This window comes from Streptomyces sp. NBC_00683 (assembly GCF_036226745.1).
GTDB lineage: Bacteria > Actinomycetota > Actinomycetes > Streptomycetales > Streptomycetaceae > Streptomyces.
This window is the reverse complement of the sequence record NZ_CP109013.1, coordinates 3,893,161-4,004,284: the sequence shown is the minus strand read 5'-3', so window position 1 is coordinate 4,004,284 and position 111,124 is coordinate 3,893,161. Positions and strand designations below refer to the sequence as shown.

Genomic DNA, 111,124 nt, shown 5'->3' with positions numbered 1-111,124 from the left:
CAGCTGGTGCTGGGCGGTGTCCGCGCGTTTGCGCTCCACCGCGTACCGGATGGCCCGGCTGAGCAGGCGCCCGTCGAGCTCGCCGCGGAAGAGGTAGTCCTGGGCGCCGACCCGTACGGCCTCGGCGGCCCGCTCCGCGTCGTTCTCCGCCGTGAGGGCGAGGACCGCGTGGCGTGGCGCGATGCGCAGGATGTGCTTGAGGGTGGCGAGCTCGTCCGGGTGCGCGGAGGCGTCGGCGCGTGCTCCGGTCGGCAGGGCCAGGTCGAGGTCGAGCAGGATGCAGTCGACGTCGTCGGTGAGGAGCCGCCCCGCCTCGGTGAGGTTGCGGGCGGTACGGACGCGGACCCGGGTCCCGGCGGCGGACGGCAGCTCGGGGACGGTGAAGGTGCCCGCAGGGTCGTCCTCGATCACCAGGAGGGTGAGGTCGGCGCCATGGGTGGTCTCCGCAGCGGGAACAGCGCGCTGCTGCGGTACGGGTACGGGCATCGGTTCGGGTTTCCTTCCCTCCCCCCGAGGGCGCGGCGGGACGACGATCGACGACCCGCCAGACCGGGACGATAGCGGTCCGCGGCGGGGGAAAGGAATGGCGTTCGAAGATCGGCCACTGTCATATGCGCGGCCATAAGCCGCGTCCTGTCACGGATCCGGCGTGATGAGCGTGTGCGAAACGGACATGGGAGCCATGACAAACATCACGCGCCGCGGGGGGTGGGCGGCCTGCGCCCGGTCGGCTACTTGTCGGGGCGGACCACGCCGAGTATGGCCATGGAGCCGGCGCCCGTCAGTGTGACGTTGCGGCCGGGCCTCGGCGCGTGGACGATCGCGCCGTCGCCGACGTACATCCCGACGTGGCTGGCGTCGCTGTGGTAGATGATCAGGTCGCCGGGGCGCATGTCACGGATGGCGATGCGCGGCAGCAGGCGCCACTGTTCCTGGGAGGTCCGCGGGATCGGCCGCTTCGCCGCCGCCCAGGCCTGCGAGGTCAGCCCCGAGCAGTCGTACGAACCGGGGCCCTCGGCCCCCCACACGTACGGCTTGCCGATCTGGGCGGTCGCGAAGGCGATGGCCTGCCTGCCGCTCGCGCTCGCCTCGCGGTTGATGTCCTTCAGCGCGCCGGAGGAGAGCCAGGCGGCCTGCGCCGTGGACGCGGCCTGCTGCTCCAGTTCGAGGAGCCGGGCCTGCTCCTTCTTCTCCAGCTGTGATTCGAGCTTCTTCGCCGTGGCGATCTGCGCGTCTATGCTCTTCTTGGCCTTGGCCTGCTTGACGCGGTTGGACTCGAGCTTCGTCCAGTTGATGCTCGCGTCCTGCGTGTACGTCTCCAAGTCCTCCTGCGTCCGCTTGAGTTGGGCGAGGACGCTCTTGGTGGCCTGCTGGCCCTGCCGGACCTGGTTCACGCCGTCGAGGAAGAGCCGCGGGTCATCGGTGAGCACCAGCTGCGCGCCCGGCGGCAGTCCGCCGTTGCGGTACTGCTCGCGGGCCTGGGCGCCTGCCGTGTTCTTCAGCTCGGCGATCCGCGCCTGGCCGTCGGCGATCGCCTTGGCGAGCTGCACGATCTCGCCGGACTGCTTCTTCGCCTGCTCCTCGGCGAGGTTGTACGCGTCCGTGGCCGCTCCGGCCTTGCGGTACAGGGTGTCGATCTCCTCGCGCACCTCTTCGAGGGTCTTCTTCCCCGTCGCCGGGACGGTCGCAGGGGCGGTGGCGGAGGGCTCGGGCACGGGCGCGGCCATGGCCTGTACCGGCGCGGCCAGTACAGCCAGCGCGCAGACCAGTGTGATCGCGGCAGCGGCACAGTGGCGTCGGTTCACGAGCTACCCCTCCGGACAGGAAGCAGTAAAGGTACGGACCGTCGGATGGCGGACATCTGACTTACCGTCAGTAACGTTCAGGCAACGTCGCGATCGTGCCATGTCGTCCCGTAAAGCAACAGAGGCAGACCCCAACCGGGGCGGACACCCGCCGATACTCACACGAACGGCGCCCCGTCCGGGTTCCCGGAGTGGCCGGATCTGTCACTCCTTCGGGTTCCGTTCAGCGTGTGTTGGGCCGCAGAGCCGACCACTGCACCGTGACTTCACCCTGCCGCCACCGCCGCACCCCGTCCGCCAGCGGCCAGTCGGCGGAGACCGACCGCACCGCCGTGATCCAGCGCTGCCGCGCGCCCAGCGAGGCGTACGGGGCGGCGGCCGCCCACGCCCGGTCGAGGTCCCGCAGGAAGGCGTGGACCGGTTCGCCGGGCACATTGCGGTGGATCAGGGCCTTCGGGAGGCGTTCGGCGAGGTCCGAGGGGCGGTCCAGGGAGCCCAGGCGGGTCGCGAAGGTGACCGTGCGGGGCCCCTCGGGACCGAGGGTCACCCAGACGTGCCTGCGCCCGATCTCGTCGCAGGTGCCCTCGACGAGGAGTCCGTCCGGGGCGAGCCGTGCGCACAGCCGCTGCCAGACCGCGGCGACCTCCGCCTCGTCGTACTGGCGCAGCACGTTGGCCGCCCGGATGAGGGCGGGCCGGCCGGGCAGGGGGATCTCGAAGCCGCCGTGGACGAAGGTGAGGCCCTCGCGCTCGTACGGTTTCGCCGCGGCCACCCGTTCCGGGTCGATCTCGATGCCGGCGACCGTGGTGCGCGGTTCGGCGGTGCGCAGCCGTTCCAGCAGCTCGACGGCGGTCCACGGGGCCGCGCCGTAGCCGAGGTCGACCGCGACGGGGGAGTCGCTGCGGCGCAGGGCGGGGCCGTGGGTGGCGGCGATCCAGCGGTCCATGCGGCGCAGCCGGTTGGGGTTGGTGGTCCCGCGGGTCGCGGTGCCGATGGGGCGCTGGGGCATGACAGCGAGCGTATGCGAAGCCGTGGACGGGGCAGGCGAGGAGCTGTCGGAGGGCAGGCGGGCACGGGCCGCGCCGGTCGGATGGCAATCATTTGGCAAAGTGGAAATGAAAGGCCTTGTTCCGCTGTTTTGCCACTTGAGAGGGGCCGTGTGCCCCCGACGCGTGATGCCCCGAGCGAGGAGGAGCGGACCCACGTGAGCCAGTACGTCTCCCGGCTCGGCAACAGCCGTGTGGCACCCCGCATCCGCTTCCCCGGCGGCTTCTCCGGTGGCCACCGCAAGCCCCGGCGTGTCGCGATGCTCTCCGTGCACACCTCCCCGCTGCACCAGCCGGGCACCGGCGACGCGGGCGGCATGAACGTGTACATCGTGGAGCTGGCCAAGCGCCTGGCCGCGATCAACGTCGAGGTCGAGATCTTCACCCGGGCCACCACGGGCGCCCTGCCCCCGTCGGTCGAACTGGCACCGGGCGTCCTGGTCCGGCACGTCGACGCGGGGCCGTACGAGGGCCTGGCCAAGGAGGAGCTGCCCGCGCAGCTCTGCGCCTTCACACACGGCGTGATGCAGGCCTGGGCCGGTCAGCGCCCCGGCCACTACGACCTCGTCCACTCGCACTACTGGCTCTCCGGCCAGGTCGGCTGGCTCGCCGCCCAGCGCTGGGGCGTCCCCCTCGTCCACGCCATGCACACCATGGCGAAGGTCAAGAACGCCGCGCTCGCCGAGGGTGACACCCCCGAGCCCGCCGCGCGGGTCATCGGCGAGACGCAGATCGTGAACGCCTCCGACCGGCTCATCGCGAACACCGCGGAGGAAGCGGACGAGCTCGTCCGCTTCTACGAGGCCGACCCGGCCTCGGTCGCCGTCGTCCACCCTGGGGTCAACCTGGACCGTTTCAGTCCCGCCGACGGCCGCGCCGCCGCGCGGGCCCGCCTCGGACTGCCGCAGGACGCCCTGGTCCCGCTCTTCGCCGGCCGCATCCAGCCGCTGAAGGCCCCCGACGTGCTGCTGCGCGCCGTCGCCGTACTCCTTGAGCGTGAGCCCTCGCTGCGCTCCCGCATCGTCGTGCCGGTCGTCGGCGGCCCCAGCGGCAGCGGGCTGGCCAAGCCGGAGGGCCTGCAGAAGCTGGCCGCGCGCCTGGGGATCGCCGATGTCGTGCGCTTCCACCCGCCGGTCGGGCAGGACCAGCTCGCCGACTGGTTCCGGGCGGCGTCCGTGCTGGTCATGCCCTCGTACAGCGAGTCGTTCGGGCTCGTCGCCATAGAGGCCCAGGCCTCCGGTACGCCGGTGATCGCGGCGGCGGTCGGCGGTCTTCCGGTGGCTGTGCGGGACGAGGTGAGCGGCTTCCTGATCCCGGGCCACGACCCGGACGCGTACGCGCGGGCCCTGGGCCGGTTCGCCGAGAGTCCGGAGCTGGTCGGCCGGATGGGCGCGGCGGCCGCCGCCCACGCCCAGTCGTTCGGCTGGGACACGGCGGCCTCGGCCACCGCCGACGTGTACACGGCGGCGATGTACGAACACCGCCGCCGGGCACGCACGCACCACGGCTGAGGTCTCGTCCCCGGTACCTCTGTCGTACGCTCGCACCATGGCTGACGTATCCGACGAAGCAGCAGTGGCGCAGGTCATCGAGGCGACGCTGAACGACGCGGAGCTCGAGTGGGAGAGCCCCGAGCCCGGCACCTTCGTCGTGAAACTGCCCGGCACCCGGAAGCTGTCCACGACCTGTTCCCTGCGCGTCGGCAAGCACTCCCTCTCCCTCAACGCGTTCGTCGTCCGTCACCCGGACGAGAACGACGCGGCCGTGCACCGCTGGCTCCTTGAGCGCAATCTGCGCCTGTTCGGGGTGAGTTACGCGATCGACCCGCTCGGCGACGTCTACCTCGTCGGCAAGTTCCCGCTCTCGGTGGTCACCCCCGAGGAGCTCGACCGGCTGCTGGGCACCGTTCTGGAGGCGGCGGACGGCGCTTTCAACTCCCTCCTCGAACTGGGCTTCGCGAGCGCGATCCGCAAGGAGTACGCCTGGCGGGTCGAGCGGGGCGAATCCACCCGGAATCTGGACGCGTTCACCCACCTGACCCAGCGCCCGGCCAACTGACCTTCAGCTCCACGAATTCGGCAGCGCAGGCATCTTCCGCTGCGCCGTCGCGCCGTGGCATGCTCGCCGCCGACGCAGATATGAACGTCGTTCATATACCTGAAAGGCGGTTCGGGCTCATGGGGAACCTCAGCAGACGCCGGCTGCTCGGCAGCGCCGTCGCCGTCACCGCGGCGGCCGCCGCCGGGGCGCTCGGTGGCGCGGGCACGGCACGGGCCGAGAACGGCGGCGGTACGGCACGCACGGCGAGCGGCGCCGTTGCGGAAGGGGCAGAAGGGGCGGGAGGGACCGCAGGCGCGGCAGGTTCCGGTGCCCGCACCCCGGGACCGTCGCCCCTGTGGCGGGAGTTCACCGCCGCCCCGTTCACCCACCCCCAGATCCCATTCATCGGCCGCGCCGGCTACCGCTCGGGCTCCGCCCTCCCGCGCCGGGCCGTCCGTCCCTTCGTCGCGGACGTCCTGGAGTACGGGGCCATGCCGGACGGTTCGGCCGACGCCGCCCCCGCAATCAACCGTGCCATCGCCGCTGCCGGAGAGCGTGGCGGTGGCACGGTGCTCATCCCGGCAGGGACGTACCGCATCGACGACATCATCCGCATCGGCCACAGCAACGTCGTGGTGCGCGGCGCGGGCAGCGGTGCGACGAAGCTGTACGCGACCAGGAACCTCACCGAGCTCATCGGCGCCTACGGCAGCCGCTACGGCGGCGACAAGTCCAGCTGGTCCTGGGCCGGCGGCCTCGTCTGGCTCTGCCCGGAAGACCGCTGGACCTCGCTCACCGACGCGATCAGGGCGAAGGCCTGGCCCTTCGAGGGCTGGACCGGCAACAAGCGCGACGAGTGGGAGACCCTGACCACCGTCGCCCCCGCCCGCCGCGGCGACCGGACGGTCACCGTCTCCTCCGCACGGCACCTGAAGCCGGGCCGGCTGGTCCTCCTCCGCCTCGCCGACGACGCCGGCCACACGCTGCTGCGGCACATGGCGGGCGACAGCGAGGGCGCCGCGTCGTACGTCTGGGACGACAAGACGAAGCTGACCTCGTACGTCCCCTACGAATGGCCGGTGCGCATCACCGCCGTACGCGGGCGGAAGGTCACCCTGGAGCGGCCCCTCCCGCTCGACGTGCGTCCCGAGTGGGACCCCCGTCTCACCACCCTCGCCACCCCGCTCACCGACTCCGGTGTCGAGGGCCTCACCCTCGAAGCGGTCGAGACCCCGCAGTCACCGCACCTGCTCGACAAGGGGTACAACGGCGTCGCCTTCCAGTGCGCCTACGACTGCTGGGCGGACGACATCACCGTCCGCCACGTCGACAACGGCTTCGGGCTGATCGGCGCGTCCGCCTGCACCCTGCGCCGTACGAAGGTCACGGGCCGGGGCGCGCACCACCCGTACTACTGCCGCGAGGGCTCGCACGACAACCTGATCGAGGACTTCACCGTCGAGGAGCGCACGGTCCCGGCGCCCGCCGGGACCCAGCTCCACGGCATCAACGTCGAGGGCCTGTCCAGCTACAACGTCTGGTCGAACGGGCGGATGGAGATGGGTACGTTCGACTCCCACCGGGGCATGCCGTTCGCCAACGTCCGTACGGACATCACGGTCGACAACAACGGGCGCCACGGCGGCGACGCCAGCGCGGGCCCCCTCTTCGGCGCCCGGTTCACCCACTGGAACATCCGGGTCACCAACGGCCGCGCAGGCCTCATGCGGATCGACGGCCTCGCCCCGTACAGCGCGACGGTCGGCATCAGCGAGGTGACGGAGTTCGACCAGATCGACGTCCCCGACTTCACCGGCGACCTGCACACCCGCCTGGAGGCGTACGGGACTCCTGAGGCCGTCCGCCCGCGCAACCTGTACCAGGCACAGCGCGACCTGACCCGCTGACGCCCCCCGCCGCACCGGCGCCGCGCTCACTCCCGCGAGCGCGGCGCCGACTCCACTGCCTCCAGTGCCGCCACGAGCCGCGGCGCCACCTCCCTCCACGTCCACTCCAGGGCGTCCTCCGGGGCCTCCCGGGGAACCGTCTCGGTGAGCATGATCAGGTAGAGGTAGCTGCGGTAGAGGGCGATCCTCAGCCGTACGGACGCGGTGAACTCCACCGGGCCGCCCGTCACGGACGCGTACCCGGCGAGGAAGTCCTTGTCCTCCTCCAGATCGCCGAGCAGGGCCGTCGAGACGAAATCGGCCACCGGATCGCCCCAGAACATCCGCTCGCCGTCGATGACTCCGCCGATGGACCGGGCACCCGGCTCCCCGGTCACCAGCACATTGCCCTGCCACAGATCGAAGTGGACCAGAGCCGGGACGGTCACCTCGTCCAGCACGGGCGTGGCGGCGTCCAGCACCGCCCGGATCTCCGCCACCGGGCGCGGCAGCCTGGCCCCGTACTTCTCCGCGTCGGCGAGCACCGCACCGGCCATCCCGGTGAACGCCTCGCGCCAGGTGGGGGAGAGCGGTCCGAGCGATTCGGCGGGGTACCCGAATCCGGCCGGTCCCCGCACGGTGTGGAGACGGCCGACGATCCGCCCGAGCTCCGTGCGCAGCCGCTGCTCCTCACCGTCCAGCAGATCCTCGGCCAGGTCGTTCCAGGGCCGCCCCGGACACGCGGTCATGACGACGTACGCGCCTGCCGGTGCCCCGGAGTCGAGTTCACTGTGCACGACCTGCGGGATCCTGCCGCCGCCGACTGCCGTGGCGGCCTCGTAGAAGGCGACCTCGTTGACCAGCAGGCGCTGTTCGTAGCTCATCCCGGTGGCGTGGAGGGGCGGGATCTTCACCACCCAGTCGCGGCCGTCCCGGAGCGTGACGCGGGTGACGGTGTTGTACGTGCCGCCGGTGAGCGGCTCGCAGGAGACGACGGCGCCCTCCGGGACCCCGACGGCCCTGAGTACGGCGGCAGTTGTACCGGTCTGCATCGGCGGATCCCCTCGGTTCACGGCAGTGGAACGAGTCTGACCACGGTGACCGTCAGCACGGATCCGGAGACGTAGTAGAGGACGATCGCCCCGTACACCGTCGCCTCGCGCCGGTCGTGCTCCCGTTTGACGGCGGACGACCCGTGCCCGTACGGATCCTTGCCCAGGGTGCGTGCCATCTCGTCCCGGAAGAAGTCGCCGTCCCGCATCTTGGCCAGGGTGTCGTCGGCCGGCGGCGCGTAGGAGATGCGGAAACTCAAGCGACGCTCCGCCTCTCGGCCTCGTCCTGCGCCAGCCGTTCCAGGATCTGCTCGGCCTCGGGATCGGGGACGGACTCCAGCATCCAGTGCCGCATGACGGCCTGGATCTCGTGGACACCCGCCCCGTTGATCGCGAGGTCGAACTCCTCACGTCTGTCCTCGGGCAGCGCGGCGCGGATGGCGGGGATGCTGTTGGGCACCTCCACCTCGGCACCGCCGACGAAGGTCTTCAGAGACTCGCTCATGATCGCTCTCCCCGATCTCCTTGCTCTCTGTGCACTGCCTACCCGTTCCGCGCTGCCTGAGCACCTGGCAACAGGCGGGCACGGGCGTCACGTTAGCCGGTGCGGCAAGGGCCGGTGCCGAGCCCCCTGCGTGCGGTCGACCCGCGGGCGGGGAGCCGGCGCCCGAACCACTGATCGGCGCCGTACTCCTCGAACCGCTCCACCGTTGACTTGAGTCTCCAGTAGGGGGAGACACGAACATGGGGGCATGAACGGCGACACGCTCTACTCGATCGGCGAACTCGCTCGGCGGACCGGTCTCACGGTCAAGACCATTCGGTTCTACTCCGATCGCGGAATCGTGGCGCCGACTGACCGCAGCCCGGCCGGCTACCGCCTTTACGACACCGACGCCGTCGCACGCCTGGACCTCGTGCGGACCCTGCGCGAGCTGGGGCTGGACCTTCCCACGATCCGCAAGGTCGTGGACCGCGAGGTCTCGCTTCCGGAGGTCGCCGCGGCGCACGCCGAAGCACTGACCGTGCAGATCCGTGTCCTGCGCCTGCGGCGCGCGGTGCTGACGGCGGTCGCCGAGCGCGGGTCCACACCTGAGGAGACGGAACTCATGCACCGACTGGCCCAGCTCTCCGAGGCGGAACGCCGTCGTCTGACCGGCGATTTCCTCGACGCCGTCTTCGGCGGTCCTGACGCGGCCCCCGTCTTTGCGGGGGTCATGCGCTCGATGACCCCCGAGCTGCCCGACAACCCGGAGCCGGAACAGGTCCAGGCGTGGGTGGAGTTGGCCGAAATGTCCCTGGACCCGGATTTCCGCTCCGTGTTGCGGCGGCTGGCCGAGTACCAGGAAACTGAGCAGGCCGTAATCGAAACGACGGGCCCGCGCCGCGACATTGCCGCAGTCGTCCGTGACCAGGCCGGCCCGGCCCTGGCCGCCGGCATCGACCCGGCCTCGCCCCAGGCCGATCCGGTCGTCGCGGCGTTCACGGCGCACTACGCGCACCTCCTCGCCCGCCCCGACGACGTCGAGTTGCGCCGTCGGCTGGCGGCTCGGCTGGAGAGCGTGAACGACCCCCGCAGGGAGCGGTACCTCCGGCTGCTTGCCGTGATCAACGGCTGGCCGGCCCCGGAGAGTCTGGCCCCGGAGTTGGACTGGTCCGTCCAGGCCCTGCGCGTTCGGACACAGCAATGACGGTGCTGCCGCTAGGCGCCCTGGGCCGGACGCGGGCCCCGGCAGTGGGGGCTAGGGCGCCGTTTGGCCTGGTCAGGTGCGTCGCGTGGACACCTCGTCGGCTCGGCAGCGCATGACAGGGCCCCCAGCCGCTGCGACCGGGGCAGCCGCCGTTCCGTGACGGGGAGAGAGGCGGTTCCCGTCTGCAGGTCTGGAGGGGCGAGGAGGGGGAACACGGCGAAAACGCCGGGTGAGCCCCGGTTCCACCCAAAGCCCGAGGGCCACCGAGACGACGGGAACGCCATGCCGACCGACACACCGGAAAGACGCACCGCCCTCCCCGGTGGGCACGTGTCCGCCGCGCCACCCCCTACGGGCGAGTACGTCCCGGCCCGGCCGGCCCGGCTTTCCGGGCCGACCCGGGCGGTCGCGGAGCGCCCGCTCCGTACCCCGGAGACCGCCGGGGGCATGGGCCGGGCCGCAGGGATCATCGCCTCGACGGCGGTCTGCCAGGCGGCCCTGATGGTGGGGTTCGGACTCCTGATCACCGGACCCGCGGCCCGCGTATGGCCGCTGACGTCCGAGGACGACGTCACCGACGCGCTGGAGCGCGCCCGTACCGGCACGCTCGACACGGTGTCCCTCGTCGTCTCCGAGGCGGGCAACACGGCCACGGTCGTCGCGGGCACCCTCCTGGCCTGCCTCGTCCTCCTCGTGGTCCCACGGCTTCCCAGGTGGCGGGACGCGCTCTTCCTGTCCGTCGCCGTCTCGCTCCAGTCCCTGGTCTTCCTGGTCATCACCGAAGCGGTGGACCGCACCCGGCCGGACGTCGAACGGCTCGACGCCTCGCCCCCCACCTCCAGTTACACCTCAGGACACACCGGCGCCGCGACAGCCCTGTACGCCGGCATCGCGATCCTGGTCCTGCACCGGACGAAGGGGCCGTGGCGCAGGGCCGTGGCGGTACTGCTGTTCCTCGTGCCCCTGCTGGTGGGGATCGCCAGGGCGTACCGGGGGATGCACCATCCGACGGACATCGCGGGAGGCCTGGTCAACGGCGGCCTGTCCCTGCTCGTCGTCGGCCGCGCCCTGCTGACCGGACCGCACGTGCCCGCCCCCGCTCCTGCCGACGCGGCGGCCCGTAAGGCACCGGCCCCCAGGGCGTCGACGGAGCAGGCCCCCGGTCGCACCGCGGTGGTCTTCAACCCCACCGTCACCGACGAGGCGGCCTGTGCCGGCCTGCGACGGGTTCTCGAGGACCACGGTCACCACGGGGCGGACTTCGTGCCGACGACCGCCGAGGACCCGGGGGAGGGACAGACGGCGCGCGCGGTGCGGGACGGGGCGTCACTCGTCGTGGTCTGCGGCGGCGACGGGACCGTCCGGGCGGCGGCGGAGGCGCTGGCCGGTACGGGCATACCGCTCGCGGTGGTGCCCTGCGGCACGGGCAACCTCCTCGCCCGCAACCTGGGTCTCCCGGTGAAACCGGAGGAGGCGCTGGCCGTCGCGCTGCGCGGTGCTCCGCACCGCATCGACCTCGGGCGGATCGAGGGCGACGGCATCGCGCCCGCGCACTTCACGGTGATGTCCGGGGCCGGGCTCGACGCCGCGATGCTGGAGAGCACCAGCGACCGTGCCAAGGCCGTACTCGGCTGGCCCGCCTATGTGGTGGCGGGCCTGCGGGAACTGCGCGCGCCCCGGATGCGCCTGACGGTCGGCCTCGACGGAGCGCGGCCCCTGCGCCGCACCGCCCGGATGGTGCTCCTCGCCAACACCGGCAAGGTCCAGGGCGGCGCCGCGCTGGTCCCGGCGGCCCGGCCCGACGACGGCGTGCTCGACCTCATGATCCTCGACCCGCGCGGACCGATGGGCTGGCTGGGCGCCGTCGTCTCGCTGGTACGCCGCAGGCCGGAGGGGGAGATCGGCCACACCGGCCGGTTGCCCGTGGAGTACTTCACCTTCCGCCACGCGGACATCCGCTTCGAGTCACCGCAGCCACGCGAGCTGGACGGCGACCCCGTGGCCCCGGGCCGGCGCCTCACCGCCCAGGTCAGGCCCGGCGCGCTGACCGTTCTCATGCCTGCGCGGGGGGAGTGAGATGGGCACCGCCACCCGGGTCCCGCAGACCCGCGACATGGTCGGCAGCGAACTCTCCGGCGACGAGGCGCTGACCGCCCTGCGGCGCTACGGCCGATGGCCGCTGCTGCGCGACTCCTTCGTCCGCTTCCGGTACGCCGACGGCTTCAGCCACTCCCGGGCGCTCGCCCTGCAGACCGTGCTGGCCGTGGTGCCGCTGGTCATCGCCTTCGTCGGGCTGTCGACAGCCCTGCACACGGAGAACCTGGGCAGGGTGGCGGAACTGACGATCCACCGGATCACGGCGGGGCCGAGCGCCGCGGTGGTCGACGACGCGCTGGACCGCAGCCGGCAGAGGGCCGACGACGGGGCCCAGCTCGCCCTGTGGTTCGGACTCGTCTTCTCCCTGACCAACACGACGACGGCGATGTGCCAGATAGAGCGCGGTGCCAACCGCATATACGGGGTCGAGCGGGACCGGGTCTTCCACCTGAAGTACCTGCGGGGGCTCGTGATGTCGCTGACCGCCGGAATCCCGCTCGGCATCGGCTTCGTCGCCATGGTGGCCGGAGGCGACCTGGTACCGGCCGTCGTCGAGGTGTACGACCTCGGCGCCGGCGCCCGGTCCGCATGCGAACTGCTGCGCTGGCCCGCCGGGGTGGTCCTCGTCGTCATTTCGGCGAGCGCGATCTTCCGCCGGTCGCCCAGGCGCCGCCAGCCGGGCTACACCTGGCTGGCCTTCGGCGCCGCCGTGTACCTGGTGCTCTGGACGACGCTGACCTGGCTGCTCAGCCTCTACCTCGAGGTCAGCGGTTCGTTCGACACCGTGTACGGCCCGCTCACGGCCTTCATGTCCCTGCTGCTCTGGGCCTACCTCACCTCCATCGCCCTCTTCCTCGGCCTCTCCTTCGCCGCCCAGCTGGAGGCGGTGCGGGCCAAGCGGCCCGGTCCCGTACAACCCGACCCAGGAGCCTGAATGACTGCCCGACCCGCTGCCCCGGCCCGACGACGGAGCCGCCGGGACGCCGACCGCAGATTCGGTGTCCGGCTGTTCGGTTCCGTGGCCGTCGCCGCTGTCGCAGCCGTCCTGTTCGGCCTCCTGTTCGTCCTCGTGGAGAGCGGCTGGGGACCGCTGCGACGCCTCGACGCGGGCGCGGCCCGGTGGCTGAACCGGACCGCCCTCGACCATCCGGCGTGGACCGGCACCCTGCGCTTCTTCTCCGACGTGGTGTGGGACCCGGTGACCCTGCGCGCGGCGGTCGCGGTGCTCACCGTGTGGCTGATGTACCGCCGTGCCTGGCGCCTGGCCGCGTGGTCGGCCGTCACCGCGGTGGCGGGAGGACTGACGGGGCTGCTCGTCAAGAGCGTCGTCGAGCGGGCGAGGCCGGACCTGCCGGACCCGGTGGCACACGCCCCCGGCTTCTCCTTCCCCTCCGGCCACGCGATGACGGCCACGACGTCGTTCGCGATCCTGCTGCTCGTTCTCCTGCCCCTGGTGCGCCCCGGCTTCCGTCCCCTGTGCTGGGCCGTCGCGGCCGTCTCCGTACTGGGTGTCGGCTTCACCCGCATCGCCCTGGGCGTCCACTGGTTCAGCGATGTGGTCGGCGGCTGGACGCTCGGGGTCGCCGTGGTGGCAGTGACCGGCTGGTCCTTCGAGGCCTGGCGCGCCGACGCGGGCCTCGGCCGGACCGAGATGGCGGAGGGCCTGGAGCCGGAACTCGGCGACGGCGACGACGATCCGGAGGCGGGATCGGCTTCCGCTCGGACAGGGACGACTCGCCGAACCGGTTGAGGGCTCGTACCGTGCGCCGGATGACCGGGCCGAGTCTCTGGCGGAGCAAGGTCCTGGCCACGCAGGTGCCCGCCGCGATTTACATCGGCGTGCCTCAGGACGACGCCGACGCGGCAGTCACGGCCCTCCGCGAAGCCGGAGCGTGGGCAGAGGTGAGGGAACAGCCTGAGCCGGACCACCTCAAGCCCTGAAGGACGGCCGGTCCGAGCGCTTCCCTGTCTGTGAAGGAAAGCGCGGCTGTCACATGGCGTCGTCGAGACCTGTGGACTGTCGACCGCCACGCCGGTACCGAATCGGGTGTGTGATCTCACCTGGACGGCGGCAGGTTCTTGTCTGTTGCGGATGTCCTTGCGACAGAGGAAGAAGTTTTGGCTCCAGCGAGTTACGTGATCGACGTGTTCGGGTGAATGTTCATATAGTCAATTCTGTGCAATCGGGGTTTCCCTGTGCATTGATATGAAGAATTCCCGGCGATCGGGAGTGCGACTTTCCGGGGCGTGCAAGTTACTGCGTAATATGCGGCGACAACGTGAAGGTTTCCCGGGCGATTCGGTTGGGCCCGGATGCCATGGATCCCTCCCATAGGAAATGGCCTCTCGATGAAGCTGAAAATCCCCAAGCTGGCTCGCCGTCGTGCTTTGTCCGGTTGGCTCGCCTCGGGCCTCGCCGCAACTATCGCCGGCGTCATGGTCGCTGTGACGCCTACGCCGGCGTCGGCCATCGCACTGCCCGTCCCCCTGGGCACGGCCGCCCAGTACTCCGTTCTGTCCGGTCAGGGAGTCACCAACACCGGCCCCTCCGTGCTCGGCCAGAGCCTCGGAACACACCCGAATCCGGCCATCACCGGGTTCCCGCCCGGCCTGGTGCAGGGCGCCGTGCACCCTGCGGATGCCCCGGCCCTCCAGGCCAAGAGCGATCTGCTCGTGGCGTTCAACAACGCGGCCGGTCAGGCCCCGGACTTCGCGCTTGCGGCGGGAATCGGCGGGGGACAGACACTGTCTCCGGGAGTCCACAAGGCTGTCATGGGTCTCGGAATCACCGGCGACCTGATCCTGGACGCCGACGGCGACTCCAGCGCTGTGTGGGTCTTCCAGGTTCCTGAGTCGCTGACGACGGCAACCAACAGCCGGATCCTCCTCACGAACGGCGCTTCGGCGTGCAACGTGTACTGGCAGATCGGCGTGACGGCGACTCTCGGTACCACCTCCAGGTTCGTCGGCACCATCATGGCCGGGACCTCGATCACCGTGGACCAGGGGACGAACATCGAGGGCCGGGCGCTGGCCAGTAACGGCTCCGTGACGCTCAACAACAACAGGATCTTCCAGGGCAACTGCTCGACCACGACCACCGGCGGAACGACGACCGGAACGACGACCGGTACCACCACGGGCGGTGTCCTCGGTGGCGTACTGGGCGGCGCGACGACCGGTGGCGCGACCACCGGCGTTCTCGGCGGTGTTCTCGGCGGAGTCTCGACCGGGGGCGGCCTGCTCGGCGGTCCGATCGCCGGCACGGTGACCGGCGGTACGTCCGGCAACATCTCCGGCAACACCTCCGGAAACATTGCGGGCAACACGACCGGTGGCGACACCGCAGGGAACACCGAGGGCAACACGACCGGTGGTCACACCTCAGGGAACATCACCGGCGGTAACGGTGGCCAGCCCGGCGGGCCCGGCCACGGCGGACCGGACGAGGGTGAAGGACCTGGCCACGGAGGCGGTCCTGACCACGGCGAAGGACCGGACCACGGGCACGGCGGGAAGCCTGGTCATGGCCCTGAGGACAAGCCGGGGCACGGACCTGACGAAAAGCCCGGAAAGCACCACGGCTACGGGGACAAGCCCGACGAGCAGGGCGGCCCCGAAGGTCACGCGGGCTAGGTCCACGGAATGACGGAATAACAGCCTGACGGCATGCGGCGGAATTAAAATTCTGCCGCATGCCGTCAGCGGCATTTCCGTCAACGGCATGGATTCGAGAGTTGACATGAGAAAAACTGGGTGGGCGGTGTCGGGCAAAATTCAAGCAGTGGACACGGAAGAAGTGCAGCAGACCGATTCCGGTCCGCCCGGCGACAGTCGTCACGACGAGGCCGTACCGCGCAAGGGGGCCAGGGGTGCGCGGGTGCTGCACACGAGTTTGTCCATCGTCGTGCTCATGTGTATGGCGACAGCTTTGACCCACGTTGCCATGGTCTTTCTTCATGTGGCGCCCGCAAACACGATCTCGAAGCGGTACAGCCCTCAGGTGAATGCGTGGGTGTACCCCCTGTTCGAGCAGAATTGGCGCCTGTTCGCCCCGGACCCCGACTCCGCCAACCGCCGCATCCTGGCAAGGACCTCGCACACAGCCGCCGACGGATCGGTCCGGGTGAGTGACTGGTTCGACCTGGCCGCCGTGGACTCTGCGGCAGTCGAGCACAATCCGTTCCCGAGCCACACGACGCAGAACCTGTTGCGTCGCGCCTGGACCACCTACGTCGAACTGCACGGCGCAGGCGACGAGTCGCGCTCGGAACGCGCAGTGATGATGCAGGAGTACCTGCGCAACATCGCCTCCGACCGCATCGCGGACCACAACGGCGGCCCGTTCGAGTTCATCCAGCTTCGCGTCATGACGCTGCCCATCGCCGCGCCCGGTACGGCGGCTGCGGACCGCCCGCCCGTCCCGGTCGAGAACCGGTTGCTGCCTTGGTGGAAGGTGACCCCCGATGGGAACTGACCAGATCCCCCCACGCCCCTCGCCGGCAGCAACCCTGGAACCTCCGACGGGGCAGAAGACCACGGGACCCGGTCCGGTCCGATGGCTCTCCGACCGGGCGGGTGCCTTCTGGGCGCTTGTGACCGGCCGGCCGGTGTCCTTGTACGCGGCCGCGGTCCTGCGCATCGGCTACGGACTGCTGTACCTCCTCTTCCTCCTGCGCGAGTTCCCCCACCGTGACGAGATCTGGGGCCCCGGATCGCCATGGACCCCCGAGCTGGCGGAACAACTCTTCGTCCAGTCAGGCTGGAACAGCATCCTGGCTCTGTCTGACGGCCGTACCTACTTCGAGCTCTGCTACGGAGGGGCCCTCCTCACGTCGGCACTGTTCATGCTGGGCTGGCGGACCCGCGCCGTGTCCGTCCTCTTCGCCGGGGTGGTGGTCTCGTTCCACGCGAGAGCGATCTTCATGACGGACGGGGGAGACAACCTGATCCTGCTGATGGCCGTCTACCTCGTCTTCACCGCCTGCGGCCGACGCTGGTCCCTGGACGCGCGCAGAACCCGGCGGGCCGCTGCGCGACCGGGGCAGGTGTCAGTACCAGCGGGGAACGCCTGGCTGCGGCAACTGGGCGACGCGCGAGTCACCTTGACGACCGTCATGCACAACTGCGGCCTCTTCGTCATCGCGGCCCAGGTCTGCCTCCTCTACGGAGCGGCCGGCCTGTACAAGGTCCAGGGCGGGTCCTGGGGCGGGGGAACCGCTCTCCACTACGTTCTGAACCTCGAACTCTTCCAGCCCTGGCCGGCACTCTCGCACCTGGTGGACCAGTACGCGACCCTGATCGCGATCGCCAGCTACGTCACGGTGCTCCTGCAGGTCGCTTTCCCCTTCGTGCTCTTCGGCAGGCTGAAGTACCCCGTTCTCGCCATGCTTCTGGGCATGCACATCGGCATCGCGGTGCTCATGGGGCTTCCCCTCTTCTCCGGGGCAATGATCGTGGCGGACGCGGCGTTCCTCCCTGACCGCTTCTACGTCTTTCTGGCCCGCACGGTCCGGCAAGTGGCAGGGCGAATGGGCCTGCGACGGTCGGCTCCTCCAGGTGGGGCAGGGGCACGGTCCGTACCTCCGCAGGTCAGGGGCAGCTCACCCGGCATCGGGCAGCAGCCCGCTCCGGGACGAGGGCGGCCGGATGGCGCACAGGGAGATCGAGTGGCGCCGGACCTGCGCTGAGCTCGGCGAGCCGGCACTTGTCCGACCACCTCATCGCAGACGTGCACTGTCAGGAGCGGGACCGCCTCCCGACGCAGGGAAGTTCGTTCAGACAGGATGAGTCCATGCCGAATCGATCTGTCCTGGTCTACGACGGTGACTGCGCCTTCTGTACGACCTCGGTGAACTACCTCATGCGGCGATTGCGGCCGAACTGCGATGTCACGGCGTGGCAGTTCGCGGATCTGGAAGCTCTCGGCGTCACCCAGCAGCGGGCCGAACGCGAGCTGCTGTACGTCTCGCCGGCCGGCACGGTGTACGGCGGCGCGCAGGCCGTCGCCAAACTCCTGTTGCGCGCCGGTGGCGTCTGGGCCTGGCCGGGCGGCCTGCTGACCCTGCCTCCGATGCGCTGGATCGCCCACGGTCTCTACCGGCTCATCGCCACCAACCGTGACCGCCTGCCCGGCGGCACGCCGGCCTGCGCATTGCCGGCGGACCGCAGGCCCGGCACGCAGCCTGCCGGCTGAGGGCGGCCGCGTGTGAGTCCTGCCGAATAGCCGGGACCGCGCTCGGCAAGCTCTCGGTCAGGCCCTCCGACTGCCGCAAGGGTCGTCGCGCTGAGGTCCCACAGAGGGCCCAGGCCGCGAAAATGCCCCCGCTCCGCGCCGTGTGCGCAGGTCGGGGGCATGATCACGAAGGCTACTTCTTCTTGCCCTGGGTCTTGCGGTAGATCTCGCCGACCAGGGTTTTCGCAGGTGGGGACGCTGATCGACTGCGGGTGAGTAGTCGCCATTGGTCGTCATTGGGTGCCGTTGAGCAACCTCGGACGGCCCAGGGACGGCCCAGACAGTCCCCTCAGCCTAGGAGCTGATGGGTAACTCGCGCGCTCGCTGTCGTGCTTGTGCCCGTAGCTCCTTCAGGCGGCTGTGATACGCGTTATGGCGGTTCTGGTCGAGGTTCAGCGGGAGGTCGAGTTGGGAGATGAGGTGTGACTCCAGCTCCCACGGTTTGTCCTGCTCGATCCAGCACACTTGGGCGTTGTCCGCCATCCACTGGCTCAGGGTGGCTTCGCCTGCCTTGCCGAAGGTCATTCGCTTACCGCTGCCTACGCGACGCAGCTCAAGTCCGAGCAGGCACCCCAGAGTGAGTCGCAGCGTCGAGCCGGCCGCGTTGCCCCGGTAGTGATAGCGCACCCGCTTGCGCAGGTTCTGGGCACTGGTCCGGTTCGCCATGTACCGCGGAGCTATGCCGACGTATAGCAAGCGTCCGGCGGGCAGGTCCTTATGGGGTGTCTGCTCGAAGTGCCACCCATAGACTCCTGGCACCGCTGGCACAGGACTCGGACGCAGCAAGACTTCATGCGCCGACCAAAGCCGGTCTGGACCGATGAGTGAAGTAGGTTCCACGAAGCCTCCAGTCGTGCAACGGCTGACTGCCGCAGGCTACTGGTCGAGTGAGCACCGGTTTAGGAGTTCAATCGGAGAGCCGTCGCATCCCTAGGCGCCAAGCACTGCGCTGCTGTTGGCGACCTGCTGGCGCTGTCTCCGTCCGCCGCTGCGAACTCCAGTCGGCCGCTTGGAGCATATATTGGTCAGCCGCGATCGCGGCTGATTTCACAGCTTTTCTGCTGTACCTGCCGACGACCGTCATGGCAGGTTGGCGCCATGAGCGACGCGAAAGACTCACGCAATCCCGCAGGCATCGGAGTGGGAGACGTCTACCCGGACCGGTCCTTCCACCCAGTGCTCTGCAGGAAGATCGATGATGGCGGCGGGGTGGTGCTCAGCGGCATTACGGGGCCATGATCGCTCGCTCCAATGCAGCACCAGCCCAGAGCTGCTTCAACACCCTTGTGTATCTCTCCCGTCTCAACGGCGATATGTACTCATCGGCTCAGCTCATCATTGAAGATTACTTCCCCTTCGAGGAAATAGCCGCTATTGACTCTAAGCAATCGCCCCATGGCGGTTGCCATAATGCCGCGGCTGTGAGCCTCGGTAGCCAACTCGTAGTTGTTTTGACTCACTGGAATTTGAACATCAAGAGCGCCCTCGCGGGTTCCCGAACGAATAACGATGGAATACTGGGTCCCCCAGTCACTGATTTTCCGGTCATCGACTTGGAGTGCAATTACCGCACCTCTGATCTCGGTAAATTCCGTAGTAGGCACTGTCGGAGCGGGGGAGGCCGCAGGTTTTTCCATCAAGCCCCTCTGCGTGTCTGCTGTGAATCGCTCATCGTAGTTCCCTCTCAAGATCTCTCTCACCCGCGGCCCCGTCATGCCTAGCTGCCTAATCGTGGCAGACTCTAGAATGAGCGATGCATCAGGAACATGACGAGGAACTCCACGCGCAGGCGCCCACCTGAACGAGATATCGACCACCTGAAGCCCTTGCACTCTAGACAAATCATGTACTGAATCGGCAAGCGCAATGACTAGAGGAGCAAACTCATCAGACACCGCAGAATGGATATCTTCGGAGATGGATGTAACGCGATTAAGGCCGATAGCGAGATTTTCCACCACGCGGCGAGCGAATAGAGCCTCCGCCCCCCTGCCCATTCGCGGACCGGAGAGGATCGGAAAAACAAAACTTCCTCGTCGCGTATGCCCGAGAGTGACATTTCTTTCGATGTACTGTCTGGCTTCCGGTTTCATGCGACCCGTAAACTCTTTACCAGGACTGGCGGTATAGCGAGCAGACAGCTTTAGCATGCGCTGCGCGACGCGCAGAACGCCATCTGCTTCATCTAGGCTTACGGAATCATGCGAATTCTGCCCGCCGGAAATTCGGAACAGGAGGACATCGGCATCATCTAGCTTAAGCCGGTGAGATAGTTCGTGTGCATCGATTCGATAGTAGTCGGCAACCGCCTTCAAAAACTCAACAAACCTGCGCGCGAAATCTCTGTACTGCTCGTTTATCGGCAAGAGATAGATCTCGGAATCAACCTCCCTGTTTTGAGTCGTCGGCTCCGCCCACTCCTCAAGGAGGCCTTCTCGTCTATCAACTAGATCCCAGCCCTGGGTGTACAGGTAGCGTGATACCCGCTCGGGGGACACGAGCGAAGTGAGGGCGTAGAAGTCATCCACCAGGTTCTGACTCATCGCCCACCTCCATCACCCAGAATCTTGATTTCGCTCTGGATGTATTCGCTGTCGAATACATCCTCGCGCCGGAGATGCACCGTCCCGGACTCTTGCCCGGAGGGCAGCGGGCGCCAGTCATGAGGGTCGGACCTAAGCATGATGCCATCGAGCACCATGCGATCGCCGTCGGTCATAACCTGAGGGATGTCGGTGCCCCGCGGGAAGATGTGTGCCACGAACTTGATCGGCAGGAAGGCAGGGGCCCGCAGGTTCTCGTATTGATCACGTGGTAGCGAGATCGCAAAGTCACCGCCGGCCAAGGCCCGGACTGCGCCGCCAACACTGCTCGCCTTGATCTGCACATCGAAGCGGGGACGTCTGCGCTGATGCGGGCCGGATCCAAGGATCGTCACGTCTAGGCACTCGTAGTCCAGCTGAGGATCGCTGAGGAAGCAGCCCGCGCCGGTAGCCAGGAGGCCCAACGTCAAGTAGCTGACGCGTTCCTTGAGCGCGCTTTCCGGCAGACCAAGGCGGCGAAGGCCCTCCTTGCTCACGCTCTGCACCCTCGCCTGGTCACGCCTCTAAGTCCCTATTTTCTGCCGGTCGTTACGCCACCGCACGACAGTACCCACTGAGCACATGGCTTGAAGGCTGGTCGGCGAAGCTGATCGTGACATGAGCACTTCTGCCGTAGTGGTAGCCAACTCTGACCGTCGCTGGTCAAGCTTCAGTGAGCTGGCCTTGCTCCCCTGCATACCTACGGAAGTGCCCAGTCGACAGCACGAGACGGGATGCTTTGGTGGGAGCCCGCCAACCAGCACGCCGGAAGGACGTAGTGGGTTCGGGCTAGGAACGGTGCTGGCAGACTGGCTGGCTGCGGTTCACGAATATGGGCGACACGTGCACGATGCGAGAGCTGCGCCGCCTTGGGTACGGATTCAGCGAAGCTCTCCGAAACCTGATGCAACGGGGCTGTGAGTTGTGCGCCCGCTAACGGCTGATCGGGATCTCGTAGACGATCTCGCAGTGCGCTGCGGGCACCACGATGTCCGCCGTCTCCACGGGTCGGCCTTGGTCGCTGTAGTACGTCCGCCGGATGTGCGTGACGAGCGCGGCCTTCTGGATGCCGAGTAGCGACGCTTCCTCGGTGGTCGCCTGCCGTGGCTCCGGCTGCTCCACCGCATGGCTGACGGTCACTCCGATCACGGCCATGCGGTTCACGACACCTGCCCCGGCGTGTGGCCCTCCCTCGGGGAGGACGACGAGTGTGCCGGCAGTGAGGTCGTAGGGTTCCCAACTCGTCGACAGCTGCACCGGCCTGCCGTCCGCTAGGAACTCGTACGTCGTCCGCACGCACAACTCGCCCTCAGCGATCCCCAGCCGCGTGGCGATCTCCGTCGGGGCCGGCACCTTCGCCTCGGTCCGGCTCTCCCAGTCGCTCTGCCTGCCGAGAGCCTTCATGTCCTGGCGGAACGGGGACGCCACGGGCTGTTCGCGTGCAGACGACCGCACAACTCGAACTCGTTGCCGGGCTTCGGCGACGTACGTGCCCGATCCGGCTCGGCCCTCCAACACTCCCTGAGAGATCAGCAACTCCTGTGCCCGGCGCACCACGTTCTCACCCACGCCGCACTCCTGGCCGATCTGCGCGCGAGAGGGGAGGCGGTCCCCCGGTCCCCAGACGTGCTCCGCGATGCGCCGCCGGAGTTCGTCGGCGATGCGGAGATACGGCGGTTGCTCAGACATATGGAAAATCTAGTCCACTAGCCCTAATCTAGTTAACTAGCTTCACTGAAAGTGATCGCTGGTGACGGAGGCTGCCCTGTGCCCGCTTCGGGAGTAACCGCGGCGGCCATCGCCGCCCGACTATCCGCCATCGGGCTCCCCACGCGCGTGGAGGAGCACACGCGGTTCACGACGGTCGAGGCGGAAGTACCGGAAACGCTCTCCGCTGAGTCATGGCGGGAGGTCCTGGACGTGGTAGCTGAGGCCGATCGATTCGGACTCCTGGCCACCAGTTTGAACGGCCGCACCCTATGGGCGGCTGTACGCAAAACGGTCCCCACGACGGGCGATGCCGGGGGACCGGGCTATCAGCGATAGGAGCTGAACAGCATGCTCAACCGTATCCGCCGTGCCGCCTCGCTCACCAGAGAGCGGTACTTCTCGAAGGGTCGGCATCGCCGCCCCTTAACGCCCTCCCGGCCGCTGGCCGCTCGCCCCGTCTTCGCACCCGCTGACGCTTCGACCGTCGCCCTGGGGCGGGCTTCGGCCGGCGCGGTCCACCCTTACCCGCTGAGGGGTGAGGACGTCGCGCTTGTGCGTCCGTACCTGCTGGCGTGGGAAGAGCGTGTACGGACACGCGCGGTGGTCGTTGCCCCTCATCTGTCGGCTGACGCCTGGTCGGCCCTTGCGGGGGTTCGCTGATGCCTCCTCGTCGACAGCCGCACCCCACGGACACCGCTTCCGTCCCCTACCGCTCGATCGCGTGCAGGATCGGCACGCACCACTCCTGTATCGAGTCCTCCCCGACCGTGGCGCCGACCGCCGTACCGGTGATCTACGAGGTGTGCGACTGCCCGTGCCACTCGACCCCCGACCCGTATGTGTCTATGGAGGTCGCGGCGTGAGGGGCCGAGCCCCAGGCTGTGCGCTGGTGTCCCCCGTCGAGGTCACCGCGGCCACGGTGCAGCGCGGCGACATCATCCAACTCGGCGGCCAAGCTTGCCGGGTGAGAGACCTTTTCCAGCTCCCGCAGGGGTCCAAGCAACTGGTCTTCGAGTCGGGGGAGCTGCTGGTCATACACACGCGTACCCGGCTCGTCGCCCTGCGCCTGCTGAGAAGGCGGTGACCGGCGCCGTGCCCTCGCGTCACCACGACATCGCCGACGACCTTCGCCACCAGATCACGACGGGCCGCATCAAGTTTGGCGAGCGCCTACCGTCCGAAGTCTGCCTGGCCGACCGGTTCAAGGTCAGCACAGTGACCCTGCGACGTGCCCTCGCCATACTCCAGGGCGAAGGGCTCATCGAGAAGATCCAGGGCAAGGGGAACTACGTCCGTCGCCCTCGCCGCAAGATCATGTACGTCGGCGGCTGGGGCACGCTGGACCCCTGGACCGCCGCTGAGCCAACGTTGCGCGTCACGGTTCGCAGCACCACGGTTCCGGCCTCCGTGCACCTGACGACGTTGCTGAAGGTGCCAACGGGCAGTCCCCTCACAGAGTACTTCTGTCTCAGCCTCGAACAAGGGTCTCCGCACGGCCTGGCCCGCATCTACATCCCGCGCGACCTGGCCCCGGCCGAAGTGCTCGACGACGGCTCCACGTGCCGGGAAGCGATCACGAGATTCGCCGTCCTCGGCCCGTCGCCGGCCACCGTCCGAGAGACGGTCTGCGCTCGATCCCCCACCCCGGACGAAGCCTCGGCCCTCCGGATTGGATCTACCGCGGCAGTCCTCGCGATCACTCGTATCGCCACCGACTCCACCGGCCGCGTTATTGAGGCGGCACTCCTGGCTTTCCCAGGAGACCGCGTCGACGCCGTTTTCACCGCCCACCACGTGCTTGACGAGAGGCAGACCCAAGGATGACGGCACCGAACGAACTGCGGCTTCTCCCGTGGTCGGGCCCGGAGGGCAAGCCCTGCTACCTGAGCACGGATGACCCGGGTGGCTACATGTCCCGCCTGGCGGACAACGTCGAAGCGGTTCAACTCGGCACGGCGGCCGAACTCCTGGAGATGGCATCGGAAAGCCTCGCCGACGAAGACGCGGAGCCGATTGAACTTCGCAACCTGGGCCACGCTCTGACCGGCGCCCTGAAGGATGTACTCAGCGTTGCAGTCAGTCGCGGTCATCTCCTGACGGCGGGCGAGCCCCGCCGAATCTGATTGGACCCAGGCAGAAGACAGCCTTCTACCAGGCGGGGAGGGGAGCCCGAGCACGGAACCGGGGCCCCCTCCCCGTCGCGCTGTGCTGGCACAGATTCTCGGCGCGAACTGGTGCGTTGAGCAAATCTCCCGTACTGGATCAGTCGATCCGGGAGGCCGCGTCAGACGCCGGTCAGTAAGCCACCACGCGCGCCATGAGCTTGGGAATCACCGATCGGCTTGCCCACTCCAGTGCCCCTGACATGCAAGAACGGCAGTCCAGCACTTGTCGGCGGTACTTGTTTCCTACTCAGAGCTGGCCGTTGGTTACCGCGCCTTCTGGTGCTCATCTGGTGCGCGGTATGAGGCGCCCTGCGCACCGTCACGCGGGACAGTGGAAGTCTCCGGGGGCTCTGGAGGACACGCAGCTCGAGCACTTCAGTCATTCTCCCTGTCGAACTACCGGCTCATCGGGAGGATGTGCGAAGACTTCCGCCCTTCTCCTGGGCTTAGGACGAGCGGCTTGACGGGCGGGGAACCAGGCTTGGGGGGACGGCACACCGGTAAGGCTTCACGCTGGCCGCGTGCTCGGTCACAATGTCTTTGATCACCATGTGCGTCACCGAATGCAAGTGAACGGTATGCGCCACTTGGGTGCATTGTTATTAATGTCTAATATGAGAGGATAAGCGATTGGACACCGCTACCGAGCTTCAGGTCGAGTTGGATACTCATCGGCGCGCCGTTGATACCGAGTACTTCGATCTGTCGATTCGCGAAATCGTACGAATGGTTGAAGAAGAAGAGATCCGCGTTGCGCCAGCCTATCAGCGCAAGTTCCGTTGGCCGGATTCAGTACAATCCGCACTAATCGAATCCCTGTTGCTCGGTCTTCCTATCCCGGCCATTTTTGTGGCTACGAATAAAGACGGCACTTGGGACGTGGTGGATGGATTGCAGCGAACGGCAACCATACTGAAATTCTATGGAATCGATGTACCGGACGCCAAAGAACTTCAGTTCGCCGAAAAGCCGCTGCAGCTGACTGAACTTAATCAGCTGAAGAAGTTTTCAGGAATGTCCTACAAGGACCTTCCCATGCCAATCCGGCTGATGCTCGGAAAGCGGTATGTTCGAGTTCAAGTCCTTAGCGACAAGTCGGACCCGGAAGTTCGATTCGAATTGTTTCGGCGCTTGAATGCCGGTGCCGTTGCACTGTCGCCCCAGGAAATCCGTGGCTGTGTGTTCCGTGGCCCTTTCAATAATCTGGTTGAAGAGTTGGCTGTTACTGAGGAGTACAAGTCGCTCCTGAAGCTGCAGCCTAAGAATAAGATGGACGGGACGGCCGAGGAGATCGTTCTTAAGTTCTTTGCCTACATGGATGGCATGGACAAATTTGATGGTGATGTGATCGGGTTTCTGAACGAATACATCAAACGGCGTGCGGACGACACTGATCTCGAAGCAGATAGGAAGCTATTCCTAGATTCTGTGTCTCACTTGCGGTCGGTTACTGGAGGACATTTCACGCGCTCTGGAGTTTCCGTGACGCCAGTCAACCAGCTTGAGGGCGTTCTGATTGGGATCGCGCGGATCCTGAAAGAAGGAAAGCAGCCTAAGATTCCTGCACCGGGATGGGCGAACGACGAGAAGTTGGTTGGATTTAGTACCTCGGGTACAAATAGTCGACCGAAACTGCGCGGCAGAATTCTTCGGTCACAGGAACTCTTCTCCTGACATGATGGTCCTTACGATAAGCGCGGTGTTCGAGAGTGCGGTTGAACAACTTGATCGCGAACGTCGACGCTTGGATTCGCTGGATCGCGCAAATGGGTCGAGCCCACAAGGGTCTACGAAGTTTGACCACGACGGCTTCATTGCAATAAGCAGAGCTCTTTCGTACGTCGTTATGGGAGGGGTCCTTGAAGACCTAATGCGGCAGCTTCCTGCAGCCCTTGCTGCTGACGTGGTAGGCCTCGGCATCGAACGACGACATCTGCCGGCCTCCCTGGTTTCTGCCATGGATTCAGCGACGTTCCGTAAGTGCGGAAACGACAACGTTTCCTCGCTGATAGAACGAGCGGGGATAGTGCGAACGGTTCTAGCGCATGGGCAGGATTCTCGCCCAGTCCTAGACTTTGGCGACCTTTTCAAACTAGCGGATGGGCAAACGATTGGCGAAAAGCACTTTCAGGCGTTGTGGATGATTTTGGGGCTCCCGGGTGACTGGAAGAACGATCCCAATGATTCTTTGCTTCTCAAGGAAATCAAGAGCAAAAGGAATAATGTTGCTCATTGGACTGAGGATCCGGTAGTCATCGGCAGAAGCAAGAGGGGTGCTGATCTCCGTCAAATGATTTCTCGACTAAGTGACCTGATCCAGCATTTCCATCTTGGGGTGTGGTATTGGCTGGAGGATAGAAAACCGGCGACCCCATAATCACGCTGACTAGGCGTGCTGTACAATTAAGTAATTAATTATTTCGAGTAAGCGAGAAGAGGCCGTGGAGAGAAGTCACCCACAGGGCGGGTCAAGCGAAATGCTGCAGCTGCCTCTACCTGTGTCAAACGGCTTTCTCGACGAGTCGCGAATCCTGTCGCCTAAGAAGCCCCCCATTGAGACCGCCGGCCTAGCAGACATTTTCCCCTACTACGCTGGCTTCGCCTTCGATTGGGCCCGTAAGCAACTAAACGATCAGTCGTCTGGTGATCCGGCGAAAGTGGTGCTTGACCCCTGGAATGGGAGTGGTACTACAACGCTGGCTGCACAATGCGATGGGCACCCTTCGTTTGGAATCGACAGGAATCCTGTAGCCAGCTTGGTCGCTCAATTGCGATGCCAGGTGGGTGTTCACGGGGAGCGATCACTGCCTCCCAAGAGAAGTGCAAACACCTCGATTTATGGCGCTAACGATGCGCTATCAAATTGGTTCGCGCCTGCCACAATTCAGCGGATGAGGGAGTGGACTAGCAGCCTCAGTCGAGAATCGATCGAGGCGCGTGCTGTTGGACTGACGAGTCTATTTCGCGTTGTCCGCGTGGTCACCAAGCAGTTTGAAGGTTCTAATCCAACCTGGGTCAAACGAGCTCGGTCATCTGATGATTTGGTAGACATCGCACCGGTAGACTTGGACGATTTGGTCGTCGCGGAACAGGACTACCTCATTGATCGGCTACAGTCGTCCCCCTTCGGCCCTGGTGCAACCACACTTGTCACCGCATCATCGGATCGTTTGCCAATAAGGGACAGTTCGATTGATCTAATCCTAACTTCTCCCCCGTACCTGACGCGCATTGATTATGGCATCGCTTATTCCCGGGAGCTTGCTGTTCTGGGAGTCGATGTCATGAATGGGAGGGATTTGCGTGCAGGGCTCATGGGAACCACGCTTATTCGAAACAATGTAAACCACAAGTTTGTGCCGGGCGTGGTGGCTGAGGATCTGATTAAGCGCGTTTCTTCGCATAGCAGTAAAGCGTCGAGCGGGTATTACCTGAAGCAGACATTGCAATATCTGCGTGATCTCTCTTCAGGTTTCGATGAAATGACTCGAGTTGTACGGGATGGCGGGAGTCTCTGCATGGTTGTTCAGGACTCCTATTACAAAGATGAGCACGTTCCCCTGGCGGATATTTGCGTGGACGAGGCTCGCATTCGCGGTTGGGACCTTGTTCGTATGGAACGGTTCCCCGTCAAGCGGACTCTGACTACCTTGAATAGTTCAGCGCGAGAATATAAGAAATCGCAGGTCGCCGAAAGTGTGATTACTTTCGTCCGAAGGTCGGCGTAACGGCTTTGGGCTGGAGCTGCTTTGGGGCGAGTGATCATGGCCCCGTAAGCTTCCGGCGAGTCGGGCAGTCTGTGGACCTGCCCGTTAAAGCACGACGTTGGGGCCATGATCTTAGAGGCTCGCCCCAAAGTGGCTGCCTAAAGCCGTGGAGCCGACCGCCCCAGCCACAGAGGGTGTATCCCACTCCATGACCGCAGCTCGCGAGCGCGCCGCCGGGCGCGGCCAGCCGGGGCGGAGACAGGAGGCAGGCCGCGCCGCAGAGGCGGCGCGCGCCCGCGCCGTGCGCGGGCCTTGATGAAGTAGGGAAAGTTCTATCGCGCTGGCGTCAGGCGCTTGCCGTCATGGCTTCGCACATGGGGCCCGTTCCCGTCGAGGGCATCCAGCAGCCGGACCGCGTAGACCTCGGACATCCACTCGGTGACCTCGTCCGGCGTGAGCCAGTCGACCGCGGTCGATTCACAGGATGTCCGCTCGCTCCCGCCAGCGGGCTTGCATCGGAAGACCAGGGCCACGATGCCGCGCATGGTGTTCTTGTAGACCCCTGTGAGCTCGTCCACCTCGACGTGGATACCCGTCTCCTCCAGGACCTCGCGCTGAACGCCCGCCTCCGGGGTCTCGTCGAGTTCGAGTACACCGCCGGGGAGCTCCCAAGTGCCGTTGTCGGCACGGCGGATCGCAAGGAGTCGCCCGTCCTCGCGCACGACCACTCCGGCTACGGACACGGAGTGAAGCGGCGTTGACGTGCCTTCCTGCGCACTGTTACTCATGTACAGGAGCATAGGAGGAAGAGAAGGACTATGGAAACAGCGGTAGGAGGTGGGAAGTCCGTACCTCGGTACGTGCAGATCGCCGAGGAGATCGTTCAGCAGATTCGCGCCGGGATCCTTAAGCCCGGTGACATGGTGCCCAGCGAATCAGAGCTCGTGGAGCGCTACGGCGTCTCGGGCGGCACCATCCGCAAGGCCATGGTGGAGGTCCGCGCGAGTGACCTCGTGGAGACCCGCCAGGGCAAGGGGTCCATGGTGAAGGCTCGGCCCCCGGTACGGCACCGGTCCTCGGACCGCTTCAAGCGCTCCCATCGGCAGGGCGGCAAGGCTGCGTACCTCGCCGAGTCGGAACAGTCCGGCGCCAAAGCGGGCGTCAGTGTTCTCTACATCGGTCCGACGGACGCTCCGAACGACATCGCGGAGCGGCTCGGCGTCCCGGCCGGCACTCAGGTGCTCGCCAGGCGTCGCCTCTACTTCCGCAACGAGACCCCAGTGGAGACGGCCACGTCGTACCTCCCGTGGGACGTTGCGAAGGACATCCCCGAGCTGTTCGCGAAGAACCCCGGCGGTGGTGGCATCTATGCCCGCCTCGAAGATCACGGGCATGAGTTCGCCGAGTTCGTCGAGACGCTGCAAGCCCGGCTGGCCACCAAGGCTGAAGCCTCCGAACTGGCCCTGAGTCCCGGCGCTTCAGTGGTTCATCTGATCCGTGAGGCAAGGACGACGGAGGATCGTGTTGTAGAGGTGTGCGACACGCTCATGGCCGCTGACCAGTTTGTTTTCAGCTACCGGATCCCCGCCTCCGACTGACGCGCTCTCAACTCCCCACGGCCCGCCGCGACTTCTTCGTCTCGGCGGGTTGACTCATGTATAGGAGTGATGCACTCTTCTTTATGTCACTCATGTACATGAGTGGCTGAGTCGAAGACATCTATAGGAGTGATCTTCTGTGCGTACGATCCCCGTCGACACCTCCGCCGCGTCCGTGATGGTCGCCAAGCCTCCGCAGATCAAGGTCAAGGACCGCCGGACCGGCGAGATTGCCGTGGACGTCGAGAGCGGCGCGAAGCTCATGACCGTGGACGTGATGTTCGCGGCGAACGAGGAGGTGGAGATCCTTTCGGTCACCGTCCCCGAGCCGGGCATCTCCGGTGAGCTGATGATGGGCACGCCCGTCGCCGTCACCGGACTGATTGCTCGGCCGTGGGAGAACGAGTTCAACGGGCAGAAGCGACACGGCATCGCCTTCCGTGCGGTGGCGGTCACCTCGCTCGTCGCCGCTGCCGAGAAGCCCAAGGCGGCCTGATCATGAGCGGGTCACTGGTCACGCTGCTGCTGGTCGTCGTCACCGCACTGATCCTGCGGTGGCGGCGTCCCGCCTGGTACTGGATGACCTTCGGGGTCACCCTTGCCGCGTTGCGAGTAGCTGTCCGATACGCCTCGGTCATGGACGCCTGCGGGCTCACCGTTCCGCCCGCGCGTTGGCGTCTCTCCCTCGCCCGGATGACGAACCGCTCTGTTCCCGAGTCGAGGGCCCCGCGCATTCTTCGACTCCGGCCTACTCGTACCGGACTGGTCCTGCGGATCAAGCTCCGTCCCGGTCAGGATGCCTTCGACGTTGCCTCGGCCACCGACCGCCTCCGGCACTCCTTCGGGATGTACGGAGTCACCTCCCGCGAACTTCGTTCGGGAATCGTGGAGTTACGGATGACGGGATACGACGTCCTCCGGCGGGTGCAGATGCCCGCCGAAACCGGCCCCGCGCCGATGCGTATCCCCGTCGCACTGCGCGAGGACGGATCCGTCCACTACCGCGACTACCGGGCTGTGCCCCACGGGCTGACGCTCGGCGCGACCGAGTCGGGGAAGTCCGTCTACCAGCGCAACCTGGTCGCCGGCCTCGCGGCGCATGACGTCGCCCTCGTCGGGATCGATTGCAAACAGGGCGTCGAGCTCTTTCCGCTCGCCCGGCGCTTCTCCGCCCTCGCCGACAACCCGGACACCGCCCTCGAACTCCTCGAAGCACTCGTGCAGCACATGGAGGACGTCTACCAGCTCATCCGTTCCGCTCAGCGCATCACCGTCGACGTTCCGGACGCCGACATAGCTGCCGATATCTGGGACCTGCCGGCCGACATACGCCCGACTCCGGTCGTGGTCCTGGTCGACGAGGTTGCCGAGCTGGCGCTGTTCGCCACCAAGGACGAGGAGAAGCGCCGCGACCGGATCGTCACTGCTCTGGTCCGTCTCGCCCAGCTCGGCCGTGCCGCGGGGATCTACCTGGAGATCTGTGGCCAGCGCTTCGGCTCCGAACTTGGCAAGGGCATAACGATGCTCCGTGCCCAACTCACGGGTCGGACCGCCCACCGCGTCAATGACGAGTCCAGCGCCAACATGGCCTTCGGAGACATTGCTCCGGACGCCGTCCTTGCCGCGATCCAGATTCCCACCGACGTTCCCGGCATCGCGGTCTCGGGTGACTCGACCGGTGGATGGACCCGCATCCGGGCACCACACACCTCACTGCGCCAAGCCGTGAACATCTGCAACCGGCACGCCGACCGCACTCCGGATGTGCCCGCCCTCGCGGCCTTCCGGCCCGCCGTCGCACCCCTGGCCTCGGCCACCGCGCCGCTCACCAAAGCCGCGCCCACCACCGCCTGACCTCCCGCTCACCGGTCGGCGTGACCATTCCCGCGCCAAGTCCCTACCCGTCCCATGCCGAAAAGGAGAAGTCCGATGGCCCGTCCCTCCGTGCGCGTGGACGCCGTACTGATCCAAGCCGTGATCGCTGGCGCGCTCTCCTTCGCCCACCTCCACGACCTCGCCGCCGCCGCGGGCCAGGACGGCTGGAAGGCATGGGCCTACCCGATCAGCGTTGATCTGCTCCTGGTCGCTGCCTGGCGGCGGCTACGAAAGGACGGCCCGTCCCGGCTCGCCTGGAACTGGTTCCTGATCGCGCTAGTCGCTTCGCTCGGTGCCAACGTCGCCACCGCCGGATTTCTCGATCTCGCGCACCCTCCGGCCTGGTTGCGCTTCGGCATCGCTGGATGGCCCGCGCTTGCCTTCCTCGGCGGGACGCTCCTCGCCCACACGGAGACCCCGGTCGAGGAGCGCACGCCCGTTCCGGCGGCGCCTACGGCTGATCCCTCGGCGCCGGAGCGCGTCACCGAGGAACAGGCCCCGGAGCTGGAACCAGCGCCGATTCCTACCGCTGAGGAGTCTCCGGTCCTGCCTCCCGCCGAGGCGTCTCCGCCCGTGCCGGCCGCGCTCGTCGACCACGCCCGGAAGGTCGCCGACGACCACCGCGCCCGTACCGGTTCACCGATCGACACCGACACGCTCCGCGCCCGCCTCGGAGTTCCGCCTCAACTCGCCGCCGCGATTGCCGCTCAGCTCGCCTGACCCGAGAGGAGATCCACCATGCCCGCCCGCGACCACTTCCACTCCGTGATGCGGATCGGACCGGTGCAGATCGGTACCCACCGTGACCGGCACGGCCGCACCCAGCACGCCGCTGTGTGCACCGCCGACCGCTGCGGCTGGTCATCCGACTTCACCAGCCGGTCCGCCGCTCAGCTCGCCGCCCGTACCCACCGCTGCAAGGTCCGCTGAAGGAGACCTGCCATGGACGTACCGCTTTGGCTCGCCCTGATCGCCGTCGGCTGGCTCGGCGTGAAGCTGATCCGCCCGCCCTGGTGGCTCGTGCTCGTGCTGTTGCTCGGCGGCTACCTCCTCGCCGACAGCCTCCTGACCCCCGTGATCGACACCGCCGTCAAGTAACCCCCACCGAAGGGAGAACCGCCATGCTCCGCCCAAAGATCCCCACCAACCCGTTGCCGACCGGAATCGTCACCGGAACCGCCCGGAGCGACGTCCCCGCCGTGCCCCGCCAGACCCCGGCCCCGGCCCCTACGGCTCCCGCACGTCCCACGGTTCAGCTCACGCCCGGTGCCGTCGTCGCCGTCATCGGTGGCGGCACGGCCGTGGTGCTGGTCGTCGGCGCGGTCCTGGTCTCCATGCTCCTCGCGGTCGCCGTCACCGCCGCGTCGCTCGCCATCAGCGCCCTGGTCATCCGGTCGCTCGTGGCGTCGCAGAGCCATCGTTGACCGGCTTCCGGGCGGCCTCGACACCGCCAAGCATCCGCCGCCCGGAAGCCGTGCTCCTGCCCGAACCACAGATCCGGAAGGAAGCACCATCATGACCGACCGCACCGCCCGCCGCCGGGGGAGTGCACATGCCTGAATCGCAGCTCGACCGGCTCACCCTCGGCGACCTGCTGAGGGTGGCCTCGGCCCCCGAGTTCCACCGCTGGGAGGACCAGATCCGCCGCACCGGTGGCTGCTCCGACCCAATCCACCTGACCGGTTGGACCCTCACCAAGGACAAGACCACCGGCGAGACCCTTCACCACTACTCGACCGAGACCGAGCCCGGCCGACGTCTCCGCCTCGCCTGCGGAAATCGCCGCGCTTCCCGCTGCCCCTCCTGCGCCTGGACGTACGCCGGAGACACCTACCACCTGATCCGCGCGGGCCTGGCCGGAGACGACCGCCGTGACGTCCCCGCCACCGTGCGGGATCACCCCCGCGTCTTCGTCACCCTCACTGCTCCGTCCTTCGGCCCCGTTCACAACCGTCCCGACCATGGCATCTGCCGCTGCGGTGGCCGGCACTCCGCGGACTCACCCGAACTAGGCACCGCCCTGGATCCCGAGACGTACGACTACGCCGGATCGGTCCTGTTCAACAACCACGCCGGCGACCTCTGGATGCGGTTCACCACTCGCCTCCGACGGGAGATTGCGGCCCGCGCCGGACTCACGCAGGTGGAGCTGAAGGAATCGGTTCGGCTCTCGTACGGCAAGGTTGCCGAGTTCCAGAAGCGCGGCGCGATTCACTTCCACGCCGTGATGCGGATCGACGGGCCGGAGGGGCCCGGCACCCCGCCTCCGTCCTGGGCCACCGTCGACCTGCTTACCGACTCAATACGCGCAGCCGCTCGACACAGCTACACCTCGGTGTCCGCTCCCGCCACCGACGATCAGCCCGCTCGTACCTTCCGCTGGGGCACACAACTCGACGTCCGCCCGGTCGCTGCCTTCGGCGACGGCTCCGATGTCACCGAACAGGCTGTGGCGGCCTACGTCGCGAAGTACGCAACCAAAGCGGCGGAGAACACCGGCACTCTGGACCGCCGCATTGGCGAACTCTCCGAGCTCGATCGCCACGGCGTTCCCGACCACGCCCGCCGTCTCATCGCCGCATGCCACCTCCTCGATCCGCTCTACCCCGAACGTCGGCTGCGTGCCTGGGCGCACATGCTCGGGTTCCGCGGGCACTTCTCCTCGAAGTCTCGCCGCTACTCGACCACCCTCGGCGAGCTCCGCCAGGCCCGCGCCGACTTCCGTGCCGCGCAGGAACGGCAATCCCTCGGCCTGGAGGACCGCGTCCCGGACACCGTGCTCGTCCTGTCCGACTGGCAGTACGCAGGCCACGGCCACTCACCCGGCGAATCCGTCCTCGCCGCGACCATCGCCCGGGGTCTCCAGCTCAATCGCGAAACCGCCCGTGAAGCCATGGCGGATCTGGTCGACGAGGGGGAGTGGTGAATATGGCGCTTCCTCTGCCGAGTCGCTATCTGACGCCTGACGACCTGGTCGAGATGTTCGAGCTTCCCAGCGTCGAGACGGTCTACCAGTGGCGCCGGAAGCGGACAGGCCCCCGCGGCTTCCGCGTCGGCCGGCACCTCCGCTTCGACCCCGACGACGTACGGGCCTGGGTCGACTCCCGTCGGGGCGAGGTGGCTGCCTGATGGCCGGACACATTCAGGACCGCTGGTTCGTGACCGTGACTGGCCCTGACGGTAAGCCCCGCAAGGTGAAGTCGGATCGCTACGGAGTGGGGTCCCGCTACCGTGCGCGCTACGTTGGGCCGGACGGCACGGAGAAGTCGAAGAGCTTCCCGGACCGACAGAAGCGGCTTGCCGATCAGTGGCTGGCCCATACCGAAGCGGACATGGCGCGGGGACAGTACATCGATCCCCGCGCGGCCCGGACCACCTTCCAGCAGTACGCGGAGGGCTGGGTGTCCACCCAAGGGGCGGACCCCAACACGCAAGCCTCGATGGAGTCGCAGCTCCGGCTGCACGCGTTTCCGTACCTCGGCACGCGTCCGCTTGGCTCGTTTCAGCCGGCGCACATCCGCGACTGGGTGCAGCAGCTCCAGGCGAACGGTGTCCGTGGCTCGTACGCCCGGACGATCTACTCCAACGTCCGGGCGGCTCTCAGCGCGGCCGTGGACGACGGGCACCTTCCTCGGAATCCTTGCGCTGCCCGTTCGGTACGGCCGCCGACCGTGGACACGAAGCGCGTCACGCCGTGGACGGCGAAACGGCTCTTCGCTGTGCGAGCGGGCATGCCGGAGCGGTATCAGGCGATGGTCGACCTGGGCGCCGGCTGCGGCCTGCGGCAAGGCGAGATCCTGGGTGTCGCGGTGAACGCGATCAACTTCCGGTCGGACACGTTGCACGTCGTCCAGCAGCTCAAGCTGAGCCGCAGCAAGCCCGTCTTCGCTCCGCCCAAGGGCGGCAAGCTGCGGGATGTGCCGCTTCCCGGCCCTGTCGCTGACGCGCTGCGGGCACACATGAAGCAGTTCCCACCGGTCGAGATCACGTTGCCGTGGAAGGTGGCGGGCGGACCGCTGGTGACCAAACGGCTCATCTTCATGGGTCCGCGGGGTGGTCACGTTTGGCGAACCTCGCTGAACGAGGAGGCGTGGAAACCGGCTCTGGCCTCGGCCGGAGTCATCCCGGTCCCGGCGGCCGGCGCCCCGCACGCCGAGTCACGTGAGAACGGCATGCACGCGATGCGGCACTTCTACGCGTCGGTGCTGCTGGACGCTGGGGAGAGCATCAAGGCAGTTGCTGAGTACCTCGGTCACTCGGACCCTGGGCTGACGCTGCGGGTGTACGCGCATCTGATGCCGTCCAGCCAGGAGCGCACGCGCAAGGCGGTCAGTGCGATCTTCGGATCGCAGATCGTCGAATCATGTAACGGCTAGTTCTCGAGGGCGTCTGATTTGGTGCCGGAACCTCGCATCTGAAATCTGCTCTAGGTTCCAAGTATGAGTTTCGAAGCAAGGTTGAAATCGGTAAGGCTGAACCGGTTATCCGTAACCGATTACGGATAACCGGTTGTCCGTAATCGGTTCACCTGAATCGGTTCCGGAAACCAGTTGCTCATATCTGGCGGCTCCCCGCACGGCATCGTCCCGGTACCTTGTGGGGTCGGGAGGCGCGAGGTGACACGGGTCGGCACCAGGCCACGAGGGACAACGAGGGGCAACGAGGGGCCACGAGCCGCAACGGACGGCTCCTGGAAAGATTGGCGAGTCTTCGAGAAATGTTGGGGCTCTCTGGCTGTCCATCTGCATGGACAATCTGTCTATGCAAACGAACAGGGTGGCTTTCAGCTGCACGTTTGTCTGGCGCGTGATGACTATGGGAAAGTTCATGCGGCATGCGAATGCCGCCCGGCCAGGGGCGGCATTCGCCTCCATTGCCACGCCTCAGAAATCACCTTGCGAAGTGAACCGAGCACAGCTGGAGGGCTTCATGGTCCCACGCGTCGGCGTAACCGTCGATATCCACCCGCGCGATCTCCCGATCGCGCTCATCGGCACAGCCGGCGGCGCACTCGCCCTCTGGGCTGACGCCCCCGCAGAGATCGCCGTACCCGTGGCACTGCTGATCGTCCTCGACATCCGCATCCGCCGCTGGAGCCGCCGCGCCTGACGGCCCGTTGAGCATGTGACGGCCCACAGACGGCCCAGCGCACCAAAAAGCCCCCCACCAAGCGGAAAACCCGCAGGTGGGGGGCTTCTTCGGCTCTGCTTACTTCTTCTTGCCCTGGTTCTTCACGGCCTCGATGGCGGCCTTCGCCGCGTCCGGGTCGAGGTACGTGCCGCCCGGCTTCAGCGGGCGGAAGTCGGCGTCCAGCTCGTACGCGAGCGGGATGCCGGTCGGGATGTTGAGGCCCGAGATGGCGTCGTCGGAGATGCCGTCCAGGTGCTTCACCAGGCCGCGCAGGCTGTTGCCGTGGGCGGCGACCAGGACGGTCTTGCCGTCGAGGAGGTCCGGGACGATGCCGTCGTACCAGTACGGCAGCATGCGGTCGACGACGTCCTTGAGGCACTCCGTGCGCGGGCGCAGCTCCGAGGGGATGGAGGCGTAGCGCGGGTCGTCGCTCTGCGAGAACTCGGTGCCGTCCTCGAGGGCGGGCGGCGGGGTGTCGTACGAGCGGCGCCACAGCATGAACTGCTCCTCGCCGAACTCGGCGAGCGTCTGGGCCTTGTCCTTGCCCTGGAGGGCGCCGTAGTGGCGCTCGTTCAGGCGCCAGGAGCGGTGGACGGGGATCCAGTGGCGGTCCGCGGCTTCCAGCCCGAGCTGGGCGGTGCGGATCGCGCGCTTCTGGAGGGAGGTGTGCACGACGTCGGGGAGCAGGCCGGCGTCCTTGAGCAGCTCACCGCCGCGGACCGCCTCCTTCTCGCCCTTGTCGGTGAGGTCTACGTCCACCCAGCCGGTGAACAGGTTCTTGGCGTTCCATTCGCTCTCGCCGTGGCGGAGGAGGATCAGCTTGTACGGTGCGTCGGCCATGACTCCGAGCGTAATCGAACCCGCGCGGCCTCCGCGCGCCCGGTCACAGGGCGGACAAAGGGGGGTGCGGGGCCGCGTCGTTTGACGATGGGCGTCAATCGAGTGGCGGTTCGGGACCCCGTCTTCGTAATGTTCGGACTGCTATAGGGCCGCTTACAAACTGTCGGCTCGCATCCGTTCGCACGTCCCCAGGGGGAGCCCTATGTCCGTCGCCGGTCTCAGGAAGGCGGCACACGAGACGGTTGCCGGGCTCCCCAGGGAGTTCTGGTGGCTGTGGACCAGCACGCTGGTCAACCGCCTGGGGGCGTTCGTCGCCACGTTCATGGCGCTCTATCTGACCCTGGACCGGGGCTACTCGGCCTCGTACGCCGGTCTGGTCGCAGCCCTCCACGGGCTCGGCGGAGTCGTCTCCTCGCTCGGGGCCGGGGTGATGACGGACCGGCTGGGACGCCGGCCCACCATGCTGATCGCGCAGCTGTCGACCGCGGCGTCGGTGGCCGTCCTCGGCTTCATGGTCCATCCGGCCGCGATCGCCGCCATGGCCTTCGTGGTCGGCATGGCCAGCAACGCGTCCCGGCCGGCCGTGCAGGCGATGATGGCCGACATCGTCCGGCCCGAGGACCGGGTGCGTGCCTTCTCGCTCAACTACTGGGCCATCAACCTGGGCTTCGCGATCTCCTCGGCGGCGGCAGGTTTCATCGCCGAGTACAGCTATCTGGCCGGCTTCCTGGGCGAGGCCGCCATGACGCTGGTCTGCGCCGTCGTCGTCTTCCTCAAGGTGCCGGAATCCCGGCCCGAGGCGGCGCCCCGGGTGGCAGGGACCCGCGCCCCGGACGACGTGCGGCTGATGACGGTCCTGCGCGACGGGCGCTACATGGGCGTCGTCGGGCTGTCGTTCCTGGTCGCGCTGATCTTCCAGCAGGGGCATCTGGGGCTGCCGGTGGCCATGGGTGCGGACGGGTTCTCCAGCTCGGACTTCGGCACGGCCATCGCCGTCAACGGCGTGCTGATCGTGGTCCTGCAGATTCCCGTCACCCGGTTCATCCAGCACCGCGACCCACGCCGTCTGCTGATCATCTCGTCCGTGCTCGCGGGGTACGGGTTCGGGCTGACGGCCTTCGCGGGGTCGGTCGGCGTGTACGCGCTCACGGTGTGCGTCTGGACCCTCGCCGAGATCGTCAACGCCCCGACGCAGACGGGCATCGTCGTCCAGCTCTCCCCGGCACACGGCCGGGGCCGCTACCAGGGCATGTACACGCTGTCATGGTCCGCCGCGGCGCTCGTCGCCCCGCTGATGTCCGGCTTCGTGATCGACCACTACGGCGCGGACTGGCTGTGGGTGACCTGCGCGGTGCTGGGCACCGTGGCGGCGTTCGGCTACTGGCTGCTGATGCGGAAGCTGCCGGATCCTGTGGCCGCGGCACCCGTCGCTCCCGAGCGGGCGGTCGCCGAGCCGGCGGTCTGACCGGGGGCGTGGCGATGCCCCGCCGCGGACACGCGTCCGCTGCGGGGCACCTTCGTATCTGCCCGGTCAGCCGGAGCAGCCGCCGCACTGGCACGGCGCGCCGGACTGGCAGCCGCACCCGCAGCCCGAGCCGCATCCGCAGGCTCCGAGCACGGTCAGCTGCACCACTTCGGTCGGGGTCTCCTGCTGGGGTTCGGTCATGGGCGAATCGGCCATGGTCCCTCCTCGGGGGGTACGACTCGGCGGCGTACGACAGCTGCCTGTGAGCCCTCGTACGACAGCTGTGCACGACGGGGGCATACGGCATGGCGTGCCGCCCCCGCCCCCATTGCATGCCCACCCCGGCGGGCGCATCAACGGCGCACGCGCGCGGGGACAAACGTGCGACCGCGCGCGTTCCGCGCCCCTACGCCCCTTCCACCGGCGTGGACGTCTGGATTTCGTCCGCGTGCTCACCCGTCACCAGGTAGACGACGCGCTTGGCGACCGACACGGCGTGGTCGGCGAAGCGCTCGTAGTAGCGGCCGAGCAGCGTCACGTCGACGGCCGTCTCGATGCCGTGCTTCCAGCGGTCGTCCATCAGGTGCTGGAACAGCGTTCGGTGCAGCAGGTCCATCTCGTCGTCGTCCTGCTCCAGCTGGAGCGCCAGGTCGACGTCCTTCGTGATGATGACCTCGGCGGCCTTCGCCATCAGCCGCTGCGCGAGCTGTCCCATCTCCAGGATGGTGGCGTGCAGGTCGTGCGGCACGGCGGAATTGGGGAAGCGCAGCCGGGCCAGCTTGGCGACGTGCTGGGCGAGGTCGCCCGAGCGCTCCAGGTCCGCGCTCATCCGCAGCGAGGTGACCACGATCCGCAGATCGGTCGCGACCGGCTGCTGGCGTGCCAGCAGCGCGATGGCCCGTGCCTCCAGATCGTGCTGCAGGTCGTCGACCTTCTGGTCCGCGGCGATCACGGTCTCGGCGAGCTTGAGATCGGCGTCGAGCATGGACGTCGTAGCCCGGCCGATCGCCGAGCCGACGAGCCGGGCCATCTCGACCAGGCCTTCGCCGATCGAATCGAGTTCCTCGTGGTAAGCGTCGCGCATGGAAGTCCCTCTCCAGATCCTTACTGAGCCGGGGTCTCTGGGCTGACCCCCACGCTCCCACGGTGGGGGCACAACGAGTCGGGATCCGGCCCCCGAAGTGAACCGGCACTTTCTCCTCGGTGAACTCTGGGCGACGAGTGTTCGAGAAGGCACCCGGATGGCTGGGAGAGACCCGACGCACCCGCATAACCTTGAAGCATGGACGTGAACGCGGCAGTCGCCGCAGCTGCCGCGATAGCCGGGTTGTGCACCGGTGTCATCGCGATGCTGGCGTTCCGCTGGAGCGAACGCGAGCAGAGGCAGCCCACGCGTACGTCCCTGCGGCCCGACAGCAACGCCGCGCTGCCCCCCGGGGTGGACACGGTCCTCTCCGTGCTCAGCTCCTCGGCCGTCGTGCTCGACGAGAGCGACAGCGTCGTCAAGGCCAGCTCCGCCGCGTATGCGCTGGGCCTGGTCAGGGGCGGGCGCCTGTCGGTCGAGGCGATGCTCCACATGGCCAGGGACACCAGGCGCGACGGTGAGATACGACAGGTCGAGCTCGACCTCCCACGGCGCGGTACGGGGCGGGGCGAGGCGCTCGCCGTCTCGGCCCGGGTCGCTCCGCTGGGTTCCCGGCTGGTGCTGCTGCTGGTCGAGGACCTCACCGAGGCCCGTCGCATAGAAGCGGTACGGCGCGACTTCGTCGCCAACGTCAGCCATGAGCTCAAGACCCCGGTCGGCGCGCTCTCGCTGCTCTCCGAGGCCGTCATGGACGCTTCCGACGACCCGGAGGCGGTGGAGCGGTTCGCCGGGCGCATGCAGATCGAGGCGACCCGGCTGACCAACCTCGTACAGGAGCTCATCGACCTCTCCCGGGTCCAGAACGACGATCCGCTCGAGGACGCCGAACCCGTTCGGGTGGAAGAACTGGTCGCCGAAGCCATCGACCGGTGCCGCCAGCAGGCGGGCTCCAAGCAGATCACCATGGCCTCGGGCGGTACGGCGGACCTCTTCGTCTGGGGAAACCGCGGTCAGCTCGCCGCCGCGCTCGGCAATCTCGTGGAGAATGCCGTCAACTACAGCCCCGCCCGCACCCGCGTCGGCATCGCTGCCCGGCGGCTGGTCGCACCGGGCGGGGATCTGATCGAGATAGCCGTGACCGACCAGGGCATCGGCATCTCCGAGAAGGACCGCGAGCGGGTGTTCGAGCGGTTCTACCGCGTCGACCCGGCCCGCTCCCGGGCCACTGGTGGCACCGGTCTCGGCCTCGCCATCGTCAAGCATGTGGCCGCCTCGCACGGCGGGGAGGTCACCGTCTGGAGCTCTGAGGGCCAGGGCTCCACCTTCACCCTGCGACTGCCCGAGTCGGGCGTCGTACGGGGGCGCACCACCGGCGGACCGCTCATCGTCAACGGTCACCCCGTTGAGGACGAGGGGCCGTACGAGACCGACACTTTTGAACCATTTCCTGCCCCGGAGGCTCTTCCGTGACCCGAGTGCTTGTCGTCGAGGATGAGGAATCCTTCAGCGACGCCCTGTCCTACATGCTCCGCAAGGAAGGCTTCGAGGTCGCCATCGCGGCCACCGGCCCCGACGGTCTCGACGAGTTCGAGCGCAACGGCGCCGACCTCGTCCTGCTGGACCTGATGCTGCCCGGGCTGCCCGGCACGGAGGTCTGCCGGCAGCTGCGGGTGAAGTCCAACGTTCCGGTGATCATGGTCACCGCCAAGGACAGCGAGATCGACAAGGTCGTGGGCCTGGAAATAGGAGCCGACGACTATGTGACCAAGCCCTTCTCCTCGCGGGAGCTGGTGGCCCGCATCCGCGCGGTCCTGCGCCGCCGCGGGGAGCCGGAGGAGGTCACCCCGGCCGCCCTGGAGGCCGGTCCGGTGCGGATGGACGTGGACCGTCACGTCGTCACCGTCTCCGGCGGCAAGGTCGACCTCCCGCTGAAGGAGTTCGACCTCCTGGAGATGCTGCTGCGCAACGCGGGCCGCGTCCTGACGCGCATGCAGCTGATCGACCGGGTCTGGGGTGCGGACTACGTGGGCGACACCAAGACCCTCGACGTCCACGTGAAGCGACTCCGCGCCAAGATCGAGCCGGACCCGGGAGCGCCGCGGTACCTGGTGACGGTGCGGGGCCTGGGCTACAAGTTCGAGCCGTAAACCGGTGAACGAGGCGGCGCCGCATTGACGCCGGAAACACGTCCGGCCGTACGGGCTGCCGCAGAGGCAGCGGCCGTGGTAGCCGCAGCCGCAGTCCCAGCCGCATTGCCAGTCGCATGAAAAGGGGCGTCTCCCGGCCGGAGACGCCCCTTCTTCACGCGTGGGTCAGTGGTCGGCGGACGCCTCGCCCGTCGGCGTGGCGGAGCCGCTCTCCGGCTCGGAGGTCGCCCCCTCCGACGCCGAACCCGACGGGGTGCCCGTCGGCTCGCCCGGCGTCTCGGAGGCGTCCTCCGAGGGCTTCGGGGTGGGCTTCGGCGACGGCGCCGTGCTCGGGCCGAAGTCCTTGAAGAAGCCGGATGCCGGAACGATCATGGAGCCGAGCCCGATGTCACCGGTCTCGCTGAACTGGAAGACGACCTGCTGTACGCCGCCGTCCTGCCCGACCTGGCTGCCGTCCTCGATCACGGCGGAGGCGTTGCCCTTGCCGCCCAGGATGACCCGTCCGCCGGACGGGATGACGACCGGTCCCTTGCCCTTGGCGGCGCGCAGTTCCACGGTGGCGCTGGTGCCGGGCAGCGTGATCGCTTCCAGGACCTCGCTGCCGGGGCCGTTGTTGAACAGCGTGGCGGTGACGGCGGCCGGACCCTCCGTCTCGTGCCCGGGCTGAGTGATGACGTTCGCGTTCTGGATCTTGATGTGGTCGACAGCGGTGGCTGCGTTGTCCGGCCTGACCTTGAGCGTCTCCGCGTTGTTGCCCGCACTGCACGCGGACAACGAGGCGATGGAGAACACGAGGGCAGTGGCGGCGAGGGCGCCGTGTCGAAGGCTGCGGCTCACGGCGGCGGCAACTCCTTGAACGTTCGGACTGCGGACTTCGGACTCTGCGGACAGGAAGGCCGAGCGGGGTGAAGCCGCCCTAAGTGTGTGTCAGCGGGCTCAGGTTACCGAGCCACCGTCCCGCGCCCGCACCCGACCCGCCCCCTATGGCCGTACGGCACGGGCGCGGCTCCCGATCGCGCAGCGATCGCGCCGTTTCGCACAGCGTTCACAAAACCCGGGTGATCGCGCCGCGGGCGGCCGGTGATCAATTTCCCTGGTGATGGCGCATTCCATACCCATAATCCACCCGGTGGCCGGCCGTTGATCAATTTCATTGACCATCGACTCAAAGACTCGTACGGGTGATCGACGCCCGAACGGAGCGCGGAAAGATCGCCATCCAGAATCCGGCAAAACGGGACGTTCAGTCACTTCCGGAGGGCTTCCGGTCCGTGTGACGCGCGCGTTTCGGCTCGCCCGCGCGCCTGCTCCGACCTGCGAATATCGCCTTCCGGAAGCCTTCCGCAGCACGTTCGTGTTGCTGTTGTCAAGCCCCGAGATATGCCCTGACCTGCGAAAACGCCATTCAGGAGAAGCAGTTCTCGTGTTACTCTGGATAGCCACGGAAGGGGTACCTGTCACATGACGTTCAAGGTTGGCGACACCGTGGTCTATCCCCATCACGGGGCCGCGCTGATCGAGGCTATCGAAACTCGCCAGATCAAAGGCGTGGACAAGACCTACTTGGTGCTCAAGGTCGCCCAGGGCGACTTGACTGTTCGTGTGCCGGCGGACAATGCGGAGTTCGTCGGTGTGCGTGACGTAGTCGGGCAGGAAGGGCTGGACCGGGTCTTCGAGGTGCTGCGCGCGCCGTACGCCGAAGAGCCGACGAACTGGTCCCGACGCTACAAGGCAAATCTCGAGAAGCTCGCCTCCGGCGATGTCATCAAGGTCGCCGAAGTCGTTCGCGACCTGTGGCGTCGTGAGCGTGAGCGCGGACTCTCCGCAGGTGAGAAGCGCATGCTCGCCAAGGCCCGCCAGATTCTGGTGAGCGAGCTTGCTCTCGCGGAGAACACGAACGAGGACAAGGCCGAGGCTCTGCTCGACGAGGTCCTCGCGTCCTGAACCGGATCACACCGGTCGCAAGAATGTGCCGCGGTGCCCGCTGACGAACCGTCCTTCACGGTAAGTCGTCGGGCGCTGCGGCATGTTCGGATCCCGTCGGATCCACTACCGGCGCCATCCCCCTCAACCACAGACGAGCCCCCGCTGCGGCTTGCCCGACCAGGGGTCACGGAAGGGGTCCCGGTCAAGTCAAGGCGTCGCGCCCGGCTCGCTGTGGCCATACCCATGTCGGCCGTGGAAACAAACCTGCCGAAGCTTCGGAGTGCAACCGATGTCACCGATGTCCCCGACGCCTGCTGAACCGCGCCCCTCCCGCACCGCAGCGGTGATTCCCGCAGCCGGCCGCGGCGTCCGGCTCGGCCCCGGGGCCCCCAAGGCGCTCCGCGCTCTCAGCGGGACACCCATGCTGATCCACGCCGTACGGGCCATGGCCGCGTCCCGCGCGGTCTCGCTCGTCGTCGTGGTCGCGCCGCCGGATGGCGCGCCCGACGTCAAGAACCTCATCGACGAGCACGCCCTGCCCGAGCGCACCGACTACCTGGTCGTCCCGGGCGGTGCGACACGCCAGGAGTCCGTTCAGCTCGGACTCGACGCGCTCCCCGACGACATCTCCGTCGTCCTCGTCCACGACGCCGCCAGGCCCCTCGTGCCCGTCGACACCGTGGACGCGGTCGTCGAAGCCGTACGGGACGGGGCTCCCGCCGTCGTACCGGCCCTGCCGCTCGCCGACACCGTCAAGGAGGTCGAACCCGGCACGCCGGGCGAGCCCGAGCCGGTCCTGTCGACCCCCGTACGCGCCAGGCTGCGTGCCGTCCAGACACCCCAGGGCTTCGACCGGGACACGCTCGTGCGGGCCCACCGCGCCGTGGCGGTCGACGGTGACGGCGCCACCGACGACGCGGGCATGGTGGAGCAGCTCGGCGCGCCCGTCGTCGTCGTACCCGGGCACGAAGAGGCATTCAAGGTGACCAGGCCCCTGGATCTCGTCCTCGCCGAGGCCGTTCTCGCACGCCGGAGGGCGAACGATGGATTCTGAAGCGGCGAAGCAGCCGGTGCCCCTGATCCCGCTCGTCGGTATCGGTACGGACATCCACGCGTTCGAGGAGGGCCGTGAGCTCTGGTGCGCGGGGCTCCTCTGGGAGGGCGAAGGACCCGGCCTGGCCGGGCACTCCGATGCCGACGTCGTCGCGCACGCCGCGTGCAACGCCCTGTTCTCGGCGGCCGGGCTCGGCGATCTCGGACAGCACTTCGGCACCGGCCGGCCCGAGTGGTCGGGAGCCTCCGGTGTCACGCTCCTCACCGAGGCGGCGCGGATCGTGCGGTCAGAGGGCTTCGGCATCGGGAACGTCGCCGTGCAGGTCGTAGGCCTCCGCCCGAAGATCGGCAAGCGTCGCGACGAGGCCCAGAAGGTGCTGTCCGACGCGGTCGGCGCTCCGGTCTCGCTGTCCGCCGCGACCTCCGACGGTCTCGGATTCACCGGCCGCGGCGAAGGCATCGCGGGCATCGCGACGGCCCTCGTCTACCGCACCGGCTGACCGGGCACCCGGGCCTCCTGCCGTCCTCATGGGCAGCGCCGCCACCGGCACGCTCCCGGCACCCCGCGACCCGCCCTGCGGAACGCTTCCGACGGCGCCGGAGAGCACGGTCGCGGATTAGTTGTGACACGTTTTCCACAGGGGGCGCTGGGCACTGGTGCGGGCCCACTACCCTTGAGAGGTGACTATTCGCCTGCATGACACCAACGCCCGGCAGATCCGTGACTTCGTCCCGCTCACAGCGGGCTGTGTCTCGATCTACCTCTGTGGCGCGACTGTGCAGGCCGCCCCGCACATCGGGCACATCAGGTCCGGACTGAACTTCGACATCATGCGCCGCTGGTTCGAATACCGCGGGTACGACGTGACGTTCATCCGGAATGTCACCGACATCGACGACAAGATCATCAAGAAGTCGGCCGAGCAGGGCCGCCCGTGGTGGTCCATCGGCTACGAGAACGAGCGCGCGTTCAACGACGGCTACGACGCCCTGGGCTGCCTCCCGCCCACGTACGAACCGCGCGCCACCGGCCACATCACCGAGATGGTCGAGATGATGCGCGGCCTCATCGAGCGCGGCCACGCCTACGAGGCCGACGGCAACGTCTACTTCGACGTGCGCTCGTACGAGGGATATCTCGAGCTCTCCAACCAGGACCTGGACGACCTGCGCCAGCCGTCCGGCGAGGGCGAGACCGGCAAGCGCGACAAGCGCGACTTCGCGATGTGGAAGTCGGCCAAGCCAGGCGAGCCCAGCTGGGAGACGCCCTGGGGCCGCGGCCGCCCCGGGTGGCACCTGGAGTGCTCCGCGATGGCGCACAAGTACCTCGGCAGCGCCTTCGACATCCACGGCGGCGGCATCGACCTGATCTTCCCGCACCACGAGAACGAGATCGCCCAGGCCAAGGCCTTCGGCGACGACTTCGCGAAGTACTGGGTGCACAACGGCTGGGTCACCCTCGCCGGCGAGAAGATGTCGAAGTCCCTCGGCAACTCCGTGCTGGTCAGCGAGATGGTCAAGCAGTGGCGCCCCATCGTCCTGCGCTACTACCTCGGTACCCCGCACTACCGCTCCATGATCGAGTACAGCGAGGAAGCACTGAGGGAGGCCGAGTCCGCGTTCGCGCGGATCGAGGGCTTCGTCCAGCGCGTCGTCGAGAAGGCGGGGGGCGAGGTCGCACCGGCCGCCGAGGTGCCGCCCGCGTTCGCCGAGGCGATGGACGACGACCTGGGCGTCCCGCAGGCGCTCGCGATCGTCCACACCACCGTCCGCCAGGGCAACTCCGCCCTCGCCGCCGACGACAAGGAAGCAGCGGTCGCCCGCCTCGCCGAGGTGCGCGCCATGCTCGGAGTCCTCGGCCTGGACCCGCTCGACCCGCACTGGGCGGGCGAGAGCGACCGCGGCGAGGACCTCCACGGAGTCGTCGACACCCTCGTACGCCTCGTCCTGGACCAGCGCCAGTCGGCACGCGAGCGCAAGGACTGGCCGGCTGCCGACGCCATCCGCGATCAGCTCAACCAGTCCGGCCTCGTCATCGAGGACAGCCCGAACGGCCCCAGGTGGACCCTCGGCCCGCGCTGAGCGGCACCCTTCGCACCATGCGTGAGCAGCACAAATGTGCCGCCCGGCCATCCGGGCGGCACACTTTCACTTGAGACACGTTTTTCTGAAGCAACGAAACAGGTAGGTCATGGCCGGGAACAGCCAGCGCAGGAACCGCCGCACGTCCAACAAGAAGGGCATGCAGGTCGGCAGCGGCGGTAACCGACGCCGCGGTCTCGAGGGCAAGGGACCCACGCCGCCTGCCGCCGACCGCAAGGGACACAAGAAGAACCGGGTGGCGAACGCCCAGGCCAAGCAGGCCGCGGCCCGCCGCCCCGCCCCGCGCCGCGGTGGCACCAAGGGCACGTCGGAAATGGTCGTCGGCCGCAACCCGGTCTTCGAGGCCCTGCGTGACGGTGTCCCCGCGACCACCCTCTACGTGCAGCAATACATCGACAACGACGAGCGGGTCCGCGAGGCCATCCAGCTCGCCGGCGAGCGCGGCGGCATCCACCTCATGGAGGCCCCGCGCCCCGAGCTCGACCGGATGACGAACGGCCTGAACCACCAGGGCCTCGTCCTCCAGGTCCCGCCGTACGAGTACGCGCACCCCGAGGACCTCACCGCCGCCGCGTACGACAACAACGAGGAGCCGCTGATCGTCGCCCTCGACGGCGTCACCGACCCGCGCAACCTCGGCGCGATCGTCCGCTCGGTCAACGCGTTCGGCGGCCACGGCGTCGTCGTCCCCGAGCGCCGCGCGGCCGGTATGACCGCCGGTGCCTGGAAGTCCTCCGCGGGCACGGCCGCCCGTACCCCGGTCTCCCGGGTCACCAACCTGACCCGCGCCCTCGAGGGCTACCAGAAGGCCGGCATCACCGTCGTCGGCCTCGCCGCGGACGGCGAGCACACGGTCGAGGACCTCGAGGCCCTCGCAGGCCCCGTCGTCATCGTCATCGGCAGCGAGGGCAAGGGCCTCGGCCGACTCGTCGGCGAGACCTGTGACTACCGGGTCAGGATCTCGATGCCGGGCGGCGCCGAGTCCCTGAACGCCGGAGTCGCCGCAGGCATCGTCCTGTACGAGGTCGCACGCCGCCGCGCGTGACCCGGAACGGGCGGGCCAGGGGTCTGACGGCTCTCACGCCGTCAGGCCCGCCAGCCTCGCCCTCATCAGCACCGAGATCGTGAAGGCGTCCGTGATGCGCCCGTCGGCCACCATCGCCTCCGCCTCGGCGAACGGCACCGTGACGGCGCTGCGGATCCCCTCGGCTGTTTCCAGGGGCCCCAGCGCCTCGATCCGTGCCGCGAAGAGCGACACCCGGTCGGCCGTCACCCCCGTGTCCGGGTGAAGTTCACCCAGAGGGACGATCTCCAGGGCCACCGCGCCGATCTCCTCCCGCAGTTCCTTCTCCGCGTTCGCCCCGGGCTCCATGCCCGCCGTGCCGAAACCGCGCGGCACCTCCCACTGCCAGGAACGCGTCGAGTGCCGGAAGTGCTCGACCAGCACCACCTTGCCGTCGAGGAGCGGAAGCACCACACAACCCTGCTCCGGTGTGGGGCTGATCGAGCGGATGTACGTACCCGTGGAGCCGTCGGGGAAGCGCACCGGATCGCGCAGCAGCACGACGTACGGGTCCTCGTACAGCACCCCGCCCGCCGCCGAGACCGCGTCAGGCTCGGTGAGGATCTCGATACCGCCGGGCTGATTCGCGAACAGCGCCGGACGCTCCGCACGCAGCCGTTCGTACCGCTCGACACCCATCTGCCGTGCTCCCTCCGCGCCTGTCACGCCTCACACATTTGGTGACTGCTGATCCGCCTGGCCGCCCCGGGGCGCCGACCCGGTCTCCACGACCCTGCCCCCGTACGACTTGAGGATCTTCTCCCAGTCCCTTCTGACATTGCCCAGCTGAAGCGACGGCAATGTCAGCGAATGCCCGAGACCCTTGCGCGCGCCCCGGCCTCCCTGGTCGAAGAACTCCAGCCGGACACTCAGGGCGCCCGCGACGGCCGTCGCCATCTGGAGGGAACCCGCCAGCAGCGACACCTCCTCCCCGGACGTCACCTGCAGGGCGATACCGGCGGACTCCAGGACCAGGGCCACCTTCATCTCGCGCTGGAAACCCTGACGGGTACCGCTCACCTTGCGCGCGGTCCGCAGCATCCCGCGGTGCAGCTTGGCGACATCGCCCGTTCCGGCACGGAACTCCTCGGGGCTGGGCACCCGTCCGTCCCTGAAGCTGCCCAGGACGAACGAGTCCAGGGCGTTCACATAGCCGTTCCACTCCTCCGTCGTACGCAGCCGCGTGATGTCGGACAGCGACAGCGAACCGTAGGAGTTGGGGCCGTCCACGGCCCGGTGCAGGGCGTCGGCGAACAGATCGCGCAGCAGGAGACCGATCTGCTCCGGGTCGTCGTTCTGGCTGCGGACGTCGTCACGCAGCTCCTGCAGCGCCGAACGCGGCGGCGAACCCGGAGGCGTCAGAGCGGTGATGCTGCTCGCCTTCGGAACCCCCAGCGTGTACAGGAGGTCGATCAGCTGCTTGGCGGGCACGATGTGATCGCCCTCCCGCAGCAGACCCTCGCGCACCTGCGTGCCCGGCCGGGTCAGGAACTCCCGGTACACGGCCTCACGCGTGATCGTCGAGTAGAGGTCCTGCCGCGCGGCCCAGAGGAGGATGTCGGTGAGGATGCCCTCCTTCATGGCCCGCGCCTGGGCGAGGGAGATGCCCAGGTTCTTCCTCAACGGCTCCTCGCGGAGCCGCTGGAGCGTCAGCAGCTGGCTGGAGAAGAAGTGGTTGACCTTGTCCGTCGCCTCCCGGTTCGCTTCGTCGTCCCAGTCGAAGCGGACCAGGTCCGGCTCCGCCTCGTCGGCGAGCAGCCGCCCCCAGGACCGGTGCACCTGCGGGTCGTGTGTCCAGGCGAACTCGGCGGCGGGGTCACGCTCGGAGTACAGGAAGGGCACGAGCGCCTTCCCGTTCAGCAGGCGGATGAAGGCCTGGCGTTCGGCCGGATCGGCATCCGGCGCGAAATTGGCCGAGACCGCCTCGTTGTTGATGAAGTACGCCCGATTGACCACCAGGGTGCCGCTGTTCACCAACGCGCGTCGCAACTCGGCGGCGGAAGCCTCCACATCGTCCGGGGAGCGGCCCGGCGCGGCGTTCGCCCGCTGCCGTGCCGCAGCCAGATCGCCGGGCAGCCACTGGTTGTCCAGGGCCTGGGCCATCACCGGATACCGCGTCAGGTCCTTGAAAGTAAGCTGCTGCCCGCCCATGACTCCCCAGTCCACTACGGATAACGCACATGATGGCCGGGCTGGTTGACGTATGGAAGGTGAACAAAAGTTCCTGGGTGGCAAGGAATGGCTGGATCTTGACGGGTCTCGGACACTTCGGCCACGTCAAGGCAGTGTCCTAATCACACATCACTCGGTTAGATGAGTGTGGACACCAGAACGCCGCGGTTCGACGAACAGCCCGCCGCCCTGAGCATGACCAAGGTGGACAGCGACCCCGCGCAGGTCATCGTCAACCACGCCAGCTTCCGGGTGCAGCTCGCCCCGGGCCAGCGCACGCGCCTGCGCCCCTTGGCGACCGCACAGCCCCGGATCCCCGCCATGAGCGGCGCGGGCGGACGCAGGCGGGCCCCCGTCGTCTGGAGCGGCAGGTCGGAGCCGGGCGATCCAGGAGCGACCGGACTCCTCCAGGCCGTACGGAACTCCACCGCGGGCCACCTCGACACCAGGCCCGGCGGCGGCACCGGAGCCGGCGAGGACGCGGGCCTCGGCACCCAGGTCATCCCGCGCCTCGACGAGACGCAGCCCAACCCCGTACTCATCGCACCCCAGCCCGGACCGGGCCGCACCGGGCCGCTGCTGCCCCCCATGCGGCAGGCCGTCGGCGCCTACGACCCCGTCGAGACGGGGTCCCACGACCCCCGCGACCCCTTCGACGACGAACCCGACGACACCGCCCAGGAGCGGCGCCACGCCGCCGACACCGTGCGGCACGCGTACTACCCCGGCCGCCGCATGAACCTCGGCGTCGTCCTGCTCCCCCTGCGCGTCTTCCTCGGCTTCATCTCCATCTACGCCGGCATGGGCAAGCTCTGCGACCCCGTCTACTTCGAGGGCGGCGACCGGGGCTCCATGGTCAAGTGGCTGACCTCGCTGCAGCCCTGGGCCCTCGCCGAACCGCTGCGCGACTTCGCGCTCTCCCACCCCGTCGGCGCCGGGCTCTCCGTCGCCTTCCTCCAGGTCGTCGTCGGCGTCCTCACCGTCCTGGGTCTCTGGCAGCGCGTCGCCGCCATCTTCGGAGCCCTGCTCTCCGCAGCCCTCCTCGTGACGGTCAGCTGGCGCAGCGTCGCCGCGTACGACGCGCCCGACATCATCTTCCTGGCGGCCTGGAGCCCCCTCGTCATCGCCGGCGCCCCCGTCTACTCCCTCGACGGACGCCTCGCCGGAGAGGCCTGGCGCAAGCTCGGCCCCCGCTCCGACATCTGGGACCTCCGCCGCCGTGTCCTGCGCCGGGGCACCGTCGTCGCCACCGTCGTCGTCGGTATGACCCTGCTCATCGGCTCCATGCTCGGCGGCGCGGTCCGCTCCTCCGAGGTCGTCACCGTTCCCGGCCCCGGCAACCCGTACAACCAGCTCCCCGGATCCCCGCTCCCCGAGGAGTCCACCGGCAAGCGCAAGCCCTCCAGCACCCCTGAGGGGCGCCGCCCCGAACCCTCCCCGTCCAGCAGGTCCAGCAGCCCGGCGGCCGAGGAATCCACCCCGGGAGCGGACTCCGTCCGCGAGTCCGGCCAGACCACCGGAGCGAACACCGGACAGCCCAGCCAGACCCAGGGCACCGGTCAGGAGCCGCCCCGGGAGTCGACCCCGGAGCAGCCCCCGGCCAGCAGCGCCGGCCCCACCTCCTCCGGCGGCTCCGGCTCCGGCGGCTCCACGGGAGGCGGCGGCGGCTCGGGCGGCGGCGGGTCGGACGGCGGCGGCGGCTCCACCGGAGGCGGCGGCGCCGGCCAGAACCCCATCGGCGGCCTGCTCGGCTGACACCCCCACCGCACACCACGAGGGCGGCCACCGGAAACCCGGTGGCCGCCCTCGTGCACGTCCGCGGTGACGCCTCAGCCGCCCGTGTGGGCGCCCAGTTCCTTCGCCGCCTCCGTCAGGTCCTTCGCGGTGTCGATGGCCCGCCAGTACGCCCCGTGCGGCAACGGGAAGCCGGCCAGCAGCCGTTCGCGGGCCAGCCGCGGGAACGTCGTGCGCTCGTGGTCGCCCCGGTCCGGCAGCAGCGACGTGAACGAGGGCGCGAACACGTACACGCCCGCATTGATCAGGTACGGCGACGGCGGCGACTCGATGAAGTCCGTGATGTGCCCGAACGCGTCCGTCTCCACCGCGCCCCACGGGATCCGCGGACGGGCCAGCGCGAGCGTGGCGGTGGCATCCCGCTCGGCGTGGAACGCCGCCATCTCCCGCAACGAGAAACGCGTCCAGATGTCGCCGTTCGTCGCGTACCAGGGCTCCGACGGGTCGGGCAGCCGCGTCGCGGCATGCTTGAGACCGCCGCCCCGGCCCAGAGGCTCGGTCTCGACGACGGTCGTGACGCGCAACGGAAGATCGGCGGAGGCCAGCCACTCCTGCAGCACATCGGCAAGATGGCCGCACGAGATCACGGCGTCGGTGACACCCTCGGCGGCCAGCCAGGAAAGCTGATGGCCGATGATCGGGGTCCCGGTCCCCGGGATCTCGACCATCGGCTTGGGACGGTCATCGGTGTACGGGCGCAGCCGCGAGCCCTGGCCACCCGCCAGGATCACGGCCTGCGTCGGAAACGTTTGCATGCCAGGCACGATATGCCGTGCCCGCGCACACGCGGCTCAGCTGAACTGGGCGACGCCCGAAGCGAACGACGTGTCGCAGACCGGACGGGAGAAGCGGTGCGCGCGCGTGGGGCCGTACTGGTCGACGGCCGCCTTGCCCAGCGCCTTCGCGATCGACATGCAGTGCTTGGCCAGCGAGGGGCGCGCCTCCACCGTGCGCTGGAGCTCGGTCAGCGCGACGCCCGGGTCCTTCTCCTGCAGTTCCAGGAGCAGCTTGTCCCGCAGGACATCCTGCGGCTCACGCGCCTTGGCGCGCTTGGACACGGTCTCGGAAGCCGCCGTCAGCAGCTGCGACTCGGTGTTGTGCGCCGACCACTGCACGCGGGTGACCGCGAGAGTCCCGGAGAGGACCATGACGACGGGCAGTACGAGAGCGAGGGTTCGGCCGATTCGGCGCGCGGTGTGGGTCACGCAGGCGAGCGTAGCGGTCAGTGATGACTTGGCGACATTTCGTCACTCCTGCGGGGGATGGTTCGAGGTGGCCTTTCGAATCACAGGTTGACGAACCGGGGTGAAATGACCGTCGTACCAGGATATTTGGGACGGCTCGCGCCCGAAACCCGCAGGCGCGCAACGCCACGCAGACGGCCCCGCACCCCCGAGCCGGAACTCGGGAGTGCGGGGCCGTCGTACAGCGAGGACGACGTCAGTCGGTGAGGCGCTCACCGGTCGAGGTCGCGAAGACGTGCAGCTCGTCCGGGCGCGGCACGACGTGCAGCTCCGTGCCCTTCTCGGGAACGGCGCGGCCGCCGACACGGACGACCAGGTCCTTGTGCTCGCCACCGACCTGCGCGGCACCGTAGACGAAGCCGTCGGCGCCGAGCTCCTCGACCACGTTGACCGACACGGCCAGACCGGCCGGCGCGTCGGCCGAACCCTTGGCGAGGCTCTGGGCGGCGGCGCCACCGTGCTCGACGATGTCGAAGTGCTCGGGGCGGATGCCGACCGTGACGGTCGTGTCACCGCGGTCAGCGGCGGCGGAGAGGGCCGCGCGGGAGACCGGGACGACGCTGTTGCCGAACTTGACGCCGCCGTCGGTGATCGGGACCTCGACGAGGTTCATCGCCGGGGAGCCGATGAAGCCGGCCACGAAGAGGTTCGCCGGGCGGTCGTACATGTTGCGCGGCGAGTCGACCTGCTGGAGCAGACCGTCCTTGAGGACCGCGACACGGTCGCCCATGGTGAGGGCCTCGACCTGGTCGTGGGTCACGTACACCGTGGTGATGCCGAGGCGGCGCTGCAGCGAGGCGATCTGCGTACGGGTCGACACACGGAGCTTGGCGTCGAGGTTCGACAGCGGCTCGTCCATGAGGAAGACCTGCGGCTCACGCACGATCGCGCGGCCCATGGCCACACGCTGACGCTGACCACCGGAGAGCGCCTTCGGCTTGCGGTCCAGGTACTCGGTGAGGTCCAGCATCTTGGCGGCCTCTTCGACCTTCGCCCGGATCTCCGTCTTGTTGATCCCGGCGATCTTCAGCGCGAAGCCCATGTTGTCCGCGACGGACATGTGCGGGTAGAGCGCGTAGTTCTGGAACACCATGGCGATGTCCCGGTCCTTCGGGGGCAGGTGCGTGACGTCGCGGTCACCGATGCGGATCGCACCGCCGTTGACGTCCTCGAGACCCGCGAGCATGCGCAGGGAGGTCGACTTGCCACAACCGGAAGGACCGACGAGGACGAGGAACTCACCGTCTTCGATGTCGATCTCGAGCTGGTCCACAGCCGGCTTCGTGGAGCCGGGGTAGACGCGGGACGCCTTGTCGAACGTGACACTGGCCATGCTGAATCTTCTCCTCCACCGGCAGGAACGTGCCGGACGATCCGAGTAAGGGAGTGGTCTGGTCCACTTGAGTGAACCTGGTGTGACGCTACCTGGCGTTCTCGGATCTGTCAGCAGTCCGAGGTCCCGAATATTGAGCAGGTTCCGGTCCCGGCGTTGGTTACACTGCTCCCGCTGCCTCCTTAGCTCAGTCCGGCCAGAGCAACGCACTTGTAATGCGTAGGTCGTCGGTTCGAATCCGACAGGGGGCTCAACGAAACCCCAGGTCACATAGCCCGTGACCTGGGTTTTTTACTGTTCCGGGGTTGGTATGCCGGATGGTCGGGGCGCGGTGGGAGGGCCTGCGTGAGCGGGGCGTGAGCGGAGCCGCTCAGGGACCCCTACTTCTTGGGCTTCCGGTGCGTGGCCTCCTCGGCCCGGGCTTTCGCCTCGTTACTCGGCTTGCCGCCCTTAGCCCTGTCGGCGTTCTTGGCCGCAGCCTTCTCGGCTTCGGCCTTGCGCTGGAGGGGGGTGAGCTTCGCGATGGCCTCGGCGGCGCTCCTGCTGACGTGGGGCAGGACGCTCTGGGAGATGCCCCGTGTGATCCGGGTGCCGCTGTGGCCGAGTGTGTCCGACGCGATCTTGATGTCGATGCCGACGGCGAGCATGAGCGTCGCCGCGCCGTGGCGCAGATCGTGCAGTCGGATCGGCGGGAGGCCGGACGCGGCGACGAGGCGCTCGAAGAGGTCGGCGACTTTGCCCGAGTGGAGCCAGGAGCCGTCTTCCTGGGTGAAGACGTGGCCGGTCTCGGCCCAGGCCGTGCCCCACTTCTCGCGGTCTTGGTCCTGCCGTTCGCGGTAGCGCTTCAGGACGTCGATGGTGTCGTCGTCGAGTGCGACCACACGGTAGCCGCTGTCGAAGCGAGCGCCGTCCAGTGGGGAAATCCATTGACGGTCAGCCGCGGCGCGTAGCTGACGTCGTGTAAGACGGCTGCAGAGACCAAGAGCTCCGTATCCCCTCCCACCGGCTCAGCCAATTCGGTCGCGCGCTGCGAGACTCCTAGAGAGTGCAGCCACCAACGAGGAAGCGGCCCTCTCAGCTCAGCCTCGGCCACGTTCCAGGCCCACGCCGGCAAAGTTCCGTTCACGCTCGGTATCTGCCCAGGTGCGGTCCTGCGCAGACACGACCAGATGGATCGGTGCACCCTCCCTTGCAAAGGCTCGGGCGGCGCATTCCAGGCGCTTGGTGGTGAGACACTCGTCCCTTTTTGCCAAGCAGGTCCTGTGGACAACGGCAAGGGCTGATGTCGGCGAACTAATATAGGCCACTCCGCTGACCGCGTTCGCGGTCAGCTCAGCTGTTCCTGCCCCGACCCAGTGGACTTGTTGCGATCTTGCTGGGATGTTCGTGAGCGGAGACGGACTCGCTAACGTGTTCGAGTCTGGTCCGTCGCGAGTGCAGCCGAGCGCGCGGCGGGCGGTGCGCACGTATGGAGGACGAATGGCCAAGCTTCAGGTTGCCGAGATCTGCGCAGGTGCTGGCGGGCAGGCTCTGGGGTTGGAGCGCGCCGGATTCGAGCACGCTGTTGCCGTGGAGCTCGACCCAAGGGCTGCGGAAACCCTGAAAAGGAACATGCCGGGCTGCGATGTACGCACTGGAGACGTGGCTGACCGGTCGATTTGGGACCCGGAGCAGTTCTGTGCTGAGCACGGCACCCCGGACTTGATCGCCGGTGGTGTCCCCTGCCCGCCCTTCACTATTGCGGGCAAACAGCTTGGCGCCGCTGACGAACGAGACCTGTTCGCTTGGGCGGTCGGGCTGGCCGCGCGGGTAAGGCCCAAGGCTCTTCTCCTGGAGAACGTGCGAGGGCTCAGTGCGAACCGGTTCGCCGCCTACCGGCAGAACGTTTTGGACACGCTGCAAGACGCTGGTTACGTAGCGCAGTGGGAGCTCTTCCACGCTGCGGACTTCGGTGTACCGCAGCTGCGCCCGAGGTTTGTCCTTGTGGCGCTCCAGCGCGAGTACGCGCCCTATTTTGCCTGGCCGAAGCCTCTGGAGGGCGAGCGTCGGACGGTCGGTGAGACGCTCTACGACCTCATGGCTGCCGGTGGCTGGAAGGGTGCTAAGGAATGGGCCGAGGGCGCTAACGACATTGCGCCGACCATCGTCGGTGGTTCTAAAAAGCACGGAGGGGCGGACCTGGGGCCGACCCGTGCCAAGGCTGCCTGGGCAAAGCTCGGGGTCGATGCTCATGGTGTGGCGGACGAAGCACCAGGCGAGGACTGGGAGCCTGCCGAGGGGAAGCCCGGCCCGAAGCTCACGGTGGAGATGGTCTCCCGCATCCAAGGATGGAAGCCCGAGGACAAGTGGGTCTTCGAAGGGAAGAAGACCAGCCGATACCGGCAGGTCGGCAACGCTTTCCCTCCGCCTGTGGCCGAGGCCATCGGCCGGTCTATCGCCGACGCGCTGAACAAAAAGGGTGCTCCGGCGGCGTTGGTCGAGGACACCGAGACGGTGCATGATCCTGTGTACAAACTGCTTCGCGCGGAGGCCGAGAAGCAGAGGTTCATCGGTATCACCCAGATCATCGGCCGCTTGGAGAAGGCGGGCAAGCGACTGTCTGAGCCTGAGGTCGAGCGGCACATCGCGCATCTCGAAAGGGACTTCGAGATCCGGAGGGAGCAGCGTTCCGGCGGCACGTACGCGTACAGCCTCGGCGAGTTCAAGGCGTTCGTCGGCCAGGAGGGGCATCAGCGACACGAGCTGTTCTCGCTGAACCAGGCGAAGATCAGCTGACCCGCTGACGGCGTGTCCGAAGGCGGGGCGCGGTGTTCGCGGGGCCTAATGGGGCCGCCGCGACCCCGCTACCGCCTGCCGCCGAGACTTCACCGCGTCGATAACGGTGTCGGCGCATGCCTCGGGGTCGAGGTGCTCCCAGAAGCGCAGCACTAGCCAGCCCTCGTCGGCGAGGCGCTGGTCGGTATCCCGGTCGCGCTGGACGTTCCGCCCGATCTTGTCTTCCCAGTACGGACGGTTGGTCTTCGGCATGACGAAGTGGTCGGGGCAGCCGTGCCAAAAACATCCATCGATGAACACAGCCACCTTTACGGGGCGGAAGACCATGTCAGCTGTGCGCCGCATCTTCGGCAGGGGCTTGGCCGCTACCCGGTAGCGCAGCCCCGCTGCGTGGACGAGTGACCGCAGCAGCAGTTCCGGAGCTGTGTCGCGGCTCCGGTTGCCCAGCATGCTGCGTCGGTTCGCGGCTGACGAGGCCCACGAGCCGTTGGGCGGGACCCACGGTCCTGTCTGGGGTTCCGGCTCCGGCACTGTGTAGCGCTTGCTGTGTCCGTTCATATTTCCGGCAGTCTCGGTACTGCTTCTTCGGGGTCATCGGCCCTGGCCAGGGCCCATTCCTGTCCGTCAAGCTCCACTGTCGGTACCCCTACGTGGTGGGCCCCCGCAAGGGACAGGCGGGCGCTGACAGATTCGCCCGGGCCCGGAACTGGCAGCCCTAGGACTTCGGCGATGCGCCCATGGCGGGTGTAGTGACCCAAGATCACTACGCCGCGGGGCTGGAGCCTGGAGCGCGATCCACCGTTGTAGCGGACGCGCTTCATGTAGTCCTCCTGCATAGCCACCGTAGCAACGACGTTGCGGCTGACCCTGCGCCCTTGCGCCCGGAGGAACAGCTCGTCCACGCGGCGCTGGCCGCGCTTGTGGGAGAAGATAGCGATGATGTCCGCCGGGGAGAGGCGCAGCAGCATGTTCTCCTGGAGGGGCGCGTCGCGGAACAGCCATCGCACTGCGCCCCGGCCGGCCACGTTCAGTGTCTTCTTCGCGTCGCGGTTGCCGCCGTTGTTGAGCCGCTCGGGCAATGCCCGGACGAGTCCCACCGACCACTGGGACTGCTCGTCGCTGGCCCAGACGACGAGCAGCAGGTGCCCGTGGGCTTCGGGCGGGATCATCCACTGGCCGAGGGTCTGGGAGTACTTGCAGTCGACGTCCGACCCGGCGATCGAGTAGTCCATGCTGGTGCCGTCCGCAAAGCCGAACTCGCGCTGCACATTGATCTCGATCAGGGTCCCCAGGTGGGCCTTCTCGGTCTTGAAGAGCTGGTCCCAGCGGAAGCGCCCGGTGTGCTGGCCGTCCAGCAGCATGTCGATGCTGCGGCGGACCGCGCCAGCGAACCGGCTGCCGTCCGGGTCCGCGCGAAGAATCTCCTCGGCCACCGCCTCCAAGGCCGGGTCGTCGCTCTCACCAACTGGCCACAGGGGTGCCTGCACGCTGATCGTTTCGCCGTCCACAGCGGGACCCTATCGGCAGAGGGTGTGCTGGGGCAGTCGGTTGCGGGACGGTGCCGGCAGACTGCTGGGCGTGATACGCGAACCAGCAGAACCCTTGGTCGGCGATGACGGGCAGGTCTTACGCCCTCTCGGCCTCCTAGCGGAGGCAGGGCTCGATGCAGGCAGCCGCCTTCTCGCTTTCAGCGACGGAGACGGGCGCATCGTGCTGCAGCGGGAAGCGGACGCCATCGAGCGGCTTCTCGGTGAGGGCACGCTTTGACGGGCACCGGAGCGCTTGTGGTGCCCGCTACGCCGGGCGCCCCCTGAGATGCTCCAGCAGCGCCTGGACGTCGGCTGAGTTCATCCCTGCGGCCATCGGGGCCTCGTCCTCCGGGTCAGCGAGCTGCTGCACCTCGGGGTCGTCGAGGATGCTGCCCATGAACTCCAGCTTCTCAGCGAGCCGCATGGAGACGACATCATCGACACTTCCCATCGCAGTGAGGACGGTGACCCGCGTCTCCGTGTCCGGGGCGAGGCCAAGGCGATGGATGCGGTCCAGGCTTTGGAGGAACCGGCCTGCCTGGAAGTCGCGGTCGACGTACACGGCGTCATGGCAGACCTGGTGGAGGCTGATGCCCTCGCCCAGGGTCGCCGGATTGGAGATGAGGACGCTGCAATCCGGATCCTCGCGGAAGCGGCGCAGCTCCTCCTCCCGGTCGGGAGTCCCCCCGTGCACCGCGGCGGGCTGGAACGGTGCGAGCAGCGCTTGCAATGACGTGATGCTCCGGACGAAGCCCGTCCACACCAGAGTCTTCCGGCCGGCCGCGGCATTGGCGGAGACGATGGACAGCGTCTCCGTGTACTTGGGCGGTAGCTCGTAATCGGGGAGCTTGCGGAGGAGGGCCGCAAGCGAGTCCCCCTCCGGGATATCCAAGGGCGGGACACGGAAGTTCAGCGGCTCGTAGCGGGTCGAGCCGCCGACGAGGAGCGCTGGACTGGTCGCGGCCATGAGCAGACGCAGGACTGCCTTGCCGAATGCCTCGAAATCGCCCCGGTCGGCAGCTGCGCGCGGAGAGAACTTGCCGATCAAGGCGTCGTAGATCTCACGGTGCAGGGGAGGCATGCTGAGCGGGCGGACGCGCAAGTCGACAGGCGGAAGCCCCAGCTCTGCCTTCGTCGTCCGGGTGTAGAGGGGACGCAGTACCTGGCTTGCATGGGCTAGGTCGCCACCGTCTACCGCCTGGGTGACCACGCGTCGCCCGTGGCCAGGCCAGACGAAGGAGAGCAGGTTCTCCAGATCCTTCGCCCCGTTCGGCGCCGGGGTGCCGCTAAGGATCATGCGCACGCGGCTGAGCGGGCCCAGCGCCATGCAGGCCGCGCCGTAGACACCCGCGCCGCCGAGCTTCATGCGGTGCGCCTCGTCAAGGATGAGCATGGTCGGGGCCGCCTTCAGCCACTGCGACAGGCCGGCGAGCGCCCTGTCCAGCCGCTCGTAGTTGAGAAGGAGGATGTCTGCTGCCGGAGGCACCGTCTTGCCGAGTACCTGTACGTCCAGAGGCGAGGAGAAGCACTCCCGCGCCTCCAGTTGCCACGCCTCGTAGGCCGACTTCGGGCTGACTACCAGGATGCGGTTGACCGCTCCCTGCTCCCGCAGGGCCGAGAACACGGCCAGGGAGACGCGGGTCTTGCCGGCGCCTGGCACGCTGAAGTTGGCCCCGTGGCCGACCGAGAGCAGCCGGGCGATGTCCCGGAGCTGAAACGGGGTGAGAGGCCCCGTCCAGGCATCGCCCAGCAGGGCTGGCACCCCTTCCGGGGCAACATTCTCCTCGCCCGGCGTGCCGTTCAGCAGCCGATCCGCCGTCTCCGCGGTGTCGAGCATCTCGCTGACGAGGAGGCGGAAGTCGTCCTCCCAGACCACGCTCTCGGGCTGCGGCCATGCCGCTAGGGAGCCGAGACTGGCCAGGAAGCTGTCTATAGGGACAGCGGCGGATAGGCGGTCGGTCATCCGGCCACTGGGGAAGCTGGCGATCATCTGCCCCAACTCGCCGCGGCATTCGGGCACGGTTCTGAGCGCCGCTTGGGTGCGCGTGGTGTCGAAGCCGATCACCAGACTGGGCTGGTCAACCACTCAACGTGCCTTTCCCGTGGCTTCGAGGAGCCACGACAGGCCGTCGCCAGGCTCACCGACAGTCCGTCGGGCTTCGACCGCGAGCTTCTCCAGCCTCTTCCGCAGTTCGACGATGGCATCGTCGAAGGCTTCCTCATCGAGGCTTCGCTGCGAGCGGGAGAGGACGAGGTCCGTGACGCACTGCTCGATGCTGCGGTTCGCGTCTGCGAGACGAGCGGGAGCAGCTTGCTTGCGCTTGGTGATGCGGGCGGCGCGGCCGGCGTCGGTGATGGCTTCGTCCATCGCCTTGTGCATGCGCTTTACCTCGTCTTGCGCTGCAGTCACTGCCTCCGTCGGGGCGGAGCTACCGGCTTGGGTGACCGCCCGAGCCTGGAGGACGGCGTCTGTCAGGGCTCTAGCCGCCGAGACGGCAGGGCTGGGGCCTTGGACGGCACGCCCCAGGCCCGGGATTGCTACACCCCCTCGTGACGGAGCAGGTTCGGGGGCCATGCCGTCTGGCAGCTTCTCCGACAGGTACGCGTCACGGAATTTGTCATCGATAAAGCGCACGTCCGTCTTGGCGAAGCCCATGAGCATGGCGGCCAGGCGGTTCTCTACGAGCAGATCGGCCCGCTCGGGGTTGACGCTGTACTGCTTCTCGTAGGCGCGATGCAGCTCGCGGAACTTCTCCGCATGCTCCTCGAACGCGACCAGCGACAGCCGCTCCCCGGAGATCTCACTGCGCTTGATCAACTGGCGGATGACGGACAGCACCCACTGGTCCTGCCGGACCCGCGCAGCCGTGGAGCGGAAGGTGGTAGCGATCGCCGCGAGCGGGGTGCCCTGGTCGACCAGTTCCTCCACGGCGAGAAGCCGGTTGATGTATGAGTAATCCCGCCGGTGCTCCCTGCGCAATTGCAGCGAGAGCTCAACGGCAGCGACGTCTTTCCAGTCGCAGGAAGCGGGCAGCACAGCCACGCGCACGGGGTGGTTCGGCCCGTGAAGTTCCAGGAGCGCGGCGCGTCGTGTGTTGCCGTTGACGAGGATGCCCTCGTGGGTGATCAAGCCTGGCTCGGTCTGCCCGAACTCCTTCAAGCTCGCGGTGAGCTCGTCGAACGCGGGGTCGGTTCTCGCCGGATCGGCGGGGACCACCTGCAGTAGACGGCCCAGGTATCGCTGACCGTCGGTGCTCCACGGGTCCGTTTCGAGGATCGCGGACTTGTCGAGGTCATGATCTACCTGCGCGCGAATCCGGTGGGTCGCCGGGTTGTAGTAGAGGTCGCCGACCTCCATCTCGATCACTTCGAGGTGCTCGGGCTTGCCCCGCCACTCGACGGTGAACGTCTCGCGGGTGCCGCCGCCGGCCGCGCTCTCCGCCAGCCGGGCCTGAACGGTGGCCCGGTTCTCCTCAGCCCTGGGCGGCAGCCCGTAATCCATAGCCATGTCCGCTGTCCTCGCTCCTGCCTCTGCTCGTCCTGCTTCGAATGCCCTCCGCACCTGCCGGATGCTCAGTCGAGGCCGAGCGCTCTGCGGAGGTGGGCGCGCGATTCCTCGGGCAGGGACCGGTAGTCGCTCCAGAGCTGCTCCAGTCGGCTGAACTGGCGCTCATCGGCTTCCATCCAGCCGGACAGTACCTTGCGCTCGATGGAGCTGAGTCCGGCGGCTTCCTTGAGGGCTTGACCCAGGTCCGCGACCAGTTCCCTGCCGCCGATCCGGCACCGCTTGCACTCCGTGATCAGCTCGGTGGCCTTGGACCCGTCAGGCTTCAGAACCTCCCGCCGCGCGATGTCCAGCTGGGCCGCTTCGTATGTGCCGGCGTAAGTCTCGCCGGGAACGATCCCGCAGGAACGGCACATGTTGCCGTCCTGCTGGAGGACCTCACGCCGGCGTCCTGCGCCGATGGCTGTCGTGCCGGTCTTCCGGGTAGCGCGGCCGGGTTCCCAGACGGGGTCGCCGCGCTTCACGAAACGCTGCTCGTGGGAGTCGAGGCCTGCATCCTCCCTGTTTGTATCGATTTGCCACCTGAAGTCGCGGAGATCGCGCATGCGTCGATCCACCTGGGACACCCCGGGGAACGCGTCGCGCAGTGCCTCCTTGGTGAAGGGCTGCCCCTCGCCGACCTCCGACACGAGCCAGAGGGCGACTCGCTTCATCGTTCCGAGGCTGTCATCGCGCCACGATGGCGTCACAGCGCCTCCGTTTCATGCAGTGTTTCGGTGCAGTCCTGAGGGTGCATCTCGGGCCGCGATTCTTGCTCATTATTAGCACAGGCTGTATCGCTTACTCCAGTAGTTCCTGGATCTTTACGCTTCTCATTGAAGTAAAGATCCGTTTCGTCCCCTAAGTGAGCATTTATGGATTCATTATGTCCGCTGCCATAAATACATCTGCGTAATAACGCCGGACCGCTCCCCGATGTCGCAAGGAAGGGCTAGGCTTCCGATGATCACGCAACCCTGCCGATCTCCGGCGAGCGAGAGGCTCCTTTGCATGCCGTCACTCGGATCGATCAAACGCTCCTGCGTGGGCGAGGCTACGGAGGAAGTGAAGGCTTTCGCGCTCGCCTTCCAGGAGGTGCTGCCCCAGGCCCTCCCGGGGGTGACCATGGCCGAGAAGGCGCGGGCTCTCGGTGTCTCCTCTTCCTTGCTTTCGCACTGGCTGCACGGGAGGAGGCTGCCCCGGCCGGGAGTCCTCGCGGCCTTGAGGCGGCTGGCGCAGCCTGCGCAGATCGCCGGAACGGTCCGCCTGGGTGAGGATTTCGCGCGCGCAGAGCGGCTCTTGCTGGCGGCACGGAAGGCCCCTTGCTGCCGCCGCGTGGGCGCGTGCGCCTGCGGTGGCGAGGCTGCGGAGGGGGACCGGCGCAACGGTTTCGGCGGGCAGGCTGCCGACGGGGACCGGCGCAACAGCACGAACGCCGATGAGGCGGAATACTGCACTCCGGTCTTTCTTGCCGCGCTTCCATTGGCGGCTCGATCCGCTCTTTTGTGGGACCTCGGGGCGACTCTGCATGAGGGTGAGTGCGGCTCCCTGGTGTCGGCACTGGGGCAGAATCGGATGAATCCTGAAATGGAAGTACTTCTACGGTCGGCAGAATCTGCGGGCCGGGATACCGTGAAGATCGCGCTTGCTGCCCTTGGGCGTGACTAGGATTGCATAAGCTGCACTGGTGAATTTCTCGGCTGCCGGAGAGGCTACTCTGTGACTGCTGAATTGTCGGGCTGTTGTAGTCGGCCATTCGGTGCCGACTGCCGTGCGCCGCCGCACGGGTAGAGCAGGAGAGGCTGGACAGAAGGCTTGCCAACCGCGTCCAACCTCCCCTGCAGGAAACGCCCTACTTCGAATCGAATACGAGAAGGAGTTCCCACTGATGAATTGTACGGCCTACCTGGCCAGGGTTGCCAGGAAGATCAAGGCTGCCTGGATGCGCCAGGACGGTTCCAGCGGTGGTGCCGTCGGGCGCTCGTGGCGCAGGATCCTGCGTCGGCTGCGTTTCCTCCGCTGGGCGCTCGCGGTCCAGATGCTGAAGGGTGCCGCCTATGCCGGCGGTGCCATCGCGATCCAGATCATCGCGGCGCGGTTCTTCATCCGCTGACGCCGCCGCGCCGCCCGACATCCTGGCTGCAAGACCCGATGAGCCGGTGTTGCGTGAGCGGACCGTACGGCATCAGGCGGCACCCCGTGATGTGGTTGAGGGCGCCGCCCGCCTTTGACCTGCGCAAACGGTACCGAACGGCATGTGCCGGCAGTGTTTGTCACGAAGCTGCAGGCCCTTGTAATGCGTAGGTCGTCGGTTCGAATCCGACAGGGGGCTCAACGAAAAGCCCAGCTCAGATGTGCTCTGAGCTGGGCTTTCCTCGTTCCGGCGGATACGGCGGATACGGCGGATACGGCGGATACGGCGGATACGGCGGCCCCGCCGGCCGGGAGGCTCAGGTGCTGGGTGGTTCGTCCGCGTCGTGGCCGGGGGCCCGTTCGAAGTCCTCCTCGGCCCGGCGCTGGATCTCGTCCGCGTCCGCCAGGAGCCGGTCGACCCGTTCCGCGCCGCCGGGGACGGGTGGGGGAACGTCGACGAGGGTGTCGTACAGATAGCGGCACGCCTCCGCCTCGGTCCAGAAGCGCGCGATGACGCTGTCCTGGCCGCGCTCGCGCAGGAGGACCGGCCACGTGTCCTCCTCCGGGCGCAGGACGTAGTAGGCGTCCAGCTGCATGGGGACGCCGTGGACGCCCGGGATCTCGTAGAGCGCGTCCGGGACGCCCTCGCGGCGCAGCCGTTCGGTGAGTTCCGTCCTGTCCATGGCGTTCGGTTCCCCTCCTCGCACGAGCCCGGGCGGGCCCCGGCTGTGCCGGAACCCGCCCGGGGGAGTGCGGTCGTGATCAGTTCAGGGCTTCGAGCTTCTGGGCGGTGACGAGATCCGAGACCCGCTCGGCCGTCTTGTACTGGATTCCCAGACCGGGCTGGCCGAACCACGGCCTGATGCGGCCGGCCTCCACCGTGATCGCTTCCGTGACCCGGTACAGGTGGTAGCTGTAGGGATAGGCGTTCGTGTACTTGACGAGGTTGCTCGGCGGGATGGCGCGCTTGGCGTACGGGGTGCCGGCGGGGGCGAGGAAGGTGCCGCGTCCGCTGCCGAAGAGGTCGACCAGCTGTCCCACGCGGAGGGTCAGCGTCCTCTTCACCGGGTTGCCGGCGCGGTCGAGGACGAAGCCGTCGTTGTCCGGGTACCACCAACCGGACTCGCCGGTCGTCGGGTTGGTCTGCCAGTAGCACCCGAGGAACCAGTACGCCGAGGTCGGGCCCGTGCGGTGGTAGCCGCGCAGCATCGCTCCGATGGCACCGGTCCTCGGCAGGACCTGGGGGCCGAGCCGCCAGTCGTCGAGGTAGTACTGCTCCAGCGGTGTGGTGGGTGCTCCGTTGACCGCTCGTGTCCGGTCGTCCGTCGGGCAGTGGGCTCCGGGGCGGGCCTTGTCACCGGTATCGGCGTGGGCGGCCGTCGGTGTCAGTCCGACGAGGAGGAGCAGCGAGGCGATCGCACTCCAGACGATGTTCCGCAGCACCCGCATAGAGTTGGTTCCCTTCCCATGGCCCGCGCCGGCCATGGAGGGCACGCGGGCGTCGAGGTCGCGCGAAGGCGCCCCGTGAGGAGGGCGCCGTGGTGTGGTGCCTCTCAGTCAATTGCCATGGCGGTGCCGGGCGAGGACGGGGATACGCGCCGTCACCCGTTCGGAGTCGAGCTTTCTCCTGATCGGCCTAGGGAACGTCCTGTTCGGGTTCTTCCGGGTACGGGCGGCGTGTCAGTGCCGGCCCGAGATGCGGTCCGCCAGTTTCGCGATCCGGTCCGTGCCCGGCTGCGGGGACCTCGTTTCGCGGCGGTCGGCGGAGCGGTAGGCGGCGTACAGGGTGTGGACGCCGAGCCAGCGGAAGGGTTCGGGTTCCCAGCGGCGGACCTTGTGGTTGACCCAGGGGAGGGTCGTCAGGTCGGTGGGGCCGGCCTGGCCGGAGTCCTGCTGGATGAGGTCGCGCAGGGTGCGGGCGGCGAGGTTGGCCGTGGCGACGCCGGAGCCCACGTAGCCGCCGGCCCAGCCGAGGCCCGTGGAGCGGTCCAGGGTGACGGTGGCGCACCAGTCGCGGGGGACACCGAGTACGCCGGACCAGGCGTGGTCGATGCGGGTGCCTGCCGTGGTGGGGAAGAAGCGGACGAGCAGGTCGCGCAGGGCTTCGATGGTGGCGGGCTGGGTGCGGCCGTCGTTGTCCGTGGCGGAGCCGTAGCGGTAGGGGACGCCCCGGCCGCCGAGCGCGATGCGGTCGTCCGCGGTGCGCTGGGCGTACATGTAGGCGTGGGCCGTGTCGCCGAGGTTCTCGCGGCCTTCCCAGCCGATGGTGTCCCAGACGGACTTGGGGAGGGGCTCGGTGACGATCATGGAGGAGTTCATGGGGAGCCAGGTGCGCTTCTGGCCCTTGAGCGCGGAGGTGAAACCTTCGGTGCAGCGCAGGATGTACGGGGCGCGGACCGTGCCGTAGGGGGTGACGGCGTGCTTGGGCTTGATCTCCGTGACGGGTGTGGATTCGTGGATCGTGACACCGAGGGCCTCCACGGTGTCGGCGAGGCCCTTGACGAGTTTGGCGGGGTGCAGGCGGGCGCCGTGCGGGGTCCAGCTGGAGCCGACGGCGCCGGTGACACGGATGCGTTCGGCGGTTTCGCGGGCGCCGCGCAGGACTCGGTCGGTCTCGCCGAAGGCGATCTCGACGGAGTGGGAGTCCTTGAGGCGGGCGAGCTGGGCCGGGGTGTGGGCGATCTCGAGGACGCCGCCGTGGTGGATGTCGGCGTCGATGTTCTCGTCGGCGGCGGTGCGGATGACCTCGTCGACGGTCTCGTTCATGGCCTTCTGCAGGCGCACGGCGGCGTCGTGGCCGTGGAGCCGGGCGTAGCGGTCGCGGCCTGCGATGCCGTTGTAGAGCCAGCCGCCGTTGCGGCCGGAGGCGCCGTAGCCGCAGAACTTGGCTTCCAGGACGGTGATGTTGAGGAAGGGGACGGCCTTCTTCAGGTAGTAGGCCGTCCAGAGGCCGGTGTAGCCGCCGCCGACGATGCAGATGTCGGCGGTGGTGTCGCCGGGCAGGGGTTCGCGTGGGGCGGGGGTGCCCTCGTGCGCGTACCAGAATGAAATGCCGCCGTTGACGGTACTGACGGTGCTCATGTTTCCCCTGCTTGTCCGTGTGCAGCCGAGTCGCTGGAGGGACGTTACTGCGCGGCCGGGGGTTTCGTCGTGCGGGGTCGTCCTCGGGCCGGGGGAGCAGGTCCTTAGGCTGCCTCCATGATTCGTATCGCTACCGCCGCCGACGTTCCTGTCATTCATGCGATGGTCCGTGAACTCGCCGAGTACGAGAAGGCGCTGGACGAGGCGCAGGCCACCGAGGAGCAGTTGCGTGAGGCGCTGTTCGGGGAGCGGCCCGCCGCGTACGCCCACATCGCGGTGTCGGACGAGGACGGCGAGGTCGTCGGGTTCGCGCTGTGGTTCCTCAACTTCTCGACGTGGCGCGGGGTGCACGGCGTGTATCTGGAGGATCTGTACGTGCGTCCGGAGCGGCGCGGGGGCGGGCACGGGAAGGCGTTGCTCGCCCAGCTGGCGCGGATCTGCGTGGAGCGTGGGTACGGGCGCCTGGAGTGGTCGGTGCTGGACTGGAACGCCCCGTCCATCGCGTTCTACGAGTCGCTGGGTGCGCGTCCTCAGGACGAGTGGACGGTGTACCGGCTGACGGACGGGGCGCTGGCCGAGCTGGGCGCGTCCTGAGCGGATCCGCTGTCGGGCCCCGGTCAGGGGATGAGGACGACCTTGCCCATCGTGCCGCGGGTCTCGAGGGCGCGGTGGGCGGCGGCCGCTTCGGCGAGCGGGTAGCGCTGGACGGTGGGGCGCAGGCGGCCGGCCGCGGCCTCGGCGAGGGCCAGGGTTTCCAGGGGCCGCATTCCGCCGGCCTTCTGGATCATGGCGGGGCCGAGCACGTTCTGGGACGTGATGCCGCGTGCGGCGAGGTCCTCGTCGGTGAAGGTGAGGGGCCGGCCGTCGTGGAGTCCTTCGCCCGACCAGCCGAAGACGATGTGCTGTCCGCCGCTGCCGAGCAGGTCGACGGCGGCGCGGGCGGTGACTCCGCCGACGGAGTCGTACACGACGGTGGCGCGGCGGCCCAGGGTGTCGAGGTGCATGCGGACCTGGCGGGGCCAGTCGGGGAGGGTGTAGTCGACGGCGAGGTCGGCGCCGTTCTCCTTGACGCGGGCGACTTTGGCGGGTCCGCCGGCCAGGCCGATGACGGTGGCGCCGGTGTTCCTGGCGTGCTGGACGAGAAGGGTGCCGATGCCGCCGGCCGCCGCGGTGACGACGGCGACGGAGTCGGGGCCGAGTTCGGTGAACTGCAGGATGCCCAGGGTGGTGCGGCCGGTGCCGATCATGGCGACGGCTTCGGCCGCGTCGAGTCCTGCGGGGACCGGGTGGAGCTTGTCGGCGTCCACGACGGCGAGTTCGGCGTAGCCACCGGGGGCCGTGCCGATGTGGGCGACGACGTGGCGGCCGAGCCAGGCGGGGTCGGTGCCCTCGCCGAGTGACTCGACGGTGCCTGCGACTTCGCGGCCGGGGATCGTGGGCAGTTCGGCGGGGGCCGGGTAGGGGCCGGTCATGCCTTCGCGCAGGGCGGTGTCGATGAGGTGCACGCCGGCTGCGGCGACGGCGATCCGGACCTGGCCGGGGGCGGGTACGGGGTCGTCGGTGAGTTCGTGGCGGAGGTTCTCGGCGGGGCCGAAGGCGTGGAGGCGGATGGCGTGCATGTGGGTTCCCCGGGGTGGTGGACGGCGGCTGACCGGTCCACCTTCCGACCTCAAGCGTCCTTGAGGTCAAGTGCTGCCGGGGTCTCCTGTGCCGGTTTTCCGAGGAGTTTCACGGCCAGTACCGCCGCTTCGATGCCGCTGTTGAACGCGACTTCGCTGAGGAGTCCGGGGGCCGCGACCTGGTCGCCCGCGAGGAGGATTCCGTCGCCGCGGTCGACGGCGGGGCGGTCGCGCCAGGTGGTGCCGGGTTTGTCGACGGCGCCGGTGCGGCCGGCCGCGAGGGCCTCGCGCCGCCAGGTGGTGCGGTCGCGCCAGCCGGGGAAGCCGAGGTCGAGGAGTTCCTCGGCGCGGTGGACGGCGTCGGCGCGCGGGGTGCCGGGGGCGAGGGGGATCTGGGCCTGGATGAGCTGTTCGCCGGCGGGGGCGAGGGTGGGGTCCTGGGCGGTGAACCGTTCGATCCAGCCGGGGGCGTCGAGGTCGGAGATGATGAACGGGTCGCCGCGCCGGGTCCGCAGGGCCAGGTCGATCAGGGCGGTCCTGCCGCTGTCCCAGGTCAGGGTGGGGTCGTCGAGCAGGGTGCGGGCGGCGTCCAGATGGGTGGCGACGATCACCGGACCGTTGCGTGCGAGGCCGGCGAGGGCGCCGGAGTCGATGCGCCGGGCCGTTTCGATGCGTACGCCGAGGTCCCAGGCGCGTGAGGCCATCCGTTCGACGAGCTGCGCCCAGCCGCCGATGGGGTAGTGGGCTTCGGGCGGCAGTGCGGTGGCGCGCCGGAGCCGTTCCTGCACGAAGGCGGCGGAGAGCGATCCGGGATCGTGGTGGAAGAGCGCCACGCCCATGTAGTGCGCGGCCGCGCGGGCGCCCTCCTCGCCCGTCTGCCCGGTGGCCCAGCTGAGGAAGTCGGTATCGACGGGGGCGCTGCGGCGGGCGAGGCGGAGCAGGGCGAGGGGCGGGGTCCTGCGCAGGGCGCCGTCGCGGCGGAAGAAGAAGCGGGTGCCTTCGAGGGGCGGTACGGAGGCGAGCGGGCCGAGGAGCTTGCGCTTGTCGAGCCAGGTCCAGTGCGGTCCGCGGCGGTAGAGGGCGTGCGGGCCCTCGTTGGTGAGGTAGGGGCCCTCGGCCGTCCTGGCCCGTCCGCCGAGGGTGTGGTGGGCCTCGTGGAGGGTGACGGGGACGCGCGATTCGGCGGCGGTGATGGCCGCGGTGAGTCCTGCGAGGCCGCCGCCGACGATGTGGATGCGCTGCATGCTGGGTCTCCTTGCGGTGGGCGCTGCTGTGCAGGGGACGGTTCGGCGGGGCGGGTCTGTGACATCGGGCCGCGGGAGTTGTCGGTGCTGTGCGTCACGATGGGGTGCATGGCAGGCAGAGGCAACAGGAGCAGCAGGGGTGCGGGCGCGAAGGACACCGTGGCGGCGGCGAGGCGGCCGGAGGTCGGACTGCCCCCGCTCGTGGCGTACGAGGGTGAGGGGCTGGAGCCGGACGGGGACTACGACGGCGTGCGGTTCGAGCGCGTCGATCTGACGGACGCCTCGGGTCCCGGTGCCCGATTCATGGACTGTGAGCTGCGGGATTGCGCCCTGGACCGTACGGAGCTGGTCCGGGCCCGGTTCATCGACTCGGTGCTGACGGGTGTACGGGGTGTGGGCACCGATCTCGCGGGGGCGTCCCTGCGGGATGTGGAGGTCGTGGACGCCCGGCTGGGCGGGGTGCAGCTGCACGGTGCGGTGCTGGAGCGCGTGCTGGTGCGCGGCGGGAAGATCGATTACCTGAATCTGCGCAAGGCACGGCTGAAGGACGTGGTCTTCGAGGGCTGTGTGCTGTCGGAGCCGGACTTCGGGGAGGCGCAGCTGGTGCGGGTGGAGTTCCGCGACTGTGTGCTGAAGCGGGCCGACTTCAGTGCCGTGCGGATGGAGTCGGTGGACCTGCGGACCGTTGCCGAGCTCGATATCGCACGGGGGGTGGAGCGGCTGGCGGGGGCGGTGATCAGCCCGTCCCAGCTGATGGAGCTCGCTCCGGCGTTCGCGGCGCAGATCGGGGTGCGGGTGGAGGCGTAGGGCCTCGGCCTCAGAGGCGGGGGAAGCGGGCCTGCAGGTCCCAGACGACGGGGTTGTCGGCGAGGCCTTCGTGCATGTCGGCCAGGTCGGCGATCAGGTCGTGCAGGAAGTCGCGGGCTTCGCGGCGCAGGAGGGAGTGGCTGAAGGTGAGCGGGGGCTCGTCGCCGGGCATCCAGTCGGCTTCGACGTCGACCCAGCCGAAGCGGCGCTCGAAGAGCATGCGGTCGGACGATTCGGTGAAGTCGAGCTCGGCGTACTGCTGCCGGTGGGAGCGGTTGCCGCGGGGGTCCCGGTCGATCTGCTCGACGATGTCGCAGAGGGCCCAGGCGAAGTCGAGTACGGGCACCCATCCCCAGGCTGTGGATACTTCGCGGTCCGCCTTGGTGTCCGCGAGGTAGACGTCGCCGGAGAAGAGGTCGTGCCGCAGGGCGCGGACGTCCGCGCGGCGGTAGTCGGTCTGCGGGGGGTCCGGGAAGCGCCGGGAGAGGGAGTAGCCGATGTCGAGCACGGTTCGATGGTGTCATGCCCGGTGAGGTGCCCGGTCCGGTCCGTCCTCCCGCGAGGGGCGGCCCTCACGGCAGGAGCCGCTGCTCCTTGGCGACGGAGACGGCGCCCGCCCGGGTGTCGACGCCGAGCTTGTCGTAGATCCGGCCCAGGTGGGTCTTGACGGTGGCCTCGCTGATGAACAGGGCACGCGCGATGTCCCGGTTGCCGAGGCCCTGGGAGAGCTGGCCCAGGATGTCGAGTTCGCGTTCGGTCAGGGTGGGGCGGGGTTTGCGCATCTGGGCCATGACGCGGCTGGCGACGGGCGGGGACAGGGTGGTGCGGCCCTGTGCCGCCGAGCGGATCGCGGCGAACAGTTCCTCCGGGCGTTCGGCCTTGAGCAGGTAGCCGGTGGCGCCCGCCTCGATGGCGCGGGTGATGTCGGCGTCCGTGTCGTACGTGGTGAGGACGAGGACGTGGGTGTCCCCCGTGCCGGCGATCCGGCGGGTGGCTTCGACGCCGTCGATGCCCGGGCCGAGCTGGAGGTCCATCAGGACGACGTCCGGGGTGAGCCGGGCGGCCAGAGCGACGGCTTCCTCGCCGCTGCCCGCCTCGCCGACGACCTCGATGTCCGGTTCGCTGCCGAGGAGAGCGAGCAGTCCGGCGCGTACGACGGCGTGGTCGTCGCAGAGGAGGATCCGTACGGCTCCGGTGTCGGGCTGCGTCATCGGGTGTCCTCCGGAGGGGGTGCGGTGGCGGTGGGCAGGGGGACGACGGCGGACAGGACCGTTCCCTCGCCCGGCGCCGACTCGATCGTGAGTGTGCCGCCGAGCTGCTGGACCCGGGCGCGCATGGCCGGCAGCCCGTGGCCGCGTACGCCACCGGGCGGGCGGGGTGCCGGTCCGGCCGGGCCGAAGCCGCGGCCGTTGTCGGCGATGTCGAGGACGACACGGTCGTCCAGGTGGGTCAGGGTCAGTCCCGCGGCGGTCGCGCCCGCGTGTTCGGTCACGTTGGCCAGCGCCCCCTGCGCGATCCGCAGCAGCGCCGACTGCACCCGGTCGGGCAGTGTGGCGAGCGGGGTGCCCTCCACATGGCAGCGGACGGCGATCCGGCCGTGCGACTGGGCCGTCTCGCGTGCGGCGAGGGCGTGCAGTGCCGCTTCGAGGCCGCCGCCCTCCGCCAGATCGGCGGGGGCCAGGTCGTGCACGAAGCGGCGGGCCTCGGCCAGGTTGCGTTCCGCGATGCCGGTCGCCGTCCGGACATGGCGGCGGGCAGCCGTCGGATCGGAGTCCCAGGAGCGGTCCGCCGCCTGGAGCAGCATTTGCTGGCTCGACAGTCCCTGGGCGAGGGTGTCGTGGATCTCCATGGAGAGCCGCTGGCGTTCGGCGAGGGTTCCCTCGCGGCGCTCGGTGGCGGCCAGTTCGCGCCGGGTACGCAGCAGGTCGTCGATCAGTTCGCGCTGACGGGAGGCCAGTTCCTGCTGGAGTACGGCCTGGCGCTGCATATGGACGAAGACGGCGGTGGCGACGGCCGCGACGGCGGGCGGGGCCAGCACCAGATTCGGGTCGAAGCCGTCCGCCAGCCGCAGTTGCGCGCCGACGACGAACACGGTGAGCAGGGCGACCAGGGCCAGTGCGGCGCGGGGCGGCAGGATCCGCAGCCCGGTGTAGAAGAGCGGTACCGCGCACCACGCGAAGCTCGGCGCGAGCAGGACCAGCACCATCCAGACGACGACGAGGACGCCGAGCCGGATCAGCCGTCGGGACGTGGGCCGGGAGCCGAGCACCGGGCCCAGGAGGTAGAGCACGGCGAGGGTCACCGACAGCGCGATGATCCACGGGGTGCGGGTCTCGCCGGGGTGGCGCATCAGGAAGCGGGCGAGCGAGGCGCCGAGCAGCAGGAAGAACGCGGCGTGCGTGAGGAGGGCCAGCCACCGGGCATCGGGGTCGGCGGCCCGTGCGGTGGTCCGGTCCGCGGCCGGGAGGGGGTCCGGGCCGGTGCCGGGGCGGGTGTCCTGGCCGGGCCCGGGGGGCCGGTCCCCTGTGGGTACCGGCTCGCTTCGGTCCTGCACCTCGTACCTCGCGCTCCCTGCCGATGACCCCGCACGACCGATGACCCGGGCGCCGACCCGTGCCGGCCTGCGCGGATATCCCCATGGTGACCCCGGCGGGCTACACCCGCATCAACCGATCGGCTGATGGGGCCGTCGGCCGACCCGCGTGCGGCGTCGAGCCGGTACGCCGACCGTACGGGCCCGGATCCGGCCGGAGGATCGATACCGGAGCAGGCACAAGGCCGAGCCGAATCACCGAGGAGCCCACGATGAAGAAGATGTCTCTGCGTACCCGCGTCCTGACCGGTGCCGTTGCCGCCGCCGCCCTGAGCGCCGGAACCTTCGGCGCGATGTCCGCGAACGCGTCCGCCCCGGCCGCCGCGCCCGCCGCCGCGGTCAAGGCCGACACCGCCGACCGGAACCTCCAGCAGTCCACCCACCTGACGGTGGCCGCCGCGACGAAGGCCGCCCAGGCCACCCTCGACGCCGCGAAGAAGGAGAACCAGCGGGTCTCGGTCGCCGTGGTCGACCGCAACGGCAACACCCTCGTGACGCTGCGCGGCGACGGCGCGGGTCCGCAGTCCCCCGAGTCCGCCGTGAAGAAGGCGTACACCGCCGTGTCCTGGAACGCCCCCACCTCCGAGCTGACGAAGCGCCTGGAGCAGGCCCCGAACCTGAAGGACATCCCCGGCACACTGTTCCTGGCGGGCGGCGCACCCGTACAGGTCAAGGGCGCCCCGGTGGCGGGCATCGGTGTGGCCGGGGCCCCGAGCGGTGACCTCGACGAGAAGTTCGCCGCGGCGGGCGTCGCGGCGCTGGCGAAGTAGTCGCCGCCGCCCTCGTTCCCGTACGTCGCAAGGAGAAGCAGATGAACGCCGTCGACCACCGGCTGCTCGACACCGCCCGTACCGGCGACACCGAAGGAGTGCGGGCCGCGCTCGAGGAGGGGGCCCGTGTCGAGGCCCGCGACGAGGAGCTGCGTACCCCGCTGCTCCTGGCGGCTCTCGGTGACCATGTCGACGCGGCGCGGCTGCTGGTCGAGGCGGGCGCCTCTCCGGACGCGCAGGACAGCCGCGAGGACAGCCCCTGGCTGGTCACCGGGGTCACCGGCAGCGTGGCGATGCTGCGTGTCCTGCTGCCGGCGGGCCCCGATCTGACGCTCCGCAACCGGTTCGGCGGCATCTCGCTGATCCCGGCGAGCGAGCGCGGACATGTCGCCTACGTGCGGGAGGTGCTCCGTGCCACCGACATCGACGTCGACCACGTCAACCGTCTGGGCTGGACGGCCCTGCTGGAGGCCGTGATCCTCGGCGACGGCGGACGGGCGCACCAGGAGATCGTCGAGGTGCTGCTGGCGGCGGGCGCGACGCCGGGGCTGCCGGACGGCGACGGGGTCACGGCGCTGGAGCACGCGGAGCGTCGCGGCTTCACGGAGATGGTGGCGCTGCTCCGGGACGCGCACGGCACCGGGGACTCCCGGTGAGTGTCCGCAGGGCGGTGCCGGCGGTGGTTGCCGCCCTGCTGCTCGCGGGCTGTGCGACGGGCACCCGGACCTCAGCGGACGCGCCTGGGCCCACGCCCGAAGCGGGAGCGGGTACGGGCACGGCGCAGGGGCGCACACCGCACGGGACCCTCCTCGTCGCCGACTTCGGCGGTGACACCGTGACGTTCGTCGATCCGGGCCCGGGCCGGGACGCGGGCCCTCTCGGGTCGGTGGAGGCCGGCACCGCTCCGTACGGCCTGACCGTCGGCGAGGACGGCCGGGCCTGGGTGGCGACCGCCGAGGGGGTCGCGGTCATCGACACGGCGACGCGGACCCGTCTCGCCGTCATCCCGTACGCAACGGAATCGGGCCCGGTCACGACAGGCGAGTACCGGGGCGGCGGCATGGGCATCGCCCTCGCGCCCGACGGCGCGCACGTATACGTCGGCGTCAACGTCCCCGGCGGGAACGGGGTGCTGGAGGTCATCGACACCGCGACCCGCAAGGTCACCGCCACCGTCCCGGTCGGCCGCCGGCCCTTCGACGTCGACGTCTCGGCCGACGGCCGCGAGGTGTACGCCACCGGTCACGACTCGTTCGACGTGACGGCCGTCGGTACCCGCACCCTGGAGCCGCGGCGCATGGAGGTCGCCCCGTACGGCACCGAGGGGGGCCTCGGTTCGTGGCTGAAGCCGCACTACGCCGTGGTGCGCCCGTCGGACGGGAAGCTGCTGCTGCCGTTCGAGGGCGAGCGGCTCGCCGTTCTCGATCCGCGTACCGGCAAGGTCCGGACCGAGCGCATGACCGCCGACACGCACCAGCACGGCGCGGCTCTCACCCCCGACGGGACCCTCCTCGTCGTCGGTACAGGCCCGATCGCCGCGGACGACGAGGAAGCGTCCCTCACCGTTCGGACCCCCGACGGCGGGGAACGCACCGTCGCCCTGGACGGACCGCACGAGGACGTGGCCGTGTCGCAGGACGGCCGCACGGCGTACGTCACCGGCGGCTTCACCCGCGACGGCCACTGGAACGGCATCACGGTCGTCGACCTGGCCGGGGAAGGGGCCGGGAAGCCGTTCAGGATCGGTGCGGGCGAACGCCCCCTGGGCATCGCCGTCCTCTGAGCCGCCGGTCCACGAAATCAACCCGACATTCCACACATAGGATCACCGGTGTGGATCAGCGAACCCCGGTACGGAGTGCGGCGCCCGCCACCCTGCTGCTCGCCCTCCTGACCCTGGCCACCGCCTGCACGACGGACACCGGCGGGGTGCGGGGCACACCCGGCGCGGCAGGGCTGCGCGATCCGTACTTCCCCAGGCTCGGCAACGGCGGCTACGACGTCACGCACTACGACCTGACCCTGGCCGTCGACGCCGGGTCAGGCCTGCTGCGCGGTACGGCGGAGATCACCGCCCGCGCGACCCAGGACCTCAGCGCGTTCAACCTCGATCTGGCGGGGCTGGACGTCGGGTCGGTGACCGTCGAGGGAAGGCCCGCGGCCGTGAACCGGGCGGGCAGCGAACTGACGCTGCGTCCGGACAACGAGGTCGAGGACCGCCTGCGCAAGGGCAGGACGTTCCGTACCGTCGTCCGCTACTCGGGCGCACCTCGGACGTTCACCGATGCCGACGGGTCGAAGGAGGGCTGGGTGCGGACCGGGCGCGGGTCGGTCGCGCTCGGTGAGCCGACCGGTTCCATGGCCTGGTTCCCCGGGAACCACCACCCGAGCGACAAGGCCTCGTACGACATCAGGGTCACCGTGCCCGAGGGGTGGAGCGCTGTCTCCAACGGCGAACTGGCGTCCCGGCGTACGGCAGGGAGGCGCACCACGTTCCACTGGCGCACCCGTGAACCCATGGCGAGCTATCTCGCGACCGTCGCGGTCGGCCGCTACACGGTGAAGCAGTCGGCCACCGGGGACGGTATGCCGGTCCTCACCGCCGTCGACCCGGCGGCGGTGAGCGCGAGCGCCGCCGTGCTCGGCAGGATCCCGGAGGTCCTCCGGTGGGCGGAGCAGACGTTCGGCCCGTACCCGTTCGCCTCGGCCGGGGCGATCGTCGGGCTGAGCAAGGACTCCGACTACGCGCTGGAGACCCAGAACCGGCCGTTCTTCCCCGGCCCGCCCGACATCGGGCTGCTCGTCCACGAGCTGGCCCACCAGTGGTTCGGCAACTCCGTCACTCCGGAGAGCTGGCAGGACATGTGGCTCAACGAGGGCTTCGCGACGTACGCGGAGTGGCTCTGGAACGAGGAGCACGAGGGCGTTCCCGTCCGGGACAGCTTCGACGCGGCGTACGAGAACGACGCGAACTGGGCCTTCCCGCCGGGCGATCCGCCGTCCGCCGCGGAACTGTCCGGGCCTCCGGTGTACGGGCGCGGCGCGATGGTCGTCCACCGGATCCGGCAGCGGATGGGCGACGACGAAGCCTTCTTCGCCCTCGTGAGGGGCTGGCTGAAGGCCCACCGGCACGGCAACGCGTCGACCGAGGACTTCACCGCGTACGTGGAGAAGGAGTCCGGCCTGGATCTGACGGGCTTGTGGGACACCTGGCTCAACGGCAGGAGCCGGCCCGCCCGAGGCTGACCGGCTCCCGTGTCGTCGGGTCGGGTTACTTGACGTTGACTCCGGTCCAGGCGGCGTCGACGGCCGCGAGTTCGGCGCTGTCCGCCCCGAACAGGTCGGTCGCGGCCTTCTGTGTCGCGACGCGGGCGCCCGCGTAGTCGGTGGTCGAGGTCATGTAGACGGAGAGTGCCTTGTACCAGATCTGGTAGGCCTTCTGGCGGCCGATGCCGGTGACCGTGGAGCCGTCGGAGGTCGGCGAGTCGTAGTCGACGCCGTTGATGGTCTTCGCGCCGCTGCCCTCGGCCAGCAGGTAGAAGAAGTGGTTGGCGACGCCGGAGGAGTAGTGGACGTCCAGGTCGCCGACGCCGGAGTCCCAGTAGTCGGCCGAGCCGCCGTCCTTGCTGGGCTTGTCCATGTAGCGCAGGGGGGTGCCGTCGCCGTTGATGTCGATCTTCTCGCCGATGAGGTAGTCCCCGGCGTCGGTGCTGTTGTCCGCGAAGAACTCGACGGAGGTGCCGAAGATGTCGCTGGTCGCCTCGTTGAGCCCGCCGGACTCGCCGGAGTAGTCGAGGTTGGCGGTGGCGGCGGTGAGGCCGTGGCTCATCTCGTGGCCGGCGACGTCGATCGCGGTGAGGGCGCTCTTGTTGTCGGCCCCGTCGCCGTACGTCATGCAGAAGCAGCTGTCGTCCCAGAACGCGTTGACGTACGCGTTGCCGTAGTGGACCCGGGAGTACGCGGCCTTGCCGTCGCCGGCTATGCCGGAGCGGCCCAGCTCGGACTTGTAGAAGTCCCAGGTCGTCGCGGCGCCGTAGTGGGCGTCGACCGCCGCGGTCTGGCGGTCGTTGCCGGTGCCGTCGCCCCAGGTGTCGTCGGCGTCGGTGACGAGGTCCCCGGTGCCGCTGCTGCCCTGGTTGAGGTCGTACGTCTTGTGGCCGCCGCGCTCGCCGTCGGTGAGCTCGAAGCCCGAGCCGCCCGGTGTGGTCGTCAGGGTGACCTGGCCGCTGTACTGGCTGTTGCCGGTGCCGGTCTCGACGGCCTCGTAGCTGTGCAGCTTCTTGCCGGTCGTGGCGTCAGTGATGGTGTGGACCTTGCTGGGTGTGCCGTCCTTCTGCACACCGGACCTGACCGTCTCGAAGGCGAGGACGGGCTTGCCGCTGCCCGCCCAGACGACCTTGCGCGCGCTTGCCGCCGACTTCGCCTTCGGCTGGGTCGACGGCACGGCTATGCGGGCCTCGGTGGCCTTGTCCACGCCCTTGGAGCTGCCGTCGGACGCGGTGTGGGTGACGAGGTCGCCGCCGAGGACCGGGAGCCCGGCGTACGTGCGCTCGTAGCGGGTGTGCACGGTGCCGTGGGCGTCCTTGATCACGTCACGGACGATCAGTTTCTCCTGGCTGCCGAGGCCGAGGGACTCGGCGGCCGCGGTGGCGTCGGTCTGCGCGGCGCGGATGGCCGAGCTGCGCTGCGAGGCGGTGTTCACGCCGAGTGCGGTGGCGGATGCCGTGCGGGTGGAAGAGGCGGTGTCGTCGGGGGTGTTGGGGCCGGCCGTGGCCGAACCGGTCTGCACTCCGACGACGACCATCGCGGCAACTGCGGTCAGGGCAGCGGCGCGACGGGTGTTCATGTGGGGGGTCATGCCTTCTCCGTTGCTCGTTCCTGTGGGGGTTACGAGCGGAGAGCGTGCCACCGAATGAACGACTTTGACCGTGTCCCAACAATTGCCTCACAAGTTTTTGACCAGTTCTTGTCCGACTGGAGCGGGCTTGTGTCCGCTATGCGGCGGGTGGTGGACCTCGGGACGTCATGACGCACGGGAGCCCCCGGCCGAGGATTCGGCCGGGGGCTCCCGTGTACGAGCGTTCTACGTCAGAGGTTGACGCCGAAGTCCTGGGCGATGCCACGCAGGCCCGATGCGTAGCCCTGGCCCACCGCGCGGAACTTCCACTCCGCGCCGTTGCGGTAGAGCTCGCCGAAGACCATGGCGGTCTCGGTGGCGGCGTCCTCGCTCAGGTCGTAGCGGGCGAGCTCGGTGCCGCCGGCCTGGTTGATGATGCGGATGAACGCGTTGCGGACCTGGCCGAAGTTCTGGCTGCGGGTCTCGGCGTCGTAGATGGAGACCGGGAAGACGATCTTGTCGATGTCCGCCGGGAGGCCGGCCAGGTTGACGTTGATCTGCTCGTCGTCACCCTCGCCCTGGCCCGTGACGTTGTCACCGGTGTGGACGATGGTCTGGTCCGGCGTCGCCTTGTTGTTGAAGAAGACGAAGTGGCCGTCGGAGAAGACCTTGCCGGCGGTGTTGACCGCGATCGCCGAGGCGTCGAGGTCGAAGTCGGTGCCGGTGGTGGTGCGGACGTCCCAGCCGAGGCCGACCGTGACGGCGGTCAGGCCCGGTGCCTCCTTGGTGAGGGAGACGTTGCCGCCCTTGGACAGGCTTACTGCCATGGGAAGTCCCTTTCCTTCGTCGTGTGCGGGCTTCGTGCCATCACGAAAGCTACCCGTCACACGTCATAACGCAGGCAATAGACCACGAGGTTCCTGCTCGCTTTACTTTCTTTGCCGAACTTCTGGCCGAACGCCCGCAAAAGAAGGTGACGAACAGGCTGTGGGCCAGGGAACATGGGTGTCATGTCCGGGCCCTATGTCATCCGCGGTTCGGTCTCCCTGCCGGAGGCCGAGCTCATGTGGCGTTTCTCGCGGTCCTCGGGGCCCGGCGGGCAGCACGTCAACACCAGCGACACGCAGGTGGAGCTCCGCTTCGACCTCGCGGCGACCGAGGCGCTTCCCGAGGTGTGGAAGGCGCGGGCGCTGGAACGGCTGGCCGGCAAGCTGGTGGGCGGGGTCGTGGCGGTACGCGCCTCCGAGCACCGCTCCCAGTGGCGCAACCGCGAGACGGCCGCCGTGAGGCTCGCCGCGCTCCTGGCGGAGGCCACGGCGCCGCCGCCGAGGCCGCGCCTCAAGAAGAAGATCCCGCGGGGCATCAACGAGCGCCGGCTGCGCGAGAAGAAGCAGCGTGGCGACACGAAACGGGGCCGCTCCGGCCGCGACTGGTGACGGCCGCGTCCCGCCGCGCCGGTCAGCCCAGTCGGCGGTAGCGGCCCTTGAAGTACGCGAGCGGTTCGCCGTCCGTGTTCGGCAGTCCGGCGGTGAGCACCCGGCCGATCACGAGCGTGTGGTCGCCTGCCAGGACCCGCTGTTCCGTACGGCACTCCAGCGTCGCGAGCGATCCTTCGACCAGGGGCGCACCCGTCACCTCTCCCCGCACGTACGGGACGTCCGCGAACAGCAGCCGGTCGCTGATCCGGCCCTTCATGGCGAACCGGCCGGCGATCTGCCGCTGGCTCTCCGCGAGCACCGACACCGCCCACAGCGGCTGCTCGGCCAACAGGTCGTCCATCCGCGAGTCGTTGCGCAGGCTCACCATCACCAGCGGCGGATCCAGCGAGACCGAGACGAAGGCGGTCGCCGTCATCCCCACGTCCTCGCCGCGGCCGTGTTCGTCGAGCGGCGGTTCCTGGGCGGTGATCAGCACCACACCGGCGGCCAGTCGGGCCAGGGCGGCGCGGAATTCGTCGTTGCTCACCCCCTCAGCATGGGGGACGGCTTCGGAGCGCGGGGCGGGGGGAGTCTTCTGCAGCACATCCGGCACGCTAGTGCCGTACGGTGCGCGGTCGCATCGGTCCAGGGGACCAGCCGGGTCCTAGGACTCCCGGACCACCGGACCGTTCCAGGTCCGCGCGTCGCCGGCGACGCCGTGGATTTGCGTTCAGGAAGGGACAGGAGCCCCCGGGAGTGCGATCGTGGTCCTTTTATCATTCTGTTGTGACTTGAGTCACAGAGAGCAATATTTGTTGACCCTGTGTACCGGGTGCACAGCTCACTGTGATTCAGTGGCCGTGACACTGCAACAAGTACGTCGATATGAAACCTGGAGTTGCTGTCGAGGTCTCGGGGAGTGCGAGCAATGGAGGCCGAGTCGGAGCCGTACGTCCGCCTTGCGACCATGCGGCAGCTGCACCAGGCCGTCGCTGATCTCAATACGGCGCGGAGTCTGGCGGACACGCTGCAGACCGTGGCCGACGGCATCGTCGCCGGCCTCGGCTACGAACTGGGCTGTGTGAACCTCGTCCGGCCCGACGGTGACCTCGTCGTTGCCGCCTTCGCCGGCAACGCCGCCGCGGAAGCCCTGATCACCGGCCGTGTCGGCTCCCGGGAGTCCTGGGAACGCAGGCTGTCCATGGGCGAGGCCTGGGACGGGCTCCGGTTCATACCGCACACCGAGGGCTGGGTCCTCCTCGACGACGACGTACCGCAGTGGCACACCGAGGGCCCCGAGCCCCGCTTCGAGGACGAGTGGCATCCCCTGGACCGCCTCTACGCACCCATGTACGCCTCCGGCGGTGGACTGGACCTCCTGGGCGTCATCTCCGTCGACCGGCCCCGCAACGGCCGCCGGCCCGGGGCCTGGGGCCGTGAGGCCCTCCAGATGTACGCGTCCCAGGCCGCCATTGCGATCAGCAACGCCCGGCTCCGAGCAAACATGCAGCGTGCCCTGGTCAGGCTCGAACGGGAACAGCAGGCACTGCGGGCCAGCGAGGAATCCTTCCGCCAGGCGTTCGAGTACGCCCCGAGCGGCATGGCCATCGCCGAGATGGGCGGCGACCAGCACGGCAGGCTGCTGCGCACCAACGACGCGCTCTGCCGTCTCCTGGGCCGCCCCGCCTCCGTACTGCGCCGCTACTCCTTCGCCGACCTCGTCCACCCCGAGGACATAGGCACCCTTCTGCGGACCTCCGCCGAGGGCGGGCGCGCGGAGCTGCGGCTCAGCCGCAGGGACGGCACCTACCTCTGGGTCTCGCTGCGCAACTCGGTCGTCGCCGACACCGCCGACGGCCCGCGCTTCCTGCTCACCCACGTCGAGGACATCGAGGAGCGCAAGCGCAACGAGCTGAATCTCGCGCACCGCGCCTCGCACGACGCCCTCACCGGCCTGCCCAACAGTGCCGAGCTGCGCTCCCGGCTGAGTGCCCGGCTCTGTGAGAGGCCCCACTCGGTCGCGTCGACCGCGATCGAGGCACTGGACGCGGCGTACGGGGACGTCGAGTCCTCCCGTACGCACGGCTACCGCCCCGACGGGTACGAGGGCGATGTGGCCGTCGGCGGCGGCCCGTACGACCACCACGTGCACACGGTGGCGCCCGACATGGAGCGCGACGACGGGGCGAAGGGCCTCGCGGTGCTCTTCTGCGACCTCGACGGCTTCAAGTCGATCAACGACCGTTTCGGACATCACACGGGTGACGCGGTTCTCATCGAGGTGGCACGGCGGCTCACCACCTGCGTACGGGACGGGGACACGGTCGCCCGGCTCGGGGGTGACGAATTCGTCGTCCTCGCGGACGGTCTGGGGGCTGCAGATGCCGCAGATCTGGCCGTACGCTTGCGTAACGCCATCATTCCGCCCATCCGGGTGGACGGCCGGGCAGTCAGGGTCGGGGCGAGTTTCGGTATCGGCTGGGCCGAGTGCGGCATGACCGTGGAAGAGGTCCTGCGCTCCGCCGACCAGCGGATGTATGTGGAAAAGCGGTCCCGATCGAAGGTTCACCGCCGAGCCGGCTGACGTTCACGCCCCGGCAGTCCCCTTACCCCGCCCCGGTTTCCCGGTCGGTCGAGGGCAATTCGGCGCGTGCTCCGTTCGGGGTAGGCTCGGCCGGTCGGCGACGGCTGGCGACATGGTGAGGAGTGACCCAGGGATGACGGCCGGGAACAACGGCGCGAGCAAGCCCGAGGACGACGATCCGTTCGGCTATCTGTACGAGGACGGGCGCGCGGCAGGTGCCCAGCCGCCCGGACAGGGTGGTCAGGGTGGTTACGGCTACCCCGGACCGGCCGCACAGCCCGGCGTGCCCAGAACCTCGTACAACCAGGTGCGGACCGTCGGCGAGCGCCAGTACGGGCAGGTTCCGCCGCAGCAGGCGTACGGCCAGCAGGCCCCGCCGCAGTACGGGCAGCAGCCTCCGCAGCAGTACGGGCAGCCGAACGCGCAGTACGCGGCCCCCGAGACCTATCCGGGGGGTGCGGGCTCCTCGCAGGTCCCGCCGCACGGCGGTGGCCGGGGCTCGGGTCCGGGCCGGGGCGGCCCCAACACCAAGGCGCTGCTGATCGCGGCGGTCGCCGTGGTCGCGGTCGTGCTCATCGGCATCGGCGCCGCCCTGATGACGGGCGACGACGACAAGAAGGACGAGGCCGGTACGTCGGCGGGTCCGGCCGGTGAGGTCGAGGAGTCCCCGAAGACCGAGGACTCCGCGAAGCCTTCGCAGGAGCCCGTCGAGCTGCCCAAGCAGGACGCGGCGACGCTGTCCCTCGGCGGGACGGCCGCCCTGGACAACACGGTCAAGGGCGCCAAGGGTGCGAACGGCCAGTACATCAGCCTCAACGAGGTCGGCCGGTCGGCCACCTGGACGGTCGATGTGCCCGAGAGCGGCGCGTACACGCTCTACGTGACGTACGGGGTGCCGGGCAAGGACGCCAAGACCTCGCTCACGGTCAACGCCGAGCAGCCCCGCTCCATCAACATGAAGAACTTCGCGAAGGCGGCGGAGGGCGACCTGGAGAAGGGCTGGACGACCACGTACGCGTGGGTGCAGCTCAACAAGGGGTCGAACACGCTCATGCTGTCGTGCCGTGAGGGCGACCAGTGCGATGCCAACCTCGACCAGCTGTCGCTGAAGTCGGGTCACATCAAGTAGGCCCGTCCAACAGAACCACCACCGTCCCGGCCATCGCCCAGCGAGCCGGGACGCGGTGTTTTCCGGGTGGTTCAGGGTTCAGGCGGCGGGCGCGTGCCGCTCGACCGTGACGCGGGGCAGCAGGTCCTCGTACGCCGCGCGGTCGAACTCACCGGCAGCCGGGGCCAGTACGGTCGCCGTCGACAGCGCGACCGCCCGCGCCAGTCGGTCCGGCCAGCTCAGCCCCTCCGCGAGGCCGGACAGCAGTCCGGCCACGGCGGAGTCGCCGGCACCTGTCGGATTGCCGCGCACGGCGGACGGCGGCGCGGCCTGCCAGGTGCCCTCGGGGGTGACGGCGAGCAGACCGTCGGCACCCAGTGACGCGACGACCCCGGCCGCGCCGCGGCGGCGGGCGTCACGCGTCGCGCGCAGGGGTTCGCGTGCGCCGGTGAGCTGGGCGAGTTCGTCGGCGTTCGGCTTGATGAGGTCGGGCCGGGCCGCGATGCCGCGGCGCAGCGGTTCACCGCCGGTGTCCAGGAGGACGGGGACGCCGGCGCCGCGGGCGAGGCGGACCAGTTCGGCGTACGCCCCGACGTGTATGCCGGGCGGCAGGCTGCCGCAGAGGGCGACCGCCTGCGCTCCTGGGAGCAGTTCACCGTAGGTCCGCAGGAAGGTGGTCCACTCGTCGGCGCCTATGTGCGGTCCGGGTTCGTTGAGCTGGGTGGTGTCGCCGGTGGAGAGGTCGACCAGGGCGAGGGTGCGGCGGGTGTTCCCGGAGATGGTGACGAGCGCGTCGGTGGGGCGGTGGGGGAGTGCCGCGAGCAGGTCGCGCAGGACGGCTCCGGTGGTGCCTCCGGCGAAGCCCGTGACCACCGTGTCGTGCCCCAGCGCGGAGAGCACCCGGGCCACGTTGAGGCCCTTGCCGCCCGGGCGTTCGGACATCTCGCCGATGCGGTGGCTGGTGTGCGGGACGAGGGCGGGGACGGTGGACGTGAGGTCGAGTGCCGTGTTCAGCGTGACGGTCAGTATCACCTGTACCGGCCCCCGGTTCCTTGGTCGTTCGTCCCTGCGCGCCGTCTCCTCCGCGGCGCCGTCCCGACGATCATGTCAAAGAGACGGCGGCCGTCCCAGACCTCCGGGGCAACAGCCGTCTCTTCGTTACGTGTTCAACAGGGCGTCAACAGGAGGACGTCCTCGTGGAAACCCTCTCGGGTGTCCTCGTGGCCGCCTTCATCCGAGAGGGGGTTCGACGATCCACTCGCCCCTGCGCATGACGCCCTTGAGGGCGAAGTCCGCGTCCAGGACCACGAGGTCGGCGTCCTTGCCCGGGTCGAGCGAGCCGACCCTGTCGTACAGGCCGAGCAGCCGTGCCGGGTTGGCGGAGATGGACCGCACGACGTCCTCGACGGGGATCCTGTCGACGGTGACGGCCCTGCGGAACGCCGTGTCCAGGGTCAGCGTGGAGCCCGCGATCGAGCCGCCCTCCACCAGGCGTGCGACGCCGTCCTTGACCTCGACGGCGAGCGGGCCGAGCACGTAGTGGCCGTCGCCGACGCCTGCCGCGTCCATGGCGTCCGTGATCAGGGCGACCCGGTCGGCGCCCGCACGGTGGTAGGCGAGCTCCAGGGCGGCGGGGTGCAGATGCGTACCGTCGTTGATCAGCTCGACGGTGATCCGCTCGTCCTCCAGGAGGGCGGCGATCGGACCCGGTGCGCGGTGGCCGAGCGCCGGCATCGCGTTGAAGAGGTGCGTGGCGACGGTGGCGCCCGCGTCGATCGCCTCGACGGTCTGCTCGTACGTCGCGTCCGTGTGCCCGATGGCGGCGATGACCCCGTGCTCGGCGAGCAGCCGTACGGATTCGATCCCGCCCGGCAGTTCGGTGGCGAGGGTGACCATCTTGGCCGTGCCGCGTGCCGCGTCGAGCAGCTTGCGGACCTCGGCCGGGTCGGGGTGGCGGAGCAGTTCCTCGCTGTGGGCGCCCTTGCGGCAGGGTGCGATGAAGGGCCCCTCGAAGTGGATGCCGGCGAGCTCGCCCTGTTCCACCAGCTCGGAGAGCATGCCGGCCTGGCGGGCCAGGAAGTCCATGTCGCCGGTGACCGTGGAGGCGACGACGGTCGTGGTGCCGTGTTCGCGGTGGGTGCGCGCTCCCGTGAGGGCGTCCTCGGCGGTGCCGGTGGCGAAGGACGCGCCGCCGCCGCCGTGGTTGTGCATGTCGACGAAACCGGGGACCACCCAGTGGCCCGAAAGGTCGACGGTCCGGGCGCCCTCCGGCGTGCTGCCGGCGATCCGGGTGCCCTCGACGATCACCCGGCCGTCCTCGACCGTCCCGGTGGGAAGCACCACCCGGGCACCTGCGAGAACTGTGCTGTCTGCGCGTCCGGCCATCAGGCGGATACCTCCGTGGAGAGAAGATCCCAGGCGAGCAGCCCTGCGCCCAGGCATCCGGCGGTGTCCCCGAGGGCCGCCGGGACGATGTGAGGCAGCTTCTGGAACGTGACGCGTTCCTCGACAGCCGCACGCAGTGGTGTGAACAAGGTTTCCCCCGCCTCGGCCAGACCGCCACCGATGATGAGCGTGCGGGGGTCCAGCAGGGTCAGCGCGGTGACCAGTCCGGCGGCGAGTGCGTCGACGGCGTTCTGCCACACGCGCTGTGCGGCGGGGTCGCCCGACTCCACCGCTTTCGCGCAGTCCGCGGCGTCGGCGTCCGGGTCCCCGGACGCGGCGGCCCAGGCCCGGGTCACCGCGGACGCGGAGGCCAGGGTCTCCAGACAGCCGCGCTGGCCGCAGTTGCAGTCCGGGCCGTCCGGCCGGACCACGATGTGGCCGATCTCGCCCGCGTAGCCGTGGGCGCCCGCCTCGATGGTGCCCGCGATGCCGATGGCCCCGGCGATGCCGGTGCCCAGCGGCACGAACAGGAAGCGGTCCGCGCCCTTGCCCGCGCCGATCCGGCCCTCGGCGAGGCCGCCTGCCCTGACGTCGTGACCGAGCGCGACGGGCAGGCCGCCGAGCCGCTCGCCGAGCAGTTTCCGCAGCGGCATGTCCCGCCAGCCCAGGTTGGCGGAGTAGACCGCGATCCCGCGCTCGGCGTCGACGATCCCGGGCACGGCGACCCCGACGGCGACGGCGGGCGTACCGAACCGCTCCTCGCCGTGCGCGCGCAGCTCCGCCGCGAACCCGAGAATGGTCTCGACCACTGCATCGGTCCCGCGCTCGCGGCCGGTGGCCCGGCGCGCCTCGTGGAGCAGGGTGCCGTCGGCCCCGACCAGTGCGGCCTTCATTCCTGTGCCGCCCACATCGAGGGCGATGACGTGTCTCACGGGAGACAGTTTCGCCCGGCGACCCCTAAAAGGTCTAGTCCACTATCGTGGTTTGTTGACCATCCATACAAAATGACCTGTGTGCGCACCCTGCCCGTCCCCCTTCCGGCCGGCCCCGACGGGTCGGATAGATTGCCGAATCGATACTCCGGTGGTGTAGACCTCCGCAGTGGACGTGAGGCAGGATCGCGGCTCATCGCCGGATCGGTCATCGGTGCGAACCCAGAGGGATGGACAGGTCTGTGCAGCGGCGCTTGGTGGGTCTGACCGCGGTGGTGGCCGCACTCGGCATGACGGCAACGTTGTCCGGCTGCGGCACGGAGAGCGGTTCGGGGGATGTCACCCTGAAGTTCGTCGCGGCCGACTACGGCACGGGCGCGGAGAACAGCTCCGAGAAGTACTGGGACGACGTCGCCGGGAAGTTCGAGAAGGCCAACCCCGGCATCAAGGTCGACGTCAACGTCCTCTCGTGGAAGGACGTCGACCGTGAGGTCGCCGCCATGGTGAAGGCCGGCGACGCCCCCGACATCGCGCAGATCGGTGCGTACGCCGACTACGCCAGCGCGGGCAAGCTGTACAACGCCGACGAGATGCTCGCCATCCGCACCTCGGCCAACTTCCTTCCCTCGCTCAGCGACGCGGGCAGGGTCGACGGAGAGCTGTACGGTCTGCCGTTCGTGGCCAGCACCCGGCTGCTCTTCTACAACAAGGAGCTGTTCGCGAAGGCGGGCATCGACGCCCCGCAGACCTGGGACGACATCCAGAACGACGCCGCCGCGCTCAAGCAGCGCGACGTGAACTACCCCTTCGCCCTGCCGCTCGGCCCCGAGGAGTCCCAGGCCGAGACCATGATGTGGATGCTCAGCGGCGGCGGCGGCTACACCGACGACGTCGGTTCGTACAGCATCGACTCCCCGCAGAACATCGCCACCTTCCAGTGGCTGAAGAACAACCTCGTCGGCAAGGGCCTCACCGGCCCCGTCGCCCCCGGCAAGCTCGACCGGGCCACGGCCTTCGACGCCTTCACCAAGGGGCAGGTCGGGATGCTCAACGGCCACCCGACGCTGATGCAGGAGGCCGAGAAGAAGGGCATCGACGTCGGCATGGTCCCGCTGCCCGGGGTCAACGGACCCTCCAAGGGCTCGATGGGCGTCGCCGACTGGATGATGGGCTTCAAGGAGAACGGCCACCGCGAAGAGATAGGCAAGTTCCTCGACTTCGCGTACACGGACGACAACGTGCTGGCCTTCGCCGACCAGTACGACCTGCTGCCCGTGACCGGCAGCGCGTCCGAGGTGATGGAGGCGGACGAGAAGTACAAGGCGCTGTACGAGTTCCTGGAGGCGCTGCCGAACTCCCAGCTGTACCCGTTCGGCAAGACGTCCTGGGCGACGGCCAGCGAGGCGATCAAGGAGAAGATCGGCTCGGCGGTCGAGCCGGACGGCAACCCGGAGGGCATCCTCGGACAGATATCGGACGAGGCGCGCCGGGCCGAGGCCGCGGAGTAGGTTGGTTGATATGACCGCCGCCGCCGACGACCCGCTCCCCGACCAGGAGCGTGCGGTGCTGGCCCTGGAGCGGCGCTCCTGGGCCGGACCCGGCGCGAAGGAACGGGCGATCCGGGAACAGCTCGGCATATCGCCGGTCCGCTACTACCAGCTCCTCAACGCCCTGATCGACGACCGCCGGGCGCTGGCGGAGGACCCGGTGACGGTAAACCGGCTGCGGAGGGTCCGGGACGCGAGACGCGGACGGCGCTGAGCCCCCGCCCCGGCCGGACGGATGCTCCGCCGCCGGACGGGTTGATCGTGGCCCCACCACGAGCGCCCCGTCACCGATACGCTCGGAGCATGGGCAGCAACCCGGACCAACCCCTGCCGACCCCGTCCACCCAGGCCGGCCGTGAAGGCCTCGCCGCAATCCTCGCGCGCCCCGACCGCGCCGTGATCGCGCTCGACTTCGACGGCACCCTCGCCGACATCGTGCCCGACCCGGAGCAGTCCCGCGCCCATCCAGGCGCCGTACCCGCCCTCGCCGCGCTCGCGCCGCAGGTCGCCTCCGTCGCCGTGATCACCGGCCGCCCCGCAGGCGTCGCGGTCCGGTACGGCGGCTTCGCCGGGGTGCCGGGCCTCGACCACCTCGTCGTCCTCGGGCACTACGGCGCGGAACGCTGGGACGCCGTCACCGGCACCGTGCACGCCCCCGCCCCGCACCCCGGCGTCGCCGCCGTCCGTGCCGAACTCCCCGGCGTCCTGCACGAGGTCGGTGCCTGGCACGGCACCTGGATCGAGGAGAAGGGGCAGGCCGTCGCCGTGCACACGCGGCGCGCCGACGACCCGCAGGCGGCGTTCGAGTCCCTGCGCGAACCCCTCGGGCACCTGGCCGCCCGGCACGGGCTGATCGTCGAACCGGGCCGCCTCGTCCTGGAGTTGCGCCCGCCGGGCATGGACAAGGGAGTGGCGCTCGCGGAGTACGTGAGGGAGGCCGACGCCGAGTCCGTCCTGTACGCCGGGGACGATCTGGGCGACCTCGCCGCGTACGCGGCCGTCGAGAAGCTCCGCGCCGAGGGGCCGGACGGCACCCCGGGCCTCCTGGTCTGCAGCGGCACCGAGGTCCCCGAACTCGCCGAGCGTGCCGATCTGCTGCTGCCGGGCCCGGCAGCCGTGGTGGGCCTGCTGGAAGCCCTGGCCCGGCACCTGGGGAAGCCCCAGGGCGCCTAGAGGAGCGGGCCCGCCCTAACCCCGCAGCGCGTCCAGCTGGTCCAGGAACCACTGCTGCGGCGGCAGCGCGGTCGCCGCAGCGGCCAGCCGCTTCGTGCGCGCGCTCCGCTCGTCGTCCTCCATCGTCAGCGCCTCGTGCAGCGCCGCCGCCGTGGCCGACACGTCGTACGGGTTGACCACGAGGGCGTCCTCGCCGAGCTCCTCGTAGGCCCCCGCCTCCCGCGACAGCACCAGCGCGCAGCCGTTGTCGGAGACGACCGGGACCTCCTTCGCGACGAGGTTCATGCCGTCGCGGATCGGGTTGACGAGCGCCACGTCCGCCAGCCGGTACGCGGCGAGCGAGCGGGCGAAGTCGTCGTCGACGTGGAGGATGACCGGGGTCCAGCCCTCCGTGGCGTACTCCGCGTTGATCCCGTCGGCGACCCGCTGCACCTCGGCGGTGTAGTCGCGGTACACCGCGAGGTCCTGCCGGGAGGGGTAGGCGAACGCCACGTGCACCACCCGCTCACGCCATTCGGGGTGCTCCTCCAGCAGGGCACGGTAGGCGTGCAGCCCGCGGACGATGTTCTTGGAGAGCTCGGTGCGGTCCACCCGCACGATCGTCCGCCTGCCGGGACCCACCTGCTCCCGCAGCGTCTCCATCCGCTCGTCCACGTCCGCCTCGTGGGAGCGGCGGCGCAGGAAGTCCGCGTCGGCGCCCAGCCCGTGCACCCCGATCCGGGTGCGGCCGGTGCCGCCCAGGATCTCCGTGCAGCAGCTGATGAACGCGTCCGCCCAGCGGCGGGTGAGGAACGCGGCCCGGTCGGCGCCCAGGATGCCGCGCAGCAGCTGCTCCCCGATGTCGTCGGGCAGCAGCCGGAAGTAGTCGACGGGGGCCCACGGGGTGTGCGAGAAGTGGCCGATCCGCAGATCGGGGCGGAGCTCGCGGAGCATGCCGGGCACCAGAGACAGGTGGTAGTCCTGGACCAGGACCACCGCGCCCACGCCCGCCTCCTCGGCGAGGGCCTCGGCGAAGGCGCGGTTGTACGCCTCGAAGGACGCCCACTGCCGCCGGAACTCCGCGTCGAACACCGGCTCCAGCGGCGTCTGGTAGATCATGTGGTGGACGAACCAGAGCACCGAGTTCGCGATGCCGTTGTACGCGTCGTCGTGGACCCCGGCGTCGATGTCGAGCATGCGGACGCCGGGCTCCGACAGGCCGCGCCGGACCGCCTCGCGGTCGCCGTCGCCCAGGGCCGCGCACACCCACAGCTTGTCCTCGACTGCGCTCAGACCGGAGACGACGCCGCCCCCGCCGCGCTTGGAGTCGAGCGTTCCGTCCTCGCGCAGCGCATAGGACACGGGGCCGCGGTTGGACGCGACGAGGACCTTGGCAGAGTGCTCGGAGACCATGTACCCGAACCTAGCCCGTTCGGGAAGCCGCCAAACGCGAAGCCCACCGCGAAACATCACGCCGCGTGGCGGGACGCGTACTCCGTGATCTCCCGCATGGGCGGCCGCTCCTCGGTGTCCACCGCATGGGTGCGCGGTACGAAGCCGTCTTCGCCGCGTTCGAACTGGGTGAGCACGGGCCGCACCAGATGCCCCCGGGAGAGCCGCAGCTGGGCGGTGCGGTAGATCGCCGCCGCCATCCGGCCGAGCGCCTGGCCGTCCTGGTGGCGGTGTTTGCGTACGCCGACGTCCACCTGTGCCAGGGCGTCCAGGCCCACCGTGTGCAGGGCGTCGACGAGCAGGCCCAGCTCCACTCCGTAACCGACGGGGAAGGGGAGCCGTTCGAGCAGGGAGCGGCGTACGGCGTACTCGCCGCCCAGCGGCTGGACGAAGCCGGCCAGCTGCGGCCAGTGGAGATTGAGCAGCGGGCGTGCCACAAGTTCGGTGACCCGACCGCCCTGGCCTGCGGCTTCTCCCAGAGGGCGGTCGTACATGGCCTTGACGAACTGGACCTCGGGGTCGGTCAGCAGGGGGCCGACGATGCCGGAGACGAAGTCCGCGGAGAAGTCCTTGAGGTCGGCGTCGATGAAGCAGACGATCTCGCCGCTGGTCACCAGCAGTGACCGCCACAGCACCTCGCCCTTGCCGGGTACGGCCGGTATCCGGGGGAGTATCGCGTCCCGGTGCACCACCCTGGCACCGGCCCGGCGTGCCACCGCGGCGGTGGCGTCGGTGGAACCGGAGTCGATCACCACCAGTTCGTCGACGAGCCGGACCTTCTCCATCAGCTCGCGCCGGATCTCCTCGACGATCGCGCCGACCGTCTCCTCCTCGTTCAGGGCGGGCAGCACGACGCTCACCCGGGCGCGGTGCGGATCCCTCGCACGCGCGGCCGTGAGGCGGTCGAGCGGGCGGTCATCGGCCGACCAGGAACGCCTGGTCAGCCAGCGTTCCACCTCTTCCAGCACGGTCGATACTCCCTGTATGTGATCCATCTCGCGGTTCGGACGACTATCTCAATCGTCCGGGGCTTCGGTTACAGTCTTGAACAACGCGGATGACCCTCGCATGTCGGGGTCGGTCCGCGAATAAATGCCCGGATCGATGGTCCGGTGCCATAGCGCTCATCCAGAGGGACTGAGGGAACGGCCCGTTGAAGTCCCGGCAACCCTCCTGCCGACCGCGAGGTCACGGTAGGGAAGGTGCCAATTCCGTCTTGTGGCGAAATACGCCGCAAGGAAGATGAGGAGAAAGGGCCTCCGCCATCATGTCTGTTCAGACAGTTGCAGCGAACACCGATTCTTCTGCCGTGGACCTGGGTTCCGCCGCAGCACTTTCCTGCCGCGAATGCGGCGAGCGTTTCGAGCTCGGTCCCATCTTCGCCTGTGCGTCCTGTTTCGGGCCGCTCGAAGTGGCGTACGACCTGCCGAGCGGCTCCCCCGAAGAGCTCAAGAAGCGCATCGCCGAAGGCCCCGACAACATCTGGCGCTACGCGCCGCTGCTGCCCGTTCCGGCCGATGTCGCGAGCAAGCCCAACATCAACCCCGGCTTCACGAAGCTGGTCAAGGCCGACAACCTCGCCCGTGAGCTGGGCGTCACCGGCGGTCTGTACGTCAAGGACGACTCCGGCAACCCGACGCACTCCTTCAAGGACCGTGTCGTCGCGATCGCCGTCGAGGCCGCCCGCGCCTTCGGATTCACCACCCTCTCCTGCTCCTCCACCGGCAACCTCGCCGGTGCGGTGGGCGCCGCGGCGGCCCGCGCCGGCTTCCGCTCGTGCGTGTTCATCCCGCACGACCTGGAGCAGGGCAAGGTCGTCATGGCCGCGGTGTACGGCGGCGAACTGGTCGGCATCGAGGGCAACTACGACGACGTCAACCGCTTCTGCTCGGAGCTCATCGGCGACCCGCTCGGTGAGGGCTGGGGCTTCGTCAACGTCAACCTCCGCCCGTACTACGGCGAGGGCTCCAAGACCCTGGCGTACGAGATCTGCGAGCAGCTCGGCTGGCAGCTGCCCGACCAGATCGTCATCCCGATCGCGTCGGGGTCGCAGCTCACGAAGATCGACAAGGGCCTGCAGGAGCTGATCAAGCTCGGCCTCGTCGAGGACAAGCCGTACAAGATCTTCGGTGCCCAGGCCGAGGGCTGCTCCCCGGTCTCCACCGCCTTCAAGGCCGGGCACGACGTCGTACGGCCGCAGAAGCCGAACACGATCGCCAAGTCCCTCGCGATCGGCAACCCGGCCGACGGCCCGTACGTCCTGGACATCGCCCGGCGCACCGGCGGTGCCGTCGAGGACGTCAACGACGAGCAGGTCGTCGACGCGATCAAGCTGCTGGCCCGTACCGAGGGCATCTTCGCGGAGACCGCGGGCGGTGTGACGGTCGGTGTGACGAAGAAGCTGATCGACGCCGGCCTGCTGGACCCGACGCTGACCACCGTCATCCTGAACACCGGTGACGGCCTGAAGACGCTGGACGCCGTCGCCCCGACGACCGGCCTGTCGGCCACGATCCGGCCGAGCCTGGACGCGTTCCGCGACGCGGGCCTCGCCGCCAGCTGACCACCCGAGACCGAAGGAAGGCACCCCATGAGCGTCAAGGTCCGTATCCCCACCATCCTCCGTACCTACACGGGCGGTCAGGCCGAGGTCCCGGCCGAGGGCACGATCCTCTCCGAGGTCATCGAGTCCCTGGAGAAGGACCACCCGGGCATCGCCGCCCGCGTCCTGGACGACCAGGGCAAGCTGCGCCGCTTCGTGAACGTGTACGTCAACGACGACGACGTGCGCTTCGAGGGCGGCCTGCAGACGGCGACCCCGGACGGCGCCGGCATCTCGATCATCCCGGCCGTCGCCGGAGGCTGAGCCTCCTGTACGACTTCACAGCGTGAGCACCGTTGCCCCCTCCGCAAGAGAAGCGGAGGGGGCAATTCTGCATGGTTGAGCGGGGTACAGTTGGGGAAGTCCCCTCCGCTGCCTGTGCCGCCCGCATATGAGAATGCGCCCGGTCGCGATGAGAAGCAGCCAAAGTACGTGAACTCCTTGCGCCATAAGTGGCCTTTGTCAGGCCCGACTTGCCCTGGAATCTCACGAGTTCCACCTATCCGGGCGTTCAGCTGTGCCCAGAATTCTCGTCCGATTGCCCTGTTGCAGAGGGCAGTTGGGCAGATACATTCGGCCGCGGTCGACGCGTTCCGGCGCACGCCACCCTCTCCTGTCGGAGGGTGAGTTCTGACCCGGGCCCGCGAAGTGCGGTCCTGTGCAAGGGCCAGTAATAGGGGAGTTAGGCATGGCTCAGGGCACCGTCAAGTGGTTCAACGCGGAGAAGGGGTACGGCTTCATCGCGGTCGACGGTGGTGCGGATGTTTTCGTCCACTACAGCGCGATCCAGATGGACGGGTACCGCACCCTCGAAGAGGGTCAGCGAGTTGAATTCGAAATCTCGCAGGGCCAGAAGGGGCCGCAGGCGGACATGGTCAAGCTCGCCGTCGGCTGAGCTCGGCGCGGTCGGCCAACGACACTACTCACGCACGCAGGGCCCGTACCTCCGAAGAGGGGGTACGGGCCCTGCGTGCGTGCCGCACGCCCTCCCGGCGGTTGTCCACATCTGGAGGGGGACGCTTGCACTCGCAGGGGTCGAGTGCTAATCATTGGCGTTAGCACTCTCCAGGTGAGAGTGACAGAAACTTGGACCGGGCCGGTGAGGCCCGCAGGCTCACGGGGCAAGGAACCGCTGAGCACGCTGGCCGTCCGTCGCGGGCGCCTCTCGGTCCGGAGAAATCCACCCCTGTCCGGGAGGACCACTTCACATGGCCAAGATCATCGCGTTCGACGAGGAGGCACGGCGCGGTCTCGAGCGCGGGATGAACCAGCTCGCCGACGCCGTCAAGGTCACCCTCGGCCCCAAGGGCCGAAACGTCGTCCTCGAGAAGAAGTGGGGCGCGCCCACGATCACCAACGATGGTGTTTCCATCGCCAAGGAGATCGAGCTCGAGGACCCGTACGAGAAGATCGGTGCGGAGCTGGTCAAGGAGGTCGCCAAGAAGACGGACGACGTCGCCGGCGACGGTACGACCACCGCAACCGTTCTCGCCCAGGCGCTCGTCCGCGAGGGCCTGCGCAACGTCGCCGCGGGTGCCAACCCGATGGCTCTCAAGCGTGGCATCGAGAAGGCCGTCGAGGCCGTCTCCGCCGCTCTGCTGGAGCAGGCGAAGGACGTGGAGACCAAGGAGCAGATCGCTTCGACGGCCTCCATCTCCGCTGCCGACACCGAGATCGGCGCCAAGATCGCCGAGGCGATGGACAAGGTCGGCAAGGAAGGCGTCATCACCGTCGAGGAGTCCCAGACCTTCGGTCTGGAGCTCGAGCTCACGGAGGGTATGCGCTTCGACAAGGGCTACATCTCGGCGTACTTCGCGACCGACATGGAGCGTATGGAGACGTCGTTCGACGACCCGTACATCCTGATCGTCAACTCCAAGATCAGCAACGTGAAGGACCTCCTTCCGCTGCTCGAGAAGGTCATGCAGTCGGGCAAGCCGCTGCTGATCATCGCGGAGGACGTCGAGGGCGAGGCCCTGTCGACCCTGGTCGTCAACAAGATCCGTGGCACCTTCAAGTCCGTCGCCGTCAAGGCTCCGGGCTTCGGTGACCGCCGCAAGGCCATGCTCGGCGACATCGCCATCCTCACCGGTGGCACCGTCATCTCCGAGGAGGTCGGTCTCAAGCTCGAGAGCGCCGGCGTCGACCTGCTCGGCAAGGCCCGCAAGGTCGTCATCACCAAGGACGAGACCACGATCGTCGACGGAGCGGGTGACAGCGACCAGGTCCAGGGCCGCGTCAAGCAGATCCGTGCCGAGATCGAGAACTCCGACTCGGACTACGACCGCGAGAAGCTCCAGGAGCGCCTCGCGAAGCTGGCCGGCGGCGTGGCCGTCATCAAGGCCGGCGCCGCGACCGAGGTGGAGCTCAAGGAGCGCAAGCACCGCATCGAGGACGCGGTGCGCAACGCCAAGGCCGCCGTCGAGGAAGGCATCGTCGCCGGTGGTGGCGTCGCGCTGCTGCAGGCCACGGCCGTCTTCGAGAAGCTCGACCTGACGGGTGACGAGGCCACCGGAGCCAACGCCGTCAAGCTCGCGCTGGAGGCCCCGCTCAAGCAGATCGCCGTCAACGGTGGTCTCGAGGGTGGCGTCATCGTGGAGAAGGTGCGCAACCTGCCGATCGGTCACGGCCTCAACGCCGCGACCGGCGAGTACGTCGACATGATCGCCGAGGGCATCATCGACCCGGCGAAGGTCACGCGCTCCGCTCTGCAGAACGCCGCGTCCATCGCCGCGCTCTTCCTCACCACCGAGGCCGTCATCGCCGACAAGCCGGAGAAGGCCTCTGCGGCCGCTCCGGGCGGCATGCCGGGCGGTGACATGGACTTCTGATCCCTCGGGATCAGCAGCTCCTCGCAGTACCTGTACGACGCCGGCCCCCGGGATTCCTCCCGGGGGCCGGCGTCGTTGTGCCCCCTCGCCGGTACCGGATACTGATGGCCCCTGCACCCGTCCACGAGGAGCGCACACGGATGACCACCGACTCCCGGACCGGGCCGCCGAGTTCAGGCGACGAGCGCGAGACCCTGCGCGCCTTTCTCGACTACCACCGAGCCACCCTGGCCATGAAGTGCGAGGGGCTGGACGACGAGGAGCTGCGGAAGCAGTCGATGCCCCCGTCCACTCTCTCGCTGCTCGGACTGGTGCGGCACATGGCCGAGGTGGAACGGGCCTGGTTCCGCCGTGTGTTCGAGGACAACGAGGCGCCCATGGTCTGGTCCGACCGGATCGACTTCCAGGCGGCGTACGACGCGAGCGCCTCGACCAGGGAGGAGGCGTTCGGCGCCTGGGAGGCCGAGGTGGAGAATTCGCGCCGTATCGAGCGGGCGGCCGGGTCCCTGGACGTGCTGGGCCTCCAGCCGCGCTGGGAGAAGGAGGTGTCGCTGCGGATGGTGATGGTGCACGTGCTCCTGGAGTACGGCCGCCACAACGGGCACGCCGACTTCCTGCGTGAGGGTGTCGACGGCACCGTGGGGGCCTGAGCTCCGTCGTGGCGGTCCTGAGCTCCGTCGTGAGGGCCTGAGCTCCGGCACGGCTGCTCTGCGCCCGAACAGTGAACGCAAAAACATGACGTGACTCTGCATGTATTCATCATCGGTCAGAAAGGTTCTGGCAGAACTCTTGTGGTGGTGCTGCGGCGAGCCCTACTGTCGCCCCACCTTCCGAGAGAAACGGGCATGCGATGTCACGGAACATCACGGTCGCCGCGTTGACCGCCGCCGTTGTCGGACTGGGCGCCCTGAGCGGCGCCCCCGCGGCCGTGGGTGCGGAGGGAGAACGGGCCCCCGCACCCGCGGTGACGCGTGCCGCTCTCGATCCGGCGCTGGTCGCCGGCCGCGGTGCCGAGGTCCCCTTCGCCGAGCAGGAGGCGGAGAACGCCGCGACGGACGGCACGGTCATCGGCCCCGACCGCACCGCGTACACGCTGCCCGCCGAGGCCTCGGGCCGTAAGGCGGTCAGGCTGGCCCCGGGCGAGCACGTCGAGTTCACGCTGCCGGGCGCCGCCGACGCGATCACCGTGCGCTACAGCATTCCGGACGCGCCGGGCGGGGGCGGCATCACCGCGCCGCTCGATGTCGCCGTGAACGGCAAGAAGCGCTCCACGATGACGCTGACCTCGCAGTACGCCTGGCTCTACAACCAGTACCCGTTCACCAACGACCCCGGTGCCGGGCTGCTCCATCCGGACTGGTGGATCACCGAATGCGCGTGTGTCCCCAGCGGGACGACACCGGCCCCGACGATCACCAAGCCGTTTCGCCCGAACCACTTCTACGACGAGCAGCGCCTGCTGCTGGGCAGGAAGTACCGCGCGGGCGACACCGTACGGCTGACGGTCCCGGCTGGCAGCCGTGCCGCCTGGACGGTCATCGACGTGCTCGACTCCGAACTCGTGGGCCTCCCGCACATCGAGCTCCGGGCCGCGAACGTGCTGGCCTTCGGGGCCGACCCGTCCGGGCGGCGGGACTCCGCGGGTGCCATCGACCGGGCCATCGCCCACGCCAAGCGCAAGAACCTCCCGGTGTACATCCCGCCGGGCACGTACCAGGTCAACCGCCACATCATCGTCGACGACGTCACGATCAAGGGTGCCGGCAGCTGGTACACGAAGATCAAGGGCCGCGAGATCGCCCTCGCCACCCCGGCCGCCGACGGCTCCGTCCACACAGGCGTCGGCTTCTACGGCAAGGGCGCGGCCGAGGGCGGCAGCCGCAACGTCCATCTGTCGGGCTTCGCCATCGAGGGCGACGTGCGCGAGCGCATCGACACCGACCAGGTGAACGGCATCGGCGGTGCGATGAGCGACTCCACCATCGACGGGCTGCACATCCGCCACACCAAGGTCGGCATGTGGTTCGACGGCCCGATGTCGAACCTGAGGATCACGAACAACGTCATCGTCGACCAGATCGCGGACGCCATCAACTTCCACGGCGGGGTGACGGGCTCGACGGTCGCCCACACCTTCGTGCGCAACTCCGGCGACGACGGCCTCGCGATGTGGTCGGAGAAGAACGCCAACACCGGCAACACCTTCGCCCGCAACACCGTCCAGAGCCCGGTCCTCGCCAACGGCATCGCGATCTACGGCGGTACGGACAACACGGTGTCCGGCAACCTCGTCGCCGACCCCGTGCGCGAGGGCAGCGCCCTGCACGTCGGCGCCCGCTTCGGAGCGGAGGCGTTCCAGGGCCGGCTGGACCTCACCGACAACACGACGGTCCGCTCCGGTACGTACGAACTGAACTGGAACATCGGGCTCGGGGCCATCTGGTTCTACGCCCTGGACCGGGACATCGACGCCGACATCCGGGTGACGGGGAACAACTTCCTCGACAGCACCTACAACGCGATCATGCTGGTCACCGACTGGCCGGTGAAGGACACGTACAGGATCCGGGGCGTCCACTTCAAGGACATCAAGGTCGATGGCACGGGTACGTCGGTGGTCAGCGCCCGCGCGGCGGGCTCGGCGACCTTCGAGAACGTGGACGCGCGCAACGTGGGCGCGGTCGGCGTCAACAACTGCGGGTCCTTCAACTTCACCCCGGCCGGCTCCGAGTTCGCCCTGACCGACCTCGGCGGCAACGACGGCGGCGGCACCACGGGCGACTGGCTCGCGCCGTGGCTCCTGCCCAACACGATCACCTGCGACGACCGCCCGCCGGTCGTGGCACCGCCCGCGCCGGGAGCCTGGTGACCGCTTCGCGCCACTGCCCTTGCGCCGCCGTCGGATCCGACGGCGGCGCAACGCGTGGGGCCGGTGGTCAGGGGCGGTCGAGACCGCCGCGTGCGATGACGTCCGCGTACCAGCGGGCGCTGTCCTTCACCGTGCGGCGCTGGCTCGCGAAGTCGACGTGGACGATGCCGAACCGCTTGCTGTAGCCGTACGCCCACTCGAAGTTGTCCAGGAGCGACCACAGGAAGTACCCGCGCACGTCGATGCCGTCCTCGATCGCCCGGTGCACGGCCGACAGATGCGCGTCCAGGTACGCCACCCGCTCCGGGTCGTGGACCTGGCCCGAGGGGTCGGCGTAGTCGTCGTACGCCGCCCCGTTCTCGGTGACCATCAGCGGCAGGCCGGGCAGTTCCCCGCCGAGCCTGGTGAGGAGTTCGTGCAGGCCGTTCGCGTCCACCGGCCAGTCCATCGCGGTGCGCGGCCCGTCCGCGGGGGTGAACGCCACGTGCTTCTCGGCGCCCGCCCACGGGGACGGGGACTCCGACGTACCGGCGGAAACGACACTGGGGGAGTAGTAGTTGATGCCGAGGGAGTCCAGCGGCGCGGAGATGACCTCCAGGTCCCCGGCGCGGACGAAGGACCAGTCGGTGATCGACGCCGTGTCCTGCACCAGGTCCTGCGGCAGCCGCCCGTGGAAGACCGGGTCGAGGAAGATCCGGTTGGCGACGGCGTCGATCCGGCGCACGGCCTCGTGGTCCGCCGGGGTGTCCGTCAGCGGCCGCAGGGCGTGCAGGTTCAGGGTCAGTGACACCTCGGCGGAGGACGGCAGCAGGTTCCGCAGGACGCCGGTCGCGCTGCCGTGGGCCAGGTTGAGGTGGTGGGCGGCGCGCAGGGCTGCGAGGTCGCTCGTGCGGCCGGGGGCGTGGACCCCGTTCCCGTACCCGAGGAAGGCCGCGCACCAGGGCTCGTTGAGCGTCGTCCAGGTGGCCACCCGGTCGCCGAGCGCCCGCGCCAGGAGCTCGGTGTACTCGGTGAACCGGTGTGCCGTGTCGCGCTCCGGCCAGCCGCCCGCGTCCTCCAGCTCCTGCGGCAGGTCCCAGTGGTAGAGCGTCGCGACGGGCCGGATGCCGGCGCCCAGCAGTTCGTCGACGAGCCGCCGGTAGAAGTCCAGGCCGCGCTCGACGGCGGGGCCGCGGCCGGTCGGCTGGACCCGGGGCCAGGACACCGAGAAGCGGTAGTCGGTGACGCCGAGTTCCTTCATCAGCGCCACGTCGTCGGGCATCCGGTGGAAGTGGTCGGCGGCGATGTCACCGGTGTCGCCGTTGCGGACCTTGCCGGGGGTTCTGCTGAAGGTGTCCCAGATGGACTCGGTGCGGCCGTCCTCGGTGGCCGCTCCCTCGATCTGATAGGCGGCGGTGGCCGTCCCCCAGCGGAATCCGGTGGGGAACCGCAGCCCCGCCGCGGTGTTGGGGCGGGCATCGACAGCGGTCATGAGACAGGCACTCCAGGAGGTGAGGTGGGGTGGTGGGGGGAGGGCTCAGCCCTTGACGGCTCCCTGCATGATCCCGCCGACGATCTGCCGGCCGAGCAGGCCGAAGACCAGCAGTACGGGGAGGGTGCCGAGCAGGGTGCCGGCCATGATCACCGACTGGTCGTGGACGTAGCCGCCGCCGAGCTGCCGCAGGGCGACCTGCACGGTCGGCTCCTGCGAGGACAGCGCGATGATCGGCCAGAAGAAGTCGTTCCACGCGGTCATGAAGGTGAGCATGCCGAGCACCGCCATGCCGGGACGGGCGACCGGGATGACGATCGACCAGAAGATGCGCGCGGTCGACGCGCCGTCCACACGGGCCGCCTCGATCAGTTCGTCGGGCAGCGACTGCACCAGGTACTGACGCATGAAGAACACCCCGAAGGCCGACACCAGTCCGGGCAGGATCACGGCCTGGAGCTGGTTCACCCACTGGAGTTCCGCGATCAGCATGAACAGCGGGATGACGCCGAGCTGCGGCGGGATCATCATCGTGCCGATGGTGAGGGTGAGCAGTGCGCCGCGGCCCTTGAAGCGCAGCTTGGCGAAGGCGAATCCGGCCAGGGTGCAGCACAGCACGGTGCCGACCGTGATGGAGCCGGACACGATGAACGAGTTCAGCAGCGCCTTGCCGATCGCCGCCTCCTCCAGCACCGCATCGAAGTTCTTGATGAGGTTCGGGCCGGGCAGCAGGCTGGGCGGGACCTTCGCGAGGTCCGCGTTGGACCGGCTGGCGGCGACGATCGTCCAGTAGAACGGGAACGCCGAGATCAGCAGCGCGAAGCCGAGGATCAGGTAGGAGAGCCAGCCGCCCTGCATGCCCCGCGGACCTCGCGGCCTCCTGGGCCTGCCGGGCGGAGTCGTGGCCGGTACGGTCTCGGGCGCGGTCGGCTGTGCGGCGAGCGTGGTCATCGGCCGGCCTCCTTACGGGCACGGCGGCGCACGACCAGGGCGTTGGCCCCGACGAGCACCACGATCAGGACGAACATCACCCAGGCGATGGCGGCGGCCCGGCCCAGGTGGAAGAAGCCCCAGCCCTGCTCGTACATGTACAGGCCGAGGGTCTGGTACTGGTGCGCGATGCCGCCGGAGATGGACCCCTCGAAGAGCAGCGGCTCCCCGAACAGCTGGGTGGCGCCGATCGTCGACACGATCACCGTGAAGACGATCGTGGGCCGCAGGCCGGGCAGCGTGACATGGATGAACTGCCGCCAGCGCGACGCCCCGTCCATCTCCGCGGCCTCGTACAGCTCGCCGGGGATGGACTGCATGCCCGCCAGGTAGATCAGCGCGTTGTATCCGGTCCAGCGCCAGACGACGATGGTGGAGACGGCGATCTGCGAGGCGACCGTGCCGGTCTGCCAGTCCACGGGGCTGATCCCCACCAGCCCCAGCGCGTAGTTGATCAGCCCGAAGTCACGGCCGAAGAGCTGGGCGAACACCAGCGTCGCGGCGGCCACCGAGGTGGCGTACGGGAGCAGGATCGCCGTCCTGATGAAGGTGCGCCCGCGCAGCTTGTAGTTGAGCAGGTGCGCGAGTCCCAGGGCCATCGCGAGCTGCGGGACGGTGGACAGCACGCCGATGGTGAACGTGTTGCGCAGTGAGGTCCAGAAGTACTCGTCGGTGAACAGCGCCGTGTAGTTGGCGATGCCGCGCCACTCCATGTCGCCGCTCGTCTGCAGTTCGACACGGTAGAGCGAGACGAACGCCGTGTAGAGCAGCGGGAAGAGGCCGAAGGCGGCGAACAGGGTGAGGAAGGGGGCGATGAAGGCGTACGGCGAGAGCTTGTGCCAGGTGCGACGGAGGGAGGCGGTCCGGCCGTCTCCGGATCCGGGTCCGGGCGCCCGGGGCGCGGCCTTCGCGGTTGCGGTGAGGGTCACGGTGCGGCCCTTCGGGGAGAGGCGGGCGGGGGAGTCGGGGCGTTAGGGAAACGGAAGCCGGGGCGGGGGCCGGTCCGTCGTGGTGCGCGGACGGACCGGCCCCGGCGGGGCGGTGACGGGGTGTCACAGCCTTTGTGACGCGGTGACGGGGGGTCAGCCGATCACGTTCGCCACGCCCTTCTTCGCCGTCTCCCACGCCTTGGCCGACGAGGTGCCCTTGCGCTCCACCTCGCTCAGCGCGTTGGTCAGCTGCTGGGCCACGTTCTGGTCGTGCACACCCAGCACCTGGACCGGGGACGCCTTCGCCGCGTCACCGAAGATCTGGCCGATCGGCGCGTCGGTGAAGTACGGGTCCTTGGCGGCGGCGACCTTCTCGATCGCGCCCGTCGAGGACGGGAAGTTGCCCTGCTTCTCGAAGAGCTTGGCCTGCTGCTCGGGGGCGGTGAGCCACTTGATCAGCTCGTACGCCTCCTTCTTGTGCTCGGCCGCACGCGGGACCGAGAGGTAGGAGCCGCCCCAGTTGCCCGCGCCACCGGGCAGCTTGGCGATGTCCCACTTGCCCTTGCCCGCGTCACCGGCCTGGCCCTTGATGTAGCCGAGCATCCAGGCGGGGCACGGGATGGTGGCGAAGGACCCGGCGGCGAACGCCTGGTTCCACTGCGGCGACCACTGGTCGAGCTTGGCGCTGAGCCCGGCGTCGGAAGCCTTGACCGAGGTGTCCCAGGCCTGCTTGACCGCCGGGTTCTTCTCGTAGATCAGCTCACCGGAGGCGTCGTAGTACCGCTCCTTCTCCTGGCCGATCATGATCCCGTAGAGGCTGCCGATGCTGTCCAGCCAGGCGCTCTTGGCGGGGGCCTTCTTCTTGTACTGCTTGCCGAGCTCCAGGTAGCCGTCCCAGGTGGACCACTTCTGGGCGAGTTCCGCGCGGTCGGTGGGCAGCCCGGCCTGCTTGAACAGGTCGGTGCGGTAGCACATCGCCTCCGGCCCGACGTCGGTGCCGAGGCCGAGGATCTTGCCGTCCTTGGTGTTCGCCGCCGACCACTTGGCGTCGGCGAACTGGTCCTTGAGCTTGTCGGCGCCGAACTCCTTGAGGTCCACGAACTTGTCGGACTGCTGCTGGGTGATCGACGCGATCCGGCCCACCTCGATGCCCTGCACATCGGCGAGCCCGCCGCCGCCGGCCAGCCGGGTCTGCAGCGACTTCCAGTAGTCGGCCTCGTCCTGGGTGTCGCTCTGCTTGATGGTGACGCCGGGGTTGAGCTTCTCGTACTCCGCGTACAGCCCGGCCTCCTTGTAGCCGAACGATCCGAAGAGGTCGACGGTCAGCGTGACCTTCCCGTTCGCACTGTCGGAGGAGTCCGAAGTGCCGGATCCACAGGCGGCGAGGAGCGTTCCGGCGAGGACGACCGCGCCGAGGCGGACGGTGGCTCTCTTGGCGGCTCGGGCGATGGGCATGGGAAGCCTCCCTTGGCTTCGGGATGAACCGAGCGCTTTGAGAGCGCTCTCAAAACCTGCGTCTGGAGCGTCTCTCAGGGTTCTCCCGCCGTCAAGACTCGAACACATAACGGCTGCGCGTTACGCCCAACTACCGCCTGTGTGAGTTCTCTTGACACTTACGTTTCAGAAGTTTTACGTTCCTTGGCACTTGAGAGCGCTCTCGAAAACGCTCCCGCCCCCCATGACTCCGAGGTGCTGCCCATGCAAGCCAACCTCTCCAGATCTGCCGCGGCGACGGTCCTGGCCCTCGCCCTGGCCGCCGTGGCTCTGGGTCCCGCCGCTTCCCCGGCGGCAGCCGCCACCATCCCCGCCGGCTCCGGCAGTTACACCGACAGCCGCCCTGCCGGTACCTCCGGACCCACCACCAACACGGGCGCCCCCGTCACGCCCAAGCTCACCGCGGCGGCGAAGGACAAGCCGGTCCCCACCAACGACTGGTGGTCCTCCCTCGCCTACCAGCGCTACGGCGACAACCCGTACTCCACCCCGATGTACGGGCACCCGCTCACCTACCAGGCCACCTCGGGCGGCCTGGAGGTCGGCTACCCGACCGCACCCGCGGTCGTCGGCGACGGCCGCCAGTACGAGTACGCGCACAAGGCCGACCTCACCGTCGGACTCAACGGCCTCAACTCCCCGGACACCAAGGCCGACGACTGGTCCGACTGGACCGTCACCCCCTACTGGTCGGACGGCACCCGCACCCTGCGCACGACCATCGGGCACGGCATGCCCTTCGTGTACGCCAAGGGCTCCGGCGGCGACGCCCGGATCACCACGGCCGGCACCCCCACCGTCTTCGCGGACAACGGCAACGTCCTCGGCATCACGGTCGCAGGCCACCACTACGCGCTGTTCGCCCCGACCGGCAGCGACTGGAACGTCTCCGGCACGGCGATCACCGCCGGGCTCGGCGGCAAGGACTACTTCTCGCTCGCCGTGCTGCCGTCCACGGACGCGCTCGCGACCTACCGGAAGTACGCCTTCAGCTTCGTCACCGGCTCCAAGGTGGCCTGGGAGTCCACCGGCGGCACGGTCAGGGCGACCTACAGCCTGACCACGGAGGCCAAGGAGGGCACCGAACGCGGCACGGTCCAGGCGCTGTACCGCCACCAGTGGCTGCACACCTCCGACGCGCTCACGCCGTACACGTACGTCTCCCCGCGCGGCACCATGAAGGTGCGGGAGTCCGCCTCCTTCACCACCAGCCAGAAGAACCAGGGCGTGCTGCCCGCCCTGCCCGCGTCGAGCGGGGTCGACAAGGCCCGGCTGACCGGATACCTGAACGAGGTGGCGAACGCCTCCGACCCGTTCTCCGGGGCCAGTGACACGTACTGGACCGGCAAGGCGCTCGGCCGCCTCGCCCAGCTGGTGCCCGTCGCCGACCAGATCGGCCAGACGGGCATCCGGGACAAGCTCCTCGGCCTGATGAAGGGCCGGCTCCAGGAGTGGTTCACGGCAGGCGGGGCGAGCGAGTTCAGCTACGACAAGGACTGGAAGACGCTCACCGGCTACCCGGCCTCGTACGGCAGCGACACCGAGCTCAATGACCACCACTTCCACTACAGCTACTACGTGTACGCGGCGGCGATCGTCGCCCAGTACGACCAGGCATGGGCCGCCGACTCCGCCTGGGGCACCATGGTCAAGACCCTGGTCCGCGACACCGCCAACCCCAGCCGCACGGACGCCGCGTACCCGTTCCTGCGCGGCTTCGACGTCTACGCGGGCCACAGCTGGGCCTCCGGCCACCAGGGCTTCGCGGCGGGCAACAACCAGGAGTCCTCGTCGGAGTCCATCAACCTCAGCGCGGGCCTCGTCCTGTGGGGTGCGGCGACGGGTGACACCGGGCTGCGCGACCTCGGCAGCTACCTGCTGACCACCGAGTCGGAAGCGATCACGCAGTACTGGTTCGACGCCGACCAGCAGGTCTTCCCCGGCTCCTTCGGCCACGACACGGTCGGCATGGTCTGGGGCAGCGGCGGCGCGTACTCCACCTGGTGGACCGCGAACCCGGAGGAGATCCACGGCATCAACGTCCTTCCCGTCACTGGGGGTTCGCTGCACCTGGCCCGTGAGAAGGCCGCCATCAAGCGCAACATCGCCGAGATGGAGCGCGAGAACGGTGGACCGGCCGTCGAGTGGCGCGACCTGCTGTGGCAGTTCGAGTCGCTGGCCGATCCGGCCCTGGCGAAGGCCAAGTGGGACGCGGGCAACGCGGGCTACACCCCGGAGCAGGGTGAGTCCAAGGCGCACACGTACCACTGGATCACCACGCTCGACACCCTGGGCGCACCCGATCTGACGGTCAGCGGGAACATCCCGACGTCCGCCGTCTTCGCCAAGAACGGCGTCCGCACCTACGCCGCTCACAACTACGACTCCACCGCCCGCACCGTCACCTTCTCCGACGGCAAGACGCTCTCCGTGCCGGCCCGCTCCACGGCCACCGGCACGGGCGCCGGCGGCGGCGACCCGGATCCCGAGGAGCCGGGCCCGTCCACCGGCAACACCTTCCGGCTGAAGTCCGGCGGCACCCTCACCACCGCCACGGACGGCGCGGCGGGAGCCGACACGCTGGCCTCGGCGGACGGCGTCAACCGGGACGGCACGCCGTACAAGCCGACGGTCTACGAGGTCAAGAAGGTCGACGGGACTCTCGCGGCGGGTGCGTCCACCGCGTTCCGCCTCCGGGTCGACGCGGGTACGAAGGTCGGGCTCGCCCCGCAGGTCAGGGTCAGCTACGACCTCACCGGTGACGGCACGTTCGACCGGGTCGAGACCTTCCGCTACTTCGCGACCGACCCGGTCACGGGGTGGGAGGAGTACACCCAGGCGGTGGGCACCGCGGCGGTGACCGGAAGCCTGGGCAACCTCAAGGCCGGAACGGTCCGTCTGGAGATCTGGAACGCGCTGGGCAACGGCACGTCCCAGGTGCAGACCGGTACGGACGCGGCGGTCGTGAAGATCCCGTACGTCTGAGCGTGACCCTGTGCGGCGGGTCCCGGCCTCTCAGGCCGAGGCCCGCCGTACGAGTGTGGTCGGCGTGATCACCGAGTCGGGGGCGCCCGCCCCCGCACGGTCCTTGTGCAGACCGCGCAGCAGCAGCCGGGCCATCAGCCGGCCCTGGCCCTCGATGTCCTGGCGGACGGTGGTCAGCGGCGGGTCGCAGACCTCGGCCACCGAGTCCATGTCGTCGAATCCGACGAGTGCCACCTGCCCGGGCACCGTGATCCCGTGCTCGCGCAGCACCCGCAGCGCACCCGTGGCCATCAGGTCGTTGGCCGCGAACACCGCGTCCAGATCGGGCCGCCGCTCCAGCAGTTCCGACATCGCCCGCGCTCCGCTCTCCACGGTGAACGCCCCCTCGGCGACGAGCGTCGGGTCCATCTCCAGCAGGATGTCCCGGTAGCCGTCGAGGCGGTCCATCGACGAGGTCTGGTCGGGCGGCCCCCCGATGTACGCGATCCGCTCCCGCCCCAGATCACGCAGGTACTGCACGGCCACCCGCGCCCCGCCCCGGTTGTCGGCGTCCACGTACGGCACGGCCTGATCGCCCGGGGCCGCGGTCCAGCTCGGCCGCCCGCCGTACACCGTCGGAATCCCGGCCCGCCGGGTGATCGCGGGCAGCGGGTCGTCGGTGTGCAACGAGAACGCGAGGGCCCCGTCGACATGGCCGCCGGACAGATAGCGCGCGATCCGTTCGAAGTCCGCGGGCCCTTCCACGATCAGCAGCACCAGCTGGGTGTCGTGGGCGGCCAGCTCCTTGCTGATGCCGCGGAGCTGCTGGGAGAAGAACGGGTCCGAGAAGATCCGGATCTCCGGCTCCGCGATGACCACGGCCACCGCCCCGGTCCGCCGGGTGACGAGTGTCCGGGCGGCGTGGTTGGGGATGTACCCGAGCTCGTCGACGGCCCGGAGCACCTTGTCGACCAGCGGTTTGCGGACGCCCTCGCCCCCGTTGACGACCCTGGACGCGGTGGCCCGGGAGACACCCGCGAGCGCCGCGACGGCTTCCAGGGTGGGCCGGGACCCGGGATGCTGCTCGGCCAAGGCGGGCGCTCCTCGTTGCTGGGCGGCGGCACGGGCAGACGTGGCACCGCCGGATCGCCTACAGCCTAGCGCCGGGGCCGGTCAGCAGACTGAGAGCGCTTCCAATCGGTGTTCCGGGACGCCGGTGTCCCCGGTCCTCACCCGTCCGCGTGGAGTCCGTACATCCGGGCGAGTACCCCCACGGTGGCGGCCATGGCCCGGCGCAGCTCGTCCGGTGCGACGACCTCGACGTCGACACCGAGACGCAGCAGCTCGCCGCACGCGTGGGCGGTGCTCTCGGTCGGGATGACGGCCTCGACCCATCCGTCCTCGCCGACGGCGGTCGCCGTGGAGTCGACCGCCCGCACCACCTCCAGGGGGACGTTGTCGGGCAGGCGCCGGCGCCCCCGCGGAGACAGGCGGACGGTGGCCGTGCCCGTGTAGCGGCGTGCCTCGAAGTCGTCGAGGTAGCCGGCCCAGTAGGCACCCAGGTCGAAGTCCCGCGGCCGGTCGAACCGTTCGTCGTCCGTCACCGCGTCGAGGACCTGGCTGATCCGGTAGGTCCCGGTCCGGCCCTCCGCGGCGGCCACCAGGTACCAGACACCGGACTTGAGGACCAGGCCGTACGGGCGAAGCCGGCGGTACACCTCCTGCGGTGCGCGCCAGCGGCGGTAGCGCACTTCCACCACGCGCCCGGTGAGCGCCGCGTCGACGAACAGGGTCAGATACGGGGTCTGTTCGGGCTCCCGGTACCAGGCGGGCGCGTCCAGGTGGAACACCGCCGCGGACCGCGCCGCCTGCTCACCGAGTTCCGCCGGCAGCGCGGCCAGCAGCTTCAGCCGTGCCGCCGCCACCTCCGACGCGATCCCCAGGTCGGCGGCGGCGCCCGGCAGCCCGGCGAAGAACACGGCCCGCGCCTCACCCGGGCTCAACCCGGTCAGGCGGGTGCGATAGCCGTCCACCAGCCGGTACCCGCCCGCGCGGCCGGGCTCCGCGTGGACCGGAACCCCGGCGGCCTGGAGGCGCGCCAGGTCGCGGTACGCCGTCCGCACGGACACACCCAGCTCGTCGGCTATCCCCTGCGCGGGTGTGCGCCCGCGGGACTGCAGCAACAGGAGCACCGACACCAGCCGACCGACAGACATGGGCACATTCTCACCGGAAACCCTGACAGGCCCTGGCACACGGCCGTCCTACCGTCGGTCCACGCCCGCGGAAGACAACGGAACAGGAGCCCGCCGTGCCCCCTACGGACCCCCTCGCCGACCTCGTAGTGATCGAGCTGCGCCAGTACACGCTGCGCCCCGGGAGGCGCGACGAACTCATCGCGCTGTTCGACCAGGAGTTCGTCGAGACCCAGGAAGTGGCCGGGATGTCCGTGCTCGGCCAGTTCCGGGACCTCGACGACCCGGACCGCTTCGTCTGGCTTCGCGGGTTCCGTGACATGACGGCACGACACCGCGCTCTGACGGCCTTCTACGGCGGCCCCGTCTGGGCCGAGCACGGGCCCCGGGCCAACGCCACCATGAGCGACTCGGACAACGTCCTGC

Annotated in this window: 111 protein-coding genes, 1 tRNA gene, 1 pseudogene and 1 riboswitch (2 of these 114 running past the window's edge); of the genes and pseudogenes, 64 read left to right on the top strand and 49 right to left on the bottom strand. The window is 68.9% G+C overall.

The features are described 5' to 3' along the window. The 3 genes from OG257_RS17895 to OG257_RS17885 form a co-directional block, all read right to left on the bottom strand. Positions 1-486, bottom strand: the beginning of a protein-coding gene (locus OG257_RS17895; RefSeq protein ID WP_329208713.1) for a PP2C family protein-serine/threonine phosphatase. 843 nt of this gene lie to the left of the window's left edge; only the first 486 of its 1,329 coding nucleotides appear in the window; its start codon is at positions 484-486; its stop codon lies off the left edge, out of view. 245 nt (positions 487-731) lie between these two features. Continuing rightward, a complete protein-coding gene (locus OG257_RS17890; protein ID WP_329208712.1) occupies positions 732-1,805 on the bottom strand; it encodes a C40 family peptidase in 1,074 nt (357 codons plus the stop codon). Between the two features lie 223 nt (positions 1,806-2,028). Next, positions 2,029-2,814, bottom strand: coding sequence for a class I SAM-dependent methyltransferase (locus tag OG257_RS17885; RefSeq protein WP_329208711.1), 786 nt, complete (start codon positions 2,812-2,814; stop codon positions 2,029-2,031). Positions 2,815-3,009: 195 nt separating this feature from the next. Here OG257_RS17885 and mshA point away from each other — a divergent pair, with 195 nt between their 5' ends. The 3 genes from mshA (at position 3,010) to OG257_RS17870 (ending at position 6,798) form a co-directional block, all read left to right on the top strand. Next, on the top strand, positions 3,010-4,362 hold the full coding sequence (gene mshA, locus OG257_RS17880; protein ID WP_329208710.1) for a D-inositol-3-phosphate glycosyltransferase: 1,353 nt from the start codon (positions 3,010-3,012) through the stop codon (positions 4,360-4,362). Positions 4,363-4,399: 37 nt separating this feature from the next. Continuing rightward, positions 4,400-4,909 carry a YbjN domain-containing protein gene (locus tag OG257_RS17875; protein ID WP_329208709.1) on the top strand — a complete coding sequence of 170 codons (510 nt, stop codon included), beginning with the start codon at positions 4,400-4,402 and terminating at the stop codon, positions 4,907-4,909. Between the two features lie 119 nt (positions 4,910-5,028). Then, a complete protein-coding gene (locus tag OG257_RS17870) occupies positions 5,029-6,798 on the top strand; it encodes a glycosyl hydrolase family 28-related protein (RefSeq protein WP_329208708.1) in 1,770 nt (589 codons plus the stop codon). Positions 6,799-6,824: 26 nt separating this feature from the next. Here the strand turns inward: OG257_RS17870 and OG257_RS17865 are convergent, their stop codons facing one another. The 3 genes from OG257_RS17865 to OG257_RS17855 are packed head-to-tail and all read right to left on the bottom strand — an operon-like array spanning position 6,825 to position 8,334. Next, on the bottom strand, positions 6,825-7,829 hold the full coding sequence (locus OG257_RS17865) for a phosphotransferase family protein (RefSeq protein ID WP_329208707.1): 1,005 nt from the start codon (positions 7,827-7,829) through the stop codon (positions 6,825-6,827). A 17-nt stretch (positions 7,830-7,846) separates the two neighbouring features. Beyond that, positions 7,847-8,089, bottom strand: a complete 243-nt coding sequence (locus tag OG257_RS17860) for a hypothetical protein (RefSeq protein ID WP_329208706.1) — start codon at positions 8,087-8,089, stop codon at positions 7,847-7,849. Beyond that, a complete protein-coding gene (locus OG257_RS17855) occupies positions 8,086-8,334 on the bottom strand; it encodes a hypothetical protein (protein WP_329208705.1) in 249 nt (82 codons plus the stop codon). The genes OG257_RS17860 and OG257_RS17855 overlap by 4 nt, the downstream gene beginning before the upstream one ends. Before the next feature lie 247 nt (positions 8,335-8,581). Between OG257_RS17855 and OG257_RS17850 the strand changes: the two genes are divergently transcribed. From OG257_RS17850 to OG257_RS17810, 9 genes are all read left to right on the top strand, one after another. Continuing rightward, positions 8,582-9,520, top strand: a complete 939-nt coding sequence (locus OG257_RS17850) for a MerR family transcriptional regulator (RefSeq protein ID WP_329208704.1) — start codon at positions 8,582-8,584, stop codon at positions 9,518-9,520. Between the two features lie 447 nt (positions 9,521-9,967). Beyond that, complete coding sequence (locus OG257_RS17845; RefSeq protein WP_329215162.1) at positions 9,968-11,596, top strand: diacylglycerol kinase family protein; 1,629 nt, start codon at positions 9,968-9,970, stop codon at positions 11,594-11,596. A 1-nt stretch (position 11,597) separates the two neighbouring features. Further along, positions 11,598-12,551: a YihY/virulence factor BrkB family protein gene (locus tag OG257_RS17840; protein WP_329208703.1), complete on the top strand. Its 954-nt coding sequence runs from the start codon at positions 11,598-11,600 to the stop codon at positions 12,549-12,551. Next, positions 12,552-13,367, top strand: a complete 816-nt coding sequence (locus OG257_RS17835) for a phosphatase PAP2 family protein (protein WP_329208702.1) — start codon at positions 12,552-12,554, stop codon at positions 13,365-13,367. Positions 13,368-13,387: 20 nt separating this feature from the next. Beyond that, positions 13,388-13,558: a hypothetical protein gene (locus OG257_RS17830; RefSeq protein ID WP_329208701.1), complete on the top strand. Its 171-nt coding sequence runs from the start codon at positions 13,388-13,390 to the stop codon at positions 13,556-13,558. A gap of 408 nt (positions 13,559-13,966) precedes the next feature. After that, the gene (locus tag OG257_RS17825; RefSeq protein WP_329208700.1) at positions 13,967-15,253 is read left to right on the top strand and encodes an ice-binding family protein; all 1,287 of its coding nucleotides are present in this window, start codon (positions 13,967-13,969) and stop codon (positions 15,251-15,253) included. An 88-nt stretch (positions 15,254-15,341) separates the two neighbouring features. Continuing rightward, positions 15,342-16,094, top strand: coding sequence for a DUF5819 family protein (locus tag OG257_RS17820; RefSeq protein ID WP_329208699.1), 753 nt, complete (start codon positions 15,342-15,344; stop codon positions 16,092-16,094). Further along, positions 16,084-17,307: an HTTM domain-containing protein gene (locus OG257_RS17815; protein ID WP_329208698.1), complete on the top strand. Its 1,224-nt coding sequence runs from the start codon at positions 16,084-16,086 to the stop codon at positions 17,305-17,307. The genes OG257_RS17820 and OG257_RS17815 overlap by 11 nt, the downstream gene beginning before the upstream one ends. 104 nt (positions 17,308-17,411) lie before the next feature. Then, a complete protein-coding gene (locus tag OG257_RS17810; protein ID WP_329208697.1) occupies positions 17,412-17,813 on the top strand; it encodes a thiol-disulfide oxidoreductase DCC family protein in 402 nt (133 codons plus the stop codon). A gap of 333 nt (positions 17,814-18,146) precedes the next feature. On the opposite strand, the gene OG257_RS17805 is transcribed toward OG257_RS17810, so the two are convergent. From OG257_RS17805 to OG257_RS17790, 4 genes are all read right to left on the bottom strand, one after another. Then, on the bottom strand, positions 18,147-18,611 hold the full coding sequence (locus OG257_RS17805) for a GIY-YIG nuclease family protein (protein WP_329208696.1): 465 nt from the start codon (positions 18,609-18,611) through the stop codon (positions 18,147-18,149). 560 nt (positions 18,612-19,171) lie between these two features. After that, a complete protein-coding gene (locus OG257_RS17800; protein ID WP_329208695.1) occupies positions 19,172-20,395 on the bottom strand; it encodes a hypothetical protein in 1,224 nt (407 codons plus the stop codon). Continuing rightward, positions 20,392-20,931: a hypothetical protein gene (locus OG257_RS17795; RefSeq protein WP_329208694.1), complete on the bottom strand. Its 540-nt coding sequence runs from the start codon at positions 20,929-20,931 to the stop codon at positions 20,392-20,394. Before OG257_RS17795 ends, OG257_RS17800 begins: the two co-directional genes overlap by 4 nt. A 436-nt stretch (positions 20,932-21,367) precedes the next feature. Further along, positions 21,368-22,123, bottom strand: a complete 756-nt coding sequence (locus tag OG257_RS17790) for a GntR family transcriptional regulator (RefSeq protein WP_329208693.1) — start codon at positions 22,121-22,123, stop codon at positions 21,368-21,370. Between the two features lie 78 nt (positions 22,124-22,201). Between OG257_RS17790 and OG257_RS17785 the strand changes: the two genes are divergently transcribed. The 8 genes from OG257_RS17785 (at position 22,202) to OG257_RS17750 (ending at position 28,037) form a co-directional block, all read left to right on the top strand. Beyond that, complete coding sequence (locus OG257_RS17785) at positions 22,202-22,480, top strand: hypothetical protein (protein ID WP_329208692.1); 279 nt, start codon at positions 22,202-22,204, stop codon at positions 22,478-22,480. A 323-nt stretch (positions 22,481-22,803) separates the two neighbouring features. Continuing rightward, complete coding sequence (locus OG257_RS17780; RefSeq protein WP_329208691.1) at positions 22,804-23,007, top strand: hypothetical protein; 204 nt, start codon at positions 22,804-22,806, stop codon at positions 23,005-23,007. After that, positions 23,004-23,228: a hypothetical protein gene (locus OG257_RS17775; RefSeq protein WP_329208690.1), complete on the top strand. Its 225-nt coding sequence runs from the start codon at positions 23,004-23,006 to the stop codon at positions 23,226-23,228. Before OG257_RS17780 ends, OG257_RS17775 begins: the two co-directional genes overlap by 4 nt. Next, positions 23,225-23,968 carry a GntR family transcriptional regulator gene (locus tag OG257_RS17770; protein ID WP_329208689.1) on the top strand — a complete coding sequence of 248 codons (744 nt, stop codon included), beginning with the start codon at positions 23,225-23,227 and terminating at the stop codon, positions 23,966-23,968. Before OG257_RS17775 ends, OG257_RS17770 begins: the two co-directional genes overlap by 4 nt. Further along, a complete protein-coding gene (locus OG257_RS17765; protein WP_329208688.1) occupies positions 23,965-24,267 on the top strand; it encodes a hypothetical protein in 303 nt (100 codons plus the stop codon). The genes OG257_RS17770 and OG257_RS17765 overlap by 4 nt, the downstream gene beginning before the upstream one ends. A gap of 672 nt (positions 24,268-24,939) precedes the next feature. Continuing rightward, positions 24,940-25,983 carry a DUF262 domain-containing protein gene (locus OG257_RS17760; RefSeq protein ID WP_329208687.1) on the top strand — a complete coding sequence of 348 codons (1,044 nt, stop codon included), beginning with the start codon at positions 24,940-24,942 and terminating at the stop codon, positions 25,981-25,983. Positions 25,984-26,008: 25 nt separating this feature from the next. Next, positions 26,009-26,686 carry a hypothetical protein gene (locus tag OG257_RS17755; RefSeq protein WP_329208686.1) on the top strand — a complete coding sequence of 226 codons (678 nt, stop codon included), beginning with the start codon at positions 26,009-26,011 and terminating at the stop codon, positions 26,684-26,686. 598 nt (positions 26,687-27,284) lie between these two features. Next, complete coding sequence (locus OG257_RS17750) at positions 27,285-28,037, top strand: hypothetical protein (protein ID WP_329208685.1); 753 nt, start codon at positions 27,285-27,287, stop codon at positions 28,035-28,037. A gap of 311 nt (positions 28,038-28,348) precedes the next feature. On the opposite strand, the gene OG257_RS17745 is transcribed toward OG257_RS17750, so the two are convergent. Further along, positions 28,349-28,816, bottom strand: a complete 468-nt coding sequence (locus tag OG257_RS17745; RefSeq protein WP_329208684.1) for an NUDIX hydrolase — start codon at positions 28,814-28,816, stop codon at positions 28,349-28,351. Positions 28,817-28,834: 18 nt separating this feature from the next. Between OG257_RS17745 and OG257_RS17740 the strand changes: the two genes are divergently transcribed. From OG257_RS17740 to OG257_RS17690, 11 genes are all read left to right on the top strand, one after another. Continuing rightward, the gene (locus OG257_RS17740) at positions 28,835-29,614 is read left to right on the top strand and encodes a GntR family transcriptional regulator (protein ID WP_103511814.1); all 780 of its coding nucleotides are present in this window, start codon (positions 28,835-28,837) and stop codon (positions 29,612-29,614) included. Positions 29,615-29,753: 139 nt separating this feature from the next. Beyond that, positions 29,754-30,110, top strand: a complete 357-nt coding sequence (locus tag OG257_RS17735; protein WP_030636120.1) for an SCO3933 family regulatory protein — start codon at positions 29,754-29,756, stop codon at positions 30,108-30,110. A 2-nt stretch (positions 30,111-30,112) separates the two neighbouring features. Further along, positions 30,113-31,468 (top strand): FtsK/SpoIIIE domain-containing protein, encoded by a 1,356-nt coding sequence (locus OG257_RS17730; RefSeq protein WP_329208683.1) that lies wholly within the window; start codon positions 30,113-30,115, stop codon positions 31,466-31,468. A gap of 75 nt (positions 31,469-31,543) precedes the next feature. Continuing rightward, a complete protein-coding gene (locus tag OG257_RS17725) occupies positions 31,544-32,209 on the top strand; it encodes a DUF2637 domain-containing protein (RefSeq protein ID WP_329208682.1) in 666 nt (221 codons plus the stop codon). 18 nt (positions 32,210-32,227) lie between these two features. Next, positions 32,228-32,419 carry a mobile element transfer protein gene (locus tag OG257_RS17720; protein ID WP_329208681.1) on the top strand — a complete coding sequence of 64 codons (192 nt, stop codon included), beginning with the start codon at positions 32,228-32,230 and terminating at the stop codon, positions 32,417-32,419. 12 nt (positions 32,420-32,431) lie between these two features. After that, positions 32,432-32,587 (top strand): hypothetical protein, encoded by a 156-nt coding sequence (locus OG257_RS17715; protein WP_014047489.1) that lies wholly within the window; start codon positions 32,432-32,434, stop codon positions 32,585-32,587. A 23-nt stretch (positions 32,588-32,610) separates the two neighbouring features. Further along, positions 32,611-32,913 carry a SpdD-like protein gene (locus OG257_RS17710; RefSeq protein WP_329208680.1) on the top strand — a complete coding sequence of 101 codons (303 nt, stop codon included), beginning with the start codon at positions 32,611-32,613 and terminating at the stop codon, positions 32,911-32,913. A 128-nt stretch (positions 32,914-33,041) separates the two neighbouring features. Continuing rightward, positions 33,042-34,415, top strand: a complete 1,374-nt coding sequence (gene repSA / locus OG257_RS17705; RefSeq protein WP_329208679.1) for a replication initiator protein RepSA — start codon at positions 33,042-33,044, stop codon at positions 34,413-34,415. Positions 34,416-34,417: 2 nt separating this feature from the next. After that, complete coding sequence (locus tag OG257_RS17700; RefSeq protein ID WP_014047492.1) at positions 34,418-34,618, top strand: helix-turn-helix transcriptional regulator; 201 nt, start codon at positions 34,418-34,420, stop codon at positions 34,616-34,618. Further along, on the top strand, positions 34,618-35,865 hold the full coding sequence (locus OG257_RS17695) for a tyrosine-type recombinase/integrase (RefSeq protein ID WP_329208678.1): 1,248 nt from the start codon (positions 34,618-34,620) through the stop codon (positions 35,863-35,865). The genes OG257_RS17700 and OG257_RS17695 overlap by 1 nt, the downstream gene beginning before the upstream one ends. A gap of 526 nt (positions 35,866-36,391) precedes the next feature. After that, positions 36,392-36,598 carry a hypothetical protein gene (locus tag OG257_RS17690; RefSeq protein WP_261988567.1) on the top strand — a complete coding sequence of 69 codons (207 nt, stop codon included), beginning with the start codon at positions 36,392-36,394 and terminating at the stop codon, positions 36,596-36,598. A gap of 99 nt (positions 36,599-36,697) precedes the next feature. Here the strand turns inward: OG257_RS17690 and OG257_RS17685 are convergent, their stop codons facing one another. Continuing rightward, positions 36,698-37,459 (bottom strand): phosphoglyceromutase, encoded by a 762-nt coding sequence (locus OG257_RS17685; protein ID WP_329208677.1) that lies wholly within the window; start codon positions 37,457-37,459, stop codon positions 36,698-36,700. A gap of 202 nt (positions 37,460-37,661) precedes the next feature. Here OG257_RS17685 and OG257_RS17680 point away from each other — a divergent pair, with 202 nt between their 5' ends. Further along, positions 37,662-38,924 carry an MDR family MFS transporter gene (locus OG257_RS17680; protein WP_329208676.1) on the top strand — a complete coding sequence of 421 codons (1,263 nt, stop codon included), beginning with the start codon at positions 37,662-37,664 and terminating at the stop codon, positions 38,922-38,924. A gap of 66 nt (positions 38,925-38,990) precedes the next feature. Here the strand turns inward: OG257_RS17680 and OG257_RS17675 are convergent, their stop codons facing one another. Beyond that, positions 38,991-39,140 carry a hypothetical protein gene (locus OG257_RS17675; protein ID WP_329208675.1) on the bottom strand — a complete coding sequence of 50 codons (150 nt, stop codon included), beginning with the start codon at positions 39,138-39,140 and terminating at the stop codon, positions 38,991-38,993. Positions 39,141-39,330: 190 nt separating this feature from the next. Next, positions 39,331-40,008, bottom strand: a complete 678-nt coding sequence (gene phoU, locus OG257_RS17670; protein WP_329208674.1) for a phosphate signaling complex protein PhoU — start codon at positions 40,006-40,008, stop codon at positions 39,331-39,333. 198 nt (positions 40,009-40,206) lie between these two features. Here phoU and OG257_RS17665 point away from each other — a divergent pair, with 198 nt between their 5' ends. Next, positions 40,207-41,478: a sensor histidine kinase gene (locus OG257_RS17665; RefSeq protein WP_329208673.1), complete on the top strand. Its 1,272-nt coding sequence runs from the start codon at positions 40,207-40,209 to the stop codon at positions 41,476-41,478. Then, a complete protein-coding gene (locus OG257_RS17660) occupies positions 41,475-42,155 on the top strand; it encodes a response regulator transcription factor (RefSeq protein WP_006377546.1) in 681 nt (226 codons plus the stop codon). Before OG257_RS17665 ends, OG257_RS17660 begins: the two co-directional genes overlap by 4 nt. Before the next feature lie 165 nt (positions 42,156-42,320). Here OG257_RS17660 and OG257_RS17655 read toward each other — a convergent pair whose 3' ends face one another. After that, complete coding sequence (locus OG257_RS17655) at positions 42,321-42,992, bottom strand: DUF461 domain-containing protein (protein WP_329208672.1); 672 nt, start codon at positions 42,990-42,992, stop codon at positions 42,321-42,323. 624 nt (positions 42,993-43,616) lie between these two features. On the opposite strand from OG257_RS17655, the gene OG257_RS17650 reads away from it, so the two are divergent. The 5 genes from OG257_RS17650 (at position 43,617) to rlmB (ending at position 48,282) form a co-directional block, all read left to right on the top strand. Beyond that, positions 43,617-44,099: a CarD family transcriptional regulator gene (locus tag OG257_RS17650; protein WP_006380568.1), complete on the top strand. Its 483-nt coding sequence runs from the start codon at positions 43,617-43,619 to the stop codon at positions 44,097-44,099. 271 nt (positions 44,100-44,370) lie between these two features. Beyond that, positions 44,371-45,135, top strand: a complete 765-nt coding sequence (ispD, locus tag OG257_RS17645; RefSeq protein WP_329208671.1) for a 2-C-methyl-D-erythritol 4-phosphate cytidylyltransferase — start codon at positions 44,371-44,373, stop codon at positions 45,133-45,135. Further along, a complete protein-coding gene (gene ispF / locus OG257_RS17640) occupies positions 45,125-45,634 on the top strand; it encodes a 2-C-methyl-D-erythritol 2,4-cyclodiphosphate synthase (protein WP_329208670.1) in 510 nt (169 codons plus the stop codon). The genes ispD and ispF overlap by 11 nt, the downstream gene beginning before the upstream one ends. A gap of 181 nt (positions 45,635-45,815) precedes the next feature. Next, positions 45,816-47,216: a cysteine--tRNA ligase gene (gene cysS / locus OG257_RS17635; RefSeq protein WP_329208669.1), complete on the top strand. Its 1,401-nt coding sequence runs from the start codon at positions 45,816-45,818 to the stop codon at positions 47,214-47,216. A gap of 109 nt (positions 47,217-47,325) precedes the next feature. Continuing rightward, entirely contained in the window at positions 47,326-48,282 is a 957-nt protein-coding gene (gene rlmB / locus OG257_RS17630; protein WP_329208668.1) for a 23S rRNA (guanosine(2251)-2'-O)-methyltransferase RlmB, read from the top strand. 33 nt (positions 48,283-48,315) lie between these two features. Here rlmB and OG257_RS17625 read toward each other — a convergent pair whose 3' ends face one another. Both OG257_RS17625 and OG257_RS17620 read right to left on the bottom strand, forming a co-directional pair. Continuing rightward, positions 48,316-48,939 carry an NUDIX hydrolase gene (locus tag OG257_RS17625; RefSeq protein ID WP_329208667.1) on the bottom strand — a complete coding sequence of 208 codons (624 nt, stop codon included), beginning with the start codon at positions 48,937-48,939 and terminating at the stop codon, positions 48,316-48,318. A gap of 30 nt (positions 48,940-48,969) precedes the next feature. Further along, on the bottom strand, positions 48,970-50,451 hold the full coding sequence (locus OG257_RS17620) for a hypothetical protein (RefSeq protein WP_329208666.1): 1,482 nt from the start codon (positions 50,449-50,451) through the stop codon (positions 48,970-48,972). Positions 50,452-50,613: 162 nt separating this feature from the next. Between OG257_RS17620 and OG257_RS17615 the strand changes: the two genes are divergently transcribed. Then, the gene (locus OG257_RS17615) at positions 50,614-52,227 is read left to right on the top strand and encodes a DoxX family membrane protein (protein ID WP_329208665.1); all 1,614 of its coding nucleotides are present in this window, start codon (positions 50,614-50,616) and stop codon (positions 52,225-52,227) included. 74 nt (positions 52,228-52,301) lie between these two features. On the opposite strand, the gene OG257_RS17610 is transcribed toward OG257_RS17615, so the two are convergent. From OG257_RS17610 to OG257_RS17600, 3 genes are all read right to left on the bottom strand, one after another. Next, positions 52,302-53,021, bottom strand: a complete 720-nt coding sequence (locus OG257_RS17610; protein WP_329208664.1) for a nucleotidyltransferase family protein — start codon at positions 53,019-53,021, stop codon at positions 52,302-52,304. A 36-nt stretch (positions 53,022-53,057) separates the two neighbouring features. Beyond that, a complete protein-coding gene (locus OG257_RS17605) occupies positions 53,058-53,471 on the bottom strand; it encodes a hypothetical protein (protein WP_329208663.1) in 414 nt (137 codons plus the stop codon). A gap of 235 nt (positions 53,472-53,706) precedes the next feature. Next, positions 53,707-54,843 carry an ABC transporter ATP-binding protein gene (locus tag OG257_RS17600; RefSeq protein ID WP_329208662.1) on the bottom strand — a complete coding sequence of 379 codons (1,137 nt, stop codon included), beginning with the start codon at positions 54,841-54,843 and terminating at the stop codon, positions 53,707-53,709. A 176-nt stretch (positions 54,844-55,019) separates the two neighbouring features. On the opposite strand from OG257_RS17600, the gene OG257_RS17595 reads away from it, so the two are divergent. After that, positions 55,020-55,094, top strand: a tRNA-Thr gene (locus OG257_RS17595). A gap of 129 nt (positions 55,095-55,223) precedes the next feature. Here the strand turns inward: OG257_RS17595 and OG257_RS17590 are convergent. Further along, positions 55,224-55,769, bottom strand: a pseudogene (locus tag OG257_RS17590) (tyrosine-type recombinase/integrase); the annotation flags it as partial. Beyond that, a complete protein-coding gene (locus OG257_RS37240; RefSeq protein ID WP_443054564.1) occupies positions 55,688-55,936 on the bottom strand; it encodes an HD domain-containing protein in 249 nt (82 codons plus the stop codon). The gene OG257_RS37240 and the pseudogene OG257_RS17590, both read right to left, overlap by 82 nt. A 386-nt stretch (positions 55,937-56,322) precedes the next feature. Here OG257_RS37240 and OG257_RS17580 point away from each other — a divergent pair, with 386 nt between their 5' ends. After that, on the top strand, positions 56,323-57,618 hold the full coding sequence (locus OG257_RS17580) for a DNA cytosine methyltransferase (RefSeq protein WP_329208661.1): 1,296 nt from the start codon (positions 56,323-56,325) through the stop codon (positions 57,616-57,618). A gap of 45 nt (positions 57,619-57,663) precedes the next feature. Here the strand turns inward: OG257_RS17580 and OG257_RS17575 are convergent, their stop codons facing one another. From OG257_RS17575 to OG257_RS17555, 5 genes are all read right to left on the bottom strand, one after another. Next, a complete protein-coding gene (locus OG257_RS17575) occupies positions 57,664-58,176 on the bottom strand; it encodes a very short patch repair endonuclease (protein ID WP_329208660.1) in 513 nt (170 codons plus the stop codon). Next, positions 58,173-59,126: a NaeI family type II restriction endonuclease gene (locus OG257_RS17570; protein WP_329208659.1), complete on the bottom strand. Its 954-nt coding sequence runs from the start codon at positions 59,124-59,126 to the stop codon at positions 58,173-58,175. Before OG257_RS17570 ends, OG257_RS17575 begins: the two co-directional genes overlap by 4 nt. A 286-nt stretch (positions 59,127-59,412) precedes the next feature. Next, positions 59,413-61,233: an SNF2-related protein gene (locus OG257_RS17565; RefSeq protein WP_329208658.1), complete on the bottom strand. Its 1,821-nt coding sequence runs from the start codon at positions 61,231-61,233 to the stop codon at positions 59,413-59,415. Beyond that, the gene (locus OG257_RS17560; protein ID WP_329208657.1) at positions 61,234-62,655 is read right to left on the bottom strand and encodes a transcriptional regulator; all 1,422 of its coding nucleotides are present in this window, start codon (positions 62,653-62,655) and stop codon (positions 61,234-61,236) included. A gap of 65 nt (positions 62,656-62,720) precedes the next feature. After that, entirely contained in the window at positions 62,721-63,365 is a 645-nt protein-coding gene (locus tag OG257_RS17555) for a hypothetical protein (RefSeq protein WP_329208656.1), read from the bottom strand. Between the two features lie 337 nt (positions 63,366-63,702). Here OG257_RS17555 and OG257_RS17550 point away from each other — a divergent pair, with 337 nt between their 5' ends. Both OG257_RS17550 and OG257_RS17545 read left to right on the top strand, forming a co-directional pair. Further along, positions 63,703-64,359 carry a helix-turn-helix domain-containing protein gene (locus tag OG257_RS17550; protein WP_329208655.1) on the top strand — a complete coding sequence of 219 codons (657 nt, stop codon included), beginning with the start codon at positions 63,703-63,705 and terminating at the stop codon, positions 64,357-64,359. A gap of 220 nt (positions 64,360-64,579) precedes the next feature. Further along, positions 64,580-64,804: a hypothetical protein gene (locus OG257_RS17545; protein WP_329208654.1), complete on the top strand. Its 225-nt coding sequence runs from the start codon at positions 64,580-64,582 to the stop codon at positions 64,802-64,804. 337 nt (positions 64,805-65,141) lie between these two features. Here OG257_RS17545 and OG257_RS17540 read toward each other — a convergent pair whose 3' ends face one another. The 3 genes from OG257_RS17540 to OG257_RS17530 all read right to left on the bottom strand — a co-directional run bounded on the left by OG257_RS17540 (position 65,142) and on the right by OG257_RS17530 (position 67,905). Continuing rightward, on the bottom strand, positions 65,142-65,507 hold the full coding sequence (locus tag OG257_RS17540; RefSeq protein ID WP_329208653.1) for a hypothetical protein: 366 nt from the start codon (positions 65,505-65,507) through the stop codon (positions 65,142-65,144). Positions 65,508-65,586: 79 nt separating this feature from the next. Beyond that, entirely contained in the window at positions 65,587-66,273 is a 687-nt protein-coding gene (locus OG257_RS17535) for a TNT domain-containing protein (protein ID WP_329208652.1), read from the bottom strand. A 231-nt stretch (positions 66,274-66,504) separates the two neighbouring features. Continuing rightward, positions 66,505-67,905, bottom strand: a complete 1,401-nt coding sequence (locus tag OG257_RS17530; protein WP_329208651.1) for an NAD(P)/FAD-dependent oxidoreductase — start codon at positions 67,903-67,905, stop codon at positions 66,505-66,507. A 117-nt stretch (positions 67,906-68,022) separates the two neighbouring features. Between OG257_RS17530 and OG257_RS17525 the strand changes: the two genes are divergently transcribed. Next, positions 68,023-68,499, top strand: coding sequence for a GNAT family N-acetyltransferase (locus tag OG257_RS17525; RefSeq protein WP_329208650.1), 477 nt, complete (start codon positions 68,023-68,025; stop codon positions 68,497-68,499). A gap of 23 nt (positions 68,500-68,522) precedes the next feature. On the opposite strand, the gene OG257_RS17520 is transcribed toward OG257_RS17525, so the two are convergent. Both OG257_RS17520 and OG257_RS17515 read right to left on the bottom strand, forming a co-directional pair. Then, positions 68,523-69,524: a zinc-binding dehydrogenase gene (locus OG257_RS17520; RefSeq protein WP_329208649.1), complete on the bottom strand. Its 1,002-nt coding sequence runs from the start codon at positions 69,522-69,524 to the stop codon at positions 68,523-68,525. A gap of 50 nt (positions 69,525-69,574) precedes the next feature. Beyond that, positions 69,575-70,768 carry an NAD(P)-binding protein gene (locus OG257_RS17515; RefSeq protein WP_329208648.1) on the bottom strand — a complete coding sequence of 398 codons (1,194 nt, stop codon included), beginning with the start codon at positions 70,766-70,768 and terminating at the stop codon, positions 69,575-69,577. A 99-nt stretch (positions 70,769-70,867) separates the two neighbouring features. Here OG257_RS17515 and OG257_RS17510 point away from each other — a divergent pair, with 99 nt between their 5' ends. After that, positions 70,868-71,575, top strand: coding sequence for a pentapeptide repeat-containing protein (locus tag OG257_RS17510; protein WP_329215157.1), 708 nt, complete (start codon positions 70,868-70,870; stop codon positions 71,573-71,575). Positions 71,576-71,585: 10 nt separating this feature from the next. Here the strand turns inward: OG257_RS17510 and OG257_RS17505 are convergent, their stop codons facing one another. From OG257_RS17505 to OG257_RS17495, 3 genes are all read right to left on the bottom strand, one after another. After that, positions 71,586-72,083: a hypothetical protein gene (locus OG257_RS17505; protein ID WP_031093423.1), complete on the bottom strand. Its 498-nt coding sequence runs from the start codon at positions 72,081-72,083 to the stop codon at positions 71,586-71,588. A 64-nt stretch (positions 72,084-72,147) separates the two neighbouring features. Continuing rightward, positions 72,148-72,786 carry a response regulator transcription factor gene (locus OG257_RS17500; RefSeq protein ID WP_329208647.1) on the bottom strand — a complete coding sequence of 213 codons (639 nt, stop codon included), beginning with the start codon at positions 72,784-72,786 and terminating at the stop codon, positions 72,148-72,150. Then, a complete protein-coding gene (locus OG257_RS17495; protein WP_329208646.1) occupies positions 72,783-74,129 on the bottom strand; it encodes a sensor histidine kinase in 1,347 nt (448 codons plus the stop codon). The genes OG257_RS17500 and OG257_RS17495 overlap by 4 nt, the downstream gene beginning before the upstream one ends. Positions 74,130-74,380: 251 nt before the next feature. Here OG257_RS17495 and OG257_RS17490 point away from each other — a divergent pair, with 251 nt between their 5' ends. Genes OG257_RS17490 through OG257_RS17475 form a run of 4 tightly spaced genes read left to right on the top strand, consistent with a single transcriptional unit; the run spans position 74,381 to position 78,184 of the window. Further along, positions 74,381-74,938: a GlcG/HbpS family heme-binding protein gene (locus OG257_RS17490; RefSeq protein WP_329208645.1), complete on the top strand. Its 558-nt coding sequence runs from the start codon at positions 74,381-74,383 to the stop codon at positions 74,936-74,938. 41 nt (positions 74,939-74,979) lie between these two features. Next, positions 74,980-75,594, top strand: coding sequence for an ankyrin repeat domain-containing protein (locus OG257_RS17485; RefSeq protein WP_329208644.1), 615 nt, complete (start codon positions 74,980-74,982; stop codon positions 75,592-75,594). Next, the gene (locus tag OG257_RS17480) at positions 75,591-76,721 is read left to right on the top strand and encodes a YncE family protein (RefSeq protein WP_329208643.1); all 1,131 of its coding nucleotides are present in this window, start codon (positions 75,591-75,593) and stop codon (positions 76,719-76,721) included. The genes OG257_RS17485 and OG257_RS17480 overlap by 4 nt, the downstream gene beginning before the upstream one ends. 50 nt (positions 76,722-76,771) lie before the next feature. Further along, a complete protein-coding gene (locus OG257_RS17475; protein ID WP_329208642.1) occupies positions 76,772-78,184 on the top strand; it encodes a M1 family metallopeptidase in 1,413 nt (470 codons plus the stop codon). A gap of 25 nt (positions 78,185-78,209) precedes the next feature. On the opposite strand, the gene OG257_RS17470 is transcribed toward OG257_RS17475, so the two are convergent. Beyond that, positions 78,210-79,796 (bottom strand): M4 family metallopeptidase, encoded by a 1,587-nt coding sequence (locus OG257_RS17470; RefSeq protein ID WP_329208641.1) that lies wholly within the window; start codon positions 79,794-79,796, stop codon positions 78,210-78,212. 230 nt (positions 79,797-80,026) lie between these two features. Beyond that, entirely contained in the window at positions 80,027-80,602 is a 576-nt protein-coding gene (locus OG257_RS17465; protein ID WP_328905060.1) for a TerD family protein, read from the bottom strand. Positions 80,603-80,776: 174 nt separating this feature from the next. Between OG257_RS17465 and arfB the strand changes: the two genes are divergently transcribed. Beyond that, positions 80,777-81,211: an alternative ribosome rescue aminoacyl-tRNA hydrolase ArfB gene (gene arfB, locus OG257_RS17460; protein WP_329208640.1), complete on the top strand. Its 435-nt coding sequence runs from the start codon at positions 80,777-80,779 to the stop codon at positions 81,209-81,211. A 22-nt stretch (positions 81,212-81,233) separates the two neighbouring features. On the opposite strand, the gene OG257_RS17455 is transcribed toward arfB, so the two are convergent. After that, positions 81,234-81,740, bottom strand: a complete 507-nt coding sequence (locus OG257_RS17455; RefSeq protein WP_329208639.1) for a flavin reductase family protein — start codon at positions 81,738-81,740, stop codon at positions 81,234-81,236. Between the two features lie 381 nt (positions 81,741-82,121). Between OG257_RS17455 and cdgB the strand changes: the two genes are divergently transcribed. After that, a complete protein-coding gene (gene cdgB, locus OG257_RS17450; RefSeq protein WP_329208638.1) occupies positions 82,122-83,777 on the top strand; it encodes a diguanylate cyclase CdgB in 1,656 nt (551 codons plus the stop codon). A gap of 133 nt (positions 83,778-83,910) precedes the next feature. Beyond that, positions 83,911-84,906: a carbohydrate-binding protein gene (locus tag OG257_RS17445; RefSeq protein ID WP_329208637.1), complete on the top strand. Its 996-nt coding sequence runs from the start codon at positions 83,911-83,913 to the stop codon at positions 84,904-84,906. A gap of 78 nt (positions 84,907-84,984) precedes the next feature. On the opposite strand, the gene OG257_RS17440 is transcribed toward OG257_RS17445, so the two are convergent. The 3 genes from OG257_RS17440 to OG257_RS17430 form a co-directional block, all read right to left on the bottom strand. Further along, positions 84,985-85,917 (bottom strand): 1-phosphofructokinase family hexose kinase, encoded by a 933-nt coding sequence (locus OG257_RS17440; RefSeq protein WP_329208636.1) that lies wholly within the window; start codon positions 85,915-85,917, stop codon positions 84,985-84,987. 198 nt (positions 85,918-86,115) lie between these two features. After that, a complete protein-coding gene (gene nagA, locus OG257_RS17435) occupies positions 86,116-87,270 on the bottom strand; it encodes an N-acetylglucosamine-6-phosphate deacetylase (RefSeq protein ID WP_329208635.1) in 1,155 nt (384 codons plus the stop codon). Beyond that, positions 87,270-88,202 (bottom strand): ROK family protein, encoded by a 933-nt coding sequence (locus OG257_RS17430; RefSeq protein ID WP_329208634.1) that lies wholly within the window; start codon positions 88,200-88,202, stop codon positions 87,270-87,272. The genes nagA and OG257_RS17430 overlap by 1 nt, the downstream gene beginning before the upstream one ends. Positions 88,203-88,432: 230 nt before the next feature. On the opposite strand from OG257_RS17430, the gene OG257_RS17425 reads away from it, so the two are divergent. The 3 genes from OG257_RS17425 (at position 88,433) to otsB (ending at position 90,922) form a co-directional block, all read left to right on the top strand. Beyond that, the gene (locus OG257_RS17425; protein WP_329208633.1) at positions 88,433-89,710 is read left to right on the top strand and encodes an ABC transporter substrate-binding protein; all 1,278 of its coding nucleotides are present in this window, start codon (positions 88,433-88,435) and stop codon (positions 89,708-89,710) included. Between the two features lie 10 nt (positions 89,711-89,720). Next, a complete protein-coding gene (locus tag OG257_RS17420) occupies positions 89,721-89,963 on the top strand; it encodes a DUF3263 domain-containing protein (RefSeq protein WP_329208632.1) in 243 nt (80 codons plus the stop codon). An 89-nt stretch (positions 89,964-90,052) separates the two neighbouring features. Beyond that, the gene (gene otsB / locus OG257_RS17415; protein ID WP_329208631.1) at positions 90,053-90,922 is read left to right on the top strand and encodes a trehalose-phosphatase; all 870 of its coding nucleotides are present in this window, start codon (positions 90,053-90,055) and stop codon (positions 90,920-90,922) included. A gap of 15 nt (positions 90,923-90,937) precedes the next feature. Here the strand turns inward: otsB and OG257_RS17410 are convergent, their stop codons facing one another. Next, on the bottom strand, positions 90,938-92,314 hold the full coding sequence (locus OG257_RS17410; protein WP_329208630.1) for an alpha,alpha-trehalose-phosphate synthase (UDP-forming): 1,377 nt from the start codon (positions 92,312-92,314) through the stop codon (positions 90,938-90,940). Positions 92,315-92,370: 56 nt separating this feature from the next. Further along, positions 92,371-93,321, bottom strand: coding sequence for a glucosyl-3-phosphoglycerate synthase (locus OG257_RS17405; protein WP_329208629.1), 951 nt, complete (start codon positions 93,319-93,321; stop codon positions 92,371-92,373). Positions 93,322-93,474: 153 nt separating this feature from the next. After that, a riboswitch (SAM riboswitch) is annotated at positions 93,475-93,602 on the top strand. A gap of 18 nt (positions 93,603-93,620) precedes the next feature. On the opposite strand from OG257_RS17405, the gene thrC reads away from it, so the two are divergent. From thrC to OG257_RS17375, 6 genes are all read left to right on the top strand, one after another. Next, positions 93,621-94,916: a threonine synthase gene (gene thrC / locus OG257_RS17400; protein WP_329208628.1), complete on the top strand. Its 1,296-nt coding sequence runs from the start codon at positions 93,621-93,623 to the stop codon at positions 94,914-94,916. A 27-nt stretch (positions 94,917-94,943) separates the two neighbouring features. Further along, a complete protein-coding gene (locus OG257_RS17395) occupies positions 94,944-95,219 on the top strand; it encodes a MoaD/ThiS family protein (RefSeq protein WP_329208627.1) in 276 nt (91 codons plus the stop codon). 424 nt (positions 95,220-95,643) lie between these two features. Next, a complete protein-coding gene (locus tag OG257_RS17390) occupies positions 95,644-95,850 on the top strand; it encodes a cold-shock protein (RefSeq protein WP_003967346.1) in 207 nt (68 codons plus the stop codon). A 313-nt stretch (positions 95,851-96,163) separates the two neighbouring features. After that, on the top strand, positions 96,164-97,786 hold the full coding sequence (gene groL, locus OG257_RS17385) for a chaperonin GroEL (protein WP_329208626.1): 1,623 nt from the start codon (positions 96,164-96,166) through the stop codon (positions 97,784-97,786). A 140-nt stretch (positions 97,787-97,926) separates the two neighbouring features. Beyond that, positions 97,927-98,436 carry a DinB family protein gene (locus OG257_RS17380; protein ID WP_329208625.1) on the top strand — a complete coding sequence of 170 codons (510 nt, stop codon included), beginning with the start codon at positions 97,927-97,929 and terminating at the stop codon, positions 98,434-98,436. A 200-nt stretch (positions 98,437-98,636) separates the two neighbouring features. After that, entirely contained in the window at positions 98,637-100,655 is a 2,019-nt protein-coding gene (locus tag OG257_RS17375; RefSeq protein WP_329208624.1) for a glycosyl hydrolase family 28-related protein, read from the top strand. Between the two features lie 67 nt (positions 100,656-100,722). Here the strand turns inward: OG257_RS17375 and OG257_RS17370 are convergent, their stop codons facing one another. The 4 genes from OG257_RS17370 to OG257_RS17355 form a co-directional block, all read right to left on the bottom strand. After that, positions 100,723-102,126 (bottom strand): GH1 family beta-glucosidase, encoded by a 1,404-nt coding sequence (locus tag OG257_RS17370; protein WP_329208623.1) that lies wholly within the window; start codon positions 102,124-102,126, stop codon positions 100,723-100,725. Positions 102,127-102,171: 45 nt separating this feature from the next. Further along, positions 102,172-103,077 carry a carbohydrate ABC transporter permease gene (locus tag OG257_RS17365; RefSeq protein WP_329208622.1) on the bottom strand — a complete coding sequence of 302 codons (906 nt, stop codon included), beginning with the start codon at positions 103,075-103,077 and terminating at the stop codon, positions 102,172-102,174. Continuing rightward, positions 103,074-104,045, bottom strand: coding sequence for a carbohydrate ABC transporter permease (locus OG257_RS17360; RefSeq protein ID WP_329208621.1), 972 nt, complete (start codon positions 104,043-104,045; stop codon positions 103,074-103,076). The genes OG257_RS17365 and OG257_RS17360 overlap by 4 nt, the downstream gene beginning before the upstream one ends. 153 nt (positions 104,046-104,198) lie before the next feature. Next, entirely contained in the window at positions 104,199-105,500 is a 1,302-nt protein-coding gene (locus tag OG257_RS17355; RefSeq protein WP_329208620.1) for an ABC transporter substrate-binding protein, read from the bottom strand. Positions 105,501-105,743: 243 nt separating this feature from the next. On the opposite strand from OG257_RS17355, the gene OG257_RS17350 reads away from it, so the two are divergent. Next, on the top strand, positions 105,744-108,524 hold the full coding sequence (locus OG257_RS17350; RefSeq protein WP_329208619.1) for a glycosyl hydrolase: 2,781 nt from the start codon (positions 105,744-105,746) through the stop codon (positions 108,522-108,524). A gap of 30 nt (positions 108,525-108,554) precedes the next feature. On the opposite strand, the gene OG257_RS17345 is transcribed toward OG257_RS17350, so the two are convergent. After that, the gene (locus OG257_RS17345) at positions 108,555-109,595 is read right to left on the bottom strand and encodes a LacI family DNA-binding transcriptional regulator (protein WP_329208618.1); all 1,041 of its coding nucleotides are present in this window, start codon (positions 109,593-109,595) and stop codon (positions 108,555-108,557) included. 137 nt (positions 109,596-109,732) lie between these two features. Beyond that, positions 109,733-110,719, bottom strand: coding sequence for a helix-turn-helix transcriptional regulator (locus tag OG257_RS17340; protein WP_329208617.1), 987 nt, complete (start codon positions 110,717-110,719; stop codon positions 109,733-109,735). A 95-nt stretch (positions 110,720-110,814) separates the two neighbouring features. Between OG257_RS17340 and OG257_RS17335 the strand changes: the two genes are divergently transcribed. Further along, positions 110,815-111,124, top strand: the beginning of a protein-coding gene (locus tag OG257_RS17335; RefSeq protein WP_329208616.1) for an NIPSNAP family protein. It continues 428 nt past the right edge of the window; only the first 310 of its 738 coding nucleotides appear in the window; it begins with the start codon at positions 110,815-110,817; the stop codon falls past the right edge of the window.

What these genes read in the sequence shown, in the direction of transcription:
- OG257_RS17500 (WP_329208647.1), bottom strand. Translation starts at nt 72,786, where the DNA reads ATGACGCAGCCCGACACCGGAGCCGTACGGATCCTCCTCTGCGACGAC.
- OG257_RS17390 (WP_003967346.1), top strand. Translation starts at nt 95,644, where the DNA reads ATGGCTCAGGGCACCGTCAAGTGGTTCAACGCGGAGAAGGGGTACGGC.
- OG257_RS17410 (WP_329208630.1), bottom strand. Translation starts at nt 92,314, where the DNA reads ATGGTCTCCGAGCACTCTGCCAAGGTCCTCGTCGCGTCCAACCGCGGC.
- OG257_RS17620 (WP_329208666.1), bottom strand. Translation starts at nt 50,451, where the DNA reads ATGGGCGGGCAGCAGCTTACTTTCAAGGACCTGACGCGGTATCCGGTG.
- OG257_RS17700 (WP_014047492.1), top strand. Translation starts at nt 34,418, where the DNA reads ATGGCGCTTCCTCTGCCGAGTCGCTATCTGACGCCTGACGACCTGGTC.
- OG257_RS17680 (WP_329208676.1), top strand. Translation starts at nt 37,662, where the DNA reads ATGTCCGTCGCCGGTCTCAGGAAGGCGGCACACGAGACGGTTGCCGGG.
- otsB (WP_329208631.1), top strand. Translation starts at nt 90,053, where the DNA reads ATGGGCAGCAACCCGGACCAACCCCTGCCGACCCCGTCCACCCAGGCC.
- OG257_RS17515 (WP_329208648.1), bottom strand. Translation starts at nt 70,768, where the DNA reads ATGCAGCGCATCCACATCGTCGGCGGCGGCCTCGCAGGACTCACCGCG.
- OG257_RS17695 (WP_329208678.1), top strand. Translation starts at nt 34,618, where the DNA reads ATGGCCGGACACATTCAGGACCGCTGGTTCGTGACCGTGACTGGCCCT.
- thrC (WP_329208628.1), top strand. Translation starts at nt 93,621, where the DNA reads ATGTCTGTTCAGACAGTTGCAGCGAACACCGATTCTTCTGCCGTGGAC.
- OG257_RS17745 (WP_329208684.1), bottom strand. Translation starts at nt 28,816, where the DNA reads ATGCTCCTGTACATGAGTAACAGTGCGCAGGAAGGCACGTCAACGCCG.
- OG257_RS17720 (WP_329208681.1), top strand. Translation starts at nt 32,228, where the DNA reads ATGCCCGCCCGCGACCACTTCCACTCCGTGATGCGGATCGGACCGGTG.
- OG257_RS17810 (WP_329208697.1), top strand. Translation starts at nt 17,412, where the DNA reads ATGCCGAATCGATCTGTCCTGGTCTACGACGGTGACTGCGCCTTCTGT.
- OG257_RS17845 (WP_329215162.1), top strand. Translation starts at nt 9,968, where the DNA reads ATGGGCCGGGCCGCAGGGATCATCGCCTCGACGGCGGTCTGCCAGGCG.
- OG257_RS17675 (WP_329208675.1), bottom strand. Translation starts at nt 39,140, where the DNA reads ATGGCCGATTCGCCCATGACCGAACCCCAGCAGGAGACCCCGACCGAA.
- OG257_RS17715 (WP_014047489.1), top strand. Translation starts at nt 32,432, where the DNA reads ATGGACGTACCGCTTTGGCTCGCCCTGATCGCCGTCGGCTGGCTCGGC.
- OG257_RS17395 (WP_329208627.1), top strand. Translation starts at nt 94,944, where the DNA reads ATGAGCGTCAAGGTCCGTATCCCCACCATCCTCCGTACCTACACGGGC.
- OG257_RS17650 (WP_006380568.1), top strand. Translation starts at nt 43,617, where the DNA reads ATGACGTTCAAGGTTGGCGACACCGTGGTCTATCCCCATCACGGGGCC.
- OG257_RS17465 (WP_328905060.1), bottom strand. Translation starts at nt 80,602, where the DNA reads ATGGCAGTAAGCCTGTCCAAGGGCGGCAACGTCTCCCTCACCAAGGAG.
- OG257_RS17530 (WP_329208651.1), bottom strand. Translation starts at nt 67,905, where the DNA reads ATGAGCACCGTCAGTACCGTCAACGGCGGCATTTCATTCTGGTACGCG.
- OG257_RS17865 (WP_329208707.1), bottom strand. Translation starts at nt 7,829, where the DNA reads ATGCAGACCGGTACAACTGCCGCCGTACTCAGGGCCGTCGGGGTCCCG.
- OG257_RS17830 (WP_329208701.1), top strand. Translation starts at nt 13,388, where the DNA reads ATGACCGGGCCGAGTCTCTGGCGGAGCAAGGTCCTGGCCACGCAGGTG.
- OG257_RS17870 (WP_329208708.1), top strand. Translation starts at nt 5,029, where the DNA reads ATGGGGAACCTCAGCAGACGCCGGCTGCTCGGCAGCGCCGTCGCCGTC.
- OG257_RS17485 (WP_329208644.1), top strand. Translation starts at nt 74,980, where the DNA reads ATGAACGCCGTCGACCACCGGCTGCTCGACACCGCCCGTACCGGCGAC.
- arfB (WP_329208640.1), top strand. Translation starts at nt 80,777, where the DNA reads ATGGGTGTCATGTCCGGGCCCTATGTCATCCGCGGTTCGGTCTCCCTG.
- repSA (WP_329208679.1), top strand. Translation starts at nt 33,042, where the DNA reads ATGCCTGAATCGCAGCTCGACCGGCTCACCCTCGGCGACCTGCTGAGG.
- OG257_RS17820 (WP_329208699.1), top strand. Translation starts at nt 15,342, where the DNA reads ATGGATTCGAGAGTTGACATGAGAAAAACTGGGTGGGCGGTGTCGGGC.
- OG257_RS17800 (WP_329208695.1), bottom strand. Translation starts at nt 20,395, where the DNA reads ATGAGTCAGAACCTGGTGGATGACTTCTACGCCCTCACTTCGCTCGTG.
- OG257_RS17885 (WP_329208711.1), bottom strand. Translation starts at nt 2,814, where the DNA reads ATGCCCCAGCGCCCCATCGGCACCGCGACCCGCGGGACCACCAACCCC.
- OG257_RS17580 (WP_329208661.1), top strand. Translation starts at nt 56,323, where the DNA reads ATGGCCAAGCTTCAGGTTGCCGAGATCTGCGCAGGTGCTGGCGGGCAG.
- groL (WP_329208626.1), top strand. Translation starts at nt 96,164, where the DNA reads ATGGCCAAGATCATCGCGTTCGACGAGGAGGCACGGCGCGGTCTCGAG.
- OG257_RS17575 (WP_329208660.1), bottom strand. Translation starts at nt 58,176, where the DNA reads ATGAACGGACACAGCAAGCGCTACACAGTGCCGGAGCCGGAACCCCAG.
- OG257_RS17685 (WP_329208677.1), bottom strand. Translation starts at nt 37,459, where the DNA reads ATGGCCGACGCACCGTACAAGCTGATCCTCCTCCGCCACGGCGAGAGC.
- OG257_RS17365 (WP_329208622.1), bottom strand. Translation starts at nt 103,077, where the DNA reads ATGACCACGCTCGCCGCACAGCCGACCGCGCCCGAGACCGTACCGGCC.
- OG257_RS17340 (WP_329208617.1), bottom strand. Translation starts at nt 110,719, where the DNA reads ATGTCTGTCGGTCGGCTGGTGTCGGTGCTCCTGTTGCTGCAGTCCCGC.
- OG257_RS17550 (WP_329208655.1), top strand. Translation starts at nt 63,703, where the DNA reads ATGCCGTCACTCGGATCGATCAAACGCTCCTGCGTGGGCGAGGCTACG.
- cdgB (WP_329208638.1), top strand. Translation starts at nt 82,122, where the DNA reads ATGGAGGCCGAGTCGGAGCCGTACGTCCGCCTTGCGACCATGCGGCAG.
- OG257_RS17545 (WP_329208654.1), top strand. Translation starts at nt 64,580, where the DNA reads ATGAATTGTACGGCCTACCTGGCCAGGGTTGCCAGGAAGATCAAGGCT.
- OG257_RS17740 (WP_103511814.1), top strand. Translation starts at nt 28,835, where the DNA reads ATGGAAACAGCGGTAGGAGGTGGGAAGTCCGTACCTCGGTACGTGCAG.
- OG257_RS17525 (WP_329208650.1), top strand. Translation starts at nt 68,023, where the DNA reads ATGATTCGTATCGCTACCGCCGCCGACGTTCCTGTCATTCATGCGATG.
- OG257_RS17710 (WP_329208680.1), top strand. Translation starts at nt 32,611, where the DNA reads ATGCTCCGCCCAAAGATCCCCACCAACCCGTTGCCGACCGGAATCGTC.
- OG257_RS17615 (WP_329208665.1), top strand. Translation starts at nt 50,614, where the DNA reads ATGAGTGTGGACACCAGAACGCCGCGGTTCGACGAACAGCCCGCCGCC.
- OG257_RS17560 (WP_329208657.1), bottom strand. Translation starts at nt 62,655, where the DNA reads ATGGCTATGGATTACGGGCTGCCGCCCAGGGCTGAGGAGAACCGGGCC.
- OG257_RS17425 (WP_329208633.1), top strand. Translation starts at nt 88,433, where the DNA reads ATGGACAGGTCTGTGCAGCGGCGCTTGGTGGGTCTGACCGCGGTGGTG.
- OG257_RS17600 (WP_329208662.1), bottom strand. Translation starts at nt 54,843, where the DNA reads ATGGCCAGTGTCACGTTCGACAAGGCGTCCCGCGTCTACCCCGGCTCC.
- OG257_RS17725 (WP_329208682.1), top strand. Translation starts at nt 31,544, where the DNA reads ATGGCCCGTCCCTCCGTGCGCGTGGACGCCGTACTGATCCAAGCCGTG.
- OG257_RS17790 (WP_329208693.1), bottom strand. Translation starts at nt 22,123, where the DNA reads ATGTCTGAGCAACCGCCGTATCTCCGCATCGCCGACGAACTCCGGCGG.
- OG257_RS17815 (WP_329208698.1), top strand. Translation starts at nt 16,084, where the DNA reads ATGGGAACTGACCAGATCCCCCCACGCCCCTCGCCGGCAGCAACCCTG.
- OG257_RS17625 (WP_329208667.1), bottom strand. Translation starts at nt 48,939, where the DNA reads ATGGGTGTCGAGCGGTACGAACGGCTGCGTGCGGAGCGTCCGGCGCTG.
- ispF (WP_329208670.1), top strand. Translation starts at nt 45,125, where the DNA reads ATGGATTCTGAAGCGGCGAAGCAGCCGGTGCCCCTGATCCCGCTCGTC.
- OG257_RS17510 (WP_329215157.1), top strand. Translation starts at nt 70,868, where the DNA reads ATGGGGTGCATGGCAGGCAGAGGCAACAGGAGCAGCAGGGGTGCGGGC.
- OG257_RS17840 (WP_329208703.1), top strand. Translation starts at nt 11,598, where the DNA reads ATGGGCACCGCCACCCGGGTCCCGCAGACCCGCGACATGGTCGGCAGC.
- OG257_RS17730 (WP_329208683.1), top strand. Translation starts at nt 30,113, where the DNA reads ATGAGCGGGTCACTGGTCACGCTGCTGCTGGTCGTCGTCACCGCACTG.
- OG257_RS17520 (WP_329208649.1), bottom strand. Translation starts at nt 69,524, where the DNA reads ATGCACGCCATCCGCCTCCACGCCTTCGGCCCCGCCGAGAACCTCCGC.
- OG257_RS17765 (WP_329208688.1), top strand. Translation starts at nt 23,965, where the DNA reads ATGACGGCACCGAACGAACTGCGGCTTCTCCCGTGGTCGGGCCCGGAG.
- nagA (WP_329208635.1), bottom strand. Translation starts at nt 87,270, where the DNA reads ATGGCCGGACGCGCAGACAGCACAGTTCTCGCAGGTGCCCGGGTGGTG.
- OG257_RS17535 (WP_329208652.1), bottom strand. Translation starts at nt 66,273, where the DNA reads ATGCGGGTGCTGCGGAACATCGTCTGGAGTGCGATCGCCTCGCTGCTC.
- OG257_RS17445 (WP_329208637.1), top strand. Translation starts at nt 83,911, where the DNA reads ATGACGGCCGGGAACAACGGCGCGAGCAAGCCCGAGGACGACGATCCG.
- OG257_RS17875 (WP_329208709.1), top strand. Translation starts at nt 4,400, where the DNA reads ATGGCTGACGTATCCGACGAAGCAGCAGTGGCGCAGGTCATCGAGGCG.
- OG257_RS17470 (WP_329208641.1), bottom strand. Translation starts at nt 79,796, where the DNA reads ATGACCCCCCACATGAACACCCGTCGCGCCGCTGCCCTGACCGCAGTT.
- OG257_RS17375 (WP_329208624.1), top strand. Translation starts at nt 98,637, where the DNA reads ATGTCACGGAACATCACGGTCGCCGCGTTGACCGCCGCCGTTGTCGGA.
- OG257_RS17610 (WP_329208664.1), bottom strand. Translation starts at nt 53,021, where the DNA reads ATGCAAACGTTTCCGACGCAGGCCGTGATCCTGGCGGGTGGCCAGGGC.
- OG257_RS17355 (WP_329208620.1), bottom strand. Translation starts at nt 105,500, where the DNA reads ATGCCCATCGCCCGAGCCGCCAAGAGAGCCACCGTCCGCCTCGGCGCG.
- OG257_RS17555 (WP_329208656.1), bottom strand. Translation starts at nt 63,365, where the DNA reads ATGAAGCGAGTCGCCCTCTGGCTCGTGTCGGAGGTCGGCGAGGGGCAG.
- rlmB (WP_329208668.1), top strand. Translation starts at nt 47,326, where the DNA reads ATGGCCGGGAACAGCCAGCGCAGGAACCGCCGCACGTCCAACAAGAAG.
- OG257_RS17380 (WP_329208625.1), top strand. Translation starts at nt 97,927, where the DNA reads ATGACCACCGACTCCCGGACCGGGCCGCCGAGTTCAGGCGACGAGCGC.
- OG257_RS17420 (WP_329208632.1), top strand. Translation starts at nt 89,721, where the DNA reads ATGACCGCCGCCGCCGACGACCCGCTCCCCGACCAGGAGCGTGCGGTG.
- OG257_RS17665 (WP_329208673.1), top strand. Translation starts at nt 40,207, where the DNA reads ATGGACGTGAACGCGGCAGTCGCCGCAGCTGCCGCGATAGCCGGGTTG.
- OG257_RS17490 (WP_329208645.1), top strand. Translation starts at nt 74,381, where the DNA reads ATGAAGAAGATGTCTCTGCGTACCCGCGTCCTGACCGGTGCCGTTGCC.
- phoU (WP_329208674.1), bottom strand. Translation starts at nt 40,008, where the DNA reads ATGCGCGACGCTTACCACGAGGAACTCGATTCGATCGGCGAAGGCCTG.
- OG257_RS17350 (WP_329208619.1), top strand. Translation starts at nt 105,744, where the DNA reads ATGCAAGCCAACCTCTCCAGATCTGCCGCGGCGACGGTCCTGGCCCTC.
- OG257_RS17835 (WP_329208702.1), top strand. Translation starts at nt 12,552, where the DNA reads ATGACTGCCCGACCCGCTGCCCCGGCCCGACGACGGAGCCGCCGGGAC.
- ispD (WP_329208671.1), top strand. Translation starts at nt 44,371, where the DNA reads ATGTCACCGATGTCCCCGACGCCTGCTGAACCGCGCCCCTCCCGCACC.
- OG257_RS17370 (WP_329208623.1), bottom strand. Translation starts at nt 102,126, where the DNA reads ATGACCGCTGTCGATGCCCGCCCCAACACCGCGGCGGGGCTGCGGTTC.
- OG257_RS17850 (WP_329208704.1), top strand. Translation starts at nt 8,582, where the DNA reads ATGAACGGCGACACGCTCTACTCGATCGGCGAACTCGCTCGGCGGACC.
- OG257_RS17855 (WP_329208705.1), bottom strand. Translation starts at nt 8,334, where the DNA reads ATGAGCGAGTCTCTGAAGACCTTCGTCGGCGGTGCCGAGGTGGAGGTG.
- OG257_RS17540 (WP_329208653.1), bottom strand. Translation starts at nt 65,507, where the DNA reads ATGGACAGGACGGAACTCACCGAACGGCTGCGCCGCGAGGGCGTCCCG.
- OG257_RS17780 (WP_329208691.1), top strand. Translation starts at nt 22,804, where the DNA reads ATGCCTCCTCGTCGACAGCCGCACCCCACGGACACCGCTTCCGTCCCC.
- OG257_RS17825 (WP_329208700.1), top strand. Translation starts at nt 13,967, where the DNA reads ATGAAGCTGAAAATCCCCAAGCTGGCTCGCCGTCGTGCTTTGTCCGGT.